The sequence below is a fragment of the Nitrospirota bacterium genome, assembly GCA_016207885.1.
In the GTDB taxonomy this organism is placed as follows: domain Bacteria; phylum Nitrospirota; class Thermodesulfovibrionia; order UBA6902; family UBA6902; genus JACQZG01.
This window is the reverse complement of record JACQZE010000005.1, coordinates 115,343-230,685: the sequence shown is the minus strand read 5'-3', so window position 1 is coordinate 230,685 and position 115,343 is coordinate 115,343. Positions and strand designations below refer to the sequence as shown.

At 45.7% G+C, this 115,343-nt stretch carries 112 protein-coding genes and 1 tRNA gene (1 of these 113 cut by a window edge); 45 read left to right on the top strand and 68 right to left on the bottom strand.

Annotation, left to right across the window (positions count from 1 at the left end):
- Positions 1-139: 139 nt before the first annotated feature.
- The 18 genes from HY807_05030 to HY807_04945 all read right to left on the bottom strand — a co-directional run bounded on the left by HY807_05030 (position 140) and on the right by HY807_04945 (position 16,829).
- Positions 140-310 (bottom strand): hypothetical protein, encoded by a 171-nt coding sequence (locus HY807_05030; protein MBI4825768.1) that lies wholly within the window; start codon positions 308-310, stop codon positions 140-142.
- A 17-nt stretch (positions 311-327) separates the two neighbouring features.
- Entirely contained in the window at positions 328-1,155 is an 828-nt protein-coding gene (locus tag HY807_05025) for a Bro-N domain-containing protein (protein ID MBI4825767.1), read from the bottom strand.
- A 263-nt stretch (positions 1,156-1,418) separates the two neighbouring features.
- Positions 1,419-1,991 carry a hypothetical protein gene (locus HY807_05020; protein MBI4825766.1) on the bottom strand — a complete coding sequence of 191 codons (573 nt, stop codon included), beginning with the start codon at positions 1,989-1,991 and terminating at the stop codon, positions 1,419-1,421.
- Positions 1,992-2,070: 79 nt separating this feature from the next.
- A complete protein-coding gene (rpsK, locus tag HY807_05015; protein ID MBI4825765.1) occupies positions 2,071-2,511 on the bottom strand; it encodes a 30S ribosomal protein S11 in 441 nt (146 codons plus the stop codon).
- A gap of 24 nt (positions 2,512-2,535) precedes the next feature.
- Positions 2,536-3,951 carry a mannose-1-phosphate guanylyltransferase/mannose-6-phosphate isomerase gene (locus HY807_05010; GenBank protein ID MBI4825764.1) on the bottom strand — a complete coding sequence of 472 codons (1,416 nt, stop codon included), beginning with the start codon at positions 3,949-3,951 and terminating at the stop codon, positions 2,536-2,538.
- The gene (locus HY807_05005; GenBank protein MBI4825763.1) at positions 3,930-4,823 is read right to left on the bottom strand and encodes a diguanylate cyclase; all 894 of its coding nucleotides are present in this window, start codon (positions 4,821-4,823) and stop codon (positions 3,930-3,932) included. Before HY807_05005 ends, HY807_05010 begins: the two co-directional genes overlap by 22 nt.
- Positions 4,820-8,263 carry a response regulator gene (locus HY807_05000; GenBank protein ID MBI4825762.1) on the bottom strand — a complete coding sequence of 1,148 codons (3,444 nt, stop codon included), beginning with the start codon at positions 8,261-8,263 and terminating at the stop codon, positions 4,820-4,822. The genes HY807_05005 and HY807_05000 overlap by 4 nt, the downstream gene beginning before the upstream one ends.
- Positions 8,264-8,375: 112 nt before the next feature.
- Positions 8,376-9,911 carry a uroporphyrinogen-III C-methyltransferase gene (gene cobA / locus HY807_04995; protein MBI4825761.1) on the bottom strand — a complete coding sequence of 512 codons (1,536 nt, stop codon included), beginning with the start codon at positions 9,909-9,911 and terminating at the stop codon, positions 8,376-8,378.
- A gap of 114 nt (positions 9,912-10,025) precedes the next feature.
- Positions 10,026-10,316: a DUF2442 domain-containing protein gene (locus HY807_04990; GenBank protein MBI4825760.1), complete on the bottom strand. Its 291-nt coding sequence runs from the start codon at positions 10,314-10,316 to the stop codon at positions 10,026-10,028.
- Between the two features lie 12 nt (positions 10,317-10,328).
- A complete protein-coding gene (locus HY807_04985) occupies positions 10,329-10,595 on the bottom strand; it encodes a DUF4160 domain-containing protein (protein MBI4825759.1) in 267 nt (88 codons plus the stop codon).
- A 277-nt stretch (positions 10,596-10,872) separates the two neighbouring features.
- Positions 10,873-11,157, bottom strand: a complete 285-nt coding sequence (locus HY807_04980; protein ID MBI4825758.1) for an integration host factor subunit beta — start codon at positions 11,155-11,157, stop codon at positions 10,873-10,875.
- Positions 11,158-11,255: 98 nt separating this feature from the next.
- A complete protein-coding gene (gene sppA / locus HY807_04975; protein MBI4825757.1) occupies positions 11,256-12,104 on the bottom strand; it encodes a signal peptide peptidase SppA in 849 nt (282 codons plus the stop codon).
- 5 nt (positions 12,105-12,109) lie between these two features.
- On the bottom strand, positions 12,110-13,687 hold the full coding sequence (locus HY807_04970; GenBank protein MBI4825756.1) for a 30S ribosomal protein S1: 1,578 nt from the start codon (positions 13,685-13,687) through the stop codon (positions 12,110-12,112).
- 14 nt (positions 13,688-13,701) lie between these two features.
- Positions 13,702-14,541 carry a 4-hydroxy-3-methylbut-2-enyl diphosphate reductase gene (locus HY807_04965; GenBank protein ID MBI4825755.1) on the bottom strand — a complete coding sequence of 280 codons (840 nt, stop codon included), beginning with the start codon at positions 14,539-14,541 and terminating at the stop codon, positions 13,702-13,704.
- The gene (locus HY807_04960; GenBank protein ID MBI4825754.1) at positions 14,522-15,172 is read right to left on the bottom strand and encodes a 1-acyl-sn-glycerol-3-phosphate acyltransferase; all 651 of its coding nucleotides are present in this window, start codon (positions 15,170-15,172) and stop codon (positions 14,522-14,524) included. Before HY807_04960 ends, HY807_04965 begins: the two co-directional genes overlap by 20 nt.
- Positions 15,173-15,274: 102 nt before the next feature.
- Positions 15,275-15,922, bottom strand: a complete 648-nt coding sequence (locus HY807_04955; GenBank protein ID MBI4825753.1) for a (d)CMP kinase — start codon at positions 15,920-15,922, stop codon at positions 15,275-15,277.
- 201 nt (positions 15,923-16,123) lie between these two features.
- Positions 16,124-16,435: a YtxH domain-containing protein gene (locus tag HY807_04950; protein MBI4825752.1), complete on the bottom strand. Its 312-nt coding sequence runs from the start codon at positions 16,433-16,435 to the stop codon at positions 16,124-16,126.
- A gap of 1 nt (position 16,436) precedes the next feature.
- Positions 16,437-16,829: a DUF948 domain-containing protein gene (locus HY807_04945; protein MBI4825751.1), complete on the bottom strand. Its 393-nt coding sequence runs from the start codon at positions 16,827-16,829 to the stop codon at positions 16,437-16,439.
- A gap of 324 nt (positions 16,830-17,153) precedes the next feature.
- Between HY807_04945 and HY807_04940 the strand changes: the two genes are divergently transcribed.
- Positions 17,154-18,035 (top strand): Fic family protein, encoded by an 882-nt coding sequence (locus HY807_04940; protein MBI4825750.1) that lies wholly within the window; start codon positions 17,154-17,156, stop codon positions 18,033-18,035.
- Positions 18,036-18,077: 42 nt separating this feature from the next.
- On the opposite strand, the gene aroA is transcribed toward HY807_04940, so the two are convergent.
- The 5 genes from aroA to pheA are packed head-to-tail and all read right to left on the bottom strand — an operon-like array spanning position 18,078 to position 23,478.
- Positions 18,078-19,367: a 3-phosphoshikimate 1-carboxyvinyltransferase gene (gene aroA / locus HY807_04935; GenBank protein ID MBI4825749.1), complete on the bottom strand. Its 1,290-nt coding sequence runs from the start codon at positions 19,365-19,367 to the stop codon at positions 18,078-18,080.
- Positions 19,354-20,202, bottom strand: a complete 849-nt coding sequence (locus tag HY807_04930) for a prephenate dehydrogenase/arogenate dehydrogenase family protein (GenBank protein ID MBI4825748.1) — start codon at positions 20,200-20,202, stop codon at positions 19,354-19,356. The genes aroA and HY807_04930 overlap by 14 nt, the downstream gene beginning before the upstream one ends.
- 18 nt (positions 20,203-20,220) lie before the next feature.
- The gene (gene aroF, locus HY807_04925) at positions 20,221-21,246 is read right to left on the bottom strand and encodes a 3-deoxy-7-phosphoheptulonate synthase (GenBank protein MBI4825747.1); all 1,026 of its coding nucleotides are present in this window, start codon (positions 21,244-21,246) and stop codon (positions 20,221-20,223) included.
- A 34-nt stretch (positions 21,247-21,280) separates the two neighbouring features.
- Positions 21,281-22,363: a histidinol-phosphate transaminase gene (locus tag HY807_04920; GenBank protein ID MBI4825746.1), complete on the bottom strand. Its 1,083-nt coding sequence runs from the start codon at positions 22,361-22,363 to the stop codon at positions 21,281-21,283.
- A gap of 47 nt (positions 22,364-22,410) precedes the next feature.
- Positions 22,411-23,478 carry a prephenate dehydratase gene (gene pheA / locus HY807_04915; GenBank protein MBI4825745.1) on the bottom strand — a complete coding sequence of 356 codons (1,068 nt, stop codon included), beginning with the start codon at positions 23,476-23,478 and terminating at the stop codon, positions 22,411-22,413.
- Between the two features lie 165 nt (positions 23,479-23,643).
- Here pheA and HY807_04910 point away from each other — a divergent pair, with 165 nt between their 5' ends.
- On the top strand, positions 23,644-24,045 hold the full coding sequence (locus HY807_04910) for an NUDIX hydrolase (GenBank protein ID MBI4825744.1): 402 nt from the start codon (positions 23,644-23,646) through the stop codon (positions 24,043-24,045).
- On the opposite strand, the gene HY807_04905 is transcribed toward HY807_04910, so the two are convergent.
- From HY807_04905 to HY807_04895, 3 genes are read right to left on the bottom strand one after another with little or no spacing between them, the layout of a single operon-like run.
- Positions 24,042-24,536, bottom strand: a complete 495-nt coding sequence (locus HY807_04905; GenBank protein ID MBI4825743.1) for a PaaI family thioesterase — start codon at positions 24,534-24,536, stop codon at positions 24,042-24,044. The genes HY807_04910 and HY807_04905 overlap by 4 nt on opposite strands.
- 44 nt (positions 24,537-24,580) lie before the next feature.
- A complete protein-coding gene (locus tag HY807_04900; protein MBI4825742.1) occupies positions 24,581-26,185 on the bottom strand; it encodes a hypothetical protein in 1,605 nt (534 codons plus the stop codon).
- Positions 26,185-27,558, bottom strand: a complete 1,374-nt coding sequence (locus HY807_04895; protein ID MBI4825741.1) for an NAD-dependent epimerase/dehydratase family protein — start codon at positions 27,556-27,558, stop codon at positions 26,185-26,187. Before HY807_04895 ends, HY807_04900 begins: the two co-directional genes overlap by 1 nt.
- 269 nt (positions 27,559-27,827) lie before the next feature.
- On the opposite strand from HY807_04895, the gene galU reads away from it, so the two are divergent.
- From galU to HY807_04870, 5 genes are all read left to right on the top strand, one after another.
- Positions 27,828-28,727 (top strand): UTP--glucose-1-phosphate uridylyltransferase GalU, encoded by a 900-nt coding sequence (gene galU, locus HY807_04890; protein MBI4825740.1) that lies wholly within the window; start codon positions 27,828-27,830, stop codon positions 28,725-28,727.
- Positions 28,724-31,129: an endopeptidase La gene (gene lon / locus HY807_04885; protein ID MBI4825739.1), complete on the top strand. Its 2,406-nt coding sequence runs from the start codon at positions 28,724-28,726 to the stop codon at positions 31,127-31,129. Before galU ends, lon begins: the two co-directional genes overlap by 4 nt.
- A gap of 20 nt (positions 31,130-31,149) precedes the next feature.
- Positions 31,150-32,100: a thiamine-phosphate kinase gene (thiL, locus tag HY807_04880; GenBank protein MBI4825738.1), complete on the top strand. Its 951-nt coding sequence runs from the start codon at positions 31,150-31,152 to the stop codon at positions 32,098-32,100.
- A 123-nt stretch (positions 32,101-32,223) separates the two neighbouring features.
- The gene (locus HY807_04875; protein ID MBI4825737.1) at positions 32,224-32,721 is read left to right on the top strand and encodes a DUF2062 domain-containing protein; all 498 of its coding nucleotides are present in this window, start codon (positions 32,224-32,226) and stop codon (positions 32,719-32,721) included.
- A complete protein-coding gene (locus tag HY807_04870) occupies positions 32,711-33,556 on the top strand; it encodes a site-2 protease family protein (GenBank protein ID MBI4825736.1) in 846 nt (281 codons plus the stop codon). The genes HY807_04875 and HY807_04870 overlap by 11 nt, the downstream gene beginning before the upstream one ends.
- A 260-nt stretch (positions 33,557-33,816) precedes the next feature.
- Here the strand turns inward: HY807_04870 and HY807_04865 are convergent, their stop codons facing one another.
- The 4 genes from HY807_04865 to HY807_04850 all read right to left on the bottom strand — a co-directional run bounded on the left by HY807_04865 (position 33,817) and on the right by HY807_04850 (position 38,368).
- Positions 33,817-34,092 (bottom strand): type II toxin-antitoxin system RelE/ParE family toxin, encoded by a 276-nt coding sequence (locus tag HY807_04865; GenBank protein MBI4825735.1) that lies wholly within the window; start codon positions 34,090-34,092, stop codon positions 33,817-33,819.
- Between the two features lie 2 nt (positions 34,093-34,094).
- Positions 34,095-34,319, bottom strand: a complete 225-nt coding sequence (locus HY807_04860; protein MBI4825734.1) for a toxin-antitoxin system, antitoxin component — start codon at positions 34,317-34,319, stop codon at positions 34,095-34,097.
- Between the two features lie 126 nt (positions 34,320-34,445).
- Positions 34,446-35,924: a cobalamin B12-binding domain-containing protein gene (locus HY807_04855; protein MBI4825733.1), complete on the bottom strand. Its 1,479-nt coding sequence runs from the start codon at positions 35,922-35,924 to the stop codon at positions 34,446-34,448.
- A gap of 35 nt (positions 35,925-35,959) precedes the next feature.
- Positions 35,960-38,368 (bottom strand): methyltransferase domain-containing protein, encoded by a 2,409-nt coding sequence (locus HY807_04850; GenBank protein ID MBI4825732.1) that lies wholly within the window; start codon positions 38,366-38,368, stop codon positions 35,960-35,962.
- A 223-nt stretch (positions 38,369-38,591) separates the two neighbouring features.
- On the opposite strand from HY807_04850, the gene radA reads away from it, so the two are divergent.
- Positions 38,592-39,932, top strand: a complete 1,341-nt coding sequence (gene radA, locus HY807_04845; protein MBI4825731.1) for a DNA repair protein RadA — start codon at positions 38,592-38,594, stop codon at positions 39,930-39,932.
- A gap of 113 nt (positions 39,933-40,045) precedes the next feature.
- Positions 40,046-40,717: a hypothetical protein gene (locus tag HY807_04840; protein ID MBI4825730.1), complete on the top strand. Its 672-nt coding sequence runs from the start codon at positions 40,046-40,048 to the stop codon at positions 40,715-40,717.
- A gap of 25 nt (positions 40,718-40,742) precedes the next feature.
- On the opposite strand, the gene HY807_04835 is transcribed toward HY807_04840, so the two are convergent.
- The 5 genes from HY807_04835 to HY807_04815 all read right to left on the bottom strand — a co-directional run bounded on the left by HY807_04835 (position 40,743) and on the right by HY807_04815 (position 46,324).
- Entirely contained in the window at positions 40,743-41,879 is a 1,137-nt protein-coding gene (locus tag HY807_04835) for an ATP-binding protein (GenBank protein ID MBI4825729.1), read from the bottom strand.
- A gap of 221 nt (positions 41,880-42,100) precedes the next feature.
- Positions 42,101-43,135, bottom strand: coding sequence for a WD40 repeat domain-containing protein (locus tag HY807_04830; protein ID MBI4825728.1), 1,035 nt, complete (start codon positions 43,133-43,135; stop codon positions 42,101-42,103).
- A gap of 73 nt (positions 43,136-43,208) precedes the next feature.
- Positions 43,209-44,675 carry a menaquinone biosynthesis decarboxylase gene (locus HY807_04825; protein MBI4825727.1) on the bottom strand — a complete coding sequence of 489 codons (1,467 nt, stop codon included), beginning with the start codon at positions 44,673-44,675 and terminating at the stop codon, positions 43,209-43,211.
- Positions 44,676-44,720: 45 nt separating this feature from the next.
- The gene (locus tag HY807_04820; GenBank protein MBI4825726.1) at positions 44,721-45,335 is read right to left on the bottom strand and encodes a class II aldolase/adducin family protein; all 615 of its coding nucleotides are present in this window, start codon (positions 45,333-45,335) and stop codon (positions 44,721-44,723) included.
- A 125-nt stretch (positions 45,336-45,460) separates the two neighbouring features.
- Positions 45,461-46,324, bottom strand: a complete 864-nt coding sequence (locus HY807_04815; protein ID MBI4825725.1) for a UbiA family prenyltransferase — start codon at positions 46,322-46,324, stop codon at positions 45,461-45,463.
- A gap of 137 nt (positions 46,325-46,461) precedes the next feature.
- Between HY807_04815 and HY807_04810 the strand changes: the two genes are divergently transcribed.
- The 3 genes from HY807_04810 to hcp all read left to right on the top strand — a co-directional run bounded on the left by HY807_04810 (position 46,462) and on the right by hcp (position 49,650).
- The gene (locus tag HY807_04810) at positions 46,462-47,733 is read left to right on the top strand and encodes a DUF1015 domain-containing protein (protein MBI4825724.1); all 1,272 of its coding nucleotides are present in this window, start codon (positions 46,462-46,464) and stop codon (positions 47,731-47,733) included.
- A gap of 25 nt (positions 47,734-47,758) precedes the next feature.
- Positions 47,759-48,247, top strand: a complete 489-nt coding sequence (locus tag HY807_04805) for a metallophosphoesterase (protein ID MBI4825723.1) — start codon at positions 47,759-47,761, stop codon at positions 48,245-48,247.
- 119 nt (positions 48,248-48,366) lie between these two features.
- The gene (gene hcp / locus HY807_04800; protein MBI4825722.1) at positions 48,367-49,650 is read left to right on the top strand and encodes a hydroxylamine reductase; all 1,284 of its coding nucleotides are present in this window, start codon (positions 48,367-48,369) and stop codon (positions 49,648-49,650) included.
- An 89-nt stretch (positions 49,651-49,739) separates the two neighbouring features.
- Here the strand turns inward: hcp and HY807_04795 are convergent, their stop codons facing one another.
- A complete protein-coding gene (locus HY807_04795; protein ID MBI4825721.1) occupies positions 49,740-49,910 on the bottom strand; it encodes a hypothetical protein in 171 nt (56 codons plus the stop codon).
- A 242-nt stretch (positions 49,911-50,152) separates the two neighbouring features.
- On the opposite strand from HY807_04795, the gene typA reads away from it, so the two are divergent.
- Positions 50,153-51,958: a translational GTPase TypA gene (gene typA / locus HY807_04790; protein MBI4825720.1), complete on the top strand. Its 1,806-nt coding sequence runs from the start codon at positions 50,153-50,155 to the stop codon at positions 51,956-51,958.
- A 2-nt stretch (positions 51,959-51,960) separates the two neighbouring features.
- On the opposite strand, the gene HY807_04785 is transcribed toward typA, so the two are convergent.
- The 4 genes from HY807_04785 to rhlP form a co-directional block, all read right to left on the bottom strand.
- Positions 51,961-53,307, bottom strand: coding sequence for a VCBS repeat-containing protein (locus tag HY807_04785; GenBank protein ID MBI4825719.1), 1,347 nt, complete (start codon positions 53,305-53,307; stop codon positions 51,961-51,963).
- A gap of 228 nt (positions 53,308-53,535) precedes the next feature.
- Entirely contained in the window at positions 53,536-53,958 is a 423-nt protein-coding gene (locus HY807_04780; protein ID MBI4825718.1) for a pyridoxamine 5'-phosphate oxidase family protein, read from the bottom strand.
- A 10-nt stretch (positions 53,959-53,968) separates the two neighbouring features.
- Positions 53,969-54,610, bottom strand: coding sequence for a rhombosortase (gene rrtA / locus HY807_04775; GenBank protein MBI4825717.1), 642 nt, complete (start codon positions 54,608-54,610; stop codon positions 53,969-53,971).
- Positions 54,589-55,416: a rhombotarget lipoprotein gene (gene rhlP / locus HY807_04770; protein MBI4825716.1), complete on the bottom strand. Its 828-nt coding sequence runs from the start codon at positions 55,414-55,416 to the stop codon at positions 54,589-54,591. The genes rrtA and rhlP overlap by 22 nt, the downstream gene beginning before the upstream one ends.
- Before the next feature lie 301 nt (positions 55,417-55,717).
- On the opposite strand from rhlP, the gene HY807_04765 reads away from it, so the two are divergent.
- Entirely contained in the window at positions 55,718-56,173 is a 456-nt protein-coding gene (locus HY807_04765; protein ID MBI4825715.1) for a DoxX family protein, read from the top strand.
- 19 nt (positions 56,174-56,192) lie between these two features.
- On the opposite strand, the gene HY807_04760 is transcribed toward HY807_04765, so the two are convergent.
- From HY807_04760 to HY807_04750, 3 genes are read right to left on the bottom strand one after another with little or no spacing between them, the layout of a single operon-like run.
- On the bottom strand, positions 56,193-56,618 hold the full coding sequence (locus HY807_04760) for a hypothetical protein (GenBank protein MBI4825714.1): 426 nt from the start codon (positions 56,616-56,618) through the stop codon (positions 56,193-56,195).
- Between the two features lie 50 nt (positions 56,619-56,668).
- Positions 56,669-57,220, bottom strand: coding sequence for a hypothetical protein (locus HY807_04755; protein ID MBI4825713.1), 552 nt, complete (start codon positions 57,218-57,220; stop codon positions 56,669-56,671).
- An 11-nt stretch (positions 57,221-57,231) separates the two neighbouring features.
- Positions 57,232-59,331, bottom strand: a complete 2,100-nt coding sequence (locus HY807_04750; GenBank protein MBI4825712.1) for a cysteine--tRNA ligase — start codon at positions 59,329-59,331, stop codon at positions 57,232-57,234.
- A gap of 516 nt (positions 59,332-59,847) precedes the next feature.
- Between HY807_04750 and HY807_04745 the strand changes: the two genes are divergently transcribed.
- The 3 genes from HY807_04745 (at position 59,848) to HY807_04735 (ending at position 61,293) form a co-directional block, all read left to right on the top strand.
- Complete coding sequence (locus HY807_04745; protein ID MBI4825711.1) at positions 59,848-60,369, top strand: hypothetical protein; 522 nt, start codon at positions 59,848-59,850, stop codon at positions 60,367-60,369.
- 415 nt (positions 60,370-60,784) lie between these two features.
- Positions 60,785-61,072 carry a BrnT family toxin gene (locus HY807_04740; GenBank protein ID MBI4825710.1) on the top strand — a complete coding sequence of 96 codons (288 nt, stop codon included), beginning with the start codon at positions 60,785-60,787 and terminating at the stop codon, positions 61,070-61,072.
- Between the two features lie 5 nt (positions 61,073-61,077).
- A complete protein-coding gene (locus HY807_04735; GenBank protein MBI4825709.1) occupies positions 61,078-61,293 on the top strand; it encodes a BrnA antitoxin family protein in 216 nt (71 codons plus the stop codon).
- Between the two features lie 71 nt (positions 61,294-61,364).
- On the opposite strand, the gene HY807_04730 is transcribed toward HY807_04735, so the two are convergent.
- Positions 61,365-61,619, bottom strand: a complete 255-nt coding sequence (locus tag HY807_04730; GenBank protein MBI4825708.1) for a type II toxin-antitoxin system ParD family antitoxin — start codon at positions 61,617-61,619, stop codon at positions 61,365-61,367.
- A gap of 197 nt (positions 61,620-61,816) precedes the next feature.
- Here HY807_04730 and HY807_04725 point away from each other — a divergent pair, with 197 nt between their 5' ends.
- Positions 61,817-62,059: an AbrB/MazE/SpoVT family DNA-binding domain-containing protein gene (locus tag HY807_04725; protein ID MBI4825707.1), complete on the top strand. Its 243-nt coding sequence runs from the start codon at positions 61,817-61,819 to the stop codon at positions 62,057-62,059.
- Complete coding sequence (locus HY807_04720; GenBank protein MBI4825706.1) at positions 62,043-62,471, top strand: PIN domain-containing protein; 429 nt, start codon at positions 62,043-62,045, stop codon at positions 62,469-62,471. Before HY807_04725 ends, HY807_04720 begins: the two co-directional genes overlap by 17 nt.
- A gap of 72 nt (positions 62,472-62,543) precedes the next feature.
- Here the strand turns inward: HY807_04720 and recN are convergent, their stop codons facing one another.
- From recN to glgP, 7 genes are all read right to left on the bottom strand, one after another.
- Complete coding sequence (gene recN / locus HY807_04715) at positions 62,544-64,229, bottom strand: DNA repair protein RecN (GenBank protein ID MBI4825705.1); 1,686 nt, start codon at positions 64,227-64,229, stop codon at positions 62,544-62,546.
- 58 nt (positions 64,230-64,287) lie between these two features.
- Positions 64,288-64,668: a PIN domain-containing protein gene (locus HY807_04710; protein MBI4825704.1), complete on the bottom strand. Its 381-nt coding sequence runs from the start codon at positions 64,666-64,668 to the stop codon at positions 64,288-64,290.
- Positions 64,656-64,859 carry a type II toxin-antitoxin system VapB family antitoxin gene (locus HY807_04705; protein ID MBI4825703.1) on the bottom strand — a complete coding sequence of 68 codons (204 nt, stop codon included), beginning with the start codon at positions 64,857-64,859 and terminating at the stop codon, positions 64,656-64,658. Before HY807_04705 ends, HY807_04710 begins: the two co-directional genes overlap by 13 nt.
- Before the next feature lie 200 nt (positions 64,860-65,059).
- On the bottom strand, positions 65,060-66,163 hold the full coding sequence (gene ccsB, locus HY807_04700; protein MBI4825702.1) for a c-type cytochrome biogenesis protein CcsB: 1,104 nt from the start codon (positions 66,161-66,163) through the stop codon (positions 65,060-65,062).
- Entirely contained in the window at positions 66,160-67,641 is a 1,482-nt protein-coding gene (locus HY807_04695) for a cytochrome c biogenesis protein ResB (GenBank protein ID MBI4825701.1), read from the bottom strand. The genes ccsB (HY807_04700) and HY807_04695 overlap by 4 nt, the downstream gene beginning before the upstream one ends.
- Positions 67,642-67,710: 69 nt before the next feature.
- Positions 67,711-69,057: a sensor histidine kinase gene (locus tag HY807_04690; GenBank protein MBI4825700.1), complete on the bottom strand. Its 1,347-nt coding sequence runs from the start codon at positions 69,055-69,057 to the stop codon at positions 67,711-67,713.
- A gap of 151 nt (positions 69,058-69,208) precedes the next feature.
- Positions 69,209-70,870: an alpha-glucan family phosphorylase gene (gene glgP / locus HY807_04685; protein MBI4825699.1), complete on the bottom strand. Its 1,662-nt coding sequence runs from the start codon at positions 70,868-70,870 to the stop codon at positions 69,209-69,211.
- Positions 70,871-70,998: 128 nt separating this feature from the next.
- Here glgP and tsaB point away from each other — a divergent pair, with 128 nt between their 5' ends.
- From tsaB to HY807_04660, 5 genes are all read left to right on the top strand, one after another.
- On the top strand, positions 70,999-71,700 hold the full coding sequence (gene tsaB / locus HY807_04680) for a tRNA (adenosine(37)-N6)-threonylcarbamoyltransferase complex dimerization subunit type 1 TsaB (protein MBI4825698.1): 702 nt from the start codon (positions 70,999-71,001) through the stop codon (positions 71,698-71,700).
- Entirely contained in the window at positions 71,697-72,146 is a 450-nt protein-coding gene (gene rimI / locus HY807_04675; protein ID MBI4825697.1) for a ribosomal protein S18-alanine N-acetyltransferase, read from the top strand. The genes tsaB and rimI overlap by 4 nt, the downstream gene beginning before the upstream one ends.
- Positions 72,146-73,321 (top strand): DUF1343 domain-containing protein, encoded by a 1,176-nt coding sequence (locus HY807_04670; protein ID MBI4825696.1) that lies wholly within the window; start codon positions 72,146-72,148, stop codon positions 73,319-73,321. The genes rimI and HY807_04670 overlap by 1 nt, the downstream gene beginning before the upstream one ends.
- A 146-nt stretch (positions 73,322-73,467) precedes the next feature.
- On the top strand, positions 73,468-75,321 hold the full coding sequence (locus HY807_04665; protein MBI4825695.1) for a phosphotransferase: 1,854 nt from the start codon (positions 73,468-73,470) through the stop codon (positions 75,319-75,321).
- Between the two features lie 25 nt (positions 75,322-75,346).
- Positions 75,347-75,688, top strand: coding sequence for a hypothetical protein (locus HY807_04660; protein MBI4825694.1), 342 nt, complete (start codon positions 75,347-75,349; stop codon positions 75,686-75,688).
- A gap of 60 nt (positions 75,689-75,748) precedes the next feature.
- On the opposite strand, the gene HY807_04655 is transcribed toward HY807_04660, so the two are convergent.
- The 3 genes from HY807_04655 to HY807_04645 form a co-directional block, all read right to left on the bottom strand.
- On the bottom strand, positions 75,749-76,300 hold the full coding sequence (locus HY807_04655) for a GDYXXLXY domain-containing protein (GenBank protein MBI4825693.1): 552 nt from the start codon (positions 76,298-76,300) through the stop codon (positions 75,749-75,751).
- On the bottom strand, positions 76,297-77,712 hold the full coding sequence (locus tag HY807_04650; GenBank protein ID MBI4825692.1) for a DUF2157 domain-containing protein: 1,416 nt from the start codon (positions 77,710-77,712) through the stop codon (positions 76,297-76,299). Before HY807_04650 ends, HY807_04655 begins: the two co-directional genes overlap by 4 nt.
- 203 nt (positions 77,713-77,915) lie before the next feature.
- Positions 77,916-78,362 (bottom strand): M67 family metallopeptidase, encoded by a 447-nt coding sequence (locus HY807_04645; protein ID MBI4825691.1) that lies wholly within the window; start codon positions 78,360-78,362, stop codon positions 77,916-77,918.
- 65 nt (positions 78,363-78,427) lie between these two features.
- Between HY807_04645 and HY807_04640 the strand changes: the two genes are divergently transcribed.
- A complete protein-coding gene (locus HY807_04640) occupies positions 78,428-78,679 on the top strand; it encodes a hypothetical protein (GenBank protein ID MBI4825690.1) in 252 nt (83 codons plus the stop codon).
- Positions 78,680-78,702: 23 nt separating this feature from the next.
- On the opposite strand, the gene HY807_04635 is transcribed toward HY807_04640, so the two are convergent.
- Genes HY807_04635 through HY807_04625 form a run of 3 tightly spaced genes read right to left on the bottom strand, consistent with a single transcriptional unit; the run spans position 78,703 to position 81,114 of the window.
- On the bottom strand, positions 78,703-79,509 hold the full coding sequence (locus HY807_04635) for a metal ABC transporter permease (GenBank protein MBI4825689.1): 807 nt from the start codon (positions 79,507-79,509) through the stop codon (positions 78,703-78,705).
- Entirely contained in the window at positions 79,496-80,248 is a 753-nt protein-coding gene (locus tag HY807_04630; GenBank protein ID MBI4825688.1) for a metal ABC transporter ATP-binding protein, read from the bottom strand. The genes HY807_04635 and HY807_04630 overlap by 14 nt, the downstream gene beginning before the upstream one ends.
- Entirely contained in the window at positions 80,245-81,114 is an 870-nt protein-coding gene (locus HY807_04625) for a zinc ABC transporter substrate-binding protein (GenBank protein ID MBI4825687.1), read from the bottom strand. The genes HY807_04630 and HY807_04625 overlap by 4 nt, the downstream gene beginning before the upstream one ends.
- Before the next feature lie 219 nt (positions 81,115-81,333).
- Here HY807_04625 and HY807_04620 point away from each other — a divergent pair, with 219 nt between their 5' ends.
- The 3 genes from HY807_04620 (at position 81,334) to HY807_04610 (ending at position 85,044) form a co-directional block, all read left to right on the top strand.
- Entirely contained in the window at positions 81,334-83,466 is a 2,133-nt protein-coding gene (locus HY807_04620) for a hypothetical protein (GenBank protein MBI4825686.1), read from the top strand.
- A 136-nt stretch (positions 83,467-83,602) separates the two neighbouring features.
- Positions 83,603-84,250 carry a histidinol phosphate phosphatase domain-containing protein gene (locus tag HY807_04615; GenBank protein MBI4825685.1) on the top strand — a complete coding sequence of 216 codons (648 nt, stop codon included), beginning with the start codon at positions 83,603-83,605 and terminating at the stop codon, positions 84,248-84,250.
- Between the two features lie 35 nt (positions 84,251-84,285).
- On the top strand, positions 84,286-85,044 hold the full coding sequence (locus HY807_04610) for a tetratricopeptide repeat protein (protein ID MBI4825684.1): 759 nt from the start codon (positions 84,286-84,288) through the stop codon (positions 85,042-85,044).
- 27 nt (positions 85,045-85,071) lie between these two features.
- On the opposite strand, the gene HY807_04605 is transcribed toward HY807_04610, so the two are convergent.
- The 7 genes from HY807_04605 to HY807_04575 form a co-directional block, all read right to left on the bottom strand.
- Positions 85,072-86,214, bottom strand: a complete 1,143-nt coding sequence (locus tag HY807_04605; protein MBI4825683.1) for a transglycosylase SLT domain-containing protein — start codon at positions 86,212-86,214, stop codon at positions 85,072-85,074.
- Between the two features lie 250 nt (positions 86,215-86,464).
- Complete coding sequence (locus tag HY807_04600; GenBank protein ID MBI4825682.1) at positions 86,465-87,133, bottom strand: SurA N-terminal domain-containing protein; 669 nt, start codon at positions 87,131-87,133, stop codon at positions 86,465-86,467.
- Between the two features lie 294 nt (positions 87,134-87,427).
- A complete protein-coding gene (locus HY807_04595; protein MBI4825681.1) occupies positions 87,428-88,159 on the bottom strand; it encodes an NERD domain-containing protein in 732 nt (243 codons plus the stop codon).
- Between the two features lie 192 nt (positions 88,160-88,351).
- Positions 88,352-89,296 (bottom strand): hydroxymethylbilane synthase, encoded by a 945-nt coding sequence (gene hemC / locus HY807_04590; GenBank protein ID MBI4825680.1) that lies wholly within the window; start codon positions 89,294-89,296, stop codon positions 88,352-88,354.
- Complete coding sequence (locus tag HY807_04585) at positions 89,283-90,563, bottom strand: glutamyl-tRNA reductase (protein MBI4825679.1); 1,281 nt, start codon at positions 90,561-90,563, stop codon at positions 89,283-89,285. The genes hemC and HY807_04585 overlap by 14 nt, the downstream gene beginning before the upstream one ends.
- 26 nt (positions 90,564-90,589) lie before the next feature.
- A complete protein-coding gene (gene ccsB / locus HY807_04580) occupies positions 90,590-91,411 on the bottom strand; it encodes a c-type cytochrome biogenesis protein CcsB (GenBank protein MBI4825678.1) in 822 nt (273 codons plus the stop codon).
- 160 nt (positions 91,412-91,571) lie between these two features.
- Positions 91,572-92,159, bottom strand: coding sequence for a hypothetical protein (locus HY807_04575; GenBank protein MBI4825677.1), 588 nt, complete (start codon positions 92,157-92,159; stop codon positions 91,572-91,574).
- A gap of 122 nt (positions 92,160-92,281) precedes the next feature.
- Here HY807_04575 and HY807_04570 point away from each other — a divergent pair.
- The 14 genes from HY807_04570 to HY807_04505 all read left to right on the top strand — a co-directional run bounded on the left by HY807_04570 (position 92,282) and on the right by HY807_04505 (position 106,333).
- Positions 92,282-92,358: transfer RNA gene (locus HY807_04570), tRNA-Met, on the top strand.
- A gap of 181 nt (positions 92,359-92,539) precedes the next feature.
- On the top strand, positions 92,540-92,698 hold the full coding sequence (locus tag HY807_04565) for a hypothetical protein (GenBank protein ID MBI4825676.1): 159 nt from the start codon (positions 92,540-92,542) through the stop codon (positions 92,696-92,698).
- Between the two features lie 9 nt (positions 92,699-92,707).
- A complete protein-coding gene (locus HY807_04560) occupies positions 92,708-93,241 on the top strand; it encodes a GNAT family N-acetyltransferase (protein MBI4825675.1) in 534 nt (177 codons plus the stop codon).
- Between the two features lie 568 nt (positions 93,242-93,809).
- On the top strand, positions 93,810-94,073 hold the full coding sequence (locus HY807_04555; GenBank protein ID MBI4825674.1) for a DUF5334 family protein: 264 nt from the start codon (positions 93,810-93,812) through the stop codon (positions 94,071-94,073).
- Positions 94,074-94,206: 133 nt separating this feature from the next.
- Positions 94,207-94,782: a hypothetical protein gene (locus tag HY807_04550; protein MBI4825673.1), complete on the top strand. Its 576-nt coding sequence runs from the start codon at positions 94,207-94,209 to the stop codon at positions 94,780-94,782.
- 166 nt (positions 94,783-94,948) lie between these two features.
- Positions 94,949-95,998: a mechanosensitive ion channel gene (locus HY807_04545; GenBank protein MBI4825672.1), complete on the top strand. Its 1,050-nt coding sequence runs from the start codon at positions 94,949-94,951 to the stop codon at positions 95,996-95,998.
- A 9-nt stretch (positions 95,999-96,007) separates the two neighbouring features.
- Complete coding sequence (locus HY807_04540; GenBank protein MBI4825671.1) at positions 96,008-97,144, top strand: metallophosphoesterase; 1,137 nt, start codon at positions 96,008-96,010, stop codon at positions 97,142-97,144.
- A gap of 123 nt (positions 97,145-97,267) precedes the next feature.
- Complete coding sequence (gene mdh / locus HY807_04535) at positions 97,268-98,194, top strand: malate dehydrogenase (protein MBI4825670.1); 927 nt, start codon at positions 97,268-97,270, stop codon at positions 98,192-98,194.
- Positions 98,195-98,225: 31 nt separating this feature from the next.
- Positions 98,226-98,867: an adenylate kinase gene (locus HY807_04530; protein ID MBI4825669.1), complete on the top strand. Its 642-nt coding sequence runs from the start codon at positions 98,226-98,228 to the stop codon at positions 98,865-98,867.
- A gap of 195 nt (positions 98,868-99,062) precedes the next feature.
- Positions 99,063-99,863 (top strand): hypothetical protein, encoded by an 801-nt coding sequence (locus HY807_04525; protein MBI4825668.1) that lies wholly within the window; start codon positions 99,063-99,065, stop codon positions 99,861-99,863.
- Between the two features lie 33 nt (positions 99,864-99,896).
- Entirely contained in the window at positions 99,897-101,312 is a 1,416-nt protein-coding gene (locus tag HY807_04520) for a hypothetical protein (GenBank protein MBI4825667.1), read from the top strand.
- A gap of 96 nt (positions 101,313-101,408) precedes the next feature.
- Positions 101,409-104,321 carry a hypothetical protein gene (locus HY807_04515; protein ID MBI4825666.1) on the top strand — a complete coding sequence of 971 codons (2,913 nt, stop codon included), beginning with the start codon at positions 101,409-101,411 and terminating at the stop codon, positions 104,319-104,321.
- A gap of 16 nt (positions 104,322-104,337) precedes the next feature.
- Positions 104,338-105,600, top strand: a complete 1,263-nt coding sequence (locus HY807_04510; GenBank protein MBI4825665.1) for a hypothetical protein — start codon at positions 104,338-104,340, stop codon at positions 105,598-105,600.
- Between the two features lie 37 nt (positions 105,601-105,637).
- On the top strand, positions 105,638-106,333 hold the full coding sequence (locus HY807_04505) for a cytochrome b/b6 domain-containing protein (protein MBI4825664.1): 696 nt from the start codon (positions 105,638-105,640) through the stop codon (positions 106,331-106,333).
- 219 nt (positions 106,334-106,552) lie between these two features.
- Here the strand turns inward: HY807_04505 and HY807_04500 are convergent, their stop codons facing one another.
- On the bottom strand, positions 106,553-107,356 hold the full coding sequence (locus tag HY807_04500; GenBank protein ID MBI4825663.1) for an acyltransferase: 804 nt from the start codon (positions 107,354-107,356) through the stop codon (positions 106,553-106,555).
- 67 nt (positions 107,357-107,423) lie between these two features.
- On the opposite strand from HY807_04500, the gene HY807_04495 reads away from it, so the two are divergent.
- From HY807_04495 to HY807_04485, 3 genes are all read left to right on the top strand, one after another.
- Positions 107,424-108,530 carry a DUF362 domain-containing protein gene (locus tag HY807_04495; GenBank protein MBI4825662.1) on the top strand — a complete coding sequence of 369 codons (1,107 nt, stop codon included), beginning with the start codon at positions 107,424-107,426 and terminating at the stop codon, positions 108,528-108,530.
- 96 nt (positions 108,531-108,626) lie between these two features.
- Positions 108,627-110,600, top strand: a complete 1,974-nt coding sequence (gene acs, locus HY807_04490; protein MBI4825661.1) for an acetate--CoA ligase — start codon at positions 108,627-108,629, stop codon at positions 110,598-110,600.
- A 12-nt stretch (positions 110,601-110,612) separates the two neighbouring features.
- Entirely contained in the window at positions 110,613-111,167 is a 555-nt protein-coding gene (locus tag HY807_04485; protein ID MBI4825660.1) for a hydrolase, read from the top strand.
- Between the two features lie 14 nt (positions 111,168-111,181).
- Here HY807_04485 and HY807_04480 read toward each other — a convergent pair whose 3' ends face one another.
- The 3 genes in view from HY807_04480 to HY807_04470 are tightly spaced (at most 10 nt apart) and all read right to left on the bottom strand, a layout consistent with a single transcriptional unit that may run on beyond the window.
- Positions 111,182-112,456, bottom strand: a complete 1,275-nt coding sequence (locus tag HY807_04480; GenBank protein MBI4825659.1) for a HEAT repeat domain-containing protein — start codon at positions 112,454-112,456, stop codon at positions 111,182-111,184.
- The gene (locus HY807_04475) at positions 112,453-115,098 is read right to left on the bottom strand and encodes a HEAT repeat domain-containing protein (GenBank protein ID MBI4825658.1); all 2,646 of its coding nucleotides are present in this window, start codon (positions 115,096-115,098) and stop codon (positions 112,453-112,455) included. The genes HY807_04480 and HY807_04475 overlap by 4 nt, the downstream gene beginning before the upstream one ends.
- Positions 115,099-115,108: 10 nt before the next feature.
- On the bottom strand, positions 115,109-115,343 hold the end of the coding sequence (locus tag HY807_04470) for a hypothetical protein (protein ID MBI4825657.1). 1,052 nt of this gene lie beyond the right edge of the window; only the last 235 of its 1,287 coding nucleotides appear in the window; its start codon lies off the right edge, out of view — the gene reads right to left on this strand; it ends in the stop codon at positions 115,109-115,111.

Sequence of the window (115,343 nt, the reverse complement as noted above, 5' to 3'; positions counted from 1 at the left end):
CCGCCACTTGTGGCGCATCTTGCTTGTGTTTTTGGGTTTTGATACCCCGTCCGCTTGCGGCGGCGTAGTTCATTTATGTCTCAATTCTTCAGCATCAGCAAGGGCTTCCTCTTTCGCTTCTATTGCAAGCGGCTAAAGATTAGCGGTCAGCAATCGGTTTTGAAATATCTCTTTGCTCCGACACATAAGACTTATCATTCTCCCGGCGCTTTTTATTAGACTCCTTTTGGGCTGCTGCCTTTATTCCCCAATAAGCGCCATTCCCTTTTTTAGAACCGGCATGTTCGGTCTTCTTAGCTTCGTTTCCCATAGTAACCCTTCAGTTTTCTACTTCTTCCTTCCCAATCTTTTCCTGCTCTCAGGTTCAGTCAGATAATTCTCCTTTGAAACAACCCTCTTTCCCGTCTTCTTCTCAAGGTCTTTTCTCGCCATGCCTGCAACCTCGCCACCTTTGCGCGCTGAACGTTTGCTCTCATGAAACCCTTTTGCATCATCAACTTTAGTTATCTCCGTTGTAGCAGCTTCGCCAAGCATTGAGAATATCAGCTCAAGGTCATTCATATGGTCTCTCAGGTTCTCGCGTTTCAACCCTTTTAATTTCTTATGCTGACCCGGGGTTACGCCGAATGCAGCCTTTGCGATCTCGGCAGTAAGTATCTCATATTCCTTTTTCTCCTTCACTTCCCTCTTCTTCCATTCGTCTGTAAGCTCTTCCCTGATCGCAATGCCGCGCATGCGCTTTTCTATCCATTCATCGGAATATCCCTTTGCCTTATACAATTCTCTTGTCCGCTTTGTTCCGAGTTCAGGATTTTCGATCTCCTGAACTCGTTCATAACCAACCTTTGCCAGCCAGCGTTTGAAAGGCTCCGCCTTAGGGGATGGGATAGACTGAATAATGCGGAAAATGCCCTCTGTGTTGGCGCAGTTCATCTTTTGAAGACCGCCTTCAGTATCTATGGAAAGGGTATGTACAATTTGTACCCACCCTTTGCCTAGTTCGGGATCGCGCTGTTTCATGCGCTGTATATATTGTTTTGAGTCGCTTGATTCAATAAGCGCCAATACAACATCCTCAACGACAAACCACCATTCATTCTTATGAATCGTCTTTCTGATCCCCTTACCTCTAAAAACTGCAATATTCGTTTCCATCTGCCTCCTTATGACCAAAGGAATAATGCCTTATTCTATTCCTAAAAATGATTTTTGCCAAGACATTTATTTGTGTCTAACATCATCCGGATTAATTCATTATCTTGAAATAAAATAGCCGGTTATGAGCGACTTGGAATATTAATGAAAACTTGAAATCACAATTTGTGATTTCAAGTTGGGGAGGGGATTGCAGAGCAACACCAAAAGAATAAAAGGCTGAAACAGCCGCAAAAAGTATTTACAGATTACCGCTGAAAGATCTAAGCATTCCCTTCGGCATTATTATCAACAACAGACATTTTGTTCAGCTCCTGGATCAACAAGAGCGGCATGAACCTTCTTTCCTGATAAACTCTCCTCGTGCGGTATCTTCTGTTAGGGCATTTTGGTTTTATGGAACTCCCCATCCTTCTCCGTTCCCTGACAGCCCTTCTCTGATATATCCTGCGCTCATCCGCATTTAATATGTCTTCATTATAAGAGAGCTTCTTGAGTGTCACATGATTATTGTCCTTCCAGGGCCACATCATGATCAAGACCTTGGAGGAATCATGCGTCCCGTAGAAGAGAGACTGGCCTTCGCGCACCCCTCCTATGTAGTCTGAAAGAACCTTGATAGGCTTCTTTCCATGTAACGCGTTGTCTGCAGGGCCTTCGTCTTCCTTCCTGCCTTCAAAAACAACCGGATGCCCGAGTTTGTCAGATAAGACCTGATGCCAGTTGGAAATGTCTTTGCTGAAGAAGACCAATTCAGCGTAATTATGCGTATCCTGCCGGATCTCTTTAACAGAACTGCTTAATAACTCTTCTCCAAGTATCTTCCAGATCTTCATGACAGCCCCTTTATTGCGTCCATATTATGTTACAAATTCTGTTTGATATTATAAAAACCTGATAAACATAAATCAATGCTCACCACCAGAGCATTCTCCACCACTCTTTTAACCTCTCAATATACTTCTCCAGCACAAAGATATCCCCTTTGTCCGGCTTATTCTCCCTGTCGTGCCTGATCCTGACGCCGTGTTTGTCATATACCATCTGGATCTTGATCCCGGCGGATAAGATGCCTTCAATAATGGCCTTGATGACCATATCCATTTCATCGCCGTAATCGTTCTTTATATAAATGTTCACCTCGAACATTCCGGCATATGCCGCTTTTTTCGCAGCGGCGGCAGCAGTTTTTTTCGCAGCCTGGGAGGATATTCTCCACTCGCCCTTAAAACCCTGCGCAAGCGTAGATGACCACGTAACAACTTTGCCTTTCATGTCTAAGAACGTTACTACGATATTGTCAGGCATCAGCTGCACGGCAACGTTGCCTGAAACCGCTTCATCCTTCTTAAACATCGCCCTCCCGTGAACGGCTAAAAACTACTCCCTGCCGAAATCATCGTCAAACCTGACTATGTCATCCTCGCCAAGATAACCGCCCATCTGGACCTCGATCAGGTGCAGGGGCTCTTTGCCCGGGTTCTCAAGGCGGTGGCGGCTCTCTTTCGGGACATAGGTTGACTGGTTCTCTTTGAGGATAATTGTCCGGTCTCCGTTGATTATCTTTGCGGTGCCGCTTACAACGACCCAGTGTTCGTTCCTGTGATGATGCATCTGAAGCGAAAGTTTGGCGCCGGGGTAAACAACGATACGTTTTATCTTTGTACCTTCCATCTCTTCAAGGATCGTATATGTGCCCCATGGACGGTAGACAGTGGCATGGGACTTGTACTCCTCGCGCCCCTTTTCCTTTAATTCAGCGACAATATTTTTTACATCCCTGCTCTTTTCGAGGTCTGAGATAAAGACGGTGTCGGGAGTATCAATGACAACTACATTCTCAAGCCCTGTCACAACAACCAGCCTGCTGCCGCCTCTGACAAAACTGTGTTTTGTATCTTTTAATATGACATCTCCTTCCACAACATTATCATCGCTGTCTTTTGGAAGAAAATTATAGAGCGTCTCCCATGTCCCTATGTCGCTCCACCCGAAGTCCGACGGGAGCACAACCCCTCTCATGGTCTTCTCCATGATCGCGTAATCGATGGAGATATTGGGAAGCGCCGCATAGCTGTCCATGGAGACAGGCGCATTGCCTGACAATATGGCGCGCATGTTATTTAAAAGTCCCGGCTCTGCCGCGGCAAACTCATTAACCATTACAGATGCCTTGAACGCGAACATGCCGCTGTTCCAGAAGAAGTTCCCCTTGCTGAGATAATCCTTTGCGGTCTCAAGATCCGGCTTCTCGACAAACCTCTTGACCTTAAGCGCCCCTTCCTCTACTGTTCCTTCGCCTTCTATGTAGCCGTAGCCTGTCTCAGGCCTGTCAGGTTTTATCCCGAAAGTAACGATATGATCTTTTTCCGCAAGCCTTACCGCAGCCTCAAGCCTTTCATGAAAACCCTGAAGATCCTTTATCACATGGTCTGAAGGGAATACGAGCATAACCGCATCTTCTTCAGTCTTTAAGATATTAAGTATTGCCAGTAATATCGCGGGAGCGGTGTTTCTTCCGCATGGTTCGGTGATTATCTTTCCTTCTGAGGATATCCCAAGCGCCTCAAGATGCCTAGCGATCTCAAAAAAATGTTCTTTGCCGCAGACTATCTTGAGCCTCTCAAGTTCTACTGTAGGGGAGAGCCTCTTGATCGTGTTCTGTATCAGGGATTCGTCTCCTACAAGGTTCACAAGCTGCTTCGGGAATAGCTCCCTTGAAACAGGCCACAGCCTTGTGCCTGTGCCGCCTGCAAGGAGGATCGGATGGATCTTTATTTCTCCCCCTCTTTCCATGAAGTGACCCTGTTCTTTCCTTCCTTCTTTGAGATATACATCGCCTCATCAGCCTTATTGCAGAGGACTGAAAAACTTGCGCCGTCCTCAGGCGCAGAGGCTATGCCCGCGCTGAAGGTGCAGAGAAGTTTCGCGTCACTTACGGGAGTCTCCCTGAATGACGACAGAAGCCTCCTGGTCAGCTCCATGGCTCCTTCCTTGTCTGAGTTTATAAGGCAGAGCAGGAACTCTTCGCCGCCGTAGCGGCCTGCAAAATCAATGGTTCTCAGCTTTTGCTGAAAGAGCTGGCCGAGCTGTATAAGCACAAGGTCGCCGACAGAATGGCCATGCCGGTCATTTACCTGTTTAAAATTATCTATATCAATAAAGACGATCGATATGCCGCCGCCGTACCTGCCGATGCGTGAAAGCTCTTTCTCCACCCTCTGTTCAAGCGCCTGGCGGTTCAGAAGGCCTGTAAGCTGGTCGATGCTCGACCTCTCTGTAAATGTCGCGTGCCGCTCGATCACAGACCTTACGCGCGCGACAAGTATCGACGGATCGAACGGCTTTGTAATATAGTCATCCACCCTCAGGCGAAATCCCTTGACCTGATCCACAGACTCTGAGCTTGCCGTAAGAAAGATAAAAGGTATATCCCTGGTCTCGGACTTGTTGAGTATATTCTCGCGAAATTCAAAACCGCTCGTCCCGGGCATCTGAATATCACAGATTATGAGGTCCACATGATTTTTGGACAACGCCTCCATGGCGCTGCCGCTGTCCATTGCGGTAAGCGTCGTAAAACCTGCCTTCTTCAATTTAAGGTCTATAAGCCTTGTAAGCGGCAGGTCATCGTCAATGATAAGGACCAAATTTTTATTATCATTCATTGCTGTTCATCTCTCATCTGTATCTTGACGGTCGAAAGATAATTATCAAGACGGCTGTTGAGTTTAATTATAGCCTCTTTATCACTGTTTTTGGCAGCTTCTTCCATCTCTTTCCCGATATCTGTTATCTCATTAAAGCCGTAGCTCCCGCCGGTCCCTTTAAGGCTGTGGCCGATCCTCTGTATCTCATTGAGATCATTCTTGCTGAGCATGGCTCCGATCTTCTCCACCTCTTTCTTCATGCTATTCATGAAATCAGGTATCAGGTCCTGAAGGTCAGGATCTATATATACAACATTATCACCATATGTCCCGGCATCGGATGAGGCAGCAGAAAGAGAGGGCTTTCTCCCGCCGAGATATTCCTGTATCGCCTGCAGAAGGGCAGCCTTTCTGATAGGTTTTGCGAGGTGGGAAGTGCAGCCGGCCTGGAGGCACTTTCTAACCTCGCCTGTCCCGTCGTGCGCGGTCATTGCAACGATAGGCAGGTCTGCGCCGCCTGCAAGCCCCCTGATATTGCCTGCCGCGGCATAACCGTCCATCTCAGGCATCTCCATATCCATGAGTATCAGCGATACCCTCTGTTTTTTAAACAGGTCAACCGCCTCTTTTCCGTTCGAAGCAAATATCAGCCTGCAGTTCTCACCCTTGAGATAGCTCCCGATAAGCTTCCTGTTGTCCTCTATATCATCCGCAACAAGGATAACCGGATACATATCGAGCCATTTATCAACGGTATCCAGCAGGACCTTTCTGTTCAGCGGCTTGGTGATATAGTCATCCATATCATTCTCCATGCATTTTTCACGATAGCCCTTCATCGCGTGGGCCGTAAGCGCTATGACAGGAGTCCTCCGCCCGCCCTTTTCAAGCATCCTTATATGCCGGGTCGCTTCAAATCCGTCCATCTGCGGCATCTGGATATCCATCAGAATCAGGTCATAATGATACCTCTTAAACGCCTCCACAACATCCCTTCCGTTATCCGCGGTATCCACTACAAAGCCGGCGCTCTCAAGGAATTTCCTCGCAAGTTTCTGGCCGTCAGGATTGTCATCGGCCAGCAGGATCTTGATATGCCCCTTCTCGTCAATGATCTCTATCTCCTTCTTCGGGGCCGCGGCCTCATCATGCACATTAATACGCAGTATCTTCAGAAGGGCGTTAAAGAGGCTTGACTGCTTGACCGGTTTTACCAGCGCTTCGCAGATCTTGAGCTTCTTCATCAGTCCCGGGTTGATCCTGCCCCATGAGGAGAGGATCAATATCTTAAGGTCCTTGAACTTCTTGTCGCTCCGCAGCGCCTCAACGACCTCGATGCCGTCCATCTCAGGCATCTGATAGTCAAGAATAAGAAGATCATATTTTTTGGCGCCTGACTGCAGGATGGATAACGCCTCTTTCCCGCTTTCAGCTTCGTCGACTTTAAATCCCCACGCGCCGAGTATCTTCTGCAGGATAAACCTGTTGGTGCTGCTGTCATCGACAACAAGCACTGTTATCTCTTTGAAATCAGGATAGGCATACTCTATCTTCCTGAACTCTTCTGTCTCTTCTTCATAAGGAAGTGACAGAACAATATGGAAAGCGCTGCCTTTGCCGATCGTACTCTCCGCCCATATCTTCCCGCCCATCATCTCGATGAGAAGCTTTGATATGCTGAGGCCGAGCCCGGTCCCTCCGTACTTTCTGGTGGTCGATGAGTCGGCCTGAGTGAATTTATCAAATATCTTCTCTATATCAGCTTCTGATATCCCGACCCCGGTGTCAGTGACCATGAAGTGAAGCCCGACGACCTTTTTACTCTGGTCAGTATAAGACGGAGATATCTCAACCTTGAGTACGACCTCTCCCTTTTCAGTGAATTTAAGCGCGTTGCCCATAAGGTTTATAAGCACCTGGCGAAGCCGGGTAGGGTCTCCAAGAACAGTTGATGAGGGGATGCCCGGGTCGACATAACATATCAGCTCCACCTCTTTGTCCTTGGCCCTTACATTAAGCCCCTCTGCGACACCCTCTACGACCTCCTTCAGGTTAAATGGGATATTCTCAAGCTCCATGTTTCCTGCCTCGATCTTGGATATATCGAGGATATCATTGATCAAAGAGAGAAGCGCTTCAGAGTTTGACTGAACTATCTTAAGGAAATCACTCTGCTCAGGAGAGAGGTTCGTATCCATTGTCAGCTCTGTCATGCCGATTATGGCGTTCATCGGGGTTCGTATCTCATGGCTCATATTGGCAAGGAACTCGCTCTTTGCCATTGAAGCAGCCTCCGCTGCCTCCCTTGCCTTCTCGAGCTCAGCCTCTGCTCGCTTGTGCTCAATGATCCCGGCTAATGTATTGGCAATGGCAAGGAAGAAGTCCTCATCCCTGCGGTTCCTCTGGTACCCTTCGCCGAGATACAGGTTCATTACGCCGTTGATCTTATTGCCGAAGAGTATCGGAATGCAGTACTGGCTCTGCTTATGCGTGCCGTCAGCAGCGTCAAAACTGCATCGGTCAGCCCATTCGGTAAAACTTATCTGCCTTGTGGAAGCTGCCTTGCCGCAGTAACACTCGTTGAACGGAACTACCGAACAGGTATGCGATATCTTTTGCGGAAGCCTGTACTTTGCTTTCATGAAAAGCATTCCCGCGTCTTCATCCGCAAGATATATGCACCCGTTTGCACTTTCATCAAGCCATGGAAGCGAAAACAGCACGCCGAGCGTCTGCTCAAGCTGGTCTTCAAGCGAAACAGGCGTAAGAGATATCCTGAGCACCGTGCTTATAACACCCTGCATGTGCCGGTCTTTTTCAAGTTTTTTGGCAGCCAGCTTAAGTTCGGTTATCTCTCTTACCAGCAGGACCTTCTCTTCAGTGAAGATATCAGGCCCGCTTATGCTGAAGATATGTTCATTGCCGTCCTTATCCAGCAGGATGCGCTCAATGCTCTCTTCCCCCTCTATCTTAAAGGCGGAAATATCACCGCACATCCCGGCAAAGGCCTCCATCTGGCTGTTGGCAGCCTTCATCCCGCCGGAGGTCATGTTGATCACGCCGACGCCGACGGCATTTGTCACGGACTGAAGCAGCTTAAGATGGTTCTCTTTCTCAGCCATCTCTACCTGCCTCTTCTCAAGCAGCAGCTTCTTCTCAGCCTCGATCCTCAATGCCTCGCGCGCGCCTATTATCTCATCAGTAAGGTCCTGAAACCTCTTCTCAAGGATATAAAGCTGGTCGCCTTTGAGCGCCTGCTGCGTCTTTATCCCCAGCGTATTCCGGGAGAAGTCGGAAACACGCTTTGTTAATCTCTGTATACGCACTGTTATCCAGAGTACTACAAGCGTCACCGCCAGGATAATGACCGCAAGCTGTATTATTGAGTGCCTGCTGATCTGTTCGCCCTGTATCCTCTCATAAAAGAGTGAGGCGCTGAACCCTGCTAGGATGGTCACTATGGCCATCTTAATGCTTAGAGGAGTGCGCTGATGCAGTTCTTTTATTTTTAGTTTAAGGTATCGCATCTTACGAATTTATTTAAATGTAAATATCCCAAGAATGAAATATCTATTTTGCCGATGCCCATTTGATTATCTCATTCACCATCGCTTCAACAGTCGCCTCTTTGGGCATTATACTTACCTTCAATCCTGCCTTTTCAACCGCTCGCGCAGTTACAGGCCCGATGACAGCGATAGCCACGCCATCAAGAAGCGATTCGGCATCGTCTCCAACCATATCCATGAAATTATTAAAAGTAGCGGCGCTTGTAAATGTCGCGACAGTTATCTTCCCCTCTTTCAGAAACCTCTTGAGCCTCTTTCCGTGTATCTCAGGCTTGACCGCCCTGTAGGCAGTGACAACATCGATCTCACCGCCCATCTCAACAACCCTTTTTGGAAATACATCCCTTGCTGTTTCCGCTCTCGGCAGGAGGAAGCGCACGCCTTTTAACGGGTCAGCACTATTAGCCTGTGACATTGATGTGAAGGCAGATATAAGCCCCTCTGAATTAAACTCCTCAGGCACCATATCAACCTTTATGCCGTACTCCTGTATCGCAGAGGCGGTCTTTGTTCCGACCGCGCATACCCTGACACCCTTGAGATCCCTGATATCCCTCTTCTCAAAAAGCCTTTTGAAAAAGAAGTTCACACCGTTCGCGCTTGTCAGCACGAGCCAGTTATAGGCCTCTAATTTGTCTATTGCCTTATCAAGCTCTGTCCGGTCTTCAGCCGGGACAATTTTAATAGTATGAAATTCAATCAGTTCCGCGCCCAGTTCTCCAAGCGGTTCAAAACCCTCTGTGTGCTCTCTGGTAACAAGCACTCTCTGGCCGAACATGGGTTTATCCTCATACCATTTGAGCTTCTCCCTCAGTTTGACCACATCGCCAACCACCATGACCGCAGGCGGCCTTATCTCCTTCTCCCTGATCAGGCTGACGATGTTCTGAAGGCTGCCCACAACCGTCTTCTGGTCAGCCCTTGTCCCCCACCTGATAACGGCAACAGGCGTCTCAGGCTTTCTGCCGTTCTCAATAAGCCGCTGACAGACTGTATCGATATTCTTTACAGCCATCAGAAAAACTATAGTGTCGATGCCTGTGGCAAGCCTCGACCAGTCTATGGAGCTCTCCCCTTTTGTAATATCCTCATACCCAGGAACTATGGCAAGTGAAGACGCATATGATCTGTGCGTAAGAGGTATACCCGCATAGGCAGGAGCAGCGACCGCTGAACTTACGCCGGGCACGACCTCGAACTTAATGCCATTGTCAAAAAGAGCCTCTGCCTCTTCTCCGCCCCTTCCAAAGACAAAAGGGTCGCCGCCTTTGAGACGGCAGACCACCTTGCCCTCTTTGGCCTTTTCAACAAGGACACGGTTGATATCTTCCTGCACCATTGCATGCTGCCCGCCGCGCTTGCCCGCATAAATCAACTCAGCGTCATGCTTGATATAGTTCAGTATCTGGGAGTTAAGATGGAAGTCATAGACCACTACCTCCGCCTTCTGAAGGCAGCTTAGCCCCTTGACCGTGAAGAGCCCTATATCACCTGGGCCAGCTCCGACTATGTATACCTTGCCATTCTTGTTTTGCATATATTTTCCAATGAAAAGCTTGAACAAAAATCCATAAATAATAACACATATAGATGGATATATATAAGTATATTAGGTGGGTGGGTAAATTGAGGGGTTAGGCGAGACCCGGAACTATCCGGCCGCCTGTTTTTTTACGGTTCGTGTTGAGAGTTTGGTCAGGCGCGGTTTCATTGTGACGCTGTGTGCATACAAAAACTCCGGATCAATATCTAAATGATTGGCCCACTCAATACTGTCGAATTTAACCGTAACGGAGTTGAATAAGCTGACATCACGCAATTCTGCGAATTTTCCAATCGTGAGATAAGGAGTAAGATCAAAGATTTTTTCCTCACCATTTTTAAATTTAATTTGCAGCTTATATCCTTCTAACGGCTTCGCGCTTTTTACCGGTATATACATATTTGTTCTCCTCTATTTCAATGGCTCAATGGGGAAGGGAAGTTCACCTTTTGATGTTAATTCCCAATCGGCCATCAGTTCTTCTTTGTGAATTTCAGCCCAAGCCAATACAAGCTTTGTCTGCCTCGGGGGCAGCTTGCCGTCAGTGATTTCGCATGAACGAATATCAATAATAGCCATGTGCTTCTGGTAATAGGCGTGTATATGCGGGGGGTTGTGTTCTCCCGGAGAGCAATACATCCTGATGATGATCCCGAAAAACATTGAGATTGTCGGCATTATGCCTCCTGTAACTACCTTCCGAGCAGCAGCGTTCATGATTATAAAATTTGGCTGCTATTTGTTGGCTGCACATAATCTGCATCTTCAACTGCAAATTTTCTTAAGCTCGCCATTTGAAATAATATCGAGATTAATTTACCACATTTCTTGCAGATTCCGCCATATATGCGGGGCTTCAGTCCAACTATATAGAGCAGAACAAAAAAAGAAGGTTTCAAACAATATGTCTGAAACCTTCGAAAGAAAAGCTGGTTTTTTATTAAGATGAAAAGTACTATATGTCTTTTGTCGCCATCTCCCTGAGTTCTTTGCCGACCTTAAAGTAAGGAACCTTTTTTGGCTCAACCGCAACTGAGTCTCCTGTCTTGGGGTTTCTGGCCTTGCGGGCGTTCCTGCTTCTGAGCCTGAAGTTGCCGAAACCTCTTATCTCAACTTTGTCGCCGTGCGCCAGCGCGTCCTTGATGCTGTCAAATATCGTCTCGACAACAACCTCTGTCTGTTTTCTTGTAAGCCCTTCAACTTTTTCAGATATTTTTTCAATGAGAACAGATTTAGTCATACCGGCCTCCGATAAATTATTCTAAAATTATAAACTATATAAACCAATTATTACCGTTTTAAATGTACTACATAACAACAGGATATGCAATATTTTTTTTAAGGTGAAAGGAGGTATTTCAGTTTTATTCCCGGCATGGAATTTACAAGAAAATTATTAGTGAATGAACTCCTTAAAAAACCGAAAAACCCGGTATCCTCTTCCTTCTCCACCACCTCCGGCTCACCCTCGATCCCGCTCAGCTCGGCAGCCAGCTTTATCGCCATGTCAAGATTGCCGAGCTCATCTACCAGCCCGACCCCCTTCGCCATCCTTCCTGTAAAGATACGGCCGTCGGCAAGGAGTTTGACCGCGTCAATACTTAAGCCTCTGCCTTTTGAGACAGCCTCTATGAACTGTTCATGCACATCATCGAGCACGACCTGAAGCAGCTTCCTCTCGTCAGGGCTCATGGTTTTGAAGATTGATGCTATGTCTTTATGCTCACCGCTTTTTACGATCTGATTCTGGATCCCGATCTTCTGCATGAGCCCCTCTATGTTGGGGATCTCCATGATAACTCCCATAGAACCTGTAAGCGTTCCGGCATTGGCAACAATTTTGTCGGCAGGGCAGGAGATGTAATACCCGCCGGAAGCGGCAACAGACCCCATTGAGACCACTATCTTCTTCTTCGCCTTGGCCTTGACCACCTCATCATATATCTCCTGAGAAGGAGCGACTCCGCCGCCGGGGCTGTCCACCCTCAGAACGATTGCCTTGACCGAGATGTCGGAAGCATAATCCTTGAGCTCTTCTATAACACTTTTAGAATCCATGATCACGCCCTCAACGCGGACAACCGCGACCTTATCCCCGAGAGGGATCTTGCCTGTGACCGCAGTGAAAAGGCTGATAATTACAATTATCGCGGTTATGATTATAAAAAAAATGAGTATCTTCTTCATGAAACTTAGCCTGCCATAGTCTTGGTGCTGAGGCCGATCTTTCTGTTATCCAGATCAATATGAATTATCCGCGCTGTCAGTTCATCGCCTGGCTTAAAGATATCCTCTGTCTTTTCACTGGGCTTTTTATCGATCTCGGATATATGCAGCAGCGCCTCGACGCCCTCTTTAAGCTCAACAAAAACCCCGAAATCAGCAACATTTGTAACCTTGCCCGTTACCGGATCGCCAAGCCCGTACTTGTTAGGTATCTCAGTTATCCACGGGTCAGGCGTCAGGCTCTTTAAGCCGACAGATATCCTTCTCTTGTCGGCATCTACCTCTATGATTGCGACCTCTATCTCCTGCCCCTTCTCAAGAACATCGGACGGGTGCCTGATATGCCTGACCCAGGAAAGATCAGAGATGTGAAGCAGTGCGTCAACGCCCTCATCCAGGCCGATAAATGCGCCGAAGTCAGTGAAGCTCTTTACAGTCCCTTTGACCTTCTGGCCGACAGCGTACTTCTCTTTTACAAGATCCCAGGGATTAGCTTTAAGCTGCTTTATGCTGAGCGATATCTTCTTGTCGCTGCTGTTGACCGAAAGAACGGATGTCTCTACGATCTCGCCTATTGAGAAATACTTGGATGGTTTCTTGACCTTCTCGACCCAGTCTAACTCGCTGACATGCACAAGGCCCTCGACACCTTCCTCAAGCTCTACAAATACGCCATAGTCGGTAATGCCTATGACCTTGCCTGAGACCTTTGCGCCAAGAGGATATTTTGCCTCAACAGACATCCATGGGTCAGATTTTCTCTGTTTATACCCAAGCGTCACCTTTTCTGTCGCAGGGTCGAAACTGAGCACAACGACATCGATCTCATCATCTACGCTGAAGAGTTCGCTCGGATGGCTGATCCTGCCCCATGACATATCGGATATATGAAGAAGGCCGTCTATCCCGCCGAGGTCTATAAAAGCGCCGTAGTCGGTCAGGTTCTTTACGGTCCCTTTCATTACAGCGCCTTCTTTTATATTAACAAGCGTGACATCTTTCTGTTTATTGCGCTCCTCCTCGAGGATAACGCGCCTTGATATGATCACATTAGAGGTCTTCTGGTCCAGCTTGATGACCCTGAATGCCAGCGTCTGGCCGATAAGAGAGTCTGTATCCCTTATCACCTTCAGGTCGATCTGGGAGCCCGGAAGGAAGGCCATTACCCCTCCTATGCTGACTGTCATCCCGCCCTTAACCTTCCCGGTTATCCTGCCATTCACCTGATTCCCGCTGTTAAGCGCGTCTTCAAGGTTTGACCATGTCTTTTCCGCGGCAGCCTTCTGCCGGGATAACTTGATAAAGCCCTGTTTGTCATGAAGGCCGGTAACATGGACGTCGATCTCATCCTCTGCCACAAGGCTTTTATATTCATCATCAAGAAGCTCTCCGATCGGGATGAACCCTTCCCGCTTGTATCCCACATCAACTATTACGCCGTCAGACTTGACCTGCAGAACTTTGCCCCTTACAATTGAGCCTTCATGCAGATTATTGAATGTGTCGGCATAAAGTTTTTCGAAATTATCATTTTGTATTTCCATAGCTGTGTATTATATTACCTCCCGAAAGATATTTCTTTTATTTTTTTTACAACATCATCAATGATCCACTGCGGAGTAGACGCCCCCCCTGTAATTCCGGCCTTTTCTACGCCGGCGAACCACTCTTTATCCAGTTCTTCAGACGTTTCAATATGAAATACATTTTCACAACCCTGTTTCGAAATATTTACAAGCTGTGTGGTGTTCGCGCTGTTCTTCCCGCCGACAACTATCATAACATCCACCTTTTTCGACAGCTCTTTTGTTTCTTCAACCCTGCGGGCTGTATAATCGCATATCGTATTATATATTTTCAGCTCCATCGCCGTGCTTATGACCTTGTCAACAATATCTTTAAACACTTCAAACGGCTGGGTTGTCTGAACAATTATCCCGACCTTCTTCTTTATCGGAGGCAAGGGCTCTCTTCTGCTGACAGTGACAACGTCATCACCGGCAAAACCTATCAGCCCCTGAACCTCGGGATGTTCCCTGTCTCCTATTATCAGAACCTGATAGCCTTCTTCGCTTAATGTCTTTGCATAACTCTGGGCCTTTTTTACAAAAGGGCATGTAGCGTCAATAAGCTTGTACCCGACCTGCCTGGCTTTAGTATATATATCCGGCGAAACGCCGTGCGTCCTGATAATAAGAGTTTTAATGTCCTTAGAGCTGATATCATCAGTCTGAGAGACGCCTTCATTCTTCAGTTTATCTACGACCTGAGGATTGTGGATCAGCGGTCCGAAAGTAAATATCCCTTCCTTCCCCTCTTCAGCAAGCTTAAAAGTAGTATCTACCGCGCGCCTGACCCCGAAACAGAATCCCGCTTTTTTAGCTACTATTATCTCCATATCTCTCTTTGATCTCTCGTATCGCCGACATCACCTGATCGCTGATTTTTTCATACCCTTCATTTTTATTATCAGCGCCCTCAGCCATGACAGGATAAACAGGCCTGCCGAAGATCACCGATATCCTGGCGCGCCTCAGCCACTTCGCATTAAACGGAAGCGCAATATTCGCCCCTGTTATAAGGGCCGGTACAACAGGCGCGTTACTCATGGAAGCCAGCATCCCTATCCCGCGTTTCGCCTTGAGAAGCTTGCCTGTTACGCTTCTCTGCCCTTCAGGAAATATAGTAATAAGTTCACCCGCCCTGAGCCTGCTGATCGTCTTTTTAATGACAGAGGGGCGTGTGCCGCCCTCTTCAACAGGAAATGCATAATGCCTTATGACCCTGCCGAGCAAAGGCATGTCAAAAAGCTCCTTCATCGCAATAAAGGTGCCTCTTCTTGGAAGCACCGAACCTATCAATGGAGGATCCAGATAGCTGACATGGTTGGCGGCTATTATCACACCGCCTTCAAGCGGTATGTTCTCTCTGCCTATGACTTCAAGCCCGCCGTTAATACGTAATATTATTCTTATGACCAGTGAGAAAAATCTATAGAAAAAATCAGATATCAGCCTTCTGCTCTGCAATATACGGTTATGCTTCTCCTGTAAGATTTAGTCAGGCAAGGAACATTATTATATAGTATTTAGAAAAAAAAATTAATCAATTCAACAAGCTACAATTAATCCCTATGCCTTTAATGCCTTCACGATCTCTTGTACGACCTCTTCTTTACTAAGGTTTGTTGAATCTATATAAACCATATCAGCGGTTCTGGTCAATGGAGAAGTGTCCCTTGTTGAGTCTCTGTGGTCCCTTTTTTTAATGTCTTCAATCGTTTCCCGGAGAGTAATTTCAGGGTCTTTGGCTTTAAGTTCCTCAAACCTTCTTCTTGCCCTCTCTTCCAGGCTCGCGTCAAGATAAAATTTATTCTCGGATTCAGGAAAGATGGCTGTGCCTGCATCCCTGCCTTCGATAACTATCTTCCCCTTAAGGCCCATCTCTCTCTGTATGGAGAAGAGGCCTTCCCTTACCATGGGGATGGCTGAAACCTTTGAACTGAGTTCCCCGATTTCTGCTGTCCTTATTTCGGCTGTAATATCCTGCCCGCCGACAAGTACCTTTTGCCCATTGAATGTGATCTCTATCTCGTGGAGAATTTTTTTCAGCGACGCTTCATCATCAGGGTCTGCGCCGTCATTCTTCACCTTCCAGGCAACGGCCCTGTAAAGAGCTCCGGTATCAAGATAGCTGTAACCGAGGCGTTTGGCAAGCATCTTTGATATGGTGCCCTTTCCTGAGCCGGAAGGCCCGTCTATAGTTATGACATTCTTCATGATCGATCCAGTAATATCCAGAAAACATTTGCGGGTCAGGTTTGTAAGCTGAACCCTATGTTATGAATAAGCAGAATACTGCAAGTATGCAATGGGTTAATAGATAACCGGAATATTGGGTTCAATTTGCAAAATTCAACCCGCAGGGAAAGCAGATGCTTCGGGTAGTCCCGATACAAAGGGACTACCCATCTATAACAATTATCCCTTTGTCTGTCTCTCTTTTTCTTTACTGTAAGCTTCTTTGCCGGCTTCGTAAGCGTTTGCGATCAATGACTTCTTGTCTTCCATGAAATGTTTTCCGCTGTCCACTGCGGAAGAGAATTTTTCTTTTGCCTGCCCTGCGTACTCAGAAACCTTTTTTCTGCCGTCATCGGCAAACTCCATAAGCTTCTCCCTTGTCTCTCTTCCTGACTGCGGCGCTGTTAATAAAGCCACGCCTGCGCCGACTATACCGCCTAATACAAATGCAAGAATAACACTGCCTGCCGAATATCCTCTTTCCTCGCTCATTCTATTTCCCTCCCTTTTTTATGATCCCCTGCGTAAGAACGCCCAGGGCTGTCTTTATGCCGGAACTGAAACCCAGTGTTGTAAATGAAACAAGCATCTGGATCTTTCTCACAAAACTGTTTATGTCAGAAATAATCGCCCCTGTTTCTCCTATGGATTTTGTCAGGTTCTGCACGTTGTCCATTGATTCATCCAACTTTAAAATAACATGATTTGTCCTCTCAACCGTCTCCCGGAGATCTGTTAATAGCGGGGCAAGAGACTGATTTGTGGTATTGAGCAGGTCTTCCGCAGCCCTTGCGGTCCTTTTAATCTGCAATATGGCAGGAATTAAAAAGAGCAGAAGGAAAAAAAGAAAACCGGCAATGATTCCCAAGAGAAATTCAATGTTCATAATAGCTCCATGTTGTTAATTATATGTCTAATTTATCCCGCAAGCAAATATATGATACATAAAGCCGTAACAGGTTGCAAACAAATAATTTTCGTTGTGAAATCTTTAAGAGGGACTGCGATGAGTATGCCGGTGTCTATGGCCAATCTCATTAGGCTTTTCAGGATATACGACGAGTGTTGTCTCTGTACTATTAGCTATCCGCCATACAATGCTGAGCAAAGCCTTTAGCGTATGGCTACAGATAACAAGTTAATTACAGGCTATTTCACGTCAAATTAACGATGTTTTGACATAATCACGTTAATCATGTATATTGTCTTTATGACAACGACAAATCCTGTAAAGAACGAGATCAAAGCTCTTAAAACCGAATACGACCGGCTTGGCAAAGGCAAAGAATCTTTACTTAAACTTATTGATGAGTCCGAGCTTTCTGAAAGCGTTTTCAACTCGAACGCCATCGAGAATTCAACGCTTACATTGAAGGAGACAGAACGCATTCTGCTTGAAATGGAAGTTACCCGTAATGTTTCTGTGCGGGAAGTTTTTGAAGCAAAAAATCTCGCATGGGTGATGGAATACACCAGAAGCAAAGCATTGAACTCGGAGCTTTCCATGGATATGATCCAGCTTCTTCATAAAATGCTGATCGGTAATATCAATGATGCTATCGCAGGGCGTTTCCGCACCACAGGCGAATATGTCCGAGTAGGAACACATATCGCTCCGGCTCCGGAAAACGTCGAACGAATGATGGAGGCGATCCTGCTGGAATTTTCCTCAGATCACCATAATTATTTTGCCGACAGGATAGCAAAATTTCATCTCGATTTTGAAACGATCCATCCGTTCTGCGACGGTAACGGCAGAATGGGCCGAGTGATCATTAATTTTCAGCTCATGCGTTCCGGTTTCCCCTGCATCATTATTCGGGACAAAGAGAAGAGGAGTTATTACGCATCGTTCAGTGAATACCGCAATTCAAAAAATACAAAGACGATGGAAAAGATCGTAACGCTCGCCCTGACGGAATCGCTCCATAAAAGAATTGCCTATCTTCGCGGCGAAGAGATAACCCCGCTTGCAAATTTCGCAAAGGCGCATAAAAAATCGATCAACACACTGCTTAACGCCGCCCGCAGGCAGACTATTCCGGCGTTCCGTGAAAAAGGCGTTTGGAAGATCGGAGATTATAAACTATAAATGCATCATCTGAAAATCAAATCTGCAACGCTGTAATTTTCTTTATTCTTTAAGCCTATTAATCATATCCATAAAGCCGGGGAAGGAGGTATCTATGCAGTCTGTGTCGTCAACCGTAGTCTCGCCTTTTGCCATAAACCCCGCAACGATCATTGACATAGCTATCCTGTGGTCTCCGTGGCTGCTGACATCTGCTGCATCAAGATTATCTCTTCCTTCGATTATGATGCCGTCGGGAAGTTCTTCAACCTTAACACCCATCTTCGCAAGTTCCGATGCCATTGCCGCAATCCTGTCCGACTCTTTTACCCTGAGTTCTTGAGCGCCTGTTATCTTTGTTGTGCCCTCTGCCAATGCGGCTGCGACACAGAGTATCGGAAATTCATCAATAGCCCTTAAGAGCATCTCACCGCCTGTCTCTATGCCTGAGAGGCTTGAGTGCTTTACAAGTATATCAGCAACCGGCTCGCCGGAAATATCCCTCTGGTTCAGGAGCTGAACAGATGCCCCCATCATTATCAGAATATCAAGCAGGCCGGTTCTTGTCTGATTTATACCGACATCTTTGATCAATACCTCGGAACCGGGAACAATCAGGCCGGCAACGATAAAGAAGGCGGCTGATGAAAAATCAGCGGGCACTCTTATATCCATAGGGTTTAATTTGGCACGGCCTTTAATGCTCACTTCAAGCCCTTGCACATTAATATCAACGCCGGCAGCCCTGAGCATCCTTTCGGTATGGTCTCTGGACTTCTCTGGTTCAACAACAGTGGTTATACCGTTACAGTAGAGTCCTGCAAGAAGGATTGAGGATTTGACCTGCGCGCTGGCTACGGGAGAATTGTATTTTACAGGGCTGAGATTTCCGCCTTTAATATGAAGCGGCGGAAACCCTCCTGCTTCAGAAGTAATGACAGCGCCCATCTTTGCAAGCGGGCTGATCACCCTCTGCATGGGACGTTTAAGAAGATATCTGTCGCCTGTAAGCGTTGAGGAGAACGGCTGTCCCGAAAGCACGCCGCTCATCATCCTCATTGTTGTGCCGGAATTGCCGCAGTCTATCGCACCGTCAGGCGCGGACAGGCCGTTCAAGCCTTTGCCATTGATAGTCACAGTCCCTCCATCATTGGACTGCTCGATATCTATACCCATCTGCCTGAATGCTTCAAGAGTCCGCATCGGGTCCTCGGCAGCGAGAAAGTTTTCAATGACGCTCCTGCCCTCTGCAAGGGAAGAAAATATTACTGCGCGGTGTGATATGGACTTGTCAGGAGGAGGGGAGGCCTCACCTTTAAGCGGGTTGCTGTGGCAGACTTTAATCTGATTCAAGACGCTGTCTCGCCTCTTTTGCTCTTTTAAATTCTTCCTCAAGCCCTTTCCAGTCCGACTTTTCAAACCGTTTTATGATGCCGGAGATATTAGAGGAGAAGTCGTTAAGCGACTTTAGTATGTGCTCCCTGTTCTGTGAGCATATGTCTTTCCAGAGCTCAGTAGGGCTCAGAGCTATCCTTGTCATATCCTTGAGCCCTCTGCCGCCAAAATCAAGTATGTCTTCCCTGATGCTGCTTATGGAATTTACAAGCGCGTATGCCAGGACATGCGGCAGATGGCTTACAGCGGAATAGACCTCATCATGCTCATCAGGGGTCATGTGCAACACCCTTGCGCCAAGCTGCTTCCAGAGTTCGGTGATATCCTCCAGCGCGTCCTTGTCAGTATCCGGAGTCGGAGTGATAATGCATTTTGCCCCCCAGAAGAGCTCGGATGTGGCCGCCTCTAATCCCTGCCTCTCCCCGCCGGCTATCGGATGCGCGCCGACAAAGCTCACGCCTTCGGGCATTAACGCATCCAGCCTTCCCACCAGCCCGCCTTTTACGCTTCCGACATCAGAGACTATCGCCCCTTTTTTTAACTCATATCTTATGTCATCGACAATATTTTCAAACTGGCCGACAGGAGCTGCAAGCAGGACAAGGTCAGCGCCTATCACACCGTCAGCCGCTACTGTGCTGTATTCATCTATTATCCCTAATTCTTCCGCCTTTATGAGGTTCTCCTCATTCCTGCCGACACCGGTGATAATGGCGTTGATACCGACCCTCTTTAATGAGAGGGCGAACGAACTGCCAAGCAGGCCGACACCGATGATTGTTATCTTTTCCAAATTCATTTTATTTCCTCTTTATATCTCTCTGCCCACAGCCTTTGCAACAGCCTTGAGCTCCTTCATAAGCGTCTTGAATTTAGCAGGCTTCAATGACTGCTCGCCGTCAGAGAACGCCTCTTCAGGGTTTGCATGCACCTCGATCATGAGCCCGTCAGCTCCGGCAGCTACAGCAGCCTTTGCCATAGTGGCTACAAACTCCCATCTGCCTACAGCATGGCTCGGGTCAATAACAATTGGTAAATGAGTAAGTTCCTTCAGTACCGGAACGGCGCTGAGGTCAAGCGTGTTCCTTGTTGCTGTTTCAAATGTCCTTATACCCCTCTCGCAGAGTATGACCTTGCTGTTGCCCTGCGCCATAATGTATTCGGCAGCCATGAGAAGCTCTTTTATGGTAGCTGAAAGCCCCCTCTTGAGAAGAACCGGCTTATTGTAAGAGCCGACCTCCTGAAGCAGCCTGAAGTTCTGCATATTCCTCGCGCCGATCTGGATAATATCGACATGTTTGATTATGAGGCCTATGTCCCTCGGATCCATTATCTCAGTTACAACAGGGAGCCCTGTCTTCTCGCGCGCCTCAGCGAGTATCTCAAGCCCTTCTTCTCCAAGCCCCTGAAAGCTGTACGGAGATGTCCTCGGCTTAAACGCCCCGCCCCTTAAAAATGTCGCCCCCGCCTTCTTAACATCCTGTGCTACATTGATGAGGTTCGCCCTGTTCTCAACAGAGCACGGGCCTGCCATGACATGTATCCGCTTCCCGCCGATTACATGCCTGCCGACCTTTATAAGCGAATCCTTCTGCTGGAAGTTCCTGCTTGCGAGCCTGTACGGCTGTGTTATCCTGTGCACCTTCTCAACACCGTTTAACGCCTCAAATGAACGGCTCTCATCTTCCGAGACCTTTGAGGTATCGCCTATGACACCGATGACCGTTCTTTCTGTGCCTGTTGAAAGATGGGCGTCAAAACCCATCTGTTTAAGCCGCTTAACTATATTCCTCTTCTCTTTTGCAGTTGCCTTTGGTTTAAGTACTATAATGTCCATAACTCCTCCATAAAAACCGTACTCTCATTATTGATTACAGATCACTCGTTACAGCCTTTAACGCGTCTAAAAACCTTTTATTCTCATCGGCAAGGCCGATCGTTATCCTTAATTCACGCTTGCCCATCGGCCTTATTATAACGCCCTTTTTCAATAGCTCATTATAAAGCTGAAGCGCTGTATCATCCTTTAAGATAATATATATGAAATTTGCCTCTGTGGGAAGACAATCGATCCCCATTGATCTGAGTTCTTTGTATAGAAATTCTTTTCCATCTTCATTTGTCTTCCTCGCCTTCTCAACATGTTCTACATCTTCAAGCGCGGCAAGGGCTGCCCTCTGTGCAAGTGAGTTTATATTAAACGGCTGCCGCACCTTGTTCATCTCTGATACTATGGAGCTATGGGCGATGCCGTATCCTATCCTCAATCCTGCAAGTCCGTATATCTTGGAAAATGTCCGCAGTATCAGAACCGGCCTGCCCTTCTTAAGATAATCCATGCTGTCAGGATAATCAGGTGAAGAGACATACTCAAAATACGCCTCGTCAATAACTACCAGCACATTATCCGGAACCCTCTCCATAAAGGCATCCATCTCTGCCCGGTTGTTTATCGTGCCTGTAGGATTGTTAGGGTTTGCAATGAATATGACCTTTGTCTTATCTGTTATCGCAGATGCCATCGCATCGAGGTCATGGCGGTAGTCTTTGAGCGGTACGACTATGCTCTTTCCTCCCGCAGCCTGCGTGACAGTAGGGTAAACGACAAAAGAGGGGCTTGCCATTATCGCCTCATCACCCGGGCTCAAAAATGTCCTGACAGCCAGCTCGATTATCTCATTGGAGCCGTTGCCGAAGATGATCTCATCAGAAGTGATGCCGAGCTTTTGAGACAGCGCCGTCTTCAGATTGTAGCAGCTTCCGTCAGGATACCTGTTAAGGTCATTTATGCCTTCGGCAAGCGCCTTGACCGCAAGTGGTGAAGGCCCTATAGGGCTTTCATTGGAAGCAAGCTTTATGGAACCCGTTATCCCGAGTTCCCTCTCAAGCTCTTCTATCGGCTTTCCGGGCACATACGGTTTAATGTTTTTTATATGTTCAGGAGCGTTTATCATAAGGAGTAAAGGATTGCTGATGAAAAATATGCTTATGAAATATTAACCTAATCTGCCAAAGGGTAGGAGCCCAGCACCTTGAGATAAAGGCATTCCTTTTTTACGGCATCAATGGCCTTCCTGACCTTGAGGTCCTCTACATGCCCCTGCATATCAACAAAGAATATGTACTCCCACGCCTTCCTCTTGGACGGCCTTGACTCGATCTTTGTGAGGTTTATCTTATGCTTTGCAAAATGTTCAAGTATCTTATGCAGAGCGCCGGGCTTGTCCTTTACTGAGAACATAATGGATGTCTTGTCATTGCCTGTCCTCGGAAGGTAATCTTTTGCGATCACAAGAAAACGGGTGAAGTTGTTCTTGTAGTCCTCTATGCCCTTTGCAATGAACTTCAGTTTGTAAATATCAGCGGCAAGTTCGCTTGCTATGGCAGCGGAAGACGTTTCCTTTGCAACACGCTTGGCAGCTGACGCCGTGCTCATCCCGCCTATAAGCGGAACGCCGGGATAGTGTTCTTCGAGCCAGCCCCTGCACTGGGCTATCGGCTGAGGGTGGGAGTAAATTTTTTTTATGCCAGTAGCTTTGCCTGTCTTGGACATAAGGTTATGCCTTATGGGAAGCATAACTTCAGAGGTGATATTCAGGTCAGAATCCATGAACATGTCAAGCGTATAGTTGACAACGCCCTCTGTAGAATTCTCAATAGGCACAACACCATACTGCGCCTTGCCTCTCATTACAGATTCAAAGATGGCCTTGATCGTGCTTTCCGGGACATATTCAGCTGACGCGCCGAACTGCCTTCTTGCCGCAAGATGCGTAAATGTCGCAGGCGGGCCGAAGTATGCTATCTTCAGCGGCTGCTGGAGTGAGCGTGAAGTTGAGAGTATCTCTTTATAAAGCGCGATAAGCGCGTCACCGGGGAAAGGGCCTGTGTTGAGCTTTCCTAATCTCTTAAGAATCTCTCTTTCCCTGGTCGGCGAGTAGACCTTGAGCCGGTCGTCCTTTTTAGCCTCTTTGATATCAAGGACGATCTTCGCCCTGTCGTTTAAAAGCTTAACGATCGTATTGTCTATATCATCTATCTTGTTTCTCAGGGATTTGAGTTTGGCCATATTATCTCTCTCTGTAACTAACAATATTAATAAAGTGTAATGTATCAAGTTCCCCTGTTTTTTGCAAGCATTCTTAAGCTTTGAAACCGGCAAAAGACAACAGGTTTAGCAATCCTGTAAAATATGAACCACTTAAACAATGATAGGTATTTTTCTTCATATATAATGAAACAGACATATCGAAATCCATTCCTGACTGTTGATGTCATAATCGAGATCAACAAAGGGATAGTCCTTATAAAAAGGAAGAACCCGCCTCCAGGCTGGGCGATTCCCGGCGGTTTTGTTGATTACGGAGAAACGATTGAAGATGCTGTTATCAGGGAAGCTAAAGAAGAGACAGGGCTGGATGTAAAACTTGTCCGTCAATTCCACACCTATTCAGACCCTAAAAGAGACCCGCGCCACCATACAGTTTCAACCATATTCATTGCGACCGCTTCAGGCACGCCCAAAGCAGGTGATGACGCAAAAGAGGCAGAGATCTTTTTTAGAGATACACTTCCCGATGATATAGCATTTGACCACAGGCAGATACTTGAGGATTATTTTGAGAAGAGATATTAATTTGAAACCTTCACCAGTTTCCCCTTCGCATCAGCTATAACAACACCATCAGAAGTTACGGCCTTTGCATAAGCCTCGATAGTCTTTCTGGTCTCTTTTAATATCTCAGCCGTCACAGTTATCCGGACGCCCACATTTAAAGGCTTTTTCAGGCGGACGTCCATTTGCGCGGTAACAGAAGGCATTCCCATCGCGATGACGAGCTTTACCATCGCCTCATCAAGCAGTGTTGTTATAATCCCGCCGTGCACTATATTGAAGTATCCCTGATGCTCTTTTTTCGGGGTGAAATCCGCCGATATCATCTTTCCGTCAAAGGAGAAATCCAGTTTAAGTCCGATCGGATTCTTAGGCCCGCAAACAAAACAGTGTCCGTCGTCAGTAAGGTCCATGTCCGAAATGTAGCATAATGAGATGATAATGACAACATGGCATTCCCTGTATCCAACCTTGCCATGCAGAAATGCCGGGCATACATAACAAAATGACATAGGCTATCATCAATTGTAATTAGTAAATATTTAATAACACTTATTCAAAAAACGCATTCCGCAACTCTGATGGCGTTGGCCATAAGAGTAAACGTCACATTCTTTGAAGGCAGAAAACCGAGGGTCGTTCCATCTATAAAATATAGATTATCAAAATCATTGCTTTGACAAAACTCCGACACAGTAAATGGTTTTTTCCCTTCCGCCGCAGGCAAGGTTCCGGAATAATGAACACTGGCCCCGGGGGGGCGAATATGTATCGTCTTGGACGGAGACAGACATCCGAGCCTCAAAAGAACCCTGCTAACCTCTTTAACGGTCTTCTTTATAATCGCCCCTTCACGCTCCACCGGAGAATAATGGATCGCCAGCCTTGAACGCCGGGTCTTTTTGTCTACATCAAGCGTAACGTAATTATCCTGCCTTCTTGAGTCGGAAAAATTAATATTTACGATTCCAAGCGCTGAATGGACATCCCTGAAAAATAAAGATGATGCTTTAAGGTCAAAGAACATGTTCTGGATTATAGGATGTACCAGCGCGGTCTTCAGCATGGTGATATGCGCATGTATATCTTCCTTTGGGTTTTCACTCTCCATGCCCAGCGCAAGCTGATGGTACTGGTAGCTTTCCGGGTTATAGGGCTTACCTGCCATTTTAAGGTTTATAAAAGGCATGAAGACCTGACGGTTATCCATCAGTCCATGGAGTTTGACTATCTCTCCGGAACCTTTGAATATTGAGTTCATAAATATCTCGGAGGAAGAGAGCGTGCCCGCTGCCAGCACGAGCCTGCTTAAAGGGAATTCCAGCGTCTCATTTCCTGAAACGGCAACGACACCTGTGATACGTCTTTTGGAATCAAATTTAAAATGTGTCACATAGGAGCCTGGAACATATTTAAACTCTGGGTACTGCATGCATTGCGCCAGTGTAATGGAAGGAGTATAAATGGATTCAATCGGGCATCCCCACAGGCACCTTCCGCAGTACCTGCACCCCTTACGGTTGTCTTTATCACTGCTTATGGTAGCTGTCCTGGAACGTCCTATATAACAGCCATGTTTCTTGTTGATGGAGCTTTTAGCCTTCTCATAATCAGAGAGAAAAAGGCCGGTATGCTCATCCGTCTTCAGCGGAGTCATTATGTTGGAATGGAAAGGCGTGAACCTTACCAGGTCATCCTCAGCTCCGGTAATTCCTATGCGGCCGGCTATCTCGCTGTAATAAGGCTCAATGTCTTCATATTTGAATGGAAAGTCCTCTAACTCATGGGAATTAAACGGGTCCACGCCTGCTGTCCATGCCTCAGCAAGCCCGCCCCTCGCAAAAGAGAATAAAGGCGCAAAACCATCAGCGCTGAAACTGAAATTGCCGGGTTTTCTGAAGACATGATTTTTGCTCGGGGGGAAACCATAGTACTCGGATTCATTGCCCGGAAAGAGAACTGCCTCATAATCACTGCCGAGAAAATATTTGACCGGGTCATCAAGCCGGCTTTTCAGTTCAATGAAACTGCTCTCCGGGCTTACCGGTTCAGCCTTCCTGTAGCCGACATCAAGCATGGTCACCTCATAGCCTTTCTTAAGCAATGAAAGGGTGAAATTAACACCGCTTGCTCCTGATCCGACAATTACAATCTTATCCATCAGCCTTCATTTTTATCTCCTGAAGTTGCTTTGTAAAACAGATGAAAAGGTGAGAATATTACAAAAGATACTAACAGGCTGAGAGTAAAAAATATCGCACTCCTTAAGAACCTGCCCAGGACAGCGAGCCTGGCGGATCTCGGCGCTGAATCAAAATAGAAGGATGCCGGGGCGCTGCTTTCAATAATGGCAAGGAGAAGCACCAGTTTTTTCCTGAGGACAGAACCTTTAAAAAAAACGCTTGTGTATACGTCTGCGAGTTTTGTAAGTATCGGGTGGAAGCCGGCCGCCCTTGCCAAAAAACTGTCAAACTGCTTCAGCCCTGAGTCATTAGCAACAACACCCGCGATGTGAGCATCTTTATACTTGCCAGTCACATATTCATCAGGATTCCTGCATATAAGATAAAGTGAGAATACAGCGCATTCTTTTTTTAGTTTATCTGCATCGGCAGAAGTTTTTTTTTCAGCGCTCAGCGCAAGCATTTCATCAACATTTTTCATATGAAGCGACATGTCAGAAAACACCCTGTTTTCAGAGATAGTGCCGTCAAAACGGAAAGAAGAGAGCTGGCCTACATTAAAAGGCAGCGCTGAATAAATGAATTTCTCAAGCACTGAAAGAACCGGTACCAGAAGCCCTAAGGGGAAATGGATCAATTTTGGCGCCCTGCCCAGATAACTACCGGCTATCTTTGTTACAAACTCATCAATGGTCAGTATCTCAGGGCCGCCGAGCTCATATATTTCATTATTGAATATATCCTCGTTAATTATATGCTGAAAACATTCTGAAAGATCGTCTGTATATATCGGCTGTATCTTTGTTTTTCCATTGCCGAATATAAGTGACAGTGGCATCTTGGCAACCTTCACAAAACTCTCTAATATAGAGGAGCCCTTTCCTATCACTATTGCTGGCCTAACTATCGAATAGTTAAGCCCGCTTTTTCTAACGAGCTCCTCTGCCTTAAGCTTTGACTGCGCATAGTAATACCTGGAGATATCCGGGAATTTAACAGCTATTGAGCTGACAAACAGAAAGTTCTTAACTCCGCACCGTACACACTCCTTAAGAAGTGCCTCTGTTGCAGCTAAATTCGTTCTGAAGTATTCCTCCGGCATGGCCTTTCCTGTAACTGCGGCAAAATGTACTACAGTGTCAATTGATGGAAGATATTCTTTGTAGAGTTCAGGGACGAATATATCCCCTTTTATGAACTTAAAATTACCGTATTTTGAAAGAGAATCTGTAACTGCGCTCTCTTTCCTGCTGATACATAATATTTGCTCAAAATCAGCAAGGTTAAGTTTTTGAATGAAATTGCCCGATATAAAACCACTGGATCCGGTAATAAATAATGATTTTTTCATTTAATATGTTCGCATGAGGATAGTAAAAAAATTTTAATCTTAAGTTTGTGCCGCTAACCCTGTGTGTTAGTATACGCTTAGAATAAATGACTTTACAACAACACTTATCCATACATGTCAAACCAAAATAGAAATGTCCAGACTATCAAAATAATGGCAGGTATTTGCATAACTGTAGAATAAAGTTATATATTCTGCTGCTTTCATTAACTATATATACATGGTAGAATATTTACGTCTTAAACCCATAGCTTATTCAGGAGTTCTAAATGCCTAAAAAAACCAGAAGCAAGATAAAAAAAGCTGTTTTTCCGGCTGCTGGCCTGGGAACAAGGTTTCTGCCTGCGACAAAAGCGTCTCCAAAAGAGATGCTTCCGATCGTTGATAAACCCATGATCCAATATGCGGTTGAAGAGGCTCAGAAATGCGAAATCAATGAATTCATAATGATTACCGGCAAATCAAAGAGGGCGATCGAAAACCACTTTGATTCCGCGTTTGAACTTGAGGAGACACTTAAAAAGAAGGGCAAGCACGCCATGCTTGCGGAGATCAAAAAGTTAGACCACCTTCATTTTGCTTATATAAGGCAGAACGCTCCGTTAGGGCTCGGCCATGCCATCTACTGTTCAAAACCTTTTGTAAATGATGAGCCGTTTGCAGTCATCCTGAGCGATGATATAATAGACCCTGACGATGACCTGCTTGGAAAGATGATAAAGCTTTACGATCAATACCAGACGCCGATACTGGCGCTGGAGAGGATGCCGGGATCAGAGATACATAATTACGGGGTAATAGCCGGCAGAGAGATAAAGAAGAACCTGTATAAGGTAACGGGCATGGTGGAAAAACCGAAAGCGGCTGACGCCCCGTCCGATCTCGCGATCATAGGAAGGTATATACTTACCGCCGACATCTTCAAATATATAGAAAAGGTCAAGCCCGGAAAAAGCGGAGAGATCCAGCTGACCGACGCGATAAACGCGATGCTGAAGAAGAAACCTGTTTACGGTTTCCTCTTTGAAGGCAAAAGATATGACGCCGGCGACAAGGTCGGATTTCTCACGGCCACGGTTGAGCTCGGCCTCAAGAACCCGGCTGTAAAAAACGATTTCAGAAAATATCTGTTGTCGATACTGCCCAAAATCCAAAAGGAGAAACAATGACTGATATAGACGCAAAAGAGATCAATGCAAAGGATGAACGCAATGTCGAGGTTCCTTCTGCCTTGCCTGTGCTCCCTGTGAGAGATATAGTTATCTTCCCGTATATGATACTTCCGTTATTCGTCGGCAGGGATGTTTCGATAAAGGCTATTGAGAATGCCGTGGGAGAGAACAAGCTTTTAATGCTTGTCACACAGAAGAATGTTGATGTTGAGAACCCTACCAAAGATGACCTTTACAGGATCGGAACTGTAGGCAGTATCCTAAGGACTTTAAAACTCCCGGACGGCAGGTCAAAGGTCCTTGTTCAGGGCATAACAAAGGCAAGGATAACCAATTTTACACAGACAGACCCTTATTTCATAGGAGAGATAGAGAAGCTGGCTGACACTAAAGAGCATGAGCTGACCATCGAGGTTGAAGCGCTTATCCGCAACGTCAAGGAGCTGCTGGATAAATCAGTGGCGCTCGGCAAATCCTTTATGCCGGATATAATTCTGCTGATAGAGAATATCGACGAACCCGGAAGGCTTGCCGACCTCATAGCTTCAAACCTCGGATTAAAGGCGGATCAGGCGCAGGAACTCCTTGAGAAACTTGATCCTGTAATGAGGCTTAAGAGAATAAGCGAGATCCTCAGCAGAGAGGTGGAACTCCTTCTTGTCCAGCAGAAGATCCAGTCAGACGCAAAGGGAGAGATAGACAAGACCCAGCGCGAATACTTCCTCAGAGAGCAGCTTAAGGCCATACAGAAAGAGCTTGGCGAGATAGATGAAAAGACCGAGGAGATATTTGAACTGAAACAGAAGGTCGAAGAAGTGAAGATGCCTAAGAAGGTCGAAAAGGAGGCGCTCAAGCAGATCAGCCGGCTTGAGAAGATGCATCCCGACTCTGCCGAGGCAGGGACGATAAGGACCTATGTTGACTGGCTCGTGGAGATCCCGTGGTCCAAGGCAACAAAGGATAACCTTGACCTCAAAAAGGGAAAACAGGTGCTTGATGAAGACCATTATGACCTTGAGAAGGTAAAAGAGAGGATACTTGAATACCTCGGTGTAAGAAAACTTAAAGAAAAGGCCAAGGGAAAGTCCGGGATGAAGGGCCCCATACTATGCTTCGTCGGGCCTCCGGGCGTCGGCAAGACATCATTGGGGAAATCCATTGCGCGCGCGCTTGGAAGAGAGTTCTTCAGAATGTCTTTAGGCGGAGTGAGGGATGAGGCTGAGATAAGGGGGCACAGAAGGACATATGTCGGCGCTATGCCCGGAAGGATAATTCAGGGCATCAAGGCAGCAGGAAAGAACAACCCTGTCTTCATGCTCGATGAGGTCGACAAGATAGGCATGGACTTCAGGGGCGACCCGGCTTCCGCGTTGCTTGAGGTGCTTGACCCTGAGCAGAACTTTGCGTTTACAGACCATTACCTCGGCGTGCCTTTTGACCTGACCAATGTAATGTTCATAACCACAGCCAACCTTATCGATCCGATACCGTCTCCGCTTCGGGACAGGATGGAGATAATATACCTCTCCGGGTATACGGCTGAGGAGAAGCTCGGCATCGCCAGAAACTATCTGATCACAAAGCAGCTTGAAGAGCACGGGCTTACCGAAAAGAACCTGAAGATAGCCGACAGCGCGGTAATCCAGATGGTGACGCACTACACAAGAGAAGCCGGCGTAAGGAATCTTGAGCGTGAGGTAGCGAACGTGTGCAGAAAGGTCGCCAGAAAGATCGCAGAGGGCAAGGATAAGATATATCACATTTCCTCGGTTAACCTCTCAAAATATTTAGGCGCTCCGAAATATTTGCCGGAAGAAGAGATGGAAAAAGATGAGGTCGGCGTATCAACCGGCCTTGCATGGACAGAGACCGGCGGAGATATTATCTATATAGAAGCCACGATAATGAAGGGCAAAGGCGATATAACGCTCACCGGCCAGTTAGGCGATGTAATGAAGGAGTCTGCTTATGCCGCAAGAAGCTATATACGTTCAAAGGCAAATGAGATAGGCATAGAGAGCACCGCCTTTGCAAAAAATGATATTCATATACATGTTCCCGCGGGAGCCATACCTAAAGACGGCCCTTCAGCAGGCATAACCCTGGCAACTGCCATTGCATCGGCATTTACCGGAAGGCCTGTTTACAAGAGCACCGCTATGACAGGAGAGGTAACGCTGAGAGGCAGGGTGCTGCCGATAGGCGGGCTTAAGGAGAAGACTCTTGCGGCAAAGAGGATGGGCATAAGCAGGATGATCATTCCGAAAAGAAACCAGAAGGACCTGGAAGAGATACCAAAGTACATAAAAAAAGATATGGAGTTCACCCTTGTTGATACGATGGATGAGGTGCTGAAGGCAGCGCTTAAAAAAGGGCGCGGCAAGAACAGGCCGCATTAGGTTTCCTGTCCGATGAAACCATGAAGCTATCTCAACTTGGCGAATTCGGCCTGATAAAAAAGATCAAGAGAATCTGTAAAAACAGTTCAAAGGATGTTCTGCTGAACATAGGCGACGATGCCGCTGCTGTAAAGCCAGGGACTGGAACAACCCTGATCTCTTCTGACATGCTTGTTGAAGGCGTTCATTTTGACCTGAAATTCACCTCCTATTATCAACTCGGGCATAAGGTGCTTGCAGTTAACCTGAGTGATATCTATGCGATGGGCGGCAAGCCGAAATACTTTCTCCTGAATATCGGAATACCTGAAAGGTGTGAAGCAAATGACATCAAAGATCTATATCGGGGCATAAAAAAACTGGCTGATATGCACGGAGTCGCAGTTATCGGCGGAGACACCTCAAGCTCAAAACATAACCTTGTGCTCAGCGGCACGATCATAGGAGAAGCAAAGAGGGTTATCTCACGCAAAGGAGCAAAGCCGGGAGACAGCATCTATGTGGCCGGAACCCTCGGCAACTCGGCAATGGGTCTTGAGATATTGAAGCAGGGCAAGGGTAAGAGAGTGAAAGGGATAGATAAGGAATATCTTTGCAAATGCCACCTGATGCCAGAACCTGCACCGTTAAAAAAGACAAAAGATATAACAGCGATGATCGATGTAAGCGACGGGCTGCTGATAGACTTAAGCCACATATGTGATGAGAGCGATGCCGGCGCAATTATATATTCTGATAACATCCCTCTCTCAGAAGAAATATTAGCCGTCGCAAAGAAGTCAGGCAAAGACCCGCTCAGCTACGCGTTAAAAGGCGGAGAGGATTTTGTCCTTCTCTTCAGCTCTTCAGCAAAAAACAGGAAAGACGCCTTCAGGATCGGGGAGATAATAAATAAGGGACGATATATAATAGACTCCAACGGCAAAAAACAGGCGTTCAGGTCAGAAGGGTACGAGCATTTCAGAAAATAGATCACATCATTAAGTTGTCATATTAACTGGTTGTCATTCCGGCTTGTCCGGAATCATGCTCTTATTCATATTGAAAAAGTGATTCCGGACAAGCCGGAATGACATAATTAGAGATTTTATTTTATGGCTTATCTCAGAGACAAATTCAAAAGCATAATGCAGGTGCATGAGACGCCGCACCGCATCGCGCTTGCGTTTGCACTCGGGGTATTCATGGGCAACTCGCCATTCCTCGGCCTTCACTATGTAGGAGGCATCTTTCTCGCGTGGATATTCCGCCTGAACAAACTGGTTGCTTTTGTAGGGGTGAGCGTCAACAACCCGTGGACCATTGTGCCGATCTCCACATTTTCTGTATGGCTCGGAGCAAAGATCCTTATGATAAAAGATGTCCTTCCTGAAGTGGATTGGAACGCCATGACATTCACTACGGTCATGGCATGGCTTAAGAGCCTCGTAACGGATTCTGATAATTTTTTCAATCTTATACTCGACCTGATGCCGCTGATCAAATCTTTTTTTGTAGGCTCTTTTATAGTATGTACTCTTTCATCGATCGCAAGCTACTTTATCATTCTGGGGGTAGCCAGGAGATACAAGAAGATCAAACATGCCGCATAACCTGACACGCATTCACGTCCTTCTCTTTATCCTCACCTTTATCACAACCACCCTCGCAGGAGTTATGCTAAGCGGCATCGCCCCGTGGGAGGAACCTGCAAAGATATATATGGGCCTGCCGTTCTCCCTGACTTTGCTCTTTATCCTTTTAGTACATGAGTTCTCGCACTACTTCATGTCCCGTAAACATCATGTACAAGCCTCGCTTCCATACTTCATCCCGGCGCCGTCACTCATAGGAACATTCGGGGCGATAATAAAGATGAAGCCGCCGATACCAGACAGAAGGGCGCTCATAGATATTGGCGCTTCAGGCCCGATAGGCGGATTTCTGGTTGCGGTTGTCGCTGTCATCATAGGACTGAAGCTCTCCACAATAATCCCGATAGATGAGATGAATAAGATGCCTGAGGCGATGTCTCTCGGCAGTTCAATGCTCTTTTATTTTCTTTCCAATATTGTCCTGAACATAGACCCTGATAAATTTGAAGTGGTCCTGCATCCTGTCGCATTCGCAGGATGGATAGGCCTGCTCGTTACCGCGCTCAACCTTCTGCCTGTCGGACAACTTGACGGCGGCCATATTATCTACGCGCTCTTCGGCAGAAAGCATGAGATCATCTCAAAGATAACAATCCCGCTGCTGGCAATTATGGGCGCATTCTTCTGGACAGGCTGGATGCTATGGGCTGTGCTGATGATAATAATCGGTTACAGGCATCCGCCGGTTGTATACGAGATGGTCGAGCTTGATAAAAAAAGAAAGCTCATCGGCTGGGCCGCGCTCTTGATCTTCATAATTACATTCACCCCTGTGCCGATGCAGGGGATGTAGGTTAACTCCTATTCCTTCCGCTGTCATTCCGGCGGCTCCGTCCAGCCTACTCTTGGCTTGACCGGAATCGTTCTTTTTTATGTCATTCCCGACCTGATCGGGAATCCAGTCTTTCATTCCCCTCTATCAAGAGGAGTTTCCGCCTGAGGCGGATTTGCCGAGGTGAAAGGTGTGTGTTTTAAAAAACCAAACTTAATGAACATATAGATCAATGCAACGAGGCGCGTATCATGATTCACTTACTTACTGAACCAGTTTTATCATTCCCTTTTTCCAACCAGATCATAGACCTTTTTTCTGTGAATGATTCCGAAGATGCGGACTTCTTTATTAACTATCTTGAAAACCACCCTGTAATCACCAACCCTTAATTTCCAGTAACCTTTAAGGGTCTTCCTGAGCGGTTCACCGAATTTATGCGGTTCTGTGGAGAGGCGTGTTTCAATAGCTTTTTTGATGCGGGTTCTCAGTTTTTTATCTAAGGCAGGTATATCAATATCCCTGACATCGGGATGGTATATAAGGTCAAATCCCAAATCTACCAGGCCTCATCATGCTTTAATGGCTTCGATTTACGGAAGGTCTTCTCCCTTGATCCGGCAAAGGCAGACAGGGCTATATCCTCATGTATCTCAATCGCCTCCCTGATAAGGTCGCGTACTTTCAGGGATAGAGACATCCCATCTTTTTGTGCCAGCGTTTCTACGGCATTATAAACAGGCTCTTCGAGTACCACATTGATCCTGGGCTTTGTAGTCGGCATTTCATACCCTCCGGATTCAGTGTAACACATATGGTTCACCTGTGCAACTATACGTTTGTGCGTCTTAACCATAAAAAAGGGGGCTCTGACCAGAGCCCCCTTCAAATTTAATTTGCAAAGAAAACCTTAAGCAGCGTACTTCTTGATCCGCCAGTATTCCGCGTTGAGCGTCTCAACGACATAATCAAGCCTGCCTGTCCTCATCCACTTCCCGATAGCTGTAAAGAATATCAGCGGGTTCTTCATCGCGATCGACATGAGTATGGAGTAGAAGTTGACGTTCCCTGAACGCGTGAGGTAGTTCTTCCTGAAGAAATGATTCTGCATCTTTTTGCGGATATCCCTCAGCTCTTCTTTCGGGAATGTTATAGCCATAAGCGGAAGCTCGGGCTGCCTGTGCGCCCAATTTTCAGAGAACGGGATGTTCGGGTCGAGCCAGCCGTTCTTTATCGCCATATCATATATATCCGTTCCGGGATAAGGCGTGAGGAAATAGAATGCCGTGTAATCTGCTTCAATATCCTTTGCGACCTGATAGCTCATCTCTATATCTTCAAGCGTCTCTTCGGGGTTGCCGATAATGAATGTCGCAAGAGTCCTTATATCGAGTTTTTTGCAGAGCGCGAATGATTTCTTGATCTGCTCGGTCCTGTCGCCGTGGCCGCCCTTGCCTAACACCTTCAGAATCTTGGGAGAGCCGCTCTCAACGCCGAAGTCAAGCTGCACAAGCCCGGACTCCTTCATAAGCTTCATGAGAGATTCATCTGTCTGGTCTACCCTTGACTGGCCTGCCCACACGACTCCCATATTCCTCTTCATAATGTCCTCACAATACTCCCTGACCCAGTTCTGGTTCAGCGTGAAGGTGTCGTCACAATAGTAGATACCCTTGATCCCGTATGTCTTATGAAGATGCTCTATCTCGTCAACAACATTCTTGACGGAACGCCTCCTCGTCTTTCTTCCGAAGATATTATGGCTGCCGCAGTAGATACACCTGTACGGGCAGCCTCTGCTTGTAACGATGGTCGTCTGGTTCTCGGTCGCATAGCCCCTGATAATGCCGGGCGGCATTAAATAGGGCTTCATATCTATAAGATGGCGCGCCGGGAACGGGATCGAATCCAGGTCTTCGATCAATTCACGCCTGCCGTTGTCAACGATCTTTCCGTCTTCCCTGTACATGACCCCTGTCACGCCTTTGAGGCCCTCTCCCTTTCCGAGCTTTTCGCAGACCTCAACCATCGTTGCCTCGCCCTCGCCGATAACTATGAAATCAGCTCCGAACTCATTCATCGTCTCAATGGGCTTTACAGTCGTATGAACGCCGCCGCAACAGATCGGCACATTCGGGATCTCCTTCTTCAGCTTCTTCATCATATTCAAAGACCTCTGATATCCAACGGTCAGAAATCCCAGGCCTATCAGGTCAGGTTTGAACGTCTTGATCTCACTGATAATAGTATCGTGGTATTCAGGGTCTGCGTCATAACACTGAACAGTATGGCCAGCCTTCTCCAGCATGGCTGCCACATACATCAGACCTAACGGCGGGACAACGTTATTACCGTCTAAAACCTGTGAATTGATAAGCGTGACTCTCATAGGCACCTTCCCTTATAAAAGATTTGTTTATTTCTTTAACCGCAGCAACAGGAACATTTGGTTTCCTGCTGCGGTTTCTTGCCTTTTAATGTTACCGAATAGAAGTTTATATACTCAACCTTCTTGTAAAGATAGTTTTGAGTCAGCTGGACATCCGGGAAGCCGGATTCAACAGCCACCTCGACAAAACGCTTGTCTGTCAGGGCGCCGGAAAGACACGCTCCCCAGAGCTCCTTGTCCCTCTTCATATATCCCGGCACAGGCTGGTCAGCGATAATATCCGATATAACAAAACGCCCTCCGGGCTTTAGTATCCTGAAGACCTCTTTGAAGACATCGGTCTTGTCTTCAGTCAGGTTTACAACGCAGTTGGATATTACAAGGTCTATCGTATTGTCTTCGGCAGGCAGGCTGGCAAGGTCGCCTTTTCTGAACTCAACTACATTGTAGCCGAGGTTGTCAGCAACAGCCTTTGCATTCTCCCTGGCAGTATCCAGCATCGCGTCTGTCATATCAACGCCTATGACCTTGCCATTCTTTCCAACGCGTTTGGCAGCTATAAAGCAGTCTATCCCTCCGCCGGAGCCGAGATCAAGTACAGTCTCGTTCTCTTTGAGTTCTGCAATGGCCGCAGGATTGCCGCATCCATAGGATACGTCCAGCACCTTATTGGGTATATGCTTGAGATCATCGGGGTTATATCCTGTAGGACAGTAGTAGTTCAGTTCCGGCGTGTCTGCTGCCTGGCCGTACTTCTTCTTTACCTTCCGGGCAACGTCTCCCTTGATCTCAGGCCTGCAAACGTTCTCTTCATCTTCAACATCAACAGAGAGCACGCATGAGCAGTGGTAACAGCCGACCTCTGTCTTGTCATCAATAGATGTAACAGCATTCGCCAGGTATGGAGGAAGTTTGGAATCCATGGCGTTATACACATGAGGCGTGACATACCCGTCCTTCTTTTCAGGCGCGACGCCTTCAGCAGCCATGTCCCACATGATATCTTCATATAATGCTTTGTATGTAGAGCAATAAGGGTCCTGGGCCTTTATGGAGCCCTTGCCGAAATCAACTTCGCTCGCGTAATAGCTGTGCGAGGTGCATCCGCCGCCGCAGAAGAACTTCAGGTAACAGTCCCTGCAGCCGTCCTTGTCCTGAACCGTATTCTCCCTGCCGCACCGCATCATATCCGAGCCCAGCCATATGTCCTTAAGAGACTTGTCTCTTATAGAGCCGGAATCAAATGCAGGGTCGCCGTTCAGAGAGCCGCATGGATAAACATGGCCGTCGGCATTTACGCATATCTTTTCATAGCAGTTATTGCAGAGGTCGTTCTTCCTTCCCCTCTTGTAGCGGATACGCGCCTTCAGGGATTCCTCGTTGTCAACGATGACATCCTGCTCCTGAAATACCTTGCGCTGCTCCTTCATGATACTGGTTACCTTCTCAGCCGGGACATACAGCTCATCCACATTGCTTGCGCCGCGCCCCTTTGAATGCATCCAGAGTATGTGATGGTCTTTGATGCCGAGTTTTGAGAGAAATTCAGATGTCTCTTTTATATTGTCTTCGTTGTACTTGCTTATGGCGGTTGAGATTATAGGGACTATGCCGATGCTGACAAGCCTCTTTACGCCGTCAACAGCCTTGTCAAAACTGCCTTCACCGCGGAGTTTGTCATGTATCTCAGCGTTGGGGCCTTCGAGGCTTACCTGCATTACGAGCTTCGGGCCTTTGAGCTTTTCGAGCCTTTTGATCTTTTCATCATCAAAAAGAGTGGCGTTAGTGAGAAGTATAAGTTCGCGGTCTTTTGTTTTGGTGATATATTCAATGACCTCAAAGATGTCATCTTTTATAAAGGGCTCTCCGCCGGTTACATAAAAACGGTTCACGCCCAAAGCAACAGCATCGTCAACAAGCTTCTTCACCTCTTCTGTGCTAAGCTCATCTTTAAGCTTGGCCCCTGCGCTCACAAGGCAGTGTTTGCATCTCAGGTTGCAGGCAAGCGTGGTATATATCCAGAGCTCGTCAAGCTTCCCCGGCGCGATGGCCTTTGCCCTCCCTTTGTATGCTGGTTTTACAACAGGCTTTTCAGATATGAACTGAAGGGTTCCGGCTGCGCTGATAAAATCCGACACCTCGGAATTTATCTTCTCGTTATCAGGATATCTTTCAGACATTATCCTCTTGATATCGGAAACGGTATGTTTGCCGTTGCAAAGCTTAAGTATCTCAAGCCCGGTGCGGTTTACGCTTATCCAGTTAGGCGCCTGAGGGTCTATGAGAAGCTGTATGCCCTCTTTTTCTTTTACTATGTAATCTGTTGAGTAGAGAGTATCATCAGCCTTAAAGGTCTTGAATATAGTTTCGTTGACCTTCCAATTGTCCAGTTGATATTGCTGAATCCGATCATCTCTTTCTGTTCCGCAGCATGCTTTTGCCATAATATCCTCAATTTTTACGAAAAATATATAGTTAGTTTAGCATATAAACATGGTATTATTTTGAGCAGGAACAATGTCAGATGCTTAATGGACTTTTCATAGTTACTTATAAATTACGATAACATTATAATATTTATAAATACAAGGCTGCGTATCATACATTAATAATGTAAAATAGTCCCATCTGTAAGATCATAGGTCAATTTCTCCAATCGATATAATTATGGCGCGTCCAAAAATAATGTTCCAATGCCAGAGCTGTGGATACGCAAGCCCGAAGTGGCTTGGCAAGTGCCCTGACTGCGGCAGCTGGAACAGTTTTTCCGAAGAAGAGCGCATTACAAAGTTCGCGGCAACAAGGGCTGCCGAACCCGTCTCACTCTCCAGGATAACCGCATCCTCCTATGAAAGGACATCAACAGGCATAGCCGAGCTTGACAGGACTCTTGGCGGAGGGGTTGTGATGGGCTCTGTCGTGCTTATAGGCGGCGACCCCGGCATCGGCAAGTCTACCCTCATCCTGCAGGCGCTCAAGGGGCTCACAAAGATAGGCAAACTTCTTTATGTCTCAGGAGAAGAATCTCCCGAACAGGTAAAGATGCGGGCAGACAGGCTCAATATAAAATCTGACGACATAATCCTCCTTCCCGAAACTTCGCTTGAAGGGATAATGACTGTAGCGCAGGCGGTCAATCCAAAGGTCATAGTCATTGATTCGATCCAGACGATATTCTCTCATGAACTTCCATCCTCCCCAGGCTCTGTCGGACAGATAAGGGAGTGCGCGACAAAGCTGATGTTCATGGCAAAGAAACACGGGACACCGCTCTTCCTTATCGGGCATGTCACAAAAGAGGGAGCAATCGCCGGCCCGAAAGTGCTTGAGCATATAGTGGACACAGTGCTCTATTTTGAAGGTGACAAAGGAAACCCGTTCAGGCTGATAAGGGCGGTAAAGAACAGGTTCGGGCCAGCAAATGAGATAGGCGTCTTTGAGATGACTGAAAAAGGGCTCCGCGAAGTTGACAACCCGTCACAGCTCTTTCTCTCTGAAAAGCCGAATGATGTGCCCGGCTCTGTCGTAACGGTATGTATTGAAGGCACAAGGCCGCTCCTCGTTGAGATACAGGCTCTCGTCTCAACCTCAAAGTTCGGCGTGCCGAGAAGGATGGGGCTCGGCGTGGATTACAACAGGATAAACCTGCTTATCGCAGTCCTTGACAAGCGAATCGGTATGCAGCTTGGCGGCATGGATGTATATGTCAATGTTGTCGGCGGCCTCAAGATAGATGAGCCTGCTGTTGATATGGGGATCATCACAGCCGTCGCCTCTTCATTTAAAAATAAACCTATAGCTCCGGGCATCATCACATTCGGCGAGGTCGGGCTGTCAGGAGAGCTTAGAGCTATCAGCCAGGCTGAGACAAGGATCAAAGAGGCAGCAAAGCTCGGTTTCAAAAAGGCCATCGTCCCCACTAATAACGCGAAGAAGATAAAGGGTCTGGATATCGAGGTGATAGGAGCAAAGAACCTTGAGGAAGCGCTGGATATATTATTCTTTTGAGTTAGGGAAAACATTAAGAGTTTAGCTTTGTCATTCTGGCTTGTCCAGAATCATTCATAATATCTTAAATTAGATTCTGGACAAGCCAGAATGACAGCATAAGTGTTTTATATATGAAAAATAAAATTCTTCTTACATTCTACTTCCTATTTTTCACTTTAACCATCATCGCCTGCGCCCCAAAGACAGCCCCGCCTCCTGTTTATGAAAAAACCGCTCCATCATTAGCAGAGATCATTGAAGCAACCGGGCTTAAAGACATTGAGACATTCAAAGCCATAACAGATATAAAGGTTCTGGCTGACGGCAAACCTCACTCTGATGTAAGCGCATCAGCGGTACTGAGGAAACCCGGCATGTCGCATATAAAAGCATATAAGTTCGGCATCCTTGTTGGCGACATCATTATCAGCGACGGGCAGGCGCATGTCCTCTCAGGAAAGGTGAGCGACAAGGTGAAAGAGTTCAGCAAGGAGCTTTATAACGCCGTCTTCTGGTGGGATGATATGAAGGACGCGGAGATATACAGGCGCGGAGATGATTTCACTTTAGAGAAAGCGAACAAGGTGATAACTCTGGACAGCGCAACCCTTCTTCCTCAGAGGCAGGAGATAAGAATAGGTGAGAGAAATATAGTAATTATGTATAGCTCACCAATAAAGTTTGATGAATTCTGGTATCCGTCAATGATGGATATAAGCCTTGATAATTATGAATTCAAAGTCAGGATTGAGAAGTTGAGATTGAATCCGGAGATCCCGGAAGAAGAGTTTAGTCTGCCTTAAACTATGGAAGTCGGACTTCCATAGTTTATAAAATAAATTTGAGATAGTTGTCTTTTGTGATTACTGTATAGTCTGCATTATTATATGATTCAAGCCATCCCTTCGGCGACCCGGCCTTTGTTTGTTTCCACTTTATCTCATAACCGTGAAGTTTTCCTTCCGCTTCTTCAACAAGGTCTATCTCTTTCCTGTCGTAAGTCCGCCAGAAATAGTTACTGGCAAAGATCTGCAAATATTCCTGCTTCTTTATTCTCTCCATAACTATATAGTTTTCCCATAACATCCCTGTATCGTTTCTTGCTGTCAAAGGATTTAGATTGCCTATAACAGCATTGCGGATGCCGTTGTCATAAAAAAAGTAGCGGGGGCTTTTGCTTATCTCCTTTCTCAGATTCCTGCTGAATCCGGAAAGCCTGAATATTACAAAAGCCTTCTCAAGCAGGTCAAGATATTTCTCGACCGTATTTTTACTCATTCCAAGCTGTGTACCGAGTTCATTATATGAGACCTCTTTCCCGATCTGAAATGCAAGCAGTTGCAGAAGCCTCACAAGTTTGCCGGAGTGCCTTATCCCCTCAAGCTCAAGTATATCTTTATACAGATAAGAATTTACTATCTCTCTAAGGTAAAGCTCTCTCTGCTTGTTATCATTAATTATGACCACTTCGGGATAGGAACCGTATATCAGCCTCGCATCAAGGTTCGCTTCTGTTTCATGTGCCTCCTCAATCTCCGATATCTCCATCTGCGCAAGGGAAAAAAGTTTTATTACAAACTTTCTGCCAGTAAGAGGTTCCCCGATATCTTTAGCCAGATCAAATGATGACGAACCGGTTGCAATTACCTTAACCCCTTTTATATGATCAACTATCATTTTAAGGTTCAGCCCTATATTATTTATCTTCTGAGCTTCATCTATTACCAGCAAGGTATTCTTTCCGACAAAATCCCTGAGTTTTGGAATTGACTGGCTGCTGAGGTAACTCTGAACCGTAATATCTTCTCCGCTTACTGATAGATAATTTTCATCAATGGTTTCCAGATATTTGTTAATAAGGGTGGTCTTTCCAACCCTGCGCGGGCCGTATATTACAATTACCTTGTTGGGAGAAATCAGATTCTCCAGGTTCTTAAGCTGTTTTTGTGGAATATAAATTGACATAATTTATTGAAATTCAGTCATTGTATTGACTAAATTATAACAAATTATGTCAATAAGTCAAGCATTCCATTATTAGTTAATCATATGGCTAAATAGGGATTTGTATGAGATGAACTATGTGAGTTAGTTGAATTCCTATGGTGATTGGAATGGACTACCGAAAAACTGCGGCTGAACCCGGAGGTTCCGGAGGAAGAGTTTAGAGTTGATTAATGACTTTATTAGTTTTGTACAGCAAACTGCATGATAATTCCTCGCATAGTTCCAACAATGAATGAACTTCCATCAGGTGAAAATTTTAAAGCTTCTCCATAATCATGATTTGTTCCCAGGTTAATTTGGCTTATCATCTTACCACTATGTGTATCCCACAGATTTACTTTCCCATCGTTGCCGGTTGAAAGAACAAGGTTGCCATCAGGAGAAAATACTATATCGTTTACTCCTTCATTATGAGCGTCAATGCTCCACAGTTCTTTTTCACTTTCGACTCCCCAAATTCTAATGACGCCATCAGAACTTCCTGCCGCTACATATTTTGCCTGCGGAGATAGATCTCCACAGATCCAGGCCCCTGAACTTTTAAACAGATAGGCTAACAAACCCTTTTGACGTGTAAATGTTTTGATTAGCTTTCCACTGTTAATATCCCACAGCATAGGCGAGTCATATTTTTGTATGGATAAAGCGTACTTGCCATTATTAGAAAAGACGGCTTTTTTAATATTCCATTCATTATTAAAATTTTTAATCACATCCCCTGAGTTCACATTTAATAGTTTCAAAGTAGATTCTTCAGCTGTTCCGACAAGAAGTTCTTTTCCGCTTGGGGAGTAATCTACTGTAAATGCAAGACTATATTTGGCTTGTACTTTTCTTAATACTTTCACCTCGTTTCCTGTTGTCACATCCCACACTCTTATTGTACCGTCTATACTGGCAGAAGCAGCTGTTAGGCCATCAGGAGAAAAAGCCACAGATTTAACTTGTCGTGAATGTCCGGTAAAAGTAAAAATCTCATTGCTGTTAGATATGTCCCATAGTTTTATATGACCTTTATCTAAATAGCTTCCTTTATCAGGAGGTATGTCATGTCCTGACAAAATTTTCTTGCCATCAGGGGAGATATCAACTGATAAAACAGTCTCCCCATTATAATTACCAAAAGTTTTTATAAGTTTTATGCTTTGACTTTGAGCTGTAAAAGGTGAGAAAACTGATAGGAAAAGAGCTAAAAAGATTAGTAGTTTTTTCATTTAAGTTAATAGTTACGATTCCGGACAAGCCAACAGTAGGCAGGACGGAGCCGCCAGAATGACAAATTAAAGGTTACTCCAACCCGTACTCCTTCCATCTCTCATCAACAAGCCTCTTGATCTCATCAGACATAAAAAGTTCATCAGGCCATTCGCGGGTCATGCCTTCTTCTCTTGTCTTGCGGGTTGCATCTATGCCCATCTTTGAGCCGTAGCGCGGGAAGTTCGCAGCGTGGTCGAGGTCATCAAGCGGGCCGTCTGCTATGACCACATCCCTCTTCCAGTCAACATTATTGAGTACGCGCCATGCGGTGTAAGAGATGTTCTGCACATCAACATCATCGTCAACGATTATGAGGAGCTTTGCGAACATCATCTGCCCCTTGCCCCAGAGTCCGTGAATTATCTTCTTCGCGTGGCCGGGATAACTCTTCTTTATTGATATGAGGGCGCAGTTGTGAAATACCCCCTCCATAGGCAGGTTCATGTCCTTTATCTCTGTGAACTCCATCTGAAGCAGCGGGAGGAATATCCTCTCTGTCGCCTTGCCGATATAGCAGTCTTCCATAGGCGGTTTGCCTACAAGTGTTGCGGGATAGATCATATCCTTTCTGTGTGTAATGCACGTGACATGGAATACAGGATATTGATCTGCGGCAGAGTAAAATCCGGTATGGTCTCCGAACGGCCCTTCTATGCGTGTCTCTCCGGGCTCAAGATAGCCTTCAATAATAAGCTCGCTGTTTGCCGGAACTTCTATTTCGGATGTAATGCATTTGACCATCTCAACAGGCTCTTTTCTGAGAAAGCCTGCAAACATCATCTCATCGATCGCCTCAGGAAGCGGCGCGGTTGCTGAGTACATGACAGCAGGGTCGCTTCCGACAGCGATTGCGGCGGGCATGCGTTTGTTCATCGCCTTGTATTTGTCATAATGGCGCGCGCCGTCTTTGTGAATATGCCAGTGCATACCGGTTGTCTGTTTATCAAATATGTGGATACGGTACATGCCGCAGTTCGGCCTGCCTGTCTCCGGGTCTTTGGTAAATACCATCGGCAGTGTAATGAACCTGCCTTCATCAGTCGGCTGTCCGTCACTTGGCCAGCATTTTATTATCGGGAATCTGCTCAGGTCGGGATTATCCTTTTCTATGACCTCCTGACACTGAGCGTTTTTGACCGTCTTTGGGAAGAACTTTGAGAACTCAAGAAGCTTCGGGAGCATCGAGAGCTTCTCCATAAGCGTCTTTGGAGGGGATTGCTTGAGCAGATCATTTATTCTCGCGGCAACATCATCAATTTTGGCAACTTCAAGCGCCATCGCCATTCTCTCAAATGAGCCGAAGATGTTTGTCACAACAGGAAATTGGGAACCTTTTACATTCTCAAAGAGTAGCGCCTTGCCTCCGTCGGGACTCTTGCAGACCCTGTCCGTTATTTCAGATAGTTCAAGGATAGGGTCAACCTCAGCCTTTATCCGCTTCAGCAGGCCCTTCTTTTCCAGAAGAGCAATAAATTCTCTAAGGTCTTTATAAGCCATGAAGATATGATACAGGAATTAAGCTGTTGGGAACAAGATAGATGGTTAAGCCTTTTCGTAATCCTGTAGTTCCTTTATAGTCTGAGGATTATAAGTATTCAGCTCTAAGCCCTGGCACTTTATCATGCAGGCGAACTCAAAGATCTCAGCATTCCTGAGCATACTCTTCAGATCTTTGCCAATAGCTATCTGGCCGTGTCCCCGGAGAACAAGTATGTTGCAGTCAGTGCCCATGATATTCGCTTTGATATCCTCTGTCAAAAGCTGGGAGCCCGGATTTGAATATGAGATAACCTTGATGTTCTTCAGATACGCCGGAACCTCCGGGATAAAGTTCAGATTGAAATCAAGCGTCCGGGCGCAGGCAAGCGTTGTCGCGTATGGAGACTGGAAATGCAGTATCGCCTTTACATCCGGCCGCTCAAGGTAGATAGCCCTGTGAAACGGCGCCTCCATGGAAGGTTCAGTCCCGTCATATTTATCTTTGTCATCAAGATAGCATGTTGTTATGTCATCCTGTGTCAGTTCGCCGAGCCAGGCGCCGGCAGATGAGATCGCGAACATGTTCTTGTAGAGCCGGGAGCTTATATTCCCGCTTGAGCCGACGACAAGTCCGGCTGCACTTACCTTATGAGCGTGGCTGATGAGCTTTTCTATCATATTTAATTATCCCCACTTTGACAAAGGGGGGCATGGGGGGATTTCATGATTAAAGTGTATATAGTTTTCATTTTAAAATCTCCCCTAACCCCTCTTTGCCTAAGAGGGGAACCGCCACTAACATTCTACAATGGAAGAATATAATTTAAAAGAGTAAAGACAAATACCGTAATGCTTATGTAGCCGTTCATATTAAAGAACGCCATATCCAGCCTGCTGAGGTCTGTCGGCCTGACAAGTGAGTGTTCATAGAGAAGCATCGCGATTGCGATTAGAATCCCGAAAAGATATATCGCAGAGAGATGGAAAAGGGGAATGAGAAGCAAGAGCATCGAGACGGTTATGAGGTGAAACAGCCTTGCAGTCCACAGGGTCTTATTTATCCCGAACCTGCTCGGCACTGAATATAGATTCTGCTCTTTATCAAAATCAATATCATGCAGCGCGTAAAAGAGGTCAAACCCCGCTACCCAGAAGAGCACCGCTATGACAAGCGGGAATATCTCCGGCTCTATAGCGCCTCTTACAGCAGCCCAGGCGCCGAATGGAGCGAATGCTATTGCAATCCCCAGCACCACGTGACATAACCATGTGAACCTCTTTGTATATGGGTATAGGATAATTATAGCTATGGCAAACGGCGAGATAAGGAAGCATAGAGGGTTTAGTTTATATGCCGCTGCCACAAAGACCGCAAAAGCAACGATCGTAAAGAAGAACGCCTCGCCTGATCTTATCACACCGCTTGGAAGCTCCCTCTCCTTTGTGCGCGGGTTGAGGGCATCTATCTTTTTATCAACGATCCTGTTAATCCCCATCGCGCCGGAACGCGCGCCGAACATCGCTATCGTTATCCAGAATATCTGCCTGATCGTCGGGATGCCGCCTGCGGCGAGCAGCGCGCCGGTAAAGGCAAAGGGCAGGGCAAAGACCGAATGCGAGAACTTTATCATCCTGAGATAGTCAGTAATTTTTTTCAGCATGGACATAACGACTTATTGTAGTTTCAGGCAAGAGGAAAAGCAATATCAGGAAATTGTTTCAAGATGTTTGAAGTTTCCCTTTGCCAATGTTAAAATAATTTCCGCTCTTTCACCTGACTTTTAAAAGAGCCCTTATATCTGCCATGGCTGAGATAATCCCGTTCAAAGGTGTTTTATATAATCCTGAAAAGGTCGATGCCGGAGCTGTTACGGCGCCTCCATATGATATAGTCTCGCCTCAAGCCAAGGATAAACTCTACGAAAAAAGCCCTCACAACATCATCCGCATAGATTTCGGCAAGGACAATGAGGGAGACGATGAGAATGAGAACCGCTATTCAAGGGCATCCGCGTTATTAAACGATTGGCTTGAGAAAGATATTCTGCGTCAGGACTCTGAGCCGGCTTTTTACTGCTACGAGGCAACCTACAGGGTTGACGGTGAAGAGAGGAGGCTGAGGGGCATTCTCGGCGCGGTGAAGATTGAGGAGCTCGGCTCAGGGGAAATACATCCCCACGAGGAAACACACTCAAAACCGAAGTCCGACAGGCTGAATATCCTCCGCTTCTGCAGGGCAAATATAAGCCCGATCTTCTCCATCTACAGCAGCGCTGAAAAAAAGGCCTCATCAATATTGGAAAAGATTGTAAAGAATAAGCCATTTCTCGAAGCTATCGACAACGACGGCTTTATTAACAGGCTCTGGAAGATAAATGATAAAGCGTCGATAGATGCCATAAGAAAAGAATTTTCAGATAAGGACATATTCATCGCTGACGGCCATCACAGGTATGAGACAGCGCTTGCCTTTAAACATGAGATGGAGCAGAAGGGCGAATTAAAGACAGGTGACGAACCATTTAATTATGTATTGATGTTCCTTGCGAATATGGATGAGCCAGGCCTGACGCTCCTGCCCACACACCGGATGGTCGAGATAGACAGCAGCATAAATATCACTGAGATCCTGAGCCACTGTTTTGATATTGAAGCATTTTCATATAACAATGACTCCGAAGAAAAGACGGCTATGGATAAGATGTTCCATGCCATGAAGACAAAAAAATATTCAATCGGGATGTTTGATAAAGATGAAAAAAAGTATTATGACCTCAGCTTCAGATGCCCGCATGACAGCCTTGATTCTCATGATATCCTCAAGAAGCTTGACGTGACCGTGCTTCATAAACTCATATTCAGGGAGATCCTGAAAGTCACAAATTATGAATATGAGATGTCTCCTGAGGTCGCTGTTAAGCGTGTGAAGAGCAGCCCTGCGCGCGCGGCATTCTTCCTGAGCCCTACAAGGGTGGAAGACCTCAAGGCGGTCGCGCTTGAGGGGCAGAGGATGCCGCCGAAATCCACATACTTTTATCCGAAGCTTCTGACCGGCATGGTCATTTTTAAATTTTAAATATTAATAAGAGAAGGCCATAAAGATGAAGATAGGCATCATCTCAGATTCGCACGACCATTCAGAAAATATCATAAAGGCTGTTAACGCCTTCAAAGAGAAGAAGGCCGAGTATGTCATACACCTCGGCGATTACGTAAACCCCGCCTCGATCAAACTCTTTAAGGATGTAAAGCTTGTCGGCATATTCGGCAACAACGACGGCGACAAGTTCAGGCTGATCAATTCCTTCAATGAGATAGGCGGAGAGATAAAGGGCGACTTCCACGAGTTTGAGGCTGACGGCCTGAAATGCGCCTGTTATCACGGTACAGAACCCCAGCTCAGAAATTCGCTTGTCGCATCAGGCACATATGATGTTGTGATGTTCGGCCATACGCATAAATGTGTAAATGAAAAGATCGGCGATACCCTTGTCCTTAACCCCGGCACCTCCCACGGCTTCTGGAAGGAGGCTACTGTGATGGTCTTTGACACAGTGGCGAAAGAGGCTGAGATAATAGAGCTGCAGTAATCCGAATCCATTTGCACCCCAACCATTTCCAGCATATGATTTAAATCATGGCACCGGTTTTTGAAATGCGTTTTAATAAAGTACATTCAAAAATAATTTCAACCTAAGGAGGATGCACAATGTTTTGTTATCAATGCGAGCAGACGATGGAAGGCGGATGTGACAAGAAGATCGGGGTATGCGGAAAGAATGAGGACATAGCGAGCCTTCAGGATATAACCATATTCGGGCTGAAGGGTGTCGCGGCTTACGCGCATCACGCAAGGGAGCTTGGAAAGAGCGATCCTGAGATAGATGCCATTACACATGCGGCGCTATACTCGACACTTACAAATGTCAATTTCAGCCTGGCGGACAATATCAAGACAGCGCTGAGCGTCGGCACGGCGACTGTAAAGGCGATGGCGCTTCTTGATGAGGCACATACCTCAAGATTGGGCATACCTGAACCTGTTACGGTCTCTGAGGACAGGGTGCAGGGCAAGAGCATCCTTGTCACAGGACACAACCTCTACGCTCTTGAAGACCTGCTGAAGCAGACCGAGGGCAAGGGAATTAATGTATACACCCACTCTGAGATGCTCCCTGCTCATGGTTATCCGAAGCTCAAGAAGTTCAGCCACTTGAAGGGCAATGTGGGCAAGGCATGGCATGACCAGAGAAGGGTCTTTGACGACTTCCCCGGAGCCATCCTCGTCACAACAAACTGCGTGATGCCTGTGAGAGGCACATACGGCGACAGGATGTTCACCTATGACGTAACCGGCGTTGAGAATTCGTCAAAGATCGAGAACAATGATTTCTCTCCCCTTATTAAGAAGGCGCTTTCTCTGCCTGATGCAGATGTCAAATCAGACAAGACGCTGACAACAGGTTTTCATCATGAGAATGTCCTTAAGCTTGCTCCTCAGATAATAGATGCGGTCAAGGCGGGAAAGATCAAGAGGTTCTTTGTTATAGCAGGGTGTGATTCGCCGGGTGACGGGAGCGATTACTTCAGGGAGCTGGCAGAGCTTGTTCCCAAAGACTGTGTGATACTGACGACTTCATGCGGAAAGTTCAGGTTCAATGACATTGATTTCGGCAATATCGACGGCATCCCCCGCTATATAGACCTCGGGCAGTGCAACAACTCCATCTCCGCGGTCAAGATCGCGCTCGCGCTTGCTGATGCGTTTAAATGTTCTGTGAACGAACTGCCTCTTACCATAGCGCTCTCATGGTTTGAGCAGAAGGCGGTCGCCATACTTCTCGGCCTCTTCAGCCTCGGAGTAAAGAATATCTACCTCGGGCCCAAGCCGCCTGAGTTTGTGACGCCGGGCGTATTGAAAGTGCTTCAGGACAACTTCAGCCTGAAGCTTACAGGTGAAGCTAAAGTAGACATAAAGAACATGCTGGGATAATTAAGTTACAAGTTTTTACATATGCAGTATAAACAAAGACCCTCTGAGAAAAGATCTCAGAGGGTCTTTGGAATAAACAGATCAGATACTTATTTCTTTTTGTGTGAAGAACACTTTGTTGACTTGCCGCTTGCGGAATTCTTGCATGCTTTTCCTGCCTTGGTCTTTGCTGTGCACTTTGCCTTCTTCGGAGCAGCTGCCTTCTTTGCTACCTTCTTCTTTGCAGCCTTCTTCGGTGCGGCTTTCTTCTTTGTCGCCATGCTTCCTCCTTTAAGGTTTACATGATATGAATCTATGCATAAGTATACCAGAATAAATAGTTAATACATAGGGGTATGAGTGAAGAGCAATAAAGGCGATAAGAAGCTGATAGTATTTTCAACCGCCGATAGTATATAATTAGTTCCCCTTCATGCGGTTCCTGCTCTGTTTCCTCAAACGGTCCGGAAGAAGTAGTGCAACCTGTATGGCGGCATATTATAATTTATAAAAGAGAGGTTTTATGAAACGTGAAGATATAAGAAACATCGCGATCATCGCCCATGTCGACCACGGCAAGACAACGCTTCTTGACGGCATGCTTCAGCAGGCAGGTATATTCCGCGCAAATGAAAAGGTGCGTGAGAGGGTGATGGACAGCAACGACCTTGAGCGTGAAAAAGGAATCACGATCATGGCGAAGAACACCGCTGTTGATTACAACGGCATCAAGATAAATATCATAGATACACCCGGCCACGCCGACTTCGGCGGTGAGGTGGAGAGGACGATGAAGATGGCGGACGGCGTTCTGCTTCTCGTTGACGCTTCTGAAGGCCCTCTGCCCCAGACGCGGTTTGTATTGAACAAGGCGCTTGAGCTGAACCTGCCGCCTATCCTTGTTGTGAACAAGATAGACAGGCCTGACGCGAGGATACAGGAAGTTCTGAATGAGGTATACGACCTCTTCATCGACCTTAACGCGACTGAAGAGCAGCTTGAATTTCCGGTTGTTTATACAAACGCAAAGGTCGGAACAGCGATGCTCGACCTCAATGACAAGCCTGAGAACCTTAAGCCTCTCTTTGACCTGATCGTTAATACTGTTCCGCCTCCTCAGGGAGATAAGGACGCGCCCCTTCAGCTGCTCGTAACAAATATCGATTACAACGACTATGTGGGCAGGATGGCTGTAGGCAGAATATTTGCAGGCACTGTAAATGTAGGCGATGCCGTTGCTGTGATAACCATAGACGGTAAAGCGGTAAAGACAAAGATAACTTCAATGTTCACTTATTCCGGCCTTGAAAGGGTAGAGACAAAGACGGCATATGTCGGCGACATCATCGCGCTTTCCGGAATTGAAGGCATTAACATTGGTGACACGATCACAGATGTGGAAAAACCTATGCCGCTTCCGAGGATCAAGGTGGATGAACCCACCATCTCAATGATGTTCTCCATCAACACATCCCCTTTCGCAGGCAAGGACGGAAAGTTCGTTACGTCAAGGAACCTGAGGGACAGGCTCGAGAAGGAACTGCTTTACAACGTCTCCATCAGGGTGAGCTTTGACAATACGGATTCATTCAAGGTCATGGGCAGGGGAGAGCTCCAGCTCGCGATACTCATCGAGATGATGAGGCGCGAGGGTTATGAGCTTTCAGTGTCAATGCCTGAGACGATCACAAAAGAGATAAACGGCGTAAAGCATGAGCCCATGGAGCTTCTTGTTATTGACGTGCCTGAGGATTTTGTCGGCGTTGTGACACAGCAGATCGGCATGAGAAAGGGCAAGATGCAGAAGATGCAGAATAACGGAAAAGGCAGGGTGAGGCTCGAGTTCAGGATCCCCTCCCGCGGCCTGATAGGTTTCAGGTCGCAGTTCCTCACAGACACAAGGGGCACAGGCCTTCTCAACCATCTCTTTGACGGTTATGAGCCGTGGCACGGGCCGATGACATCAAGGCAGACAGGCGCGCTTGTTTCAGACAGGACAGGCAGGACCACTACATACGCGCTCTTTCACCTTCAACCGAGGGGCGTTCTCTTTATCAGGGACAACATACAGGTCTATGAGGGCATGATCGTCGGCGAGAATTCACGCGACAACGACCTTGATGTCAACGTGACCAAGGAGAAGAAGCTCACCAACATCCGCGCATCGGGCACTGACGAAGCGCTTCAGCTCATCCCGCACAGGCAGCTTACACTCGAGCAGTCCATAGAGTTTATCAAGGAAGACGAGCTCATAGAGGTAACGCCGCAGTTTATCAGGCTGAGAAAGAGGGTGCTTGATGCGGGCAAGAGGCCGAAGAGAAGGGAGTAGCGTCAGCCTTGCTTCTCCTGTTTTCTCCTGTTCATTAACAGGATCGCCGGAATTCCGATGATACCGGGCAAAAAGATCTGCGGGTATTTGATCGCAAATACAACAGGTTTAAGTGAGAACCTGACAGCGGTTCTTAATGCTTCATGCCTGCTGATATAAGCTGCAATCGGCGGTGAATATTTATAATAAATGTTTACCATTTTTCTGCCGATCGAATTGGTTATAAGATATCTGTCACGGAACTTCCTAAGTATCTTTACATCATCTGCCATATATGATCCATAGGCTGCTGTTGCTATAAAGCATTTGCCTCCGCTCTCTCCAGAGAAGTTGTAATGCACCACCTTTGGGGAAAAGAGGATCAGCCTGCCGTCTTTGCCTCCGACAATAAGATCCTGCTTTCTGTCATTGTTCCAGTCGGCGGCATAGAGGCGGGAGTGAGCAGCCCCTGAGGGGCTATCAGGATACCGCAATGTTTGGCCGTCTGCCCAGGAGAGTTTCCTGGCGCTGTTAAATACAGGCGCGGCATTTGTGCCGGCATTTTCCAGAAAATATACATACCCTTCATATTCTCCGGCCAGAAGGTCTTTCTTCCCGTCATTGTTCCAGTCAAAGACACGCGGGGCGGACCTGGACCCGATATCAAAATCAACACCGCTGACCTTCAAACGATATGTGGAATCAGTGAAGTAAGTGCTTTGAAAAACAGGCGCAGAGGATGTCCCGACATTGAGATAAACATATATAAATCCATCCATATCCCCTATGAGCAGGTCGTTCAACCCGTCTCCATTCCAGTCTTCCATGACAGGGGTGGCTCTTGCTGTAACCATCAGGGGCAGGCCGCTGGCCATGACCAGGCTGCCCCCGTCAAGCACAGGAGATGTGCTGCTGCCTGTATTAATAAAAATATGCACATAGCCGTCGCCATCGCCTACAAGCAGATCCTGCTTTCCATCATTGTTCCAGTCCACGACTGAAGGGTATGAACCCTGTCCGACAAGCCCGGGCACATTCAAAGGGGCACAGGATGGGCTGCAGGCCTGGATATAGGATGGCGCGCTGAAAAACGGTTCATCGTCCGTGCCTGTATTTTCATAATAGCTCACATATCCATTGTTGCTATTACTTTGCCCGATAAGGAGGTCTTTGTTGCCGTCACCGTTCCAGTCATAGACCACCGGAACAGACCAGAGCCCTGTGACTATGTCACCGGAAGCATCCTGCAGGTATCGGCCATGATCAAGTTTTGTCAGATAGTCGGCGCAGGCATTACCGGAGAAGATCAAAGGGAGATAAAAGAAGATCAGAAATGCCGCCAGTCTTAAACCGCTACTAATGTTTGACATTGTTCATATCTCCTTTGTCAAAACATTTTCTCAGCATCATTCTATAAAAACAGTTTCATGGCGTGGCTGATGTATTGAACAAATGGGGATCTCGTAAAAAACTGACACAATTATAATCTAATTGAAAGAAGCGGTCACTCGGGGATACTGCTGATTTTATCTTGATATAAACCTTAGCCTTAACCGAACGCGGCAAAGCCGTTAACAGGCCCGCGCGCTCCGGTCAGGTTATAACCCTACAGGCTCTTTCGGCGCGAAATTAGCCGCCATCGTCCAGACCTCGGCCGCGCCCTTCTTAAGATTGTAAACAGCCAGAAAATCATAGCCCATCTTCTCTACCCATGGTTTCATGAACTCGCGTTTCTGCACGATCTCCTTTTTCTGTTCAAGGTCTTCGACAAGTTCAACGCGTCCCTGCACCCTTATCTGGGTAAGATTCTCAAAATTATTATTATTGAAACACATCTCCACCTGCGGATTTTCAGTCAGCTGTTTGTGCAGCTCTTTCATCTTTCCTGTGTGAAATACTATCCCGTTCTCATCCGCTTTATACAGAAGCAGTCCCCGCACATGCGGCTTGTTCCCTTCAATTGTTGCCAGATGGAATACCGGATTAGCATTCAGAAACTCAAATATCTCGTTTTTGTTCATCTTGACCTCCTCATGCTCTTTCTAATTTGTTTTTTGTATCTAAATATTTCAATACGTTTTGGTTTGCAATACCTTTATTTCTGACAGCAAGAAAAAGCAAAAAGGCCGCTATGCTTCCGGCAAGATGGCTGATTGGAATTAAAACAAATGTTTGTTTCTCCCCATAGGGAAGAAGCGATGAATTATAGTATATTTCTAAAGCAATCTTAATCGGGAGGGCTACTATGATACATAAACATATATTGCGCCATGGAGTTGGCTCACGAAGGCCAAAGAGTGCACTATAGTAAATAGCTCCACATGCCACCCCTGATAACCCTCCGTAATACATCATGCCGGGTTGAAAGATGAATAACGTTATCCCGATGAAAGTTGCCGACAACACACAAAGCAGCTTGAAATGATTATACCCTCGGCGCTCAATAATCCATCCGGCAATACCAAAGACCAGAAGATTGTAGAATAAATGGATATAATTGAAATGAACAAAGTGAGAAGTAACGATACGCCATAATTCACCTTCAGAAATAGCCGTCCGGTCGTATATCAATACTGACGTTATGCCAGGCATTATACTTCCTATAATGCATAACGCAAGAACCATCATTGTAAAAAATGGCAAATATAAATCTATGCTTTTCTCTTCTGCCATAACCAATATCCACCTGAAACAAAAACAAATATTAAGAAATATGCATCAAGGCTGCCTCCTCCGGTATATCCTGGCTTATGCTCTATTTTGTAGTCTTCAGGAGATTCTTTTATTTTTTCCTTAAGCAACCCTAACTGTACATCGAGGTTTATTATGAGGTCTTTACTCGCTTCCTGAAAACCCAACACCCTGTCCGTTCTCAATTGTTCTGTCAGATTAACAGGTGTTGCATTACTTTTTTTATAATTAATGCCTGGAGCCCGGAAAAGCATTTTGCGGCTTTTTATATCATAAATTGATGCATCAACCATAGTGTGGGTAGCATTCTTTTCTCCTGGAACTATATAAGCGCCAACAATTGTCCAATATGTTATGGATGCTATTCCCTGATCCGTAAATTGAGTTTGATCGTATGAAAGCAATGCGATAACATCGACCCCATACATTGTGCGGATTTGGTCTAAATTAGCAAAACTTCCTTTTTCAGCCAGATAAGCGGACGGAATCAACTCAATGGATTTCACAAAATCATACTTCTTGAAATGCATGCTGACTTCCTTCATTAAATCCATTTTATCCTGCTCCGTCAGGGAATTATAGGAATCTGTTGTCTCAGGAACAAAGGCAATGCCGACTCGTAACGGCAGTGATAATAATGGAATGCCCGGGGTGTCGATATATCCCTCCTTATCCGGATATAGATATTGAAAAGCACTGCTACTATGGTGATTTTTTCTCTGGGCAGCACAACCGATTAATGCAACACATCCTATTAATGCAAACAAAACTAAACCATACTTCTTCAATGATGTCATATTCATTTTATGTCTCCTTTCTTATCTCAAAAAATTAATTTACTATCACTCGGATTTTTTGGAATAAGATAATTATATGAGTTAGCTTTAAATGTTACAAGCAGAAAATACAGGGGAACTGTATTCCCGATCGTGGCCGGGAATGACGGCAACGAGAACTGGAATGTTTCATTGATTTGAACTAGTGACAAATTGTCACCAGTTGGCGGAACCGATTCGAAATGATTATAATGGATATGGCTGGCTGACATGAGAAGCCGATGAGATATTAAATAACAACCGGAGGCTGACTATGTTTAGAAGATTCTTCAGCACAGAGAATGACATTTCACTCTTTTTCATGAGGCTGCTTCTCGGTTTAGTGATACTCCCTCACGGCGCGCAGAAGCTTATCGGCCTCTTTGACGGCCTGGGATATTACGCGACCATCGCCTTCTTTACAGGCAAGATGGGCCTGCCGTATTGGGTGGCAGTGCTTGTGATAACCGGCGAATCTCTCGGCTCTATATTTCTCATCATAGGTTTCATGACGAGGCTGGCTGCGCTCGGCACTCTCTGCATAATGACAGGCTGCATATATCTGATACACCTTGAGAACGGGTTCTTCATGAACTGGTCAGGAAAGCAGAGCGGCGAGGGTTTTGAATATCATCTGCTTGCTATCGCGATAGCCCTTGCCCTGATGATAAAAGGCGGCGGAAAGTGGTCCATAGACCTCTCGCTATCCGGCGGCAAGTCAAAGAAATAATATTGAATAGAAAAAGAAGTTAGATCCCGAACCAGCTTTTAAATACTTCTTGAACCTCTTCTCTCTCTGAATCTGTTAATCTTTTGCATGTAGGAATGATGCGGATCGAGATGCTCTTTCCATTGCCCCACGGCCACCAGGCGCACAGGATACAGGCATCCTGTTGAGTATCAGATGCCATAAGCATCTGCCCCTCCCTGAGATTGCCAAGACTGCCATTTACCGCCTGCACAGTATCAGGAGCTTGTTTGATATTTGACATATCCCAGGCGAAGTCAAGATATTGATCAAGTATAGCTCGGACCTTCTCTCTGTCATCCGTATCAAACTGCGCCATAACAGTCCCGAAATAATCATCCCATTTCCAGGAGATGACCCCATTGAACGCGGCTGAGAATTCTTTGCAGAGCTTTTCGAGGCCTGTTCTATTTAAGTCGCTTATCACAGCCTCCGATGTTTGATAAAATTATTTTGATAGTGAATAAAAACCGCCTGCTAAAAGAATACCGGCGCTTTTGATATCCGTTCAAACAGCTTGATCTGGCGGCGGTGCGGAGGCCAGTTAAGAAGAAACGTTGCCAGCGCTTCCCATAATGAGATCCATGCGGCGATCGTCAGGCCTTCGGCAAATACCCTGCTGACCACGGTCTCATGGATCAAGAGTTCCTGATTTACCCAGACAGAGAGCGTAAGGATCGCAACCCCTATGGAGAAGAGGGTGAGAGCTTTCCGTGTCATTCTCTTTAATTCGCGGATCTCGATATGCTTCTGGTGGATGAAGTAATTCCGGATGCTCATCTGCACACGGGAGGTATTTGTATCGTCAGCCGGAGCGGAGAAACGGAAACGGATAACAAAATCTTCCTTGCCGATCTCATGAACAGAGTCGATAAGATAGTCAACGAACTCCTGATCAAGGTCTTTTTTGAGATAAGGGGCGTTCTTGTCGAAATAATTATAAAGATCCTCTATCCTTTCGGTGGTGATATCTATTATCACCTTTCCGTCAGCTGTGCGCGAATATCTTTCGAGCAGATCTTTCTTCATCTTAATGAATGCTATCCGACCTTTACCTTCCAGCCTGTGCCGTCTGCCTTGTCCTCAAGTATGATCCCCTGTTCGAGAAGGCCGTCCCGTATATTATCCGATGTCTTCCAGTCTTTATTAGCCCTTGCCTCCTGCCTCGCGGATATCATCCCCTGGATCTTCTCTTCGGTCAGCGTTATCCCTTTGACCTTTATTAAAGACCTGTACCATTCCTCAGATGTCCTGTTAAAGATATTCAATATGCCGCCTGCCTCGGCAAGGAGGCCGCGCGTTCTCTGCACAAGATCATTTGCCTTTTGCCCGGACGGTTTTGCGTCAAGGAATTTATTCACCTCTCTTATAAGTTCAAATATATGCCCCAATGACGATGCGGTGTTGAAATCATCATCCATCGAGCTCTGAAATTTATCTTTAAAAGAAGAGAGCAGCGCTTCCAGTTCTTTTGATGATGCGGGCTTCTCTTTCTCCACTGCATTTTTTATAAAATCAGCGATCCTTGTGGCAGTTGTGTAATACCTGTCTATGTACGACTCAGCCTCATTAAGATGTACATCTGAAAATTCTATGGGGCTCCTGTAGTGGGCTGAGAGCAGAAATGTCCTGACCACTTCAGGGTCATACTTTGCGAGTATCTCCTTGATGGTGAAGAAGTTGCCGAGTGACTTGGACATCTTCTCTTTCGCAAGGGTGATGAAGCCGTTGTGCATCCAGTATTTCACGAACGGCTTGCCTGTGTACGCCTCGCTCTGCGCGATCTCATTCTCATGATGCGGGAATGTCAGGTCAGCCCCGCCGCCGTGTATGTCAAAGCTTTCGCCTAAATATTTCGACGACATAGCGGTGCATTCGATATGCCATCCGGGCCTGCCTTTGCCCCACGGGCTCTCCCACCACGGCTCGTTTGGTTTTGATGATTTCCAGAGCGCAAAATCAAGCGGGCTCTTCTTTCTCTCATCAACGTCAACACGCGCGCCTGCCATCAGGTCGTCAACATTCTTCTTTGAAAGCTTGCCGTATCCTTCAAACTTTGCGACCTCAAAGTAAACGTCTCCGTCAACCGCATACGCGTAGCCTTTATCAATAAGCCCGCTGATCGTCTCGATCATCTCTTTGATATGGTCTGTGGCGTTCGGCTCGATGTCAGCCCTGCTTACACCGAGAAGCTCCATATCAGTGTAGTATTCGTCGGTATATTTTTTAGCCACAGCTTCTGTAGATATGCCTTCCTCATTCGCCCTCTTTATTATCTTGTCATCAATGTCGGTTATGTTCCTGACGTGGGTCACCTTATATCCCCTGTATCTCAGGTATCTCTTGATGATGTCAAATACTATAGCGCTTCTGGCGTGTCCCAGATGGCATACGTCATATGCCGTTATGCCGCATACATACATCCTCACGTTATTGGGGTCAATTGGAAGGAAATTCTCCTTCTCTCCGCTCATTGTGTTATATACCTTTAACATTTCACCTTTACCTTCCAGTTTGTTTATTCTGTTCTCAAGCGCGGCAATATATTCCTTCATCTCCCCGAACCTCTCTTCAACAGGATCAGGCAGGTGCACATGGTCAAGCATCTCAACAGGCCCTTCATCAAGTATCTTAACGACCCGCCTCTTTATCACCCTGCCCGGAACTCCGACCACGATAGAGTTTTCAGGCACAGAGTGAAGCACAACAGAGTTGGCGCCTATCTTTACATGGCCGCCTATGATTATCGCGCCTAATATCTTTGCCCCTGCGCCGACGACAACATTGTTGCCCAATGTCGGATGCCTCTTGCCTTTCTCCTTGCCTGTGCCGCCGAGCGTCACGCCCTGATATAAGAGCACATTCTCGCCGATCTCTGATGTCTCGCCGATGACAACTCCCATGCCGTGGTCAATAAAAAATCCGCCGGCGATATTTGCTCCGGGGTGTATATCGATCCCTGTAAGTATCCTTCCAATATTTGCCAGAAGGCGGGGGAGCACAGGCACTCCGGCATTCCAGAGTTTATGATTCAACCTATGCAAAACTATCGCCTGAAAACCGGGATAAGCAAGGATCACCTCAAGCCGGTTCTTTGCCGCCGGATCCATATCAAAGACCGTCTTAAAGTCCTTACGCACATCACCCCAGAATCCCATAAACGGTATTATACTATAAAAGTATTCAGTAGTCAGAAGTAGTTATGCAAAAGAATTGCGCGGATATTAATGGAAATATTCAGTGTTAAACAGCAGGTTAATTCTATGTTGAAATCGGTTCCAACATCAACTGATACCAAAGACTGGTAGTGGGTCAGTTTGGAATAATCAGCATCTTGTCATGCTTGACCGTTCATGCTAACTATAGATGCATGGGGAAAAAGAAAACCAGCCGATAATAACATCCTCGCTAAATCCATCGTATCACAGGTTACAGAAGGAACCCTGCTGCCAAGACCAGATGGTTTAAAAAAAAGTAAAAACGTTTTAACCTCGAAACTATCTAATTTAATCATTTCCGCAAAATGAATAAATGCTAATTAAATTTAACTTGAAAATGCTGTATAATATCAACATGTTACGTGATTTATTAAAAATACTTGCAAATTATTTCAAGGTTAGGATATAATTATTGCATAATTTAAAGGAGGTAATATAATGTCGCAAAATAAAATGATAGAAAAACTTATTGAAGAAATGAAACAAAAGGCAAGGGATATAGAAAAAATCTATTTTACATTGCAAACACTCAGGGAATACGGGGAAGACATTACGTTGCCAGACTTAAACAACCTAATTAATTCAGGTGGGAAAGATTCAGGATCGTCGGTTGGAATAAGATCTGACGAGTTTTACGGAATGACCAACAATGAAGCCGCAGAAAAATATCTAAGAAAAATAGGTCATGCGATGCCACTTGATGATATTTTTGTTGCACTTCAAGAAGGTGGCATAAAATTTACTGGGAATGGAAAAATAGTTTTAAACAATCAATTGACACGTGCAACAAGGAAATTTGCAAAAATCCATACTGGCACAACATTAAATTTTGGATTGTTGGATTTTTATCCAGACAGAGCAAAGAAGAAAGTTAAATTGCAAAGTGAAAATGGTTTGACCGAGGAAATAGAATCCGATGAGAATAATGGAATAGATGATATAAAAGAAAAGGCTGAATAGCTTGAACTATTCAGCCTTTCCCGTCTTAGACGGGAATATAAGCCTTGGCAGGTAGCCAAATCGTGATTTAAGTGTAACGCTTAATTGTCCTACCTGTCAAGGCCTTCTTAAGGAAAGGAGGGCTTGAGTCATGTTTCGTTATCATCATGGTAAGAGGCAAAGACTTATTTTCCGTGTCTGGAAAACAGCCAAAAATGGAGAGCGGTTATACGCTCCTGCTTTTGGCTACAGGGCATGGCCGATATGGATTAATGCCTAACTGATTTAAGGGGAAGTGGAAACACTTCCCCTTATCTTTTTGTAAACACACATTTTAATACTACTTAGGGGACGTTGGTTACTTACGTTGTAAAACTCTGTAATCCATAATTCGTCAATTTGACAAGCCATTATCATATCTTTACAATGTAAATATATGGATCACATCAGATTCGACTGGGACAAAGAAAAGAACCTATCGAACCAGAAAAAGCACGGGATTTCTTTTGAAGAGGCCCAGTCTGTGTTCGTCGATGAAAATGCCTTGATGATACATGATCCTGACCATTCAGACGAAGAAGATCGGTTCATTCTTCTTGGGTTAAGCTCCTCTATTCGTCTGATGGTTGTTTGCCATTGTTATCGGGAAAACGATGAAGTTATTAGAATCATCTCTGCTCGGAAGGCAACTCGTACAGAACAAAAACGTTATTGGGAAAGGTGATGAATATGAGAAAAGAATACGATTTTTCCAAGGCAACCAAAAACCCCTATGCCAGCAGGCTCAAGCGTCAGGTAACTCTCAGGATGGATGAAGGCACTATCAGCTACTTTAAGAATCTTGCGCAGGAGATTGGAGTCCCATACCAGACGCTGATCAATCTTTATCTGAGAGATTGTGCTGCGGCTCATAAGAAACTGGCCCTTCACTGGAAGACCGCATAAATGGATAGCAAGCCTGCCTGACGGCAGACATGGATGAAAGGTCCTTCAGCTGGATGGTGTCAGACGTGTGCCTAATTTTTCTGTGCATTGAGCCGTTTACGGCCTTGTGCCTTAATAGCCTTAATATTTAAAGGAGTCGGTTCGCCGCTATCCAACCCTTTTTTTATTTCGGCCCTAAGTTCTTCGATACGCACAGATTGTCTGTGGTCACGCTCCGCAAGAAGGCGTAAAGCTTCTCGCATAACCTCGCTTGCGGAACCATAATGACCGCTCTCGACCTTATTTTTTACGAGCTTTTCAAGTTGTGGTGTAAGTGAAATGTTCATAATGTTATTTCCTCCTATGTAACCAATAATAGCATAGTTTGACATTCTTTGTTATTGAGAAGTGAAGCAAAAAAGTGACCTTTTTAGTGATAGCCGGACATAATGCACAACTTTGTATTTACATGATGAATCTTGTCTTACATGATATGCAAATGCTATTATGCAATATAATATCGTTCGTACATATGAGGTGAAACATGACGACAAAAGTAACGACAAGGGGACAGGTTTCCATACCGGCTGAAATCAGGAAGCGTTTTCACATCGAGCCGGAATCAAAGATCGAGTGGTCTACAGATGGAGACGAGATAAGAATTATCCCTCTGCCCAAGGATGCTGTGGCCGCATTCAGAGGCCGGGGCCGGAGGAAATACAGCGGTGAGCAATTTCTGAAAGACAGGCAGCAGGAAAGGAAGAAGGAAAATGCAAAAGGCAGATAACGCAGAATCCTACGTCCTGGATACGTCTGCCATCTTTGCTCTCTGGAACGATGAGCAGGGGGCCGATACTGTGGAGCATATTCTGCATTCCGGAGCGCCGGTGCTGGTCTCTTTCATGACTATTATGGAAGGGCGCTACAGACTTTGGAAGAATGCCGGCAAAGAAGCCTCGGACGAGTTTTCTAAATATATCTCTCTGCTTCCGGTCAGACGGATAGATATGACTAATGCAATATTTGAAAACGCAATAGAGATTAAGGCTGCCAATAGCCTGTCGGTATGCGACAGCTGGATTATTGCAACCGCCATCGCCACAAAATCCATCCTCGTACATAAAGATCCTGAATTCGAGCAAGTCAAGAAAATAGTCCAGCTAAAAACTTTGCCATATAAAAGCAGCAGGACAAAATAAGACACAACGCAGCATACGGACTTTAAATGAGAGACGGGGTATTGTTTTTGCAGTAGCTGGAGACCGAGCGCATTAATTCTGTTTTGCTTTGAGCATCTCTTTCGCGTGCTTCAATGACACATCTGATATTTCACCGCTGAGCATGCGGGCGATCTCCTCGACCCGGGCATCCTTCTCCACCCGATTTATCCTGACCCTGGTCTTGCCCTTCTCTGTCTTCTTCTCTATCTTGAGATGAATATCAGCGTATGATGCTATCTGCGGAAGGTGCGTTATGCATATCACCTGATGCATGGATGAAAGGTCCTTCAGCCTTTTGCCCACAGTCTCGGCAGCCTTGCCGCCGATGCCGGCATCTATCTCGTCAAATACCAATACAGGAATATTGTCGCCGTCAGACATGATGCCCTTTAACGCAAGCATCACTCTTGAAAGCTCGCCGCCGGATGCTATCTTTGAGAGAGGCTTGAGCGTTTCGCCGACATTCGGAGATATCAGAAATTCTATCTCATCAATACCCATTGATGAACCGTCCGAAGTATCATCGCCCTGCTGCTGTGTGATGCTTATTAAGAATTGAGTGTCAGGCATGGAGAGCTTTGAAAGTTCCTCTATTATCTTCGGCTCAAGTTTTTTTGCAACCGCCTTCCGCTTCTTTGAAAGCTCCTGCGCCTTTTCCGTCAGCCTCTGCCTGGCATCATCAAGCTCCTTTTTAAGACTGTCTAACATCTCTTCGGAATGCTGAAGCTCCTCAAGCTCTATCAGCGCGCTCTCTCTTTTATCAATGACATCCTGAAGAGTTTCACCATATTTCTTCTTCAGCCGCTTTATCAGTTCAAGCCTCTCCTGAACCTCCTCAAGCCTTGCGGGATCGAAATTTATGCCGTCCTTATAGTCCCTGAGAAAGTATGAAGCCTCTTCAAGAAGCGGCATCGCATCCTCCGCAGACTTAAGCGCCTCTCCTGCGCGTGAGTCTATGACAGATATCTCTTTGAGGTCATTGATCACTGATGAGAGGTTTGTTATGCAGGCGGAATCCAGAGAATAGATAGAGTCATAAGCCCGGTTCGCAAGCTCAGCCAGCCGCACCGCGCTGCTGAGTATCTTTGTCTCCTCCTCAAGTTCCTCTTCTTCCCCGGGTTTAACCCCGGCTGACTCGATCTCTTTGATCTGGAACTGGAGCATATCAATCCGCTGGAGCCTCTCTTTATCCCTCTGAGCCAGCGCGGAGATCTTCTGCCTTAAGCCGCTCATTCTTTCATAGAGATCAGAAACCTCCTGCCGCTCTTTATGCAGCCCGCCGTGAAGGTCAAGAAGCTCAAGCTGTTTTTCCGCTGCGAGAAGGGATTGGTGCTCGAACTGTCCGTGGATATCAATGAGCGCGCTGCTTGCATCCGAGAGCGTCTGAAGGTTGATCATGGAATCATTGATATACGCCTTGCTCTTTCCGGCTGATGAGATATTCCTCGTAAGGATTATGCCTTCATCAGCCTCAACGCCTGAATCCCGCAAGAATGTCTCAAACGATCTATTAAATGCCCCTGGTTTGATATCAAAGAAGGCCTGCACTGTCCCCTCTTTTTCGCCGCTTCGAATGATGGTGCTGGTCGCTCTCTCGCCGAGGGCAAGTGATAATGCGGATATTATTATTGACTTGCCAGCGCCTGTTTCGCCTGTAAGGACATTGAGCCCTGCACCGAATTCTGCCGTGGCATCTTCAATTATAGCGAGGTTCTTTATTCGGAGTTCACGCAGCATTAGGTATTTTACATAAGGAGGATAAATTTCAGTTCATTAATTTTTAAGTATTTATTTCTCACGTCGTAATTTTTATATTCACAATGTTCTTCAATAATTTGAAATGTTTATCCATGGAATAAACTTCGCAATCATTTTGTTTAGCATTTTGAGCTATAACCAAGTCGGGAATACTGACTCCATTTGCTCCTTTTTTTAAACATTGCACCTGGTAGTCTATGATCTCATCCCATTTAATGCGCAGTTGAAGTTTATTGATATTATCCAGCAGCTCTATGATATTTTTCTGTTTCCTGATCTTCAGGAATGGCACTAATTCAGCAAGGATCAAGTCGTTGGTAACCGCCAGGTTTTCATCTATTAAAAAATCAAGCCTTTCAAAATCATTTCCGTTTCTGAAATATTCTATCCAAACGGAGGTATCAACTAATACCGGCATTGCCGGCCCCTGACAACGTCCAAATCAATATTCAAATCCACTTTCCCTTTATATTTTTTCAACTCGGAGATCTTTGATTTTCTTATTAACTCTTCCAGGGCAGTGATAATAACCTGGGTTTTTGTCTGAATGTGAGTGGTCTTCATTGCTTCTTCGAGTAAATTTTCGGGCAGATCAAGTGTTGTTCTCATAATTACCTCCTTATGCATTAATTTAGCATGTTATGCATATCGTGTCAATTGTTTATGGTCAAAGGAATCAAGGAGTGAAAATAAAATAAAACTGCGTGAAGAGTTAACGGAAGATTATAACACACCCCTTTTATCCCCTCTTTTTAGAGGGGAATATATGAGGAAAGATTCCTCTTTGCGTGTTGAAAAATAATAAAGCCTTATGAACTTCCGTATGAATGAAGCCCTGAAAGCACGAGGTTAACGCCGAGATAGGTGAAGATAACAGCAACAAAACCTATGATGGCGAGTACTGCGGCCTTCTTGCCTCTCCAGCCTGCGACCAAGCGCGCGTGGAGATAAACTGCGTAGACAAACCATGTGATAAGAGACCAGGTCTCTTTCGGGTCCCAGCTCCAGTATGTTCCCCATGCGCTGTTCGCCCAGATCGCGCCCATGATGACGCCGCCGATCGTGAAGAGAGGGAAACCGACAGCGATGCTCTTGTAGGTTATATCGTCAAGCATATTGACACTGAGGTCAAGTCCGCCCAGAACCTTCTTGAGCCCGAGGCCGAAGCGCCATACCGCCGCGACAAAGATGGTCCCTGCTACCCAGCTTAATGCCATCATAAACCCTGATTGGCTCTTAAATGTTGCTGTAAGAAAATAGCTCTGCAGCATCTCACCGCGCTGCGCGGCAGTAAGGTTTATATAGTCAATGCCCATGGCGATAAGCACAACAAGGAATATCCCGATGACAACGCTGCCGAAGATATAGGGTGTCTCATTCCTGGAGTCGGTTATCATTATAAGGTACGCTACAGCAGCGCCGAAAGAGACGCCGAAAGCGGCATAGCCTATGAAGCTCAAAAAGACATGGAAGAGGAGCCAGTTTGACTGAAGCGCAGGGACAAGAGGCTCGATCTCTGTGGACATACCTGATACATCAATGAACGCAAGCGCAAGCGCCGCAACAGGAAGTACAAAAGCCCCGAGAGAGCGGTTCTTGTATTTGAACTCGGTCAGCAAGTGCATGGCTATCAATGCCCACACAAAGAAGATGAGCGACTCATAAAGGTTCCTCAGCGGGGCGCTTCTTAAAACAGATTCTATCATTCCTGAGTTGGGGACTGAACCTGTCCAGAAGTCAAAGGAATCACGCCACCTAAGCGCAAGCGCAGTGGTTTGGCTTAAAAAACCCAGCATGGTAATGCCGCTGGCCGCGACAGCTATCCCCGGTTTTCTGAAGCCGACATAGCTGATGTAAACAGCCATTGCTATAAAATATAATCCCGTTGATATTCCAAAGAAAGTGCTGCTCATTTCCTGCTCCTTGCCTCGATAGCTTCAGAGGTCTTAGATAATATGCTTTCTATCTCTTGCTCAAAAGAGAGCCTGTTCTTTGTGGCAGAACCGCCGATCAGGATGCTGACGGAATTCTTTTCGTTAACGAGCCTGACCCATATCTTTTTATTGCTCATGAAGAAGGTGACATAAAGGCCCAAGCTCATAATAATGCATGCCAGGTAAATAATCCATACCCCGGGATCCTTTGAGACCTGAAGCCCTGTATACTCCATGCCCCAGTATTCTACAAACTCGATACTGTGCCCTCCCGGCAGGATCCATGTCTCAGGATGGCGCTTAAGGAACCAGCCGGTATATGGAGCCTTGCCCGGTTCCTCGATCTTAATTGCGATCGCGGGCTCCATCATCTGATCATCAAATGTGTACAGCATATCAGTGCGCGGGTCACGGCTGAGAGCAGGTGAAAAATCCGCGATAGTGCCTTTGATGCCTGTGCCGGGGATCTGGAACGACTCGCCGAATTGAAGCCTGATGCCCTGCGGCTGGCCTCCCTCGGGTGTAACAATAAGAATGAACGCGCCCAGCCCGACAGGTATCTTGCCGAAGCTTGACGGATAATATGAGAGGTTCGGGTACATCTGCAGGGCGCTTCCATAGTTAGCCTGATAAAAGGTGATCCCTTTATATGTAAGGGGGTCATTGACCTCGATAGACTTTGTCAGGATCTCCTTGCCGTCTTCAATGACCACCAGCTCGCTCTGAAACTCCTGCGGCCTGTAGCTCCCTTTATAATAAGTTGTGTTATACCAGTTGCATCTGACCTGAAAATCAAGCGGGATCGTCTCCCCGTCAAAAGTATATACAGCGCCTGATGAGCTGCCCTCCGGGAGGTTCAGGTATCCGTCAAATCCGAATTGAGAGCCGACCAGAGCTCCGATGAAGATAAGGAGGATGCTCAAGTGCACAATATAGACTCCAAGGCGGGTATATCTTCCTTTCTGTGAATACAGCTGGACAGAATCGCCCTCAGTTGCCTCAAGCGGCTGGTACTTCCTGGATTTCAGGGTGTTCAGAAACTCGTCTTTGGCAGCCTGAATGTCGGCCTTTATCTTCAGCTCTTTCTTTATCTGCAGGTTCTTTATTACATGCTCCTCAAGCGGATGGAGAGGTGTCTGGATTATGTGCCATACCCTCGGCAGCTTGTCGAGCGAGCATACTATAAGGTTGATGCAGAAGATAATAAGGAGAAGCTTGAACCACCATGCGTGGTACATGTCCATAAAGTCGAGCGTAACAAAAATATTATAAAGCGTCGGCGCTGTATTGTCCCCGACTATCTTCGCCAGAAACTGGATGGCCTTGGCATCCTCCTGCGGTAAAACGGTCCCGACGATCGAGGTTATGGCAAGCAGCAGCAGAACTACTATGGCAAGCTTAATAGAAGCGCAAAAGTTCCATACTTTCTGTAAAAGGCCTGATTCCTGCTCTTTCAATATCTCTTCTCCTGAGTTGTTAAATTAGCATTAATATTTTATTGAAGTCAAATTCAGCCGGGAGCGGCATTATTTCGGCAGGATAAAGTAAAAATTGTTCCCGTAGCGGGTGGGCTCGTAACCCACTACCCCGCCGTGTATCTCAACGGCATTTTTTATAAATGACAGGCCATGGCCTGTCCCGGGCTTGTCAGACGCATTATTTCCGCGAAAAGTGTCCTCAAAAAGCCTCCCGCGCTCTCTCTCATCGATATGCGGGCCGGTGCTGAATACATTCAGTTTGAGGCCGTTCATGCCGGGCCCGAAGAAGTCGTTGATTATCTCCCGGCCGTATGAAATGTACTTCTTTTTTTCTCCTGTATCAATTGTGACTTCCTGTGTGTATTTGACAGCATTGGAGAAGAGATTCGCATAGACCTGGGCTATGAGCCCTATATCCACAACCGTTACGATCTCCGCGTCAGGTATGCCGCTGAAACGGTCATCTACCGAGATGCCCATGCTCTTGAACTGGTCAATATACCGCTCTAACTGCGGCTGAACAACATCCTTCTTGATATTGCATGGCTTTGTACGAAGCGTTAACTGCCCCTCGTCAAAATGGCTCTTTCTGAAGAGCGTCTCGATAAAGAGGCTCAGGTTCTTGAAATGTTTCTCGATATTTGTAAGTTCAGTGATCAGGCCATTATTCACATCCGCGAGTTCCTGCAGATAGTTCTCCACCCAGTCATTGTCCAGATTGCCTGATAACGCTTTTTCAGAAAGGGCCATCTCCATCTCTATGTTCTTCTCGATCTTCCTTCTGAGCCCCTTAAGAAAGAGCTTATAGACCATATTGGGCACTATGATATTATGTTCTATATCGGCAACCAGCGAGCGGATGAACCTCAGGTGTTCAATGTTCTTGTCAACCAGGAACCTGTTGTGGATATTGAACCCTATGCGGTTGGCGTATTTCACAAAAAAGAGCTCTCCGTGCTGGTCAATGCTCTTATCATAAAATATCTGGAGCAGGCCGAGAACGTCATCTTCAATATGAAAAGGAAGCTGGTCGATCAATGAACTCTTCCCGCGGATAGTAAGTATCAGGCTATTGTTGTCAGTGCGGTAGGGATATTCTTTCGGAGTTACATATTCAGGAACTGGAGACAGAAGTGCGGCTTCCCGGCCTTCTGTCTTTGATACAAGCGTCATGAAGCCGAGTTTAGGGTCAATGACATAAAGGCAGGCTTCCATATTAAAGAAACTCTTCGGGATAGCCACGCACAGGTCGTAAAAATCCTCAATGCCGTCAAGCTCCTGCGAAATATCAAAGAATGTCTTTAAGGCGTTATTCTCCGTATGTGTGAAGCTATATCTGAAATAATCGCTCTTCTTGTTCTCAATGCGTTCAAATATGTGATTGATATTTCTCATTTTTGCAAAAAAACAGGACGCCGGTATATTAATTATACTGCAACCGGCTTATTTATTAATATAATTTTACTTCTTTTGAACTGAAGTTCAAGGGCAATATTGCTAAGGCTTACAATTACCGGAAAAGGGAGCATGAGAATGAAAAGGCATCCTATCTTATATAGGCCTCAGTTACATACCTTCTCATCATGCGGTGGCTGTTAAAGTAGTAGGCGTTCTTCCCGATTGCGTTCTGCATCATTCTTATCCATGTCTTGCGGTCATTATAATAAGTAGGGATAATGATCTTTTCGAGTTTATAATAAAGATCATCCGCATCGATCTTGTTTATATTGTTCTCCGGGCCTATTCCGGTCGGAGCGGGGCCGATCGCCCAGCCGGTAAATCCCTCTATGTGGCCTTCTATCCACCACCCGTCAAGAACGCTGAAGTTCAGAACCCCGTTGTGCGCCGCCTTCATCCCGCTCGTGCCTGATGCCTCAAGCGGCCTTAGCGGAGTATTGAGCCATACATCAACCCCTGAGACAAGCTTGAGCGCTATCTCCATATTGTAGTTCTGAACAAATGCGATCTTTATCTTGCCCTTCAGCCTCTCTATGGAAGAAAATATCCCCTGGATCAATTCCTTGCCGACATTATCCTTCGGGTGGGCCTTGCCTGCATAGATGATCTGTATCTTGCCGGAGCCGATATCTTCAAGCCGTTTCAAGTCAGAGAATAGAAGGTCAGCCCTTTTATAAGCGGTGGCCCTTCTTGCAAACCCTATTGTGAGAGTTTCATGGTCCATGCCGGCGCCTGAAACTGAATTAACAAAATCGATAAGCTTTTTCTTGGCCTCGGAGTGTGCCGCCCAGATCTCTTCATCAGGTATACAGCCCACCCTGACGAATATCTCAGGCTCATTTGCCCATCCGGAGAGGTACTTGTCAAATATCTTCTTCATGCTCCCGCATGTCCAGGTGAAAGAATGCACGCCGTTCGTTATTGCGTTTATATGATACCCGGGGAACATGCCCTGCGAGACCTCGCCGTGCTTCTTGGCAACCCCGTTCACGTAATTGCTCAGATTAAAGCCGAGAAGCGTCATATTCACACTCTGCTCGCCGGCAAGTTTTTTAAGCATATTTGTCGGAAAATAGCTGCCGAATACTTTTTCGTAAAGATCATAAGGAAACTTGTCATGGCCTGCCTCAAGCGGCGTATGCGTCGTAAAAACACACAACTCTCTTACTGTTTTAATATCCCATATCTGTGATTCATCCCATACCGCCTCTATATCTTTTTTATATTCCTGCAGCAGTTCGAGCGTCAGAAAAGCCGCATGGCCTTCATTCATGTGATATTTTTTTATCTTGAAACCCAGTTTCCGCAGCATCCTCACACCGCCGATCCCGAGGATCACCTCCTGCTTGATCCTGTAGCTGTCACCGCCGCCATACAAATGGTCGGTCAATGTCCTGTCCTCGGCGCTGTTTTCCGGTGTGTCTGTATCAAGATATATGACAGGGACGCTTCCTCCCGTGGGGCTGTTCACAAAATAGACCCACGCTCCTATGCGGACTTCCCGTCCTTCGATATTTACAGTGACCTTCTCTCCGGTATTTGCCAGCAGGTCTGACGGCTCCCATACCGCAGGGTACTCTGTCTGACGGCCGCAGTTGTCGAGTTCCTGGCGGAAATACCCTTTTCTGCTTATAAGCGTAACCGCGACAAAGGGAAGGTTAAGGTCAGCAGACGACTTGACCGTATCGCCCGCAAGAACGCCGAGCCCGCCGGAATATGTGGGAATCTCATCCCTGATGCCTATCTCCATTGAAAAATAGGCTATCTTTTGTTCAGTTATGTATTTTTCCAGCAGTGCCATAGCAAAATATTATAGCAGATTTATACGGAACAAACGGTTCCAGCCATAACATCACGGGGTTTACTCTGGTTCAGCTTTTGGTTAAACTAACCTCCATGAAGGTTCTTGCGCTTGAGACAGCAACAAAGGCAGGCAGTATCGCCATTGCGGATGAAGGGGTATTTATCGGAGAGGTGAGGCTGGACGTCAGTATAGCCCACGCTGAAAGGGTGATGGATTCCATCGCATGGCTTCTGAAGAGCTCACATATTTCGATAGGTGAGATAGATGCCTTTGCCTTATCCATAGGCCCCGGCTCCTTTACCGGCCTGAGGATAGGCCTAAGCACTATAAAAGGACTCGCATTCTCAACAAAAAAACCGGTCGTGCCGGTTCCGACGCTTGACGCCATGGCAAGAAGGCTCCCGTTCTCTTCTTATTATATATGCCCGATGCTTGACGCAAGAAAAGACGAAGTATATACAGCGCTCTACAGATGGGAAGGCAACGCCTGCGTGAAGATAATCCCTGAAACAGCCGTGGAACCGGGTGAATTTTTAAGAACATTAAAAGGCCCGGCTGTTTTCATGGGAGACGGAGCGGTAAAATATAAGAACGTCATTTCCGGGATTCTAAAAACTGACGCACTCTTTCCGCCTTCATCTTTTATGTCGCCTGCCGCTTCGAGTATCGCAGAGATAGCTCTCGAAAAACTGAGGGACGGAATAGAGGCCGGCCCTGTCAGCCTTACGCCTTTATACATAAGAAAAGCAGAGGCAGAGATCCGTTGGAAAGCATGATCATCAGAGACATGGACTTTGCCGACCTAAATGAGGTTCACGGCATAGAGCAGGAATCTTTCGCCACCCCGTGGAGCATGGCATCTTTTGAGTATGAGCTGATGGAGGAAGATGCTATCTTAAAGGTAGCTGTCATTAACGGCCGGGTCGCCGGATATATATGCCTGCGGACCATTGCAGATATCACTCATATACTGAACCTTGCCGTAACGCCGGAGTTGAGGAGGCAGAACATCGCGAGCATACTTCTTAACAGCGCTTTAGATGAACTGCGGCACACGCAGGAAGATGCCGACTTTATAACTTTAGAAGTCAGGGAATCATCTCCTGCAGTAAGGCTGTATGAAAAACACGGCTTTAAAGCGATCGGCAGAAGGAAGCATTACTATCATAAACCGCTTGAAGACGCGATCCTGATGGGGCTTGAAATGGGGGAGCTGCAATAATGGAAGTGAGAACCGGGCTTGATATGTTTGAGAAATACTGGCCGAAACCGCTCGCAGGCGCAAGTGCCGGCCTTGTCGTACATCCGGCATCTGTGAACATGAGGCTTGAACATGCCGCGAGCCTCTTCCAAATATCACGCAAGATGAAGTTAACAACCCTCTTCGGCCCGCAGCACGGGATACGCGGCGAGACGCAGGACAATATGATCGAGTGGAAGGGGTTTAAGGATGAGAAGGCCGGAATCCCTGTTTACAGCCTTTACAGCGATACCCGTAAGCCTACGCCCTCGATGTTAAAGAATGTTGATGTACTTGTGGTTGATATTCAGGATGTCGGCTCACGCTATTACACATTCATCTGGACGATGGAGCTGTGTATGCAGGCATGCCTTGAAGAGAGCAAAAGCATAGTGATCCTTGACAGGCCGAACCCTCTGGGCGGCAGCATTACTGAAGGCCCTGTGCTCGATATTAATTACACATCCTTTGTCGGACAGCGTCCATTGCCTGTGCGCCACGGCATGACGGCCGGTGAGACCGCTCTTTATCTTAAAGAGACATATTATCCAAAACTGGACCTTCATGTTATCCCCATGCTGAACTGGAAGAGAAGGATGCTCTTTGATGAAACAGGCCTTCCCTGGGTGATGCCGTCTCCGAATATGCCAACGCTTGATACGGCAATTGTCTATCCCGGCATGTGCCTTCTTGAGGCAACGAACCTGAGCGAGGGCCGCGGCACGACGAGGCCGTTTGAGATATTCGGCGCTCCGTTCATTGATCCTGATCTGCTCGTAAAAAAACTTGGCGAGTTCAAACTGCCCGGTGTTGTCTTCAGGCCGATGTATTTTCAGCCTACATTTCAAAAACACGCAGGCAAGTTATGCGGAGGCGCGCAGATACATGTTACAAAGAGAGATACCTTTAAGCCGTTCAAGACAGGCGCGGCGATACTGAAGGCTGCGCATGATCTGTATCCGAAAAAGTTCAAATGGAAAAGGCCTCCGTACGAATATGAAAAGAAGAAGATGCCGATAGACATACTTGCCGGGACAGACAGGCTGCGCAAGGATATTGAAAACGGCTGTTCCCTTTCAGATATGGAAAAGTGGTGGAGAGAAGAGTGTGCAGAATTTAACAACAAAGTGAGAAAGAAGTTTTTAATTTATAAATAGACTTTGTTAATTTGATTTAATCTATGAGTATTTTTTTGTCATTCTGGCTTGTCCAGAATCGTTTTACAAGAAAGATTCTGGACAAGCCAACAGTAGGCCGGACGGAGCCGCCAGAATGACACTTTTGTAGTAATCAGCGAACCCATATGACTAAGATCAACGCATTCATCCTCGCAGCCGGGCTCGGTGAAAGGCTGAGGCCGATAACAAACCAGATACCCAAACCTCTTGTGCCTGTTTTAGGCGAACCGATCCTCGAAAGGGTGCTTGAGCGCATCTCTGTCTTACCTGTAAAAAAAATTGGCGTGAACCTGCACTATCAAAAGGATGTTATCAAAGGCTGGATCAACAGTTCTCTTTATTCCAGGAATGTCACGATGTTTCAGGAAGAAACGGTTTTAGGCACAGGCGGGGCGCTAAAAAATGCCGAAGCATTTCTCAGCGAGAGCACGTTTCTCCTGCATAATTCAGACATCATTTCAGACATAAACCTTGAGGGATTACTGAGACATCACATTGATTCAGGGAATCTTGTCACACTCGCGGTGCATGACTGTCCTGAATTCAATACAGTTTATGTTGATAAAAACGGATTTGTGAAACGTGTCGGGAAGCCGGATAAGCCTGATCCTGAGAAATGGAAACTGCTGGCATATACCGGCATCTCTATCTATGAACCCGGTTTTCTAAAGATGCTGCCTTCAGGCGCATCAAGCCTTGTGGACGGATGGGTTAATGCGATTGAAAAAGGATATAGTGTCGGCACAGTGGATGTAAGCGGTTCTTATTGGAATGACATAGGCACTCCCGCAAGATATGCTGAAGCAATTTTTCAAATGCTTAAAAAAGAAGGCGAGATGATATACCTGCATCCCTCTGTAAGCGGGTGCAATGACGCAGATATAGACGGCTATGTCGTGATAGAAGAAGGTTCTTCCCCGGGACGCGGGTCGCTTTTGAAAAACACCATCCTGCTTTCCGGCGGCATGGCGGAAGATGATTCCGCGTATGAGAACTATATCCTCGGACATGGTTTCAAGATAAGCCTCGGCAGCCCCGCATCAGGTGCCGATGACCGCACGCTTATCGGCACGGGCGGGTCTGACAGGACATATTACAGGATACGGAAGCACGGAGAGACTGCGGTGCTTATGGAGTGCCCGGCAGACGACCCTGATTTTGAAAGGCATATCGAATACACCCGCTTCTTTCACAAACATTCCATCCCCGTGCCTGCGCTCCGGGAGATCTTTCACAAAAAGAAGGCCGCTCTGTTTGAAGACCTCGGCGACACATCTCTTTATAACTGGCTGAAATGTAAACGTGATAAAGAAGAGATAGAGAAGATATACCAAAAGATACTTGAGATGCTCGTGCTGCTTCATAACGATGCGACAAAAAATATTGCAGCCCTTCCTATCCTTGCATCAAGGGTCTTTGACTATGGCCACTTCAGATGGGAGACAGGATATTTTGTTGAACGATTCATCAAAGGTTTCAAGCGCATGAGTGTCAATGACACAGCCGCGCTGGATAAAGAATTTCACGATCTGGCAGCAAGGTCTGACTCATTCCCAAAGACCGTGATGCACCGTGATTTCCAGTCGCAGAATATCATGGTCACAAAGGGAGGCATTCCGAGACTGATAGATTACCAGGGCGCAAGAATGGGCCCGCCTGCATATGATATCGCGTCAATGCTTTGGGATCCTTATTATCGGCTTGATGATGAGTTAAGAAAAGGGCTGCTTGAACATTATATCGATGGAATGAAAGATGCAGATACGAAGTTCGATGCAAGCATTTTCATGACAAGCCTGAATTACTGCCGACTCCAAAGACATATGCAGGCGCTCGGAGCCTACGGCTTTCTCTCTGTTGTAAAAGGTAAAAAATATTTTCTCAAGCATGTGCCTGAAGCGGTGATGCTGCTGAAGGAAGATATTGAATTTGTTAAAGATGAGTTTCCCGCGCTTTATGCGCTTGTAAGTAAGATGTGATAAGATTCATTTGATCTTCTCTAACATGACGGCAGAACCTGAATTTGAACAGTTCGGAATAACAAAGGAAGGGTTTGATTCCATTTACGCGAAAAAGAAGAAGATACGGAATTACGCCTTCGGCATAAGTTCAGCAGCAGGCATTATTACAGGATGCATTTTCGGGATACGTACCTCAACAAGCGCATATGAAACCGTATTATTCATTCTCTTCTTCGGCTGTTTCCTCGGCAGTATCTTCGGAGCAATCTTCACTATCACGGTAAAGATCCTGAACAGCCTTTTTCTGTATATCTTCTCTCCGTCCTACAGAAACTGCAGAAAATATCTCTCCGCAAAGTCCAAAGCAGGATCAGGCTCGAAGTAATAGAAGTATCCTCTGCCCGATCCTTTTTTCTCACTGACCACCGGCTGCTGAAGGCTTAACCTAATGGCTCAAATCATTGTTCTGAACCGGGACGAGATCAAGAATTCTTGGTTCGCGGCTTTTGTTAACAGCAACCTTGGCAACCACATCTCCGCTGCGGACATTACGCAGAAGACTTTCTTCGCTGACATAAAAACGCTCAATACCTAACCGTATCTGCCTGCCTCCGCCCCACAGTTTAGGGGTTAATTCCCCTCTTATCCAAATTCCCTTAGCATTAGTTGCTGGCGGGGTCTTTTGACAGGATTTGTCCTCATAGGGATATATCTTTTCACCCAAGGCGTTAAGTGTTTTACCGCTCTTTGAAATATGCATATAAATATAGCGATTTTGACCTATTTCGTCATTCAATATCAGCTTACATGTTTCAGACTTTGGAGTTGAAATTGAATATCTTAATGCTACATAGTGCCCGCTGAGAAGGTCTCGCGGGTCAACAGGCTCTGTCTCAAGCCAGATGGTTTCGGCATTGCCATAAGACAGGATCAGGTACCCGCCCCACAAAACAAAGAAAACTATCTGGGCGATCAATGTATAACGCAATATCTTCATTCCATCTCTCCGGCCTTTGTCATACCGATCAAATGTTTACGGCCCCTCTCAAGAGAATAAGCAAGGAGAGCAAGGAGGATGCCTGAGATGATAAATCCAAAGCCGCCTTGAAGAAGTGTTCCAAAGACATCAATAAAACGTGTGATCAACAGAAGTAAAACAATGATAACTCCTATATTGATCTGTGATATCCGTCCATATAGAGAGCCATGCCACATAAAGGCAATACCTGTCATTGCGAGCAGGAAATTGGCAATAATAGCCGCTCCCTTTATAACTTCCAAAGGCCCATCTGTAAGAAGAAGCATAGGGGTGGCTATAGAGGCGAGCAGCATCCCCTGTCCAAACCATTGCCATTTCCGCTCCTTGCTTAAGGCTCCTTCCGGAAGAAGCAGGATCATGGCGGCAGATGCTATCGTGAAAAGGAGAATGATAATGACTCCAATGATAGAATAGTCGCCTGTTATCGGCCCCTTCATATGCCAGAAAAATGTCATTGCATAAATGGATACGATCCATGAAAGTTGGGCAACCTGCTTCTCTGTTTCACTGCTTTTTAGATACAGGTGCAATAAAAGCCAGGAACTGGAACCTGCTGCAAATGCCAGCATTAACCATCCCGCATGCTCTACTCTAATATAAGTATGATTGACCAACAAAAGGACTATCCAGATTATCAGGATCCCGATCATATGTCTCCTGTGTCCTGACGGGAGGCGCAAATGACTTTCTATTGCCGCAATTATTAAGATCACAAGAGACAATAACCACGCCCAAATAGAAACAGGCACTTCACTTCCATGAGAGGTTAAGATGGAAAGGTCGTCACCTGAAGCATAGTTACCATAAAAGAGAACTGCGATAAGAGTTGCCATATGCAAGGGCGCTATGATTCGATTCGGGCTTGCCAGGGCGATTGGAAGCGTAAAGGACAGCCAGACCAGAAAAGGACGGATCGGATGCCCTGACAACTGAAAGGTCTGAGCATAAAGACCGATACCGATTAGAGGTAAAAAAAACCAGAACAGCTCTAAAGGAATAGATAACGCACGACTCCTGTTTTGAAATCTTATTGCCAGTTCGCCAGAAATAAGCAATATCAGGATAAAAGCAGCAACACGCACAACCGGTCCGATTTTGTCCCAATTATGCGCTATTATCAAACAGACCCCTGCGCTGATAAAAAGCCCTGCCAGTATCGCGATCCAGGCGGTTCCCTTGATCCGCAAACCATGTTTTTTCTCTAGCAGCTTATCAAAGATCTTTATCTCTTGTTCCGTTGAGATAATCCCCTCATCTGCACAATATCTAAGATGGTTTTTTAAACGGGACTGGAAAGATTTGCCGCCTGTGGATCGAAATAACAAGGCAGCAAGAATGATAAAAGCTATAAAAATTATTATGGAAAGCATAATTTGTATGATAAGCTCTCAGATTGTTTGTAGAATTATATACTATCGCTTATAAATATAAAACCAAAAACCTCGATTGCTTGCATCAAAAATTTTATGCGAAGTGAATGAGAAAAGTTGAAGGGAACTGATTGCAAGAAGTTTCAGGCGAGGAATTTGTCTACGGTCTAAGTTTCAATGAAAGTAAGATTTCCCTTGCCGCTTCAAATCAGCAACGTCACAAAATCCTTCTTCTCCCCGTCCCACTTAAACGCCTTTAAACCGCAGATGTTCTTCTTTATCACAGAGACAACTATCTGTATCGCATCAGGAAATTCTGGCTCTCCGAAAACTGTCTGCGCCTCTTTGTCGGTTTCTGAGAAGTATGCGTCGCAGTCTATGTGCGAGTGGTAGAAGGCGATGACATCTTCGCCGTTATTTTTAGCTTCAGCAAATATCTTTTTAGCCTCAACCCTGTCAATATCGTAAGCCATCTTTGCATCCCTCAGATGCCCATCCGGATCGCCGGCATGAAGTTTGTTCTGGATGTTCCCGCACCTGTGAAGTGTCTGCAGATCGCCTTTGCCTGTAATGATGCCGCAGCATTCATCAGGATAAGATTCAACAGCATGCTTGTATATCCCGTCAATGATCTCTTTGGTTATCTTCATAGTAATTACAATAATTAATGAATCAAAATATTACAATCTGTATAATTTAAACAGGGAGGGGGAATATGATAGTCAGGAACGAGGACATAAAAGAGATCATCGCTGAAATACCTGAAGGCCACAGGCATATCAGGACAACATTAAAATTCAAAGACGGGATCGAATACACCTTTCAGGAAGCAGCGATAGCAGGCATTGTAAGGGCTTTCATTAATATAAAAACTCATCCCGCGAGAAAGAAGGCCCATTTAGTTAACAGACATTTGCTGGAGAGAAAAGACGGCTATGCCGAGTGGCAGCTGCTGGAAGAAAAATAAATGGGCGGCACAAGGCGCTCAGATTAAGACTTTCTCTTCAGCAAAGTCAGAAAGAATATCCCGATACTGACAAGCACTATCGTCGGGCCTGATGGTGAGTTGAAGTGAACAGATGCCATGAGGCCGGCGATGCCTGATATTACCCCGAATGTTATAGATAGCCCGAATAACTGCCTCATGTTCGTTGCGAGGTTCTTTGCGGATGCGGCAGGCACGATGAGGAGCGATGTCACAAGGATGATGCCGACTATCTTCAGGCTGACGGTAACTACAAGGGCTATGACAAAGAAGAGCAGGTACTCAAAGAACCTGACCTTTGTGCCTTCTACCCTGGCAATGTCCTTGTTGAACGCTATCTGAAGAAGAGGTTTCATAAAAATGACGAGCGTTGAGAGGACTATTACGCCGACCGCTGAAAGCAGGAGAAGGTCGTTGTTGCTGATAGTAAGTATGTCGCCAAAGAGAAAACCGAACAGGTCGCCCCTGTAACCGTCTAACATCCCGATTATCAGCATCCCTGATGCGATAGCTGCGGAAAAACCTATCCCGATGGCTGTATCATTGGACAGTGTAGTCTTTTCTGAAAGATAAGCGATAAGGAAAGCTATAAGGATCGCCACTGCAACAGATGAGATCGAGAAGTCGATATCAAGCAGCATTCCTGCGGCGATTCCGGCAAAGGCGGCATGTGCGATGGCGTCAGAGAAGAATGCCATCCTGCGCATGACGACAAAGCAGCCTGCGTATGAGCATAGGATGCCCACTACCACAGAAGCGATCAACGCCCTCTGCATGAACGGGTATGTCAGTATATCGCTAATTATGTTCATGGCAGCTGTGTATATAACCTCCCATCATCACGCCGTATACGCTCTTTATGACCTCATCCGTAAGCGCGTCCGCAGGCCTGCCGGTGCATATCAGCTTTCTGTTCATGCAGAGCACATTATCGGCAAAGCGGTAAACGATGTTAAGGTCATGGGATATCATTATGACGGTCACGCCCTGCTCTTTATTCAGCCTGTTCACAAGGTCATAGAACTTCTCCTGCCCGTCGATATCCACCCCTGAGGCAGGCTCATCAAGAAAGAGTATCTCAGGATTATTCGCCATCGCCTTGGCGATCATGACCCTTTGAAGCTCGCCGCCGGAAAGGCTCCCTATCTTTCTTTGAGAGAGATCCTGCGCCCCGACCTTTCTGAGAAGTGTGTCCGTGTTCTTCTTCTCTTTGCGTTTTTTGTATAAGGAGAAAGAAAACATCGGAGAGACGGTCAATCCCAGCAGTTCTGACACTGTAAGCGGAAATGTCCTGTCAAACTCAAGCATCTGCGGAACATAACCGACCCTGCCGTTGAAGCTCCTGCCCTTTAATATCTCACCGAATAAAGAGGCTGAACCTGCCGCGATCGGCATAAGGCCGAGGATAGCCTTAACAAGCGTTGTCTTTCCTGCGCCGTTAGGGCCGATAATGGCAACAATGCTGCCCTTTTCAATAGAGAAGGTTATATTCTCTATGAGATGATGGCCGTTTACCTTTACACAGAGATTCTCTACAGACAATATGCTCATTTAGAATTCCCTTTTGAGACGCCGTAATGTTGATCAAAGGCCATCTTCATCACAAGCAGGTTAGCCCTTGTCTTTTCCTCATACCATCCTGCAGAAAGATCGCCTGCCTCCATGGTATCAAGATTGTATATCTTCACATCAAGCTCCTTTGCTATCATCATCACCGATTTGGGCTGCGGCCCTGGTTCGGAAAATATCGCCTTGATGCCCGCAACTCTGATCCTTCCCATTATATCTTTTATATGTCCCGGAGCGGGTATCTTGTCAGGCGACTCCATTATAACCCCGGCCTGCCTGAGCCCGTAATCTCTCGCAAAATACAGAAACGCGGAATGCAAAGAGACAAAATCTTTTTTGGCCCAGCCTGAAGCAGCGCTGCTTATCTCTTCATCAAGAAGTTTTAATTTGGCGATATACTCATCAGCGTTTTTCCTGTATGCCTTGCCGTTATCAGGATCAGCCTTTATCAGCGCATCCGCAATGTTTTTCACCTGGATGACCGCGTTCTTCGGAGATAACCAGATGTGCGGGTCATTGTTGATGATGTCAACTCCAATGCTTGTGTCTATGGCTTTTAAGCCGCCTGCGCCGGCAAGATCGATCATACTGTCAAGCCAGTTCTCAAGGCCGGCCCCGTTCTTTATTAATATCCCGGCGTCCGCAACCCTCTTTACATCATTAGGTTTGAAAGAATATTCATGCGGCCCGACGCCTGAAGGAAGCAGGTTCTCGACATCGGCAAGGTTCCCGACTATGTTTTTTGTAAATGAATAAAGCGGCGGAATGGTTGTAATTATCCTGAGCCTCTTTTCTTTCATCACAGCCTTGTCAGCAGGTTTCTGGCAGGCTGTGATAGTTATAAGCAAGATAATAAGTAGCGGTAAAATCGATATCTTGGCGGCCTTCATTGAAAAAATTATAACATAACAGCAGGCAGTCCAAATCTGAGATATTCAAATTAGCGGTCATAATAATTAATTTCTTAAAATTTAGTTGAAAAAAATAAGCTTATGTAAGATAATTATTGAAATTTATATATTCAATCAATAGCTGTTTATTTTAAAAATATCAAAAGGAGGAACGAAATGAACAAATCAAGAATCGGTTTTATTGTTGTTCTGGCTTTTATTCTGTCTGTATCTTTAGTTTGTATCCCGCATGTATTCGCAGCTTCTGTCAACTTAAGCATTGACGGTGGAAACGGTGATATTGATGTTGATGATGAAGGAGGTTATAGCTCGGAAAATGAACTTTCCTGGGACGGCCGGAGTCATACCTCCACAACATCACTGGCTGTATATGACGCTATCTCAGAGGATATTGATAATGTAGAGTCAGATATCTATAAAGGCAACTCAGGGGATGACCGTCAAGGTACATTTGCTAATGACCAGAGCGGCATTCAGGCATACAGCGCGCCGGTCGCAGGCATGCCTTCATGCGTCGGTGATGTCGCAGCAGACGATGGAGGTGACCCCACTATTCCTGTGAGTTTTGTCGGAGGCAACACCGGGCTCACCGTAGAGCAGTTCGTATTTGCAGGCGCGAATGATCCATTTGCCATTCACGTGTACAGGATAATCAATAATACCGAAACAACAAAAGACATCAAAGTGGCACACTTTAATGATTTTGATGTGGATGACGGAAGTTCTGATGATGATCAAGGCTATGACGCGGCAAATAAGCTTACTTGGATATGGGATGACTCAGGTTATATGGCAGGCTCAGCCCTTCTTAGAAGAACTGTTTCCAACTGGTTTCTTGAAGACTGCTGTACCCTGACGTGGGGTAATTATGCTGACCAGCTTGGCTTTTTTACTGACGATCCTGATTTTAACGGCAACAAGTTCGCCGGGCCTGATGACCTTGAGGTTGATATCGCCACAAATGTCGGGATACTCGCCCCGGGCCAGTCTGCCATAGTGGCATTTGCTACAGCTGCAGCGTCCGGCGGCACGAGCGCTGATGCGCTTGCCGACCTCCAGGATACGATTGCGGCAGCCAACGCCTGTTTCAATCAACTATATCCGCTAGCAGCAACTGTCAATACCATCCAGGGCGGAGGGAGCGGATGTTTCATAGCAACAGCGGCATACGGGAGCTACTTTGAGCCGCATGTAGAGGTACTCAGGGACTTCAGGGACAACATTCTTCTGACTAACAAGCTTGGCAAGGTATTTGTTAATTTCTATTACAGTACATCACCTCCGATAGCCGATTATATAGCCAGGCATGAGAGCCTGAAGATGGCGACAAGGTGGGTTCTTACACCGCTCGTATACGGCATCAAGTATCCCGGTGTTGCTGTTATGACATTGTTAGGCCTGGTATTGGTTCCAGTGATGAGGAGAAAGAAGACCGCAAAGAAGGTATTGCCGCTTCTGCTTCTCTCTCTTCTTGTCTTTGCTCCAATTGCAAATGCCTTTGACGCTCATATAATCAACCCGAAGGTTGGTGAGGAGAGGTTTGTAAATATTGAATCCACAGAAACAATCGCTCAGGGAAAGACAAGGCTGGGAGTATTCCTTGATTATGCCCAGGATCCTGTAGGCAGCACTAACGATATCAAGCTCTCAGATCACCAGTTTGTGGCAACTGCTGCTGCGGGTTACGGCCTTTCAGATGGCCTTCAGGTCAGCATAAGCGTTCCGTATCTCTTTGACCAGAAAGGAAAGAAGATAGACGGCACGTCAGATGCGTCATCCGCTGAGTTCGGGGATGTGGCATTGTCAGGCAAATACCGCATTGCTGATAATAAGAGCAACCGGCTCGGCCTTGGTTTTGCCGTATCTCCTTATCTGGTCATTGACACAGGCGCTTCAGACGACTGGTTTGGAAGCGGCACATTCTATGGAGGCGCAAGGCTTATTGTTGATAAAGAGATAGACAGCGCGACAAGGGCTGCTTTCAATATCGGCTATCAGATAAAGGAGACTGAAGTCCTTACTGCTACTCAGGAGATAGGGGATACCGTCAGTTACGGGCTCGGCATCTCTCATGACATTAATAATGACCTCTTCATAACAGGAGAGGCGTATGTGAGTACGCCGGCTTCTGACGCATTCAATGCGGATCTGACCCCGATGGAAGGGGATCTTTCACTGGGCTACAATGTAATGCCTGATGTTCAGCTTATCATAGGAGCTGGAGCGGGTTCTGAAGGGATCGGCGCTCCGAACTGGCGCATCCTTACCGGCGTCAGGGCTGCTCTTTAGTCTCTTCCTCTAACCGCATCTCTAAACACCTGAGGGCTGATCGCAAGGTCAGCCCTCTTTTTTTGCTTAATATCGCTGTTGCGCATCATAAATCAGCTTTGACTTTTAGAGCATTATTTCTGTATCTTACAATGTCATGATCGATCTGCATACCCACACACTCTTAAGCGACGGTGTGCTCCTGCCTTCAGAGCTCATCCAGAGGGCATACAGCTTCGGATACAGGGCTATCGCCTTGACAGATCATGTTGACAGTTCAAATATGGATTTCGTCATACCGAGAATATCTGCAGCGGTTAAAGACATGGCTGCGCACTTTAATATAAAGGTCCTCGCCGGGGCAGAGATAACTCATGTGCCGCCTGCAATGATCGGCAGGATGGTCGAAAGGGCAAGAGGGCTCGGGGCTCAGATAGTCATAGTACATGGCGAAACGATAGTGGAACCCGTAATTGCTGGAACTAACGCGGCAGGGATTGAGGCAGGCGCTGATATAATTTCACACCCCGGATTAATATCAATTGATGACGCCAGAAAGGCAAAAGAGAACGGCGTTGCGCTTGAGATAACAGCAAGAAAGGGGCACAGCCTCTCAAACGGCCATGTCGCGAGAACCGCGTCAAAGGCAGGCGCGAAATTGGTTATAAATACCGACAGCCACGCACCCGATGACCTGATCACCAAAGGATTTGCATGGAAGGTCCTGCGTTCAGCGGGGATTGATGAAGAAGACATAGATAAAGTCTTTAATAATTCAGAAGAGTTGATAAAAAAATACAGTTAAGCCCTTTCGGGCTTTGCAATACCGGAGGATAATAAATGCCTAAAGCAATAAAGAAAAGGGTCGTTAAAAAAACCGGCCTTGATGATACAGATGTCAAGACCCTGGCCGCTAACACATTGGAGAATATCACTGGCCTGATAAGAGACAAAAAGAAAGAGGCTACAATTGCCGGTTCAGTTATCGGATTAATAGTTGTAATATCAGTTACCTTTCTGATATATAATTCGTCGATCGAAAAAAAGGCGCGTTCAATTGAAAGGGATGCAAATAAAATTACTTACTCCGGCCAGCCCGGCGCCGCGGGAGAAGATAATGTGAAAAGGGCGCTTGGCCTGTACCAAAGCTCGGTCGATACAAAAATCACTCCTACAGCCCTATTCTCGCTTGGGAACTCATATTACAAACTCGGTGATTATGAAAACGCCATAAAGGAATACAACCGTTTTATCAGCAAGTTCAGCAAGGAAGCTGAGCTGCTCCCGCTTGTATATCAAAAACTTGCATCTGCCTGTGCAAGAACCGGCAAAAATGCTGAAGCTCTTGACGCACTGCACAAGCTTGCCGGCCTGAACAACGGGATCTTTAAAGACACCGCTCTTGTACTCGAAGCAAGGCACTACGCGGCTGCGGGGAATAACGATATGGCGCTTGCAAAGTATGAAGAGATTGCAAAAGCATTCCCGTCCTCGCCATGGAACGCAGAAGCAGCGGCAAAGATCGCTGATAAAAATAAGCCGTTAGCGACTGGCACGGAAGAGAAGGCTCCCGAAGTTAGCCCGGTTGGCGGGAAGTAAAGGCGCCTGAACAGGCTCTGTTACGAACTAAAGACTTTTACACTTGCCAAGAGGTTTTAAATAAACTACCTTGCCGGCCTTGATCTGCTCCGCCCTGTTTACCGGAACAAGGATATCTCTGCCTGCAACGATCACGGCATTCTTTCCAAGCGAGTTTATATCGATTATCGCCTGTACCGATGAATGAAACATCTTTGCTATCTTTCCCAAAGTATCACCGGCTGCCACCCTGTAGACCCGCACATAGAAGAGTTCATCGTCAGTAGCCTCGGCGATCCTGCCCAGAAATGACTCTTTTGTTCCTGCAGGGATCCTCAGTGTATATTCAGACACATTCAGGGGAGTACACCAGGATTTCAGCTCCGGGTTCAGGTCTTTTATATCTTCAACACCGGCTCCTGTGAAGTCGGCAACCGTGCTCAGATCCATCGAAGCCTTTATCACAACCTCGTCATACCTTAAAGGTTCAGCATGGTCGATGCTGTCAAAACCATATTTTTCAGGATATGTGGCTATCGCCGCCGCTGCCACAAATGAAGGGATAAACCTCTTTGTCTCTTCTGTAATATACCCTGTACCCCTCATCTTCCAGTAATCATCGTCTTTGTTTTGTTTTATAGCCATACCTATCTTGCCTTCCCCTGCGTTATAGGCTGCCAGCGCAAGGTTCCATGAGCCGAACTTGTCATACATGTCAGAAAGGTATTCAGAAGCTGCGACCGTGGACTTCACCGGGTCACGCCTCTCATCAACCCATGAATCTATCTTCAACCCGTACCTTCTGGCTGTGGAAGGGATAAACTGCCATATCCCTGAAGCGCTCTTGTCTGAAGAAGCATGGTTTATGTAGCCGCTCTCGATCAATGGAAGAAATGCGAGTTCTGCAGGCATACCCTTTTCAATGAAGACGGCAGACATATCTTTGATATACCTGCTCGCAAGGCCGAGGCTCTTGCTGAAAGATCTTTTCTTGTCAGAATAAAACATGATACTGCCCTGGACAACTTTATTGAACCCGAATCTTTCAAAGAGCTTATTGATCTCAGATTCCTTCAGTTCTGAATATTCCCGGATAGCCTGCGATGAAATATTCACGTCAGCCGGCTCCGTCAGCGCATCAGGTGTCATTAATGATGATGAAGCCTCAATGACCGACAGTTCTTTATTCATATTAATATCCGCAGCCGCATCAGAAGAGGCAAACGCCTTACCAGGCATCAAATGAAGCACAGCAGCTCCTGCCAATAGCAATATATATATATATATGTATCCGGTTTTAGTCATCTTTTAAATTAATACAGAATAAAGGTGTCTTTGTCAAGGTTAAACTGCATAATGGGTTTTCCCATTTATGGGCAAAAAAGAGGAATATCTTGAAAAAACCTTTTAAAATCGAGGGGTAATTATTTTTTTGAAGGAACTACATAATAAGGTCGCGCTTCACGGTAATATCCACCATCTGCTTCATCCCGTCAATATAGACACGCATGGCCTGGTTCCTCTTTGATGAGAGGAACGCCTCAATTAACTGCTCCTTCCCTTCCTTTACGGAATTGAGCATATTCATCTCATCAGTTGTAAGCTCAGCCGTCTCCTCGATCAGGCGGTTCATTTTATTAACAATGATGTCATTCCTGTATTCTGCCTCAAATGACTGCGGGCTCATGCGGTTCTGGCTGAGTATCCTTTCATAAAGAGCGGGGTCAAAGGCGCCGTTCTTTTGAAAATATGATGTATTGATGATCTCATTCTTAAGCTCTTCGTCAGATACATCTATGCCCGCTCTTTTAGCGGTTACCAGAAGCACCTTTCTGTCTATCATTGAAGAGAGGACGCTCTCCTTAAGATCAAGCGCGTTAAGCTCTTCTTCGGTCTTATAAACTTCCTTCATCCTCCTGTACGTATCATTATATTTATCCCAATATTCATTGATCATTATCCTTTCGCCTTCAATTGTCGCCAGAACACCTGATTGATCGTTGGACTTGGGCCCGATACCCCAGAAGAGAAATGATATAGTGATAATAAAAATAACCCCGCCGAGAATAACCATACTGAAGAACTTGCTGCTGTGCATCGCTTTAAGCATATTAAACCTCTATGTTTAGGATAGTAAGATAATAAGAACAAGATAATATAGCCTACTTGCGCTCTAAAGGGCAAGCAAATGAAACCCTCTTTTCCCTTTCAGAAAGCCTGAAGTTGAGCGGCTGGTATCACAAGATGTGATGCCACACATATCAGGGTTGTCTTTGACGCGATTCGGCAATTAATGTCGCCTACTAACACAACGAGCCGCAAGATCATTGGTTTTGGAAAAGAGGAATAATTAACTGACCTATCTGCCAGCCATCATGTTCTTTTGCTCTTCCGCCCTGCATTATTAAAACTTTTTATCCATCATTGCTAATGCAAGAAATGCCTGGGATATTGAGGTTATTTCTTCCTTGCTTAGTTTTTTCTTATTCTTATTCTCAACGATATAATCATAAAGCTTGTCATCTGTAATACAATGAACATTCTTTGTCGTGCCCCATTTTGCCTCGACATACGCGGAAGTGAATGCCATTACAGGCTGAATGAATGGATTCAAATTACTTAAGGTATCAGCCTTTGCCTTTACTGACATAACGGTTCGCAGCAAGTTTCTAACCGCAGGTTTGTCAACAGGCTTTTCATTAAGCAGAAGTTCTCCATTGCCGTCTGCTTTAACAACCCCACGCCAGTTTTTTGTATCAATGATATACACTCCGGAGGGACCAACAACAACATGGTCTAAATTGCCAAAAGAGGTTGATAGGTCATGGATTGCGTGGTAATCATCAGGAAAGTTGTTTATGACATCTGCAACCTTGCTTTCACCATCAAACCCTTTTCTGTATGCTATTCGTTCTTTTTCCATGGCATCAATCTTTCTATAAACATAGATAGATAGCCCAATAGAAAACATTGCAAGCACTATTGATATCGGCAGGTATTCATGATTGCTTATGTTATAACCTACAACAAAGCCACAAAAGGCCACTGACATTATCAGTATTACTATCATATCTAAACGTTTCTCAACCGCAACATCAGAAACATACCTTCCGGATTTTCCTAACACCTTCGCCATTTAAAATCTCCTAAATTCAAATAAGAAAAATTATACTATGCTTCTATATTTTCATCTCCTACATGCAACCTTGAGGGGCAACAAAAGTTGGGAAGTGCTATACAGCGGCTTTAAGCATTTTAACTTTTGGAGATTTTTGTGACGATATCCTTAGATCACAAGCTTTGCCTTTTGGTGTCAGGATTCATCGGGCTACTTTTGATTATTTCCATAGACCTCAGCCAGTATCTTGCCTGCGCCTTTTGAAAGGAGGTTTTCAGCGAGAAGAAGGCCGAGTGATTCCGCTTCTTCAGGCCTGCCGCTGATAGTATCTTTTATTATGGTCTCTCCTGAAAGGCTCCCTACAAGTCCGGTCAAGACAAGCTTCTCGCTGCTCTCAAGTACCGCGTGTCCTGCGATAGGAACCTGGCATCCGCCCTCAAGCTTCTTGAGGAACGCCCTCTCAGCTTTCACACAGACTGAGGTTTCAGGATGGTCAAGCTTCTTGAGCATATCATTTATAAACACATCATTAATCCTGCACTCTATGCCGACAGCGCCTTGTGCTATTGCGGGGAGGCTGACATTAATATCTATCCTCTCGGTTATCCTGTCAGAGTAGCCAAGCCTCTTGACCCCGGCTGTTGCAAGTATGATAGCGTCAAACTGGCCCTCATCAAGCTTTCTTATCCTTGTGTCAACATTGCCGCGAAGCTGGGTTATCCTGAGGTCAGGCCTGATGCTCAATAGCTGGCACATCCTTCTGAGGCTGCTCGTGCCTACATGTGCTCCTTGCGGGAGATCATTAATGCTCTTGATCCCCTTCCTGGCTAACAATGCGTCCCTCGGATCCTCCCTCTTGCAGATCGCTGCCAGATGCAGGCTCTCAGGCAGTTCGGTCGGAACGTCCTTCATGCTGTGCACGGCAAGGTCTGCCGATCCGTCAAGAAGCGCCTCCTCTATCTCTTTGACAAAGAGCCCCTTTCCGCCGACCTGCGCAAGCGGCACATCAAGGATGATGTCTCCTGTCGTCTTTATCTTGTTGAGAGTCACCGTTATATCTTTGTTTAATTCCTGAAGCTGCGACTTTATCCACTCGGCCTGCCATAGGGCAAGCATGCTGCCGCGTGTAGCGATTGTAATATTACGATTGGTCATTATCTTTCTCCCCTTCAAGGTCAAATAATCTTCTTATAACGTCAACGATAAGCTCTTTATCATCTTCTGCTGATTTCAGCGCGGCTGTCGGGCCATGAATTATTTTATTTACTATTGAGCTGGCAAGATGCTCTATCGTCCTGGTCTGCGACTCTCCGAGAGGGCCTAACTTCTTAAGCGCCTTCTCAAGCTCATCATTTTTTATAGCCTCTGCCTTCTCTCTCAGGGCAACGATCGTTGGGACTGAGGTTAAAGACGCCTGCCACTTCATGAAGGTCTCGACCTCTGATTCAACGATCTCCGCAGCCTTTTCAGCCTCTATCTTTCTTCCATCGGCGTTAACATCAATAATACCCTGAAGGTCATCAGTATTATAAAGGTATACGTTATCAAGGTGTTCGATCTCCGGGTCAATATTCCTCGGAACGGATATATCTATTATAAAGACCGGCTTCTGTTTGCGCTTCTTCATCGTCATGTGCATCTCTTCTTTCATCAGTATATAGTTGGGCGCGCCTGTTGAGCATATAACGATATCCGTATCTTTTAATTCCTGCAATAAGGATTCAAACCTGACCGTCCTGCCCTGAAATTCCTTTGCAAGCTCTTCAGCCCTCTCATGTGTGCGGTTTGACACGATAACATCTTTTACGCCGTTATTAATAAGATGCCTGGCTGCAAGCTCTGCCATCTCTCCGGCGCCGATAAGCATAATCGCCTTTGTGGTCAGGTCGCCGAATATTTTTTTGGCAAGCTCCACTGCGGCATAGCTGATATTCACTGCGCCCTTTCCAATGCCGGTCTCTGTCCTTGTCCGTTTTGCGACAGAGACCGTCTTTTTCATCAGCTTATTAAGGAGTGTGCCGGTGGATTTGCACTTTAACGAAAAGTCATACGCATCCTTTATCTGGCCTAATATCTGAGGCTCTCCCAGTACCATTGAGTCAAGGCCTGACGCGACCCTGAAGATATGCCTTACCGCGTCACGCCCGTGATAAATAAAAAGAGACTTATCAAGCGCCTCCCTCGGTACCTTGTGAAAATCAGAAAGGAATTTTTTGATGTTCTCGATCCCTGATGCTATGTCCTTCACCGCTGCGTACATCTCAACACGGTTGCATGTCGAGAGGATAACGCTCTCATCTGTTATCTTTGACGCCTTGAGGATATTGACCGCCTCCTGAAGCTTGCCGCCGTCAAACGCGAACTTCTCCCTGACTTCAATAGGCGCTGTTTTGTGATTAAGGCCTACAACGATAATATTCATTGAATTAGTGATCTTTAATGAGGTTCTTACTCAAAGACGTGAATCCCCTTCAAGAGCAGGGCAACCCCCAAAAATGTAAATATGACCAAAAGGAATCCGGCTATGGAAAGAATGGCGGCCTTCTTGCCTCTCCATCCGACGGTCAGCCTTAAATGAAGCACAAGCGCATAGATGAGCCATGTTATCAGGGACCAGACCTCTTTAGGGTCCCACCGCCAATATGTCCCCCATACGGATTTGGCCCATATGGCGCCTGTTATCATTGCAAGCGTCAGAAGAGGGAATCCGAGAGTTATGAGATGATAGTTGACCTCATCAAGCGACTGAAGGTTTGGAAGCCTCTGAAAGAGTCCTCCCAGGTGTTTGTGTTTCACAAACCGTTCCTGTATAAGGTACATAATGCCGATGCCGCATGCCATGGCAAACGCCGCGTCGCCAAGAAAAGCAAGCGCGACGTGAAAACCGAACCAATAACTCTTAAGCACAGGGCTTAGCTCTGTTATCTCCCTCGGGAATACAGATGATGAGAGCATGAAGATAAGCACTATCGGCATTATAAAAGAGCTTAGAAGGCCGAGCTTGTAGCGGTATTCATGAAAGAAGAAGAGGAGCAGGATGCACCATGCTAAAAACGAAGTGGATTCATGCAGATTGGTAGCAGGCAGATGCCCGCCCTGAATATACCTGACCACGATATTGCCAGTATGTAAAACAAACCCCATCAGTGCAAAATATAATGTCGCCTTCGATGTTGTCTTTATCTTCCTGAAGAGCTCTATTACGCCGGCAATTGTGGCAAGAGAATAAAAGGTAAGGGCTAATTCAAAAAGCAGGACATTCGTTTCCATATTAATGAAAGGTTCTCCTTAAAAACAGCCGAGTTCGCATTCGCGTATCTTGATCTTAAGTCTGTTTGCGGCATCTCCGGCCTCAAGGTAAGTTGCAGCCATCTCTTCAGCAATCTTCCTTATGGAATGGCATGTTATTACTCTATTCACAGAGGCTTCTTTAATGCGTGCCTCCAGCAACTCTCTCTTTGATAAAGGAGATGAGCTCATCAAATTCCCCCTTTTTTCCGATCAGATCTATACTGAAGACCCTGACATCCTCCCGCATGGGGATAGGAGGGTCAAAATGCATGACATCCTTGCCGCAGTTATAAACTAAAACATCAGCCCTGCCGGCAACTTTAAGGGCTGATGGTTTTACTTCGCCATCTTGTGCAATTATGAATATTACCAGATGGGGATTCAAAAAATCCACAGGACTGTTGCCTTCCACAATGACCCCTTTCAGGCCTTTCATCCTCTGAAGCGCCTCGTCTAAAACCTCTCCAAGCCCGTCTTCCCCGGGACTTTTTATCCAGAGCACCCTTTCCGCGCCTGCGCCATACATGATTGCGGTATCCTTCCCATCCTGCTTCAGAACATCTTCATCATCTATCAGCGATGTGTACAAAGGCGTTCGGGTGAACTTTATAGCCCCAAATCCTTTAAGCTCCTTTAACAGCATGGCGCACAAAGTCGTCTTTCCCACGCTGCTGTGCGCTCCTGTGACAGAGATTATTATAAACGGGTTGTCATTATCCATAAGCATTCAGCAATTATAGCTCAAATAGAACAATGGTGTTAAAGACTGCAACTTGTCTCCTGTCAATTTGTTATAATTGACTTTGAAAGTTTTATTCTGTTACTTTATTTCTTCATTTTTCCATAAACGGCGGTGTAGCCCAGTCGGTTAGAGCATACGGCTCATATCCGTAGTGTCGCTGGTTCGAGTCCAGCCACCGCCACCATATTTTTACCAGACGTTACGAGTTCATCACTCTTGTTATCTATCACTTCCGCGCTAATGTTCGTGCTAATCTTTTCAATTATACTGTCAATCTATAACTTGACAATTGTAAAGTTATATTTGATTATATATATATAACTTTTTATCTATTAAATAGCGTTTTATAATCACAGGAGGGAATCATGGCAAAATCAATAAAAGACACCCCCGTCTTGTATGGAAAAGATGCTGAACGTTTTGCAAAAAATATAAAAGCAAATGAATCAAAGCGCATATCCAAATCAGAATATGATAAAGCAATGGCAAGTTACAATAAAATCCTTAAAAACGCCAAGCTTTAATCTCTACTCTTGTCTGATTTTCAACTTAATCGCATAGAACCTGATACAGAACGAAAACCGTTTGATTGCGACCACAACGACTTAAAAGAATTTTTCCTTGAGGACTCCAAGAACTACACACGTCAATTATTAGCTGTCACTTATGCATTAGAGAGTGAAGATAAAACAATAGCCTATTTCAGCGTGTTAAACGATAGCATAAAAAAAGGTGACACCACAAAAAGCAGACTTAAGAAAATCCTGAGAACAATCCCCTTTATAAAAAGAGGCCATAAGAGCCAACCGGCAGTAAAAGTGGGGCGTTTTGCTGTTGCAAAAACCCATCAAAGAAATGGGATTGGAACAGATTTAATGAATTTCATAAAAATTTATTTCACAACTAAAAACAAAACAGGTTGTAGATTTATAACTGTAGATGCTTATAGAGCTGCCATTCCATTTTACAAGAAAAATGGTTTTGATTTTTTAACTACCGCTGATGAAAATGATGATGAACGACAGATGTATTTTGATTTAATAACTTTTATTAGAGAGAAAGAATAATTATTTGCCAGATATGGCACTATTAATAATCCCCAGAATACGTGAAAAAGTCAACAGAAATAACGGGGTTGTTTTAGAAACATAATTAGTTCGAGGCTGCCACCGCTACCAATATTTATCAGGTGTTACAAGTAGATCACCCTCATTAGTGTAATTTTCTATTATATTATTTTTGCCTTATCGCACTTTGCTGTTTCCTCAATAGGTTGAATATAGTATTTTTATTTTATTAACAAGTTATACACATGAAAACAATTTAAAAATCAAGCTGTTGTCGGATAGTGGCGTAATACTTGACATATGCTATATATTGTGGTTTAATTATTTGCAGTTTCAGGCATATTGCAGTAGATTTATTCAGGAAAGTTTAAAACAATAAAAAGGCGGATAAAGTGGTGACACACTTCATCCGCCAGTCCCAAATAAAAAGGATGTGTGTATGTAACAAAAAAGGAAGATGATAACAGTATTTTTATAAACAGTTTTGTAAATTGGTTACATGTTAATGCTTGGAAAAGTAAATAGGCTGTATTAATTGTTAGATTATAACAAGACTACGAGATACATCATGCAATTACTAATTGGTTTACTGATTGTTCTTGTGCCATTCACATCAATAGCTTGGGATGGATACGACTATGATAAAGGATCATTTGTCGAAATAGGCAAGGGTAATCTTGTTCGAGAAGGAGAAGAAATTGAAATATATGATTATGGAACAGGCGAGTTCAAAAACGTGGAAGTTCAGTCTATAACAGATAATGGGTCTGGTGCTGAAGTTGAAGTATATGACAACGATACGGGGGAATCCCGAACGCTTGATATGGATTAAGAGTAGAGTTATGCAATCTAACAAACGGGTAACATTTCTTGACATTTCATCTTTTTTAATTAATAATTTGCAGTATATAACACCATTAACAAATTAATAACTTTTATAAACTAAAGAAACGGAGGTTAAGAAAATGAAAAGATTTTTAATTTTGCTGCCGCTGGTCTTTTTTGTTTTAGTTTCATGCGCATCGGAAAAAAGGGCATTGAATCCGATAAAACAGAACCTGAGCCAGGCGGAATCTGCCAGGCTTAGGTATATTGACCTTACAAACGAAAAAACCAATTACAGTGATCCGTCAGGAGAACTTACTCTGACTGTAACTCCATTGTACGGTGAAGAAGGGATGTTAATTGATGCTGACGGGATATTTTTGGACAGGCGCGTTAAAGAACAAAGTTCCGGCTATAGATTGACATTCAACCAAAGGGTGAAGCTTTATTCTTATTCCATAGGGTTCAGCACCGGAAAATGGGATGTGAATACCACTGCCGCATGTCCTGATGGCGTGAAACGCCCCCTTATTTTCGGGATCGATAATCATTATGGTTTTTCTGCGGACGGGCCGGGCTCTGAGCCGGGAGCCCCAAGTGTAAAGCATTTTATCGGTGATGCAGGATTATACGGTGAAAGTTTTGTATTTAATGAAGATGAGAATTGTGACGGATGTTACTTTTCTTTAGACTCTCTTCAGGTTTTAGTGCAATAACAATAACGCATCTTTCTTATAGGGCGGGCTCTATCACAGGGTTCGCCCTATGAGTTTCTTTCTTGATTTCAAAATCCCCGGCCGGTTAACTGTCATCTGTTAAGCCTGTTGCCTCACCTTCTTTGATTTAATTGAAATTTATCTCTGTTATGTTTAAAGTAGAAAAATGTCAGAACTCTTTGATTCATTTAATATAACCTCTTCATATCTGAAGGCTCTGATCACGATAGTTGCATCCGTGGCCATAGCAAAGATATTTGATATCTTTGTCTCCAGGTTTCTTAAGAGGATCACAAAATATACAGAATCAGATGTTGATGACAGGATTGTCGATTTTATACACAAGCCTCTCTTTCTGACAGCATTATTTATCGGCATAAACCTTTCTGTCTCTTATCTGGAGGTCTCTGAAAAGTTCGTATTCCGCGCCAGCGCAATGTTGTACAGCTTCATCGTTATAATATGGTTCTTTGCATTAATTAAGGTCAGCAGCCTCGTTATTCAGGCACAGATACAGAAAGAATCGGATTCCACCGGGCTGAAAAAAGATATCATCCCATTTGCTGAGAACATCTCCAGGATCATCTTATTTGCAGCCGCGCTTATGGCACTGCTCTCGTTGTGGAAGATAAACATCACGCCTCTTGTCGCATCAGCAGGAATAGCCGGTGCGGCAGTCGCCTTTGCCGCAAAAGATATGCTGGGAAACTTCTTCGGCGGCATTAGCATATTCATAGACAAGCCGTTCAAGATAGGGGATTTCATAATACTCGATCAGGGCGAAAGGGGAGAAGTCGTCACAATAGGGATTAGAAGCACTCGCATCAGGACGATGGACGACATGCTGATAACCGTCCCTAATGCGATACTTGCCAATACAAAGATAATCAATGAGAGTGCGCCCGAGCCAAAGTTCAGGATCAAGGTTCCAATTTCAGTTGCTTACGGCAGCGATATAGACCTTGTTGAGAAGATACTTTTGAACGCAGCCTCGGAAAACTCAAATATTGAGAAAGAGCCTGAACCGCGTGTCAGGTTCAGGGTATTCGGTGATTCCGGACTGAACTTTGAACTGCTCTGCTGGGTCAGGGAACCTTCTCTGCGTGGACTTACGGTTCATCAGCTTAATTCCGGGATATATAAGAGCTTTAATGCCTCAAATATCAAGATCCCGTTCCCTCAAAGAGATGTACACATCTATAAGGAAGAAGCATAAACTTAAACCATAATGTCCTTCTTCATAATCTTCATCCTCAGTTACGGAGGAATGCATCTCTACGCATTCCTCAAGGCAAAGGCAGCTTTTAATCCCGGCAAAAGACCTCAGATAATGCTTGCGCTCTTTTTCATATTGATGATCTCAGCGCCGTTCTTCGTACGCTTCTATGAAAAGCAGGGATTTGATACATTCGCGTATCTGACCGCCAATGTGGGATTTATCTGGATGGGGGTCATGCTTCTCTTCTTTGTTTATGGAGCGGCAATAGACGGTTACCGGACTATCCTGTTTATCATTAAACGTATATTCGGAAAAGATATTTCCCGGCTTAAACCGTCTTCAGGCTTTGCATTCTTTGCGCCGCTTGTCATTGCGGTCATGATAACATCTTACGGATATTTTGAAGCACTGGACATTAAAGTCGAAAAAGTGATCGTCCGTTCTTCAAAGATACCGGCGAGTATAGGAAAGATAAAGATAGTACAGATATCCGATATCCATCTCGGACATATTGTAAGGGAGGAAAGGCTCAGAAGCATGCTCGATAAAGTGAAGGCCGAGGAGCCTGACATGCTTGTATGCACCGGTGACCTTATTGACGGCCAGCGCAGCAACCTTAATGACCTTTCAAGTATGTTTCATGAGATAAGGCCGAAATACGGGAAGTTCGCCATAACAGGAAACCATGAATATTACGCAGGCCTTGAGAAGTCGCTTGAGTTTATTAAAAGGGCGGGCTTTACTCTGCTTAGTGGTGAGGGAATTACCATAGATGGCCTTATTAATATCGCCGGAGTTGATGATGGAGGCGGCGAAGGATTGCGGGAGACGAGCAGCCTCTCTGAAAAAGAACTTCTGTCAGGACTGCCTTCAGACAAGTTCACCCTCTTTCTAAAACACAGGCCCCGTATTGATAAAGAGATCCTCGGGCTCTATGATCTTCAACTCTCCGGGCATACCCACAAGGGGCAGATATTCCCGTTCAACTTTTTTGTAGCCGGGTTCTTCCCTTTTATAAGCGGCTACCATCAGATAACGGAGAGCTCTGCAATTTATGTGAGCCGCGGAACAGGCACATGGGGCCCTCCGATACGTTTCATGTCTCCGCCTGAAGTGACAGTTATAGAGATATTGAGCGAATAAGGCGTTTATGCCCTCCATCTCATTAAGACTGCTATGCCGTATCTTGTCCCATTAATACTTGTCTAACTCTGCTCATCTCAGCTATAATGTTTATCCGTTTCAGATAATAATATTGAGGTAATTATGCATAAAAAGATCACGGTGGTCGGTGCCGGGAATGTGGGCACAACAACAGCGCAGTTAATCGCAGAGAAGAACCTGGCAGATGTTGTTCTGGTTGATATTGTCGAAGGGGTTCCGCAAGGCAAGGCCCTTGATATACAGGAGGCATGCCCTCTTTGGAACTCATCTTCAAAGGTCACGGGTACGAACAGCTATGAAGAGACAGCCGGCTCGGATATCGTAGTTATAACAGCAGGCCTCGCAAGAAAACCCGGCATGAGCAGGGACGACCTGCTTCAGGCAAATGCCAGGATCATAAATGTTGTCGCAAGGAGCGTTGCGGCGGCCTCTCCTGAGGCTGTCATCATCGTTGTTACCAATCCAATGGATGTCATGGCACAGCTTGTGCAGAAGATAACAGGCATTCCGCATAAAAGGATCATAGGAATGGGCGGTGTCCTTGACTCTTCAAGGATGAGGAGCTTTATATCGATGGAGCTTGGCGTTCCTCCAAAAGACATACAGACCATGGTGCTTGGCGGTCACGGCGACCAGATGGTTCCCATGCCGCGCTTTACAACAGTGGATGGAAAAGATATTTCCGATATTCTGCCGGAGGAGAAGATAATATCCATTATTGAAAGGACAAAGAACGGCGGCGCTGAGATAGTCGGGCTGCTTAAGACAGGAAGCGCGTATTTTGCTCCCGCTGCTTCTGTTGTTGAGATGATCGAGACGATGTACGGCTATAAAAACGAGCTTCTCCCATGCTCAGTATATCTTGACGGTGAGTATGGTATCAAAGGTGTTTATCTCGGGGTTCCTGTTGAACTGTCTGCTGAAGGCATTGAAAAGATAGTTGAACTGCCGCTTACCGATGAAGAGTTGAAAGCTATGAATGTCTCAGCCGAGGCGGTCAGAAGGCTTGTTGCCGGGCTTGAGCAATAATCAAATAAAACCATTTTAAAGGAGAGGAAAGATGAAGATAATGCTGCTTGGCTCACCGGGAGCCGGAAAAGGAACAGTTGCAAAAGAGCTTGTAAAACATGACGGTTCAGTTCATATCTCAACAGGTGATATTTTAAGGGGCGAAATAAAGGCAGGTTCAGAGCTTGGCAAAAAAGCAAAGAGCTTTATGGACAGCGGCGGGCTTGTGCCGGATTCATTGATAATGGACATGATGGAGAAGAGGCTGCAGGAGCCTGACTGCAAAAAGGGCTTCATATTTGACGGATTTCCAAGGACGATCCCGCAGGCTGAGGAGCTTGATAAGATGTTTAATAAGCTCGGCATAAAGTTTGACCTCGTGGCGAATATAGATGTCAGCAAAGATGTCGTGCTCGACAGGCTCACCACAAGAAGAACCTGCTCCAATTCTGCATGCCAGGCTATATATAACGTAAAGAGCATGCCTACCAAAGTTGCCGGTATCTGCGACAAGTGCGGCAGCCAGACGGTTCAGAGGGCTGACGAGACCGAAGAGGCGATCACCAAGCGCCTTGAGACATACATTGACCAGACAGCTCCGCTGATCGATTATTATTCTAAAAAAGGTATGCTTAAGAATATTAAATCAACCGACAGCAAAGAGGTCATTTCACAGATCATAAGCGCTTTATAAATAGACTATTCAAAGAACATCATATTAAAGGGGACTGAAAAAATCAGTCCCCTTTATCTTTTTCCAAAACTTTATAAGGCCTGAACAAAAACCACCTGACTTTTCCTTTGGACTCATTTTGTGAATCCCAAAAGCGTTCCAACTTCATTCTTCATTGGCTTGACATTTCCCATATTTGGGATTATAATCCCAAATATGGCACAAGATATTAAAAAGACCGTTTCATCAGCAGTCATAAAACTTCTTACGCCGCTTGTCAGGCTCTTTATCAGGAACGGGGTCTCATATGGCACATTCTGCGAACTTGCCAAAAAGGCATATGTAGATGTTGCGTCAGGAGAGTTTGCCATCCCCGGCAAAAAGCAGACCGTATCCCGTGTTGCTGTCCTTACAGGGCTTTCCCGCAAAGAGGTCAAGAGGGTGAGCGGGCTGTCAGAATCGGATGATATTGACCTGACTGACCGTTACAACCGCGCTGTCAGGGTCATTAACGGCTGGCGCAATGATTTTACCTACCAGAATAGAAAAGGGAACCCGAAAGAGTTATATTTTGAGAATGGAAAGTTCAGCTTCTCTTCTCTTGTTAAGGCATACAGCGGTGATATGCCGCCCCGCGCCATGCTTGATGAGATGCTGAGAACAGGAGTTGCCAAGATGAATAACGGCAAGATCAGATTGATGACAAAGGGATATATAGTTCAGAAGGGCGAGGCTGAGAAGATAAGTATCATGGGGACTGATGTCAGTGAATTGATATCAACCATTAACAACAATATTGTCAATGATCCTGCCAAAGCCTTTTTCCAAAGAAAAGTTTCATACGACAATATACCGGAAGATGTATTGCCGGCTGTAAAAAAGAACATTGAAAAAATGAGTGAGGACTTTATAGAGTCGGTGAACGCGGTCATCTCAAATTACGACAGGGATATCAACCCTCGTATAAAGGGAGAGGGCAGGAAAAGGGCAGGCCTCGGCATCTTTTATTTTGAATAGGCACGCAAAATACGGAGGATCAATATGTCATATATGAAATTAAAATATGCAGGCTGGAGAAAAATATTGCCTGCCTTGCTTCTGGTTGTTATTTCGACAGCATTTATCTCATGCGGCGGCGGAGCTAATACCTATGCCGGAGGAGGAGTAGGCGGAACCGGGATGTCCACAGGGGTAGTGTCCGGATTCGGCAGTGTATTTGTTAACGGCATAGAGTTTGAAACTACAGGAACGCAGATAACGGTAGACAAAGGCGTTGCGACGGAAAACGATCTAAGGGTCGGCATGAGGGTCGAGGTTACAGCTACAGGGAACCTGGCTTCTGCAATAGTATTCGCCCCTGAAGTTAAAGGGCCTGTTACGGGCATAAACACCGTTAATAACAGCCTTGTAGTGCTGGGGCAGACAGTGACAATTGACGGCAATACGATCTTTGAGGGCATTGCCGGAATTGCGGGCATGGCAATCGGAGATAATGTCATTATAAGCGGTTTTGTCAGCAGCAGCGGAAGTATCCTTGCAACATATATTGAAAAGCTCTCCTCTGCTCCCCAAAGCCTTGAGGTCAAAGGAGCTGTCTCAAGCCATAACGCTAATAATAAAACATTCGCAGTCAATGGCCTTGTGATCGATTACAGCAACGTGCAGGCCGCGCCGGATATCAGCAACGGCCTTTTTGTTGAAGTTGAAGGGGGGCTGATCGGCAATACACTCTTTGCTGATGAGATCGAGCTTAAGGAATATAATGCAGCGCCCGGACAGTCCATTGAGATCGAGGATGTAATAACAGAGGTAACATCTCAGACAGACTTTAAGGTAGACGGCCAGTGGGTGCAGGCTAACGCGGCTACGCTCTTTGAGTATGGCACTATAAATAACATAGCTCTAAATATCAGAGTTGAGGTTGAGGGAACGGTTAATTCCGAAGGAGTTATTATAGCCGACAAAATAACATTCCGCGGGCTGCAGACAGGCAATATAGGCCTTGAAGGCAATATTGAGGCTGTTAATGCCGGGAATTCCACAGTGACTGTTTTTGGCCTGACAGTACATCTTGACCCAAGTACGATCTTCAATGACGAATCATCGCAGGGGCTGAGGTCGTTTAATCTGGCCCACCTGCAGGCAGGTGACTTTATTGAGATAGACGGTTTCCTGAGCGGCAGCGGAGATATTATAGCTGTCAAACTTGAAAGGCATGATGATCCCGGCTTTGGCAATGATGAGATCGAAGGGCCTGTGGACTCGGAGAATCCAAACAATTCACTTGTGATATTGGGCATAAATGTTGATGTTGCCGGCGCGGCATTCACGGATGCAAATGACAATAACGTAAACGCCTCGGCATTTTTTAACATAATCAGAACAGGCGACACAGTTGAGGCCAAGGGAAACTTTAACGGAGTTGATTTTATCGCAGACAGCGCAGAGATAGAGGAAGAGAACTAAGTAACTGAATCCCTCTTTTGCTTCCAAGCAAAAGAGGGATTTTTAGCTGAAGAATTTAGAACTGTTATCAACAAATAAGAACTACAGGGGGAGAAAATGTCCATATTCTCAATAGCGAAAAACATGTTTTTTAACCTTACATTTATTTCTCTTTTTACCCTTCTTATTTGTGGAACCTCAAACGGAGATATGATCTCTCCAGGACAACTTTCCAGGTCTCACAGCGAGTTAACAGGCATAGCAAATTGCGTAAAGTGCCACTCACTAAGCGGAGGCATCGAGGATGCTTCATGCAAGTCCTGCCACAAAAAATTAATAGGCCGCATAAACTCTGATAAAGGTTTTCACGCAAAAGCTGAAGGGAAATGTATCGATTGCCATAAAGAACATAAAGGCGAGGATTACGATATTATCCAGCTTGATAAAGAGGCTTTCATACACAGTAAGACAGGTTATGTCCTGCAGGATAAGCACAAGACAGAGTGTAATAAATGCCATAAAGAGAAGAAGACATATCTCGGCCTCTCACCCGAATGCCTGAACTGTCATGCTGATGTGCATAAGAAAAGGCTTTCAGAGGATTGCATTAGCTGCCATACATTTGCAGGATGGAAAGATGTCAGATTTGACCATGATAAATCTTCTGTTTTCAAATTGACTGGCAGGCACAAGGATGCCAAGTGCGAAAAATGCCATCCAAGGGAAACGATTGAAGAAAAGCCCGGGTACGGAGATAAGACCTATAGCGTTCCAAACTTCAGGGTTACCGGCAACTTTAAAGAATGTTCAGGCTGCCATGAGGATGTGCACAAGGGTAAGTTAAAAGAGAAGACGTGCAGCAAATGCAAATGCCATAAGAAGGAAGATATAAGCTTTAAAGAATTCGGTAAAGAGAAAAAGATCGCGATAAGCAGCTTCAGCCCGATAGGGAACAAGGAATGCTCAGGCTGCCATGAAGATATTCACAATGGCAAACTGAAAGAGAAGGTATGCAGTAAGTGCCACACCACAGATGGATGGGAGAAGGCAAAGGTTGACCACAATGACGCGAAGCTTACAGATTTCAGGCTTGAAGGGAAGCATGAGAAGGTTGAGTGCGGGCTATGCCATCAGAAGGAGAAAGTATTAACACCGGCAGGAAAAGAGAAGCTTGTCAGAAATCTTAAGCCCGGCAAGGATAGGCTTTGCGGCGACTGTCATTTTGATATACACAGGGAGCAGTTCAAGGGGCAGAAGTGCGATACCTGCCATACAGTGAAGAATGAGTGGAAAGAAGAGATTTTCAGGCACGGCTCTGATGAGTATGCCGGATATAAGCTTGAAGGAAAGCATGAGAAGGTTGAATGCGAAAAATGCCATAAGAAGGAGAAGATCAGCTTTAAAGAATTCGGCAAAGAGAAGAGCGTTGATGCCGGCAGCTTCAGGGTGGAAGGCGACTACAAAGAATGTCTGGGCTGCCATAAGGATAAACATAAAGGCGAGTTCGGCAATGCCTGCACGAAATGCCATTCTCCGGCAAGGTGGGATCCTATAACATATCTCCATAATTCATTATCCTCAGAATTAAAAGGTGCGCATAAAAGCCTGGAGTGTGCAAAGTGCCACCGTCAGAGCGGCAGCTTCGGCAAGTTGAGTTCTAATTGCGCAGGCTGTCACAACGCGCCTCACCTGAGCCAGTTCAGCCCTTTCTGCACCGACTGCCACTCTCAGGACAGATGGATTCCCGCGGTCTTCAATCATAACGATACGGGATTCAGGCTCACAGGGTCTCACAAAAAAGCTGATTGTTCAGAATGCCACAAGAACAATAATTTCATGAACACATCTTCAGACTGTTATTCGTGTCATGAAAGCGACTATCAGTCGGCGCCGCTTCATGCATCCGAAGGATTTTCAAAGGAGTGCGCGGAGTGCCACTCAACAACAGGTTCATGGGACAAGGCATCCTTTACCCATTCGGCATTTGGATTCAGAGGGGCGCACGCTTCCCTGAAGAATGACTGCATGACATGCCACAAGGATAATATCAGTTTATCAGGAGATGATTGCTATAGCTGCCATTCAGCTTCAGGCGTCGCGGCAAGCAAATTTGAGCGGATAGCTTCGCCTTCGCATACAGCCCTGAACTTCAGCACCGCATGCACAGACTGCCATTCTGAATTCAGCTGGGCAAACGCGAAATACGGCCATCAGAATTTTTCATTCACAGGTGCGCATACAGCCTTGGATTGCGCGTCATGTCACAATAGCGGATATCCTGGAAAGTATGCCGGGGCGGGCCCTGATGACTGTTATACATGCCATAGCTCTCAACATACTCAGGAGCATCCGTCACTTCCAAGAGACTGTACGCAGTGCCATAATGGAATCACCTGGAGCGGCGCGGTCAGCCATCAGAGTTTCCAGTTGCAGGGAGCTCATGTGTCGCTCGACTGTTCGGCTTGTCATCAGGCCGGTTATCCCGGGCCGTATGTCGGAACCAGCGAGGATAACTGTTACAGATGCCATTCAAGCGATCACGCGAGAGAGCATCCGAACAATCCGACTGACTGTCTGCTCTGCCATAACAACAACACCTGGAGCGGCGCAACAAGCCATCAGAGTTTCCAATTGCAAGGCGCACATGTGTCCTTAGATTGCGCGTCATGTCACAGCAGCGGTTACCCCGGACAATATGCAGGCACCAGTGAGGATAACTGCTACAGATGCCATTCAAGCGATCACGCGAGGGAGCATCCGAACAATCCTACTGACTGTCTGCTCTGCCATAATAACAACACTTGGAGCGGTGCGGTCAGCCATCAGAGTTTTCAGTTGCAGGGAGCTCATGTGTCGCTCGACTGTTCGGCTTGTCATCAGGCCGGTTATCCCGGGCCGTATGTCGGAACCAGCGAGGATAACTGTTACAGATGCCATTCAAGCGATCACGCGAGGGAGCATCCGAACAATCCTACTGACTGTCTGCGTTGTCATAACATTAATACATGGGAAGGAGCTGACGATGATTAAAAAAGGAGAGATGAATATGAAACATTTTAAAACTATCTTAAAGATGCTGATGTTTGTGATGCTGCTGACACTCCTGCCTTTATCTGCATACGCAGAGGAGATAAAAGGGCGGCTCTCATTAAGCGATTACTATTCTTTCGACAGCGAGAGCAGCGATCTTCATGTCCTCTCATCCAGGATAAGGATATATAAAGATGAAGCCAAAGAGCCGGGGTGGTATTTTAATTTTAACGGGAGAATAAGAGGAAAGATATTTGACGGCGACCTGCATGAAGACTCGCCTGAATTCAAGTTGATGGAACTCTGGGCAGGATATAAATTTCCGGATGGAAAGCTTAAAGCCGTTCTGGGCAGGCAGTATATAGAGGAGATGTACAACTCATATATTGACGGCCTCAATGTTAAATATCTCATTACCGATGATATCGGCATAGGCATATTCGGCGGCCTCGCGCCTGACAGGTATGACAGCTCCTTTAACTCCAAATTCACGAGCATCGGGGTCTACGGCGAAATAGACAAGGAGAAGTACGATCTGAAGATGGGCTATGAGAACATGAGATATAAAGGAGAGACCGACAGGGAGTACGCGTCCATGCAGCTTGACTCCAGCCCGATCGAAAAACTTCAGCTCAATGCCATCGCGGTCGCGAGCAGAAATCAATTGAATGATATGATAAACCTTGAGAACCTCAACCTTAATGCATTGTACGCATATTCCAGAGACCTGAGGTTCACGCTCTTTCACAGCTATTACAGGGCTGTGAAACTGTATGCGTCTGCAAAGGATTATTTCAAGATAGATTATTATGATGACTATTTCTATGACTTCAACTCCCTCGCAAGGACAGGCTTCAAGGTTGATTACAACATCTCAAGAGGCCTGAAGATATTCGGGTCTGTGGCATATCAGAAAAGAGGGGAAGACGACGCGGAGGCGCTGAGATACACGGCAGGAATGAAGAAAAGCGATCTCCATGGCTTTGATATCTCAGGCAATTATACCCATGTAGATAATTTTGATTCAATTTCGAATGAATTCCGGGCGGAGGTCTCGCACAGGATACTTGAAGATGTGGATGCTTCAGTTTATATAAGCAAGGAGCTCGAGGAGCTTCAAAGCGGCGGTTCAGGCTTTACAAACAATACCCTGACTTACGGGACGTCGCTTGCCTGGAGGATAAATAAGAGCTATGACCTGTTTGTTTCTGCCGAGCGTTATCAGGAAGATGATTATTACAACACATCCATATTCACAAAGGTCGGATATAAGTTCTAAGTATTATGAAGATACTGACGGAAAGGAGAGTGTGTAAATGAGCGAGGGTGATGAAAATAAGATTATAGATGATATCCCGGTTTCAGAAAAGATATTGCGCTTCAGAAAATCAGAGAGGTCTCTGCACTGGGCGCTGGCGGTGCCGTTCCTCGTATGCATGGCAACAGCGCTTGTGATGGTCATCGTCTACAACCCTGACCCGCAGCGTCCTTACCGCGCGTTGTTCTCCTGGGCGCACAGGATATCAGGCATGTTCCTGATATTTCTTCCACTTATAGCGGTGATGAAAAGCAAAGGGGATCACAGGATATATTTTTACAACATAAGGCAGGCATGGGTCTGGACGATTGAAGACCTGAGATGGCTCTCACTCATGGGGCTTGCCGCAGTAAGCAAAAAGTTCGTGCTCCCTGAGCAGGGCAAGTTCAATGCCGCGGAAAAGATCAACTTCATGAACCTCATGGCGACATACCCGCTTTACATACTGACCGGCCTTCTGGTATGGCTGACCGATGTCGCTTTTATATCATGGGTTCTGCATTTCCTTATGGCGATGATAGTCGTTCCGCTGATAGCAGGACATATCTATATGGCGCTGATAAATCCCGCAAGCCGCATCGGGCTTGAAGGCATGATAACAGGCTTTGTTGACAGGCACTGGGCAAAACATCATTACACCAAATGGTATCGGGAACATTATGAGGATGATCGGCCGACTGATCGTGAGAGGTGATGAACAGCCTGATTTGCTTTATTATCAAATTACCATAATCAGCTCACCATAACCGGACAACAGAGCATCATGGGTGATAAACATCATAGGCTCGCACTTTGCCTGAGAGATCAGGATACGGTCAAACGGGTCTGTATGGATGGACGGAAGCTTTTCCACATACGCAGCATGTTCAGCAGTAACTGGAAGCAGGCAATATTACAACTCACTGTTAATAAATTATCTTTTAAGCAGGGCTCCGTACATATCCGGCCTTCTGTCGCCAAAAATATCATTATAAACGTTCATTGATTTGTCCCTGGCGTCCGAAGGATTGATATCTGCGACTATAATTGCCTCATCCCTGTCAGACGCCTTTGCCAGCACTTTTCCATATGGTGAAACTATCAGGCTCCTTCCTATGAACTTCAGCGGCTTGCCGCTTGTTCTGTCTTCAATGCCGATACGGTTTGCGGTGACAGTGAATACCCTGTTCTCGAGCGCCCTTACATGTATGGAATCAGGGCAGTATGGAAGCACAAGGTTTGAAGGGTGCGCGACTATCTCCGCGCCCTCAACGGCAAGGCATCTCAATGATTCCGGGAAGAACCAGTCATAGCAGATCATGACACCTATCTTCCCTATCTTTGTATCCCACACCCTGAAGCCTGTATCTCCGGGCGTGAAGTATAATGTCTCTTCAAAATAGAGATGGGTCTTGCGGTATGTGCCTATCAATCCTTCAGGCCCTGTGAGCACGGCAGAGTTATAAAATTTATCTCCGCCCCTTTCAGGAAGCCCGGCAACGATATAGATGCCCTTTTCTCTGGACATATCACAGAGAAACTCTGTTGTCTGCCCGCCCTTAACAGTTTCAGAAAGTTCCGCCACCTCATCATGTGACCTGAACTGGTAGCCTGTGGCAAAAAGCTCCGGCAGGACAAGGAGCTGAAGGTCAATATCTTTTAATGCAGCCGCAACCTTCTTCAGGTTCCTATCTTTTTCCCCGAATGCCGTATCAAATTGAAAGACGCCCGTTTTCATTTTAATACGGTATCATCAAATGCCGGAAAATGTCTAACTGTTTTTGATTTTGTTAAGATAGATAACTATGGCAAAGGTAATAATCAGGAACGCGTCATACGACTATAAGACATTAAAGCCGGCTTTCTTTGATCTCTTTGACGCAGTGGCAGGAGGTATGGTTCAGAAGGGAAGCCGTGTGCTGATAAAGCCGAACTTCCTTGCTCCGGCACCTCCTGATAAGGCGATAGTAACCCACCCTTTGATCATTAAAGCGGCTGCGGAGTATGTGCTTTATATGGGCGCTCATCCAGTTATCTCGGACAGCCCTGCCACGGGCTCTTTTGAAAAGATACTTGTTGAGAGCGGGGCCAGAAGCGCTCTTGAAGGCCTTGATGTTGAGTTTAGCGAATTTAAAAAAAGCGTCTCTATTGAAGCAGGCAAACCATTCGGCAAGATCGAGATAGCTGAAGAGGCGTTGAATGCCGACCTCTTCATAAACCTCCCGAAATTAAAGACCCATTCGCAGATGCTCCTTACGCTTGGAGTAAAAAACCTCTTCGGCTGCATAGTCGGGATGAAGAAGCCCGAATGGCATTTGAGAGCGGGCATGGAGAGAGAGCTCTTTGCAAGGCTGCTCGTCAGGATCTATCAAGCTGTCAAACCCTCTGTAACAATAATCGACGGGATCCTCGGGATGGAGGGACAGGGGCCCGGCAGGAGCGGTGAGCCGAGGGAGATCGGCATAATCGCAGGCAGCCGGGACACCGTAGCTTTGGATATCGCTTTATGCAGGATGCTTGGGATCAAACCTGAGAAGTTATTGACCAACAAGATCGCTATTGAGTATGGGCTGGCAGATGAAGAGGTTGAGATCGAAGGGACGATGCCTGAGATAAGAGATTTTAAGTTTCCGCAGACAACCTCAGGAATGTTCGGCCCGAAAAGGTTTCACAGCTTTATGAGAAGCCATTTAACCCAACGGCCTGTATGCAATGACAAGATGTGCAAACTCTGCGGTGAATGCTGGAAGTACTGTCCCGCAAAAGCGATAAGCCGCGCAAAAAAGAGAATTGATTTTAACTATGAAAAATGCATAAGGTGTTACTGCTGCATAGAGGTCTGTCCCCACGGCGCCCTGAGGGCAAAAGAGACTATGCCCGGGATGATAGCAAGAAGATGCCTGAAGATGTAAGATAATAAGGCTTTGTCATTCCTGCACAAGCGGGAATCCAGAGTCTCTTTTTAAGATAAATACCATAGCACGATACTTTTCAAGGAGGAATTTTATATGCCGGAAGAGAAATCAATTCAGGTCTTAATGTCAGAAAAAAGGACATTCCCGCCTTCAGAGGAGTTCAGCGGAAAGGCGCACATCAAGAGCATGGAAGAGTATGAAAAGCTATATAAACGTTCAGTTGATGATATGGAAGGCTTCTGGGGAGAGATCGCTGAAAAAAATATTACATGGTATAAAAAGTGGGACAAGGTTCTTGAATATAACTTCAGCAAGCCTGAAATCAAGTGGTTCCCCGGCGGAAAGCTGAACGCCTCGGTCAACTGCCTTGACCGCCACTTAAAGGCAGGGAGAAGAAATAAGGCGGCGATCATATGGGAGGCTGACGACAGCTCATACAAGACCTATACTTACGGGCAGCTTCATCTTGAGGTGAACAGGTTCGCCAATGTGCTCAGGAAGAACGGCATCCGCAAGGGTGACAGGGTTGCGATATATATGCCTATGATACCGGAGCTTGCGGTCGCAATGCTCGGATGCGCGAGGATAGGCGCTATTCACAGTATCGTATTCGGCGGGTTCAGTTCAAATGCTCTCAGGGACAGGATACAGGACTGCGGCGCCAGGATGGTCATCACATCAGATCATGGAGTAAGGGGCGGGAAAAATGTTCCCCTTAAAGCAAATGCCGACCTGGCTGCTGAGGAATGTCCGACGGTAGAAAAGATAATAGCGGTCAAGAGGACTGACGGCGCTACAATGAAAGAAGGCCGTGACCTCTGGTGGCATGAAGAGATGGAAGCAGAAGACATAAGCAATTACTGCGAACCCGAGCAGATGGATGCTGAAGACCCGCTCTTCATTCTGTACACATCCGGATCAACAGGAAAGCCCAAGGGTGTGCTCCACACAACAGGCGGTTACCTGGTCTATACAAACCTAACCTTTAAATACATATTTGATTATCATGAAGAAGACACCTGGTTCTGCACAGCAGACATCGGCTGGGTCACAGGTCACAGCTACATTGTCTACGGGCCTCTTTCAGAAGGGGCAACGAGCCTTATGTTTGAGGGCGTGCCTACATATCCGAATCCCGGAAGGTTCTGGGAGATTTGCGACAAACACGGAGTAAACCAGATATACACGGCCCCGACCGTCATCAGGGCGCTTATGAAGGAAGGCGAAAAATGGGTGGACAAATACGATCTCTCTTCTCTTAAACTCCTCGGTTCTGTTGGCGAGCCGATAAATCCTGAGGCATGGATGTGGTATCACACGCATGTAGGCAAAGGTAAACTTCCGATAGTTGACACCTGGTGGCAAACCGAGACAGGCGGCATCCTTATAACGCCGCTTCCGGGCGCAATGACGCTCAAGCCCGGTTCTGCAAACAGGCCGTTCTTCGGTGTCGTTCCTAAAATAGTAAAACAGGATGGTTCCGCTTCCGGTGTTAACGAAGGAGGATATCTCCTCATTGAAAAGCCATGGCCCGGGATGATCAGGGGTACATACGGCGATCCCGAACAGAAACGCGTTAAAGAAGTTTACTTCTCGCAATTCCCGGGGAATTATCTCTCGGGCGACGGGGCGAGATTTGATGAGGACGGCGATTACTGGCTTATGGGCAGGATCGATGATGTCATTAATATCTCAGGCCACAGGCTCGGCACCGCAGAGGTTGAGTCAGCGCTCGTCAGCCATGAAGCTGTTGCTGAAGCGGCAGTTGTCGGGTATCCTCATGATATCAAGGGTGAAGGCATCTATGTTTATGTCACGCTTAAAGAAGGGCGGGAGCCTTCCGAAGACCTTAAAAAGAAATTGATCGGCCATATAAGAAAGGAGATCGGCCCCATTGCAACGCCGGATAAGATGCAGTTTGCCCCCGGCCTGCCTAAGACAAGGAGCGGAAAGATAATGAGAAGGATCCTAAGAAAGATAGCCAAGGGTGATGTAGGCGACCTCGGCGACACATCAACCCTTGCCGACCCCTCGGTTGTGGATAATCTTGTGAAGGAGCGGTTGTAGAGAGTAAAAAAAATGTTGGATAAATTCATCCTCAATAAAGACAACTCCGTCCTCGTTATTGTTGACATACAGGAGAAGCTTGCTGTTGTCATGAAGCAGAGGGAGAAGGTGGTGAACAACTGCCTTCATCTTATTGAGGCTGCGAAACTTTTAAACATACCCATCGTTGTTACAGAGCAATATCCAAAGGGGCTCGGCCATACGATTAATGAAATAAAAGAAGCCCTGCCTGTGTATGAACCTCTTGAGAAGGTCACGTTTGACTGCTGTAAGGGAGACGGTTTTCTCAAGAAGCTAACATCTCTAAAGAGAACGCAGATCATCCTCACCGGCATGGAGACGCATGTCTGTGTATTGCAGACATGTTTGAGTTTACTGAAAGAAAAATATCTCGTTCATCTGGTAAGCGATGCTGTATGCTCACGAAAGAAGGATGACTATCTCACTGGCAGGGAGTTGATGCGCAATGCCGGAGCTGTGATAACCGGCACAGAGACGGTATTGTTTCAACTCCTTGAAAAAGCCGGAACTGCTGAGTTCAAGGCGATTTCGAAAAGGATAAAGTAGTACTCATAGCTTTTTCATTTATTCCCTTTAGTTAACTTGCGTATAGCATTTTGAACAGCCTGTTTTAAATAGCCGGAAGGGTCTTCTATTTTTTCTCCAAGAGGTTTGACAGCTCTCTCATCACCTATATCTCCAAGGGCGGAGGCTGCTGCAATCCTTAGCAATACATCTTCTTTATCATTTTTGAATATATCTATTAATGACTCTACCGCTCTTTTATCTCTGATGCTTCCGAGCGCAACTGCTGAACCTGTGCGAACTTCCTTATTTTCTGTTTTATTCTTCAGAATATTTAGAAGTGAGTCTAAGGCGTTATCATCACCTATGTTACCAAGGGCCCTTGCTGCATGATCTCTCGTTCCGGTATATTCTTTAGGGTCAGCAAGAACATCTAAAAGAACCATGACCGCCTCTTTATCACCTAAATTCCCAATCGCATCAATTGCAACAGTCTTTACAGAAGAACCTTTATTCTTAAGCGTACCGATTAAAATAGGTACACCTCTGGGGTCATTAAGCTCTCCCAAAAATCTGATCGAAGCATACGGAGATTCATTGCCGCTGATAAAAACTGATAATTCTGAAATCACCAAATTTCTATCATTGTAATCTTTTAAGGCTTTTCTTGTAATATCACTAACATGAAAGATATTAGCTTCCATAAGCTTTATGTAGTTATCAACTGTTTCGGCATTATCGCCCTGCGGGTCTTCCAATGCCTTTAATATTATATCGTTGCCTCCAATGGAGATGAGCTTCCCTAACATTCCTTCAGCTTGCATATGAGTGTCAAGATTATAATTTTTTGAACCTTCAATAAGAGTGTTAACCATTAATCTTTTTGCGGTTGGGTCCTCAAACTTCCTTAACGACTCAAAGCTCCTATCTCTTATCTTCTCCTCTTTATCAATAAGTAAAGATAACATCGGTTCAACAGCCCTCGAATCATTTATTTCTCCTAATGCCCAGACAGAAAATGCTCTAACATTAATGTCAGGATCGTTCAGTGTATTGATTAGAGATCCAACCGCTTCTTTATCTTTCAGCTTTCCCAATGCTCTTGCTGTTGCCTGTCTTACATATTCGTTTTCGTCTTTCAAAAGAGGGATCAGATATTTCACAGCCTCTTTATCGCCTATGTCTCCGAGTTGGTCTGTGGTTTCTCGTCTTATTTTTGGATTGTCATTCTTAAGGCGGGCTATTATAGATTGGAGATCGTCAGATGAAAAACCGGTTGCAATATTTAAGAGGAAAATAATTGCAGTAAATAACATGACTGGGCGAATCATTTATTGTTACCTTGTTGGCTCTGTATCTTTTTAATAGCCTCCTTCACATCTCCCTGTAGTTTTTCAATAGCCTCCTTCGCATCTCGATGGAAAGGGGGTTTTATTTCATTTAATATATTATTCAGAGCTTCCAATGTAGATGAATCACCAATGTCACCAAGAGAAATAGCCGCTGTGCTACGCATATTAAGGGCTTCTTTCTGATCAGAAACTATTTCTATTAATGTGGGGACTGCCTTCCTGTCTCTTATTAAACCTAATGCCTTGGCCACACTTTCTCTAAAAATACTACGACCGTCACCTTTTAATGCTTTGATCAGTGGATCGACCGCTCTCGTATCTGCGCACTTTCCAAGAGCCTCAGCTGCTATATACTGTGCTTTTAAATCATTTAACAGGGGTATTAAAAATTCTACAGCTCTTTTGTCTGGTTTTTCACGTATGTTATATATGGCATGCCCTCTAACATGTGTTGATTTGTCTTGTAACATTTTGATATTTAAATCTATTATCCTCGGGTCATTAAATTTCCCAAGAGAAGATAGCGCTGTTGCCCTTACATTGTCATCAGTATCATTCAACCGTTCTATTAATGGGTCCAATGCCCTTTTATCTTTAATTATTCCTAAGGTATTGGCTGCCTCCGCCCTTATACTTCCATTTTGATCATTGAGCGCTACAAGTAATTTAGGCACTGCCCTATCGGTGCCAATACGACTTAATATATTACTTGCCTTTTGTCTTAATAAGTAATTCGGGTCATCAAGGAATTTGATTAAAAGTGGTTCTATTCTTTCATCCTCAAAATTCTCGATTATCTCCAGAACGTTAAAGCTAATATTTTGTCCAGAGTTATTTAAGCCATCAATAAGCTTATCTACAGCAGTTGGATAAACTATGTGTTCTGTAATACTAACTCCTGTTGGCAGTTCATGGAGATTATTTGTGACATGCCGAGTGCCGTCTTTAATATAAATATATATTTTCTTTTTACTTGCCTTTTTAGCAATGGATAAAAATGACTTAGCTGCTGATGAACCGAAGTGTTTGATTAATGCGTCAAGTATTCTCTCATCTACAAAATTCCCCAGAGCTGTAATTGCCGCTTGTCTGACCTTTTCGCTGCTATCGTCCAAAGCCTCAATTAATGGATCTACGGCTCTTTTGCTGTATGACCTTCCCAATCCATTAATAGATTGAACCCGTACCTCCACTGAAGGGTCTTTTAAGGATTTTATGTAAATATCAATATTTAAATCTCCTGTCTGTTTTGTCTGAATGCCGCCGCGAGGTAATCTTAACATTGCTTCTAATGCTAATTTTCTTATCCTTTCGTTTGAATCAGTTGCAGCTATGGCGAGCAAATCGCTGGCTGCTTCAGCCTGAAATAAACCTAAGGTTATTATGATCTCTGCCTTTAAGTATTCATCATTGAAATGTTTCATTAAAACAGATATTACTTTTCGGTCGCCAATTCCTGTACGACTTCCTATCTTTCTCAGTGCTAAGATACATTCTTGCTGAACAAATTTATTACGCCAGTCAGAGTTGTCATCTATTAAATTGAGCAGGGCATCAACTGCCTGTTTTACACCTAATTCCCCTAAAGCCGAAGCGGCGTTAATCCTTACCCACGGATCTTTATCTTTTAATGAGTTAATAAGCGGTTCAACAGCGCGTTTGTCTTTATAATAACCAAGAGCCTTAGCAGCTTCTGCCCTTACCGCTGGGCTTTTATCATTAAGAGTATTAATTAGCTCAGGAACTATATCTGTTTCTTTGCAACACTTTTCTGAGAATCTCTTTATACGTACTAATGATGAGACAGCTTCCTCTCTTACAAATGGATCACTATCTTTGATGGCATTTGTAATCAAGGTAATGACGTTGAAGCCACTATCTGTCTTACAACAATCTACGCATGGAAAGTTATACAGCGCGGATACTTTCTCTTTGCTGTTCCCATTTGTTAAAAATTTACTCCATTTCTCAAAATATCCTGCTTTGTCTGGAGGGAAACAGCTAATACCACTCAATGAATCACCGCGTTTTCCTTCCCATTCAACCCGCCTTAAAAGTTGGTCTTTTGCATGAGTCTTAAGAAATATTTCAAAGACTTTCTCCCAAGGCATCCCACTATCCGCAGTATAACTATAAGGGGGATAGACATCAATACCTTCTAAGGCGTCATCTATCTTTTCATAATGTTCTTTATGATCAAACATCGGCGGAATTCTATCGAGTTTTACAACATTATTTTTTTCTTTAAACGAAGGGTCTGGTTTTGAATATGGGTTGTCATCCCATATTTTCATTATATAAGCCTGATAACCTGGCTGATATATAATGACATTTGTTGATTCCAAGCGGCTCATGAGGCCAAGATTAGCGAAAATCCTCGGTATTTCATACTTGCCATTATTTTCAGTATAAACAAGTTTTACTTCAATCAGTTCTGTGCTTGATTGCATAATATAAGGAACAAGTTTTTCCCAGTAGATTAAGACTGAGGCGCCTTCTACCGGTTCTCCTGTCTGGCTGTCAATAACCTGGCCTGTATAGGGGCCTAAAAATCCTGCATCAGAGAGTGATGGGAAAATGCTAACAAGAAGCATTATAAATATAAAAATAGTCTTTTTCATAAAAACTCTCCTAAAAATCATACATCTTCCATTCTCCATCAATATTTTGGAAATTAATAGAATAGCCGATATCATACTCTTTGTTTTGGTATGTCTCTTTTCTCTTAATTCTGTACTTTGCTGATTCTTCATTGCCGGTTATTTTTTCTATATCGCCCATTGTTTCGCCAATCTCTCTCATCTTATCTTTGCCGACTTCCTTAAACGCCTTCATTGTGATACCTACGCCGGGAACATAACACTCT

Excerpts from the sequence above, each read along its gene's own strand:
- HY807_05030 (MBI4825768.1), bottom strand. The coding sequence starts at position 310 with ATGGGAAACGAAGCTAAGAAGACCGAACATGCCGGTTCTAAAAAAGGG.
- HY807_05025 (MBI4825767.1), bottom strand. The coding sequence starts at position 1,155 with ATGGAAACGAATATTGCAGTTTTTAGAGGTAAGGGGATCAGAAAGACG.
- HY807_05020 (MBI4825766.1), bottom strand. The coding sequence starts at position 1,991 with ATGAAGATCTGGAAGATACTTGGAGAAGAGTTATTAAGCAGTTCTGTT.
- rpsK (MBI4825765.1), bottom strand. The coding sequence starts at position 2,511 with ATGTTTAAGAAGGATGAAGCGGTTTCAGGCAACGTTGCCGTGCAGCTG.
- HY807_05010 (MBI4825764.1), bottom strand. The coding sequence starts at position 3,951 with ATGGAAAGAGGGGGAGAAATAAAGATCCATCCGATCCTCCTTGCAGGC.
- HY807_05005 (MBI4825763.1), bottom strand. The coding sequence starts at position 4,823 with ATGAATGATAATAAAAATTTGGTCCTTATCATTGACGATGACCTGCCG.
- cobA (MBI4825761.1), bottom strand. The coding sequence starts at position 9,911 with ATGCAAAACAAGAATGGCAAGGTATACATAGTCGGAGCTGGCCCAGGT.
- HY807_04990 (MBI4825760.1), bottom strand. The coding sequence starts at position 10,316 with ATGTATATACCGGTAAAAAGCGCGAAGCCGTTAGAAGGATATAAGCTG.
- HY807_04985 (MBI4825759.1), bottom strand. The coding sequence starts at position 10,595 with ATGCCGACAATCTCAATGTTTTTCGGGATCATCATCAGGATGTATTGC.
- HY807_04980 (MBI4825758.1), bottom strand. The coding sequence starts at position 11,157 with ATGACTAAATCTGTTCTCATTGAAAAAATATCTGAAAAAGTTGAAGGG.
- sppA (MBI4825757.1), bottom strand. The coding sequence starts at position 12,104 with ATGAAGAAGATACTCATTTTTTTTATAATCATAACCGCGATAATTGTA.
- HY807_04970 (MBI4825756.1), bottom strand. The coding sequence starts at position 13,687 with ATGGAAATACAAAATGATAATTTCGAAAAACTTTATGCCGACACATTC.
- HY807_04965 (MBI4825755.1), bottom strand. The coding sequence starts at position 14,541 with ATGGAGATAATAGTAGCTAAAAAAGCGGGATTCTGTTTCGGGGTCAGG.
- HY807_04955 (MBI4825753.1), bottom strand. The coding sequence starts at position 15,922 with ATGAAGAATGTCATAACTATAGACGGGCCTTCCGGCTCAGGAAAGGGC.
- HY807_04950 (MBI4825752.1), bottom strand. The coding sequence starts at position 16,435 with ATGAGCGAGGAAAGAGGATATTCGGCAGGCAGTGTTATTCTTGCATTT.
- HY807_04945 (MBI4825751.1), bottom strand. The coding sequence starts at position 16,829 with ATGAACATTGAATTTCTCTTGGGAATCATTGCCGGTTTTCTTTTTTTC.
- HY807_04940 (MBI4825750.1), top strand. The coding sequence starts at position 17,154 with ATGACAACGACAAATCCTGTAAAGAACGAGATCAAAGCTCTTAAAACC.
- aroF (MBI4825747.1), bottom strand. The coding sequence starts at position 21,246 with ATGGACATTATAGTACTTAAACCAAAGGCAACTGCAAAAGAGAAGAGG.
- HY807_04920 (MBI4825746.1), bottom strand. The coding sequence starts at position 22,363 with ATGATAAACGCTCCTGAACATATAAAAAACATTAAACCGTATGTGCCC.
- pheA (MBI4825745.1), bottom strand. The coding sequence starts at position 23,478 with ATGGCCAAACTCAAATCCCTGAGAAACAAGATAGATGATATAGACAAT.
- HY807_04910 (MBI4825744.1), top strand. The coding sequence starts at position 23,644 with ATGAAACAGACATATCGAAATCCATTCCTGACTGTTGATGTCATAATC.
- HY807_04905 (MBI4825743.1), bottom strand. The coding sequence starts at position 24,536 with ATGTCATTTTGTTATGTATGCCCGGCATTTCTGCATGGCAAGGTTGGA.
- HY807_04900 (MBI4825742.1), bottom strand. The coding sequence starts at position 26,185 with ATGGATAAGATTGTAATTGTCGGATCAGGAGCAAGCGGTGTTAATTTC.
- HY807_04895 (MBI4825741.1), bottom strand. The coding sequence starts at position 27,558 with ATGAAAAAATCATTATTTATTACCGGATCCAGTGGTTTTATATCGGGC.
- galU (MBI4825740.1), top strand. The coding sequence starts at position 27,828 with ATGCCTAAAAAAACCAGAAGCAAGATAAAAAAAGCTGTTTTTCCGGCT.
- lon (MBI4825739.1), top strand. The coding sequence starts at position 28,724 with ATGACTGATATAGACGCAAAAGAGATCAATGCAAAGGATGAACGCAAT.
- thiL (MBI4825738.1), top strand. The coding sequence starts at position 31,150 with ATGAAGCTATCTCAACTTGGCGAATTCGGCCTGATAAAAAAGATCAAG.
- HY807_04875 (MBI4825737.1), top strand. The coding sequence starts at position 32,224 with ATGGCTTATCTCAGAGACAAATTCAAAAGCATAATGCAGGTGCATGAG.
- HY807_04870 (MBI4825736.1), top strand. The coding sequence starts at position 32,711 with ATGCCGCATAACCTGACACGCATTCACGTCCTTCTCTTTATCCTCACC.
- HY807_04860 (MBI4825734.1), bottom strand. The coding sequence starts at position 34,319 with ATGCCGACTACAAAGCCCAGGATCAATGTGGTACTCGAAGAGCCTGTT.
- HY807_04855 (MBI4825733.1), bottom strand. The coding sequence starts at position 35,924 with ATGAGAGTCACGCTTATCAATTCACAGGTTTTAGACGGTAATAACGTT.
- HY807_04850 (MBI4825732.1), bottom strand. The coding sequence starts at position 38,368 with ATGGCAAAAGCATGCTGCGGAACAGAAAGAGATGATCGGATTCAGCAA.
- radA (MBI4825731.1), top strand. The coding sequence starts at position 38,592 with ATGGCGCGTCCAAAAATAATGTTCCAATGCCAGAGCTGTGGATACGCA.
- HY807_04840 (MBI4825730.1), top strand. The coding sequence starts at position 40,046 with ATGAAAAATAAAATTCTTCTTACATTCTACTTCCTATTTTTCACTTTA.
- HY807_04835 (MBI4825729.1), bottom strand. The coding sequence starts at position 41,879 with ATGTCAATTTATATTCCACAAAAACAGCTTAAGAACCTGGAGAATCTG.
- HY807_04830 (MBI4825728.1), bottom strand. The coding sequence starts at position 43,135 with ATGAAAAAACTACTAATCTTTTTAGCTCTTTTCCTATCAGTTTTCTCA.
- HY807_04825 (MBI4825727.1), bottom strand. The coding sequence starts at position 44,675 with ATGGCTTATAAAGACCTTAGAGAATTTATTGCTCTTCTGGAAAAGAAG.
- HY807_04820 (MBI4825726.1), bottom strand. The coding sequence starts at position 45,335 with ATGATAGAAAAGCTCATCAGCCACGCTCATAAGGTAAGTGCAGCCGGA.
- HY807_04815 (MBI4825725.1), bottom strand. The coding sequence starts at position 46,324 with ATGTCCATGCTGAAAAAAATTACTGACTATCTCAGGATGATAAAGTTC.
- HY807_04810 (MBI4825724.1), top strand. The coding sequence starts at position 46,462 with ATGGCTGAGATAATCCCGTTCAAAGGTGTTTTATATAATCCTGAAAAG.
- HY807_04805 (MBI4825723.1), top strand. The coding sequence starts at position 47,759 with ATGAAGATAGGCATCATCTCAGATTCGCACGACCATTCAGAAAATATC.
- hcp (MBI4825722.1), top strand. The coding sequence starts at position 48,367 with ATGTTTTGTTATCAATGCGAGCAGACGATGGAAGGCGGATGTGACAAG.
- HY807_04795 (MBI4825721.1), bottom strand. The coding sequence starts at position 49,910 with ATGGCGACAAAGAAGAAAGCCGCACCGAAGAAGGCTGCAAAGAAGAAG.
- typA (MBI4825720.1), top strand. The coding sequence starts at position 50,153 with ATGAAACGTGAAGATATAAGAAACATCGCGATCATCGCCCATGTCGAC.
- HY807_04785 (MBI4825719.1), bottom strand. The coding sequence starts at position 53,307 with ATGTCAAACATTAGTAGCGGTTTAAGACTGGCGGCATTTCTGATCTTC.
- HY807_04780 (MBI4825718.1), bottom strand. The coding sequence starts at position 53,958 with ATGAACAAAAACGAGATATTTGAGTTTCTGAATGCTAATCCGGTATTC.
- rrtA (MBI4825717.1), bottom strand. The coding sequence starts at position 54,610 with ATGGCAGAAGAGAAAAGCATAGATTTATATTTGCCATTTTTTACAATG.
- HY807_04765 (MBI4825715.1), top strand. The coding sequence starts at position 55,718 with ATGTTTAGAAGATTCTTCAGCACAGAGAATGACATTTCACTCTTTTTC.
- HY807_04755 (MBI4825713.1), bottom strand. The coding sequence starts at position 57,220 with ATGAAGAAAGATCTGCTCGAAAGATATTCGCGCACAGCTGACGGAAAG.
- HY807_04745 (MBI4825711.1), top strand. The coding sequence starts at position 59,848 with ATGTCGCAAAATAAAATGATAGAAAAACTTATTGAAGAAATGAAACAA.
- HY807_04740 (MBI4825710.1), top strand. The coding sequence starts at position 60,785 with ATGGATCACATCAGATTCGACTGGGACAAAGAAAAGAACCTATCGAAC.
- HY807_04735 (MBI4825709.1), top strand. The coding sequence starts at position 61,078 with ATGAGAAAAGAATACGATTTTTCCAAGGCAACCAAAAACCCCTATGCC.
- HY807_04730 (MBI4825708.1), bottom strand. The coding sequence starts at position 61,619 with ATGAACATTTCACTTACACCACAACTTGAAAAGCTCGTAAAAAATAAG.
- HY807_04725 (MBI4825707.1), top strand. The coding sequence starts at position 61,817 with ATGACGACAAAAGTAACGACAAGGGGACAGGTTTCCATACCGGCTGAA.
- HY807_04720 (MBI4825706.1), top strand. The coding sequence starts at position 62,043 with ATGCAAAAGGCAGATAACGCAGAATCCTACGTCCTGGATACGTCTGCC.
- recN (MBI4825705.1), bottom strand. The coding sequence starts at position 64,229 with ATGCTGCGTGAACTCCGAATAAAGAACCTCGCTATAATTGAAGATGCC.
- HY807_04710 (MBI4825704.1), bottom strand. The coding sequence starts at position 64,668 with ATGCCGGTATTAGTTGATACCTCCGTTTGGATAGAATATTTCAGAAAC.
- HY807_04705 (MBI4825703.1), bottom strand. The coding sequence starts at position 64,859 with ATGAGAACAACACTTGATCTGCCCGAAAATTTACTCGAAGAAGCAATG.
- ccsB (MBI4825702.1), bottom strand. The coding sequence starts at position 66,163 with ATGAGCAGCACTTTCTTTGGAATATCAACGGGATTATATTTTATAGCA.
- HY807_04690 (MBI4825700.1), bottom strand. The coding sequence starts at position 69,057 with ATGAGAAATATCAATCACATATTTGAACGCATTGAGAACAAGAAGAGC.
- glgP (MBI4825699.1), bottom strand. The coding sequence starts at position 70,870 with ATGGAGATAGGCATCAGGGATGAGATTCCCACATATTCCGGCGGGCTC.
- rimI (MBI4825697.1), top strand. The coding sequence starts at position 71,697 with ATGATCATCAGAGACATGGACTTTGCCGACCTAAATGAGGTTCACGGC.
- HY807_04670 (MBI4825696.1), top strand. The coding sequence starts at position 72,146 with ATGGAAGTGAGAACCGGGCTTGATATGTTTGAGAAATACTGGCCGAAA.
- HY807_04665 (MBI4825695.1), top strand. The coding sequence starts at position 73,468 with ATGACTAAGATCAACGCATTCATCCTCGCAGCCGGGCTCGGTGAAAGG.
- HY807_04660 (MBI4825694.1), top strand. The coding sequence starts at position 75,347 with ATGACGGCAGAACCTGAATTTGAACAGTTCGGAATAACAAAGGAAGGG.
- HY807_04655 (MBI4825693.1), bottom strand. The coding sequence starts at position 76,300 with ATGAAGATATTGCGTTATACATTGATCGCCCAGATAGTTTTCTTTGTT.
- HY807_04650 (MBI4825692.1), bottom strand. The coding sequence starts at position 77,712 with ATGCTTTCCATAATAATTTTTATAGCTTTTATCATTCTTGCTGCCTTG.
- HY807_04645 (MBI4825691.1), bottom strand. The coding sequence starts at position 78,362 with ATGAAGATAACCAAAGAGATCATTGACGGGATATACAAGCATGCTGTT.
- HY807_04640 (MBI4825690.1), top strand. The coding sequence starts at position 78,428 with ATGATAGTCAGGAACGAGGACATAAAAGAGATCATCGCTGAAATACCT.
- HY807_04635 (MBI4825689.1), bottom strand. The coding sequence starts at position 79,509 with ATGAACATAATTAGCGATATACTGACATACCCGTTCATGCAGAGGGCG.
- HY807_04630 (MBI4825688.1), bottom strand. The coding sequence starts at position 80,248 with ATGAGCATATTGTCTGTAGAGAATCTCTGTGTAAAGGTAAACGGCCAT.
- HY807_04620 (MBI4825686.1), top strand. The coding sequence starts at position 81,334 with ATGAACAAATCAAGAATCGGTTTTATTGTTGTTCTGGCTTTTATTCTG.
- HY807_04615 (MBI4825685.1), top strand. The coding sequence starts at position 83,603 with ATGATCGATCTGCATACCCACACACTCTTAAGCGACGGTGTGCTCCTG.
- HY807_04610 (MBI4825684.1), top strand. The coding sequence starts at position 84,286 with ATGCCTAAAGCAATAAAGAAAAGGGTCGTTAAAAAAACCGGCCTTGAT.
- HY807_04605 (MBI4825683.1), bottom strand. The coding sequence starts at position 86,214 with ATGAATAAAGAACTGTCGGTCATTGAGGCTTCATCATCATTAATGACA.
- HY807_04600 (MBI4825682.1), bottom strand. The coding sequence starts at position 87,133 with ATGCTTAAAGCGATGCACAGCAGCAAGTTCTTCAGTATGGTTATTCTC.
- HY807_04595 (MBI4825681.1), bottom strand. The coding sequence starts at position 88,159 with ATGGCGAAGGTGTTAGGAAAATCCGGAAGGTATGTTTCTGATGTTGCG.
- hemC (MBI4825680.1), bottom strand. The coding sequence starts at position 89,296 with ATGACCAATCGTAATATTACAATCGCTACACGCGGCAGCATGCTTGCC.
- HY807_04585 (MBI4825679.1), bottom strand. The coding sequence starts at position 90,563 with ATGAATATTATCGTTGTAGGCCTTAATCACAAAACAGCGCCTATTGAA.
- ccsB (MBI4825678.1), bottom strand. The coding sequence starts at position 91,411 with ATGGAAACGAATGTCCTGCTTTTTGAATTAGCCCTTACCTTTTATTCT.
- HY807_04575 (MBI4825677.1), bottom strand. The coding sequence starts at position 92,159 with ATGCTTATGGATAATGACAACCCGTTTATAATAATCTCTGTCACAGGA.
- HY807_04565 (MBI4825676.1), top strand. The coding sequence starts at position 92,540 with ATGGCAAAATCAATAAAAGACACCCCCGTCTTGTATGGAAAAGATGCT.
- HY807_04555 (MBI4825674.1), top strand. The coding sequence starts at position 93,810 with ATGCAATTACTAATTGGTTTACTGATTGTTCTTGTGCCATTCACATCA.
- HY807_04550 (MBI4825673.1), top strand. The coding sequence starts at position 94,207 with ATGAAAAGATTTTTAATTTTGCTGCCGCTGGTCTTTTTTGTTTTAGTT.
- HY807_04545 (MBI4825672.1), top strand. The coding sequence starts at position 94,949 with ATGTCAGAACTCTTTGATTCATTTAATATAACCTCTTCATATCTGAAG.
- mdh (MBI4825670.1), top strand. The coding sequence starts at position 97,268 with ATGCATAAAAAGATCACGGTGGTCGGTGCCGGGAATGTGGGCACAACA.
- HY807_04530 (MBI4825669.1), top strand. The coding sequence starts at position 98,226 with ATGAAGATAATGCTGCTTGGCTCACCGGGAGCCGGAAAAGGAACAGTT.
- HY807_04525 (MBI4825668.1), top strand. The coding sequence starts at position 99,063 with ATGGCACAAGATATTAAAAAGACCGTTTCATCAGCAGTCATAAAACTT.
- HY807_04520 (MBI4825667.1), top strand. The coding sequence starts at position 99,897 with ATGAAATTAAAATATGCAGGCTGGAGAAAAATATTGCCTGCCTTGCTT.
- HY807_04515 (MBI4825666.1), top strand. The coding sequence starts at position 101,409 with ATGTCCATATTCTCAATAGCGAAAAACATGTTTTTTAACCTTACATTT.
- HY807_04510 (MBI4825665.1), top strand. The coding sequence starts at position 104,338 with ATGAAACATTTTAAAACTATCTTAAAGATGCTGATGTTTGTGATGCTG.
- HY807_04505 (MBI4825664.1), top strand. The coding sequence starts at position 105,638 with ATGAGCGAGGGTGATGAAAATAAGATTATAGATGATATCCCGGTTTCA.
- HY807_04500 (MBI4825663.1), bottom strand. The coding sequence starts at position 107,356 with ATGAAAACGGGCGTCTTTCAATTTGATACGGCATTCGGGGAAAAAGAT.
- HY807_04495 (MBI4825662.1), top strand. The coding sequence starts at position 107,424 with ATGGCAAAGGTAATAATCAGGAACGCGTCATACGACTATAAGACATTA.
- acs (MBI4825661.1), top strand. The coding sequence starts at position 108,627 with ATGCCGGAAGAGAAATCAATTCAGGTCTTAATGTCAGAAAAAAGGACA.
- HY807_04485 (MBI4825660.1), top strand. The coding sequence starts at position 110,613 with ATGTTGGATAAATTCATCCTCAATAAAGACAACTCCGTCCTCGTTATT.
- HY807_04480 (MBI4825659.1), bottom strand. The coding sequence starts at position 112,456 with ATGATTCGCCCAGTCATGTTATTTACTGCAATTATTTTCCTCTTAAAT.
- HY807_04475 (MBI4825658.1), bottom strand. The coding sequence starts at position 115,098 with ATGAAAAAGACTATTTTTATATTTATAATGCTTCTTGTTAGCATTTTC.